This is a genomic window from Pseudomonas sp. B7, from assembly GCF_016735645.1.
GTDB classification, from domain to species: Bacteria; Pseudomonadota; Gammaproteobacteria; order Pseudomonadales; family Pseudomonadaceae; genus Aquipseudomonas; species Aquipseudomonas glycinae.
The window spans coordinates 1-115343 of the sequence record NZ_JAERRE010000014.1; the positions used below are offsets into that span (position 1 = coordinate 1).

Below are 115343 nucleotides of genomic sequence, written 5' to 3' on the forward strand. Positions count from 1 at the left end.
CTCGCGCCGTGATCGCTGCGCAGCGCGATGCTGATCTCGCTGGTGGTGTCGTCGATGCGCAGTTCGTTGGCGCGGCTGCCCTTGTATTCCTTGCTCTTGACCGTGGCCAGGGTCTTGAAGTCCGGCAGTTTGTACGGCGGCAGGTTGGCGCCGTGGTACAGGCACCCGGTGATCAGCGGCTGGTCGGGATCGCCTTCGAGGAAGGTGATCAGCACTTCCATGCCGACCCGCGGAATGTTGATCGAACCAAAGGTCTCGGCGGCCCAACTGGAGGCCACGCGCATCCAGCAGGTGGTCTTGTCGTCGTGCTGGCCTTCGCGGTCCCAGAAGAACTGCACCTTCACCCGACCGTATTGGTCGCAGAAGATTTCTTCGCCTTCGGGGCCGGTGACCACGGCGCTTTGCGAACCGAGGACTTTGGGTTTCGGGTGGTCCAGCGGCGGACGGTACGGCACGTCCCACGGGATCGCGTTGAAGCGGTTGCGATAGCCCTGGTGGAAATCGTCCTTGTGATCGGTGGTGTCGCTGGTCACCGACTCTTCCAGCACTTGCGGCTGCTTGCCTTCGTGGAAGATTTCGGTGAGCAGCCACAGATCGTTCCACGTCGGATTGGCGTGGTCGGTCAGGGCCAAAAAATGCCCGGTAACCAGAACCGGCTGGTCGCTGTTGCCCTCGGCCAGGCGATAGTCACTGCGGTGGCGTTCGAGATTGCGATTGGCCAGGTGCTTGCCGCGCTCGCGGTCCACGAAACGGCCCGGGTAGTCGTAATCTTCCAGATCCGGCTGGGCGCTGCTCTTGGCGTCGCTTTCCAGCTCGATCTTCGGTTTGACGAAGTCGTAATCGCGCCGCGTGGTGCGGCTGGTGCGGGTGGCCAGGCGCAGGCCGAAACGCTTGACCACCGGTTTGTCCGCCACCAGCCCGGAGTCCTGCTGATAGGCCACCGGCGCCAGTTTCGGGAACACCGTCTGGTCATCGCCGAAGGTCAGTTTGTGGCCGCTGGACGTGTGCTGAAAGTGGTAGTGAATCCCCTCCTCTTCGCACAGGCGCTGGACGAAATGCAGGTCACTTTCATCGTACTGCGTGCAATAGATGCGCTCGGGGTAAACCGCGCTCAGCTGGAAGTGGTAATCGCTGGCGAGAATGCCGTGTTCTTCCAGCACCTGGCTGATGATTTGCTGCACGGTCATCTGCTGGAAGATGCGCTGGTTGAAGCGGTGCGCGAGGTATGAAAGCTGCGGGCGCAGGGAAATCCTGTAGCGGGTCAGGCGCTTGCCCGCCTCGCCCTGGGCGATGCTGTAGATCAGCCCGTGAATACCGGTACCGCTCGGCGAGAGCTGAAGAAACGCCAGTTTGTGCAGCAGGCTTTCGAGGTTGATCGAGGCCTTTTCACTGACCAGTTCCAGCTCGAATTCGAAGGGCGTGTTGAGGGCTTCCCGACCGGTGAACGACAGCACCTGAAAATCGCTGTCCGCGCCATCGATGGTCAGGTTGAAATGAGCCTGGTTGGCCGGTGAGAACATTCCCTTGTCCCTCGTGCTGTGCTGCAGCGCACGCCAGATCAATAAGGATCTGACGCTGAAAATTCTTTGAGTAGTGAAGGTGCCTCGACCGGCGAAACCGGCCGAGGCGATACAACCATCAGTCGCGATTAAACGACCGGAGCACGCCAGTCATCGGAACCCGAAGTACCGGAGACTTCGTGGGTCCAGGTGATTTTGCGGTAGGTGAACTGCACTTCTTCCAGATGAGTGAAGTGGGCGTTCGCCGGGTCCTGGCAGTTGTGCATTTTGTTGTTGATGGCGACGATGATCGCGTCTTCCAGTTTGGTGGTGTAGTAGTGCTCCTGGGTGCCTTGCGCCGAGGTGCGGTACCACTGGATGACGATTTCGCTCATGCGCTCGCCGGAAGTCAGAGCCGCTTGCAGCAGCGGCGAAGCCTTGTCGTAGACCTTGGTGATCACAACTGGCTTGTGCACGCGCTGACCGGTTGGCTGACCGGATTGCGGGTCACGCGGGATGATCACGTCGTGGGTGAACGCCTGAACCATGACTTGGTCTTCATGACCTTCCTGGTAGGTGTTGCCAACGGAGTCGGCGGTGAACGCGCCGGCAGTGATCAGGCCTTGTTTTTCGCCGGTAACCGACATGTACGCTGGTGTTGCCATGGGGTGTGCTCCTTGCTCAAAAGACAGGACCGGACGGCGTGATTGCCTGCCCAGGTGGCCAAGGAGATATCAAAAGTCGTGCCAGCCACATCAGGGCTTTTACCCATCAAAGACTTACGATGCTTGCGTGGGATAAGTTCGTTTTTGGCTGTAGGAAACAGCGAAAAAGTGCGCCAGAAGTTGCGCAGTGCTGTGCAACTTCTTGCGCACTTGGCTGTAAGCCCCGATATAGAGAGCTTGCCGTGGCTTTCACCGTGATTTTATTACGGGCAACTGCGCAACTTTTTGCGCAGTTCAGCCAATCCCATCAGAACTCCGAAATCAGGCTTCCTGCAACGCCCGTGGCCGCTGACTGCGCTGTTGCGCCGCCGCATCCGGCGCCTGCTGCAACTGGAAGTCGAACTTCAACTCGGCTCGGCGTCCCGCTGCATCCTCCAGAAACTCGACCTCCCCGACCAACCCTTCACGGGTCGCATACGCGAAGTCATCCCACAGATATTTGTCCCCGGACAGATTGATCTGCGTCGTCAGATGCCGGTGTCCCGGTGCGGAAATGAAGAAGTGAATATGAGCCGGGCGCTGGCCGTGGCGGCCGAGCAGGTTCAGGCATTCCTGGGTCGGGCCTTGCGGGTCGCAGCCGTAACCGGACGGCACGATGCTGCGGGCGCGATAGCGGCCTTCGGCGTCGGTGATGATCCGCCGGCGCAGGTTGTATTCGGACTGGCTCTGGTCGAAGAACGAGTAAGTACCTTTGGTGTTGGCGTGCCACAGGTCGACCGTGGCGCCGGCGAGCGGCTGGCCTTGCGGATCGAACACCTGACCTTCGAGCAACATCAGCGTGGCGATGCCCTCCTCGCTGCCGTCGTCCATCCGGCATTCCCCTTCGTACAGCGGCGCGCCGGCCACGTACAACGGGCCTTCGATGGTGCGCGGCGTGCCGCCGGTCAAGCCGATCTGCGCGTCCTTGGCGTCCTGCAGCAGGTCGAGGAAATGCTCGAGGCCGAGGCCGGCCACCAGCAGCCCGGCTTCCGAGCGGCCGCCCAGACGGTTGAGGTAATCGACGGCTTTCCAGAATTCGTCTTCGCTGATCTCAAGGTCTTCGATGATCCGGGCGGTGTCCTGCAACACTCGCAGGACGATGGTTTTCAAGCGCGAGCTGCCGCCATCGTTGGCAAAACCGGCGGCTTCTTCGAAGAATTTTTGCAGTTCGGCAGTGTGGGCAATCTTCACGGTCATGGTGTTCACCTCATCTTGTTGTTGTGTTTACTCGGCTCTCTCGGATCAACCACATTCCCTGTGGGAGCTGGCTTGCCAGCTCCCACAGGTTTCAGCGGTGGATTCATTTTTGGGCTCAGCGGTCGTCGGTGTGGATCGACGAGGGATGGCGGCAGAGGCCGTCGATCTCGATTTCCATGTAGGGAAACAGCGGCAGCAGCATGAGGGTGTCGTGCAGCGCTTCGACGCTGGGCACGTCGAACACGCTGTAATTGGCGTAGTGCCCGGCGATGCGCCATAGGTGGCGCCACTGGCCTTCGCGTTGCAGGCGCTGGGCGAGTTCCTTTTCGTCGGCCTTGAGTTTTGTGGCAACGGCCTGATCCATGTCGGCGGGCAATTTCACGGTCATTTTTACGTGGAACAGCATGGCGTTCTCCTTAGGGGTCAGTGCCGGCGAAAACGCGCCAGACGCTCTTCATCCAGTGTCAGGCCCAGGCCCGGGGTGCGTGGAATGTGCAGGTGAAAGTCGCGGTATTGCGGGCGCTCGGTGACAATGTCTTCGGTGAGCAACAGCGGACCAAACAGCTCGGTGTCCCAGGTCAATTGCCTGAGCGTAAGGAACGCATGGGCCGAGGCCGACGTGCCGACGGAGCCTTCGAGCATGGTGCCGCCGTACAGGGCGATGCCGGCGGCTTCAGCGATTTGCGCGGTGCGCAACACGGCGCGCGGGCCGCCGTTCTTGGCGATCTTCAGGGCGAAGACGCTGGCGGCGCCGTCGGCGGCGAGGCTGAACGCGTCCTCGACGCTTTCGATGGATTCATCGGCCATGATCGGTGCCAGGCTGCGCTGGTTCAGACGAATCTGACCGGAACGATTGACTCGCGAGATCGGCTGCTCGATCAGGTCGATACCGTTGTCGCCGAGCACCCGGCAGCCGCGAATTGCCTGGGACTCGTCCCAATACTGGTTGACGTCGACCCGCACACTGGCACGCTCGCCCAGGGCTTTCTTGATCGCCACCACGTGTTTCAGATCCTGCTCCAGCGGGTTGGCGCCGATCTTCAGTTTGAAGATCCGGTGCCGCCGCGCTTCCAGCATTTGTTCGGCCTCGGCGATGTCGCGGGCGGTGTCGCCGCTGGCCAGGGTCCAGGCCACTTCGAGGCTTTCGCGGACCCGACCGCCGAGCAGTTCGCTCACCGGCAGGCCGAGGCGTTTGCCTTGGGCGTCGAGCAAGGCGCTCTCGATGGCGGACTTGGCGAAGGTGTTGCCCTTGGCAATCTTGTCGAGCTTCTGCATGGCGACGTTGATGTTGTCCGCGTCCATGCCGATCAGCGCCGGCGCCAGGTGCGCATCGATGTTGGCCTTGATGCTTTCCGGGCTTTCATAGCCGTAGGCCAGGCCGCCGATGGTGGTGGCTTCGCCGATGCCTTCGACACCGTCGCTGCAACGCAGGCGCAGGATCACCAGCGTCTGGTTCTGCATCGTGTGCATCGCCAGTTTGTGCGGGCGGATAGTCGGAAGGTCGACGATGATCGCCGACAGGTTTTCAATCAGGATCCGGTTCATTTCAGTGTCCATTCAAGCGTGATCAACCGAGGTCTCCGCCACCGACCGGCAGGGTTACACCGGTGATGTAGGAGGCGTCGTCCGAGGCGAGAAACAGGATCGCGCCGACCTGTTCGTCAATGGTTCCGTAGCGTTTCATCAGGCTGCTATCGAGGGTTTGCGCGACGATTTCCTGATACCAGGCCTGCTCCTGCGCGGATTGTTCGGCGGCGTTGCGCGGGATGCGCCGAGGCGGCGCTTCGGTGCCGCCGGGCGCGGTGGCGTTAACCCGGATCCCGCGCTCGGCATTCTCGAAGGCCAGACAGGCGGTCAGTGCATTGATCCCGCCCTTGGCCGCGCCGTAGGGAACACGGTTCAGGCTGCGGGTCGCAATCGACGACACATTGACGATCGCCCCGCGATCCTGCTTGAGCATGTACGGCAATGCGGCGTGGCAGCACCAAAGCGTCGGGAACAGCGAACGGCGCACTTCGGCCTCGATCTGCTCGACTTCGTAGTGCTCGAACGGCTTGGCCCAAATGGTGCCGCCGACGTTGTTGACCAGCACATCCAGACGCCCGAACGTATCGACGGCGGCGCTCATCACCCGGGCGCAATCGGCGTATTGCTCAAGGTCGGCGGTCAGCGACAGCACGCCCTCGCCTTGCAGTTCGTGAACCAGTCCGGAGCGGTCGACGGCAATGACCTGCGCGCCCTCCTCCAGGAAGCGCTCGCACACCCGGCGACCGATGCCCTGCGCCGCGCCGGTGACCAGCGCGACCTTGTTGGCGAATCTGTTGTTCATGACACCCTCGCAATTCAGAAAGAAGATTCAGGCCGCCGCGAATTTCTCGTAGTAGAAGTTCGCCGGCGTGATGCCCTGCTCGCGGATGTACTGGCTGACGGCCTCGACCATCGGCGGCGGGCCGCACAGGTACACGTCGACATCGCCTTCGTTGAGGTGGCGCGGTTCAATGTGCTGAGTGACGTAGCCCTTGAGCGGGTGCTGGCTCTGCGGATTGGCCACGCAGGCGCCGAAGCTGAAATTCGGGATGCGCGCGGCGAAGGCTTCGAGGCGGTCGAGTTCCACCAGATCGAAATCGTTGGTCACGCCGTAGATCAGGTGCACCGGATGTTCGCTGCCCTGCTCGGCGATCTTCTCCAGCATCGCCGTGAATGGCGCCAGCCCGGTGCCGCCGGCCAACAACAGCAGCGGCCGCTTGATCTCGCGCAGGTAAAAACTCCCCAGCGGCCCGGCGAGATTCAGGCTGTCGCCGGCCTTGGCCAGCCCGGTGAGGAAGCTGCTCATCAGGCCGCCGGGGACATTGCGGATCAGGAAACTGACCTCGCCGTTCTTCTGCAACGAGCTGAAGGAATAGGCGCGCGATTGCTCGCTGCCCGGTACTTGCAGGTTGACGTATTGCCCTGGCAGGAACGCCAGTTTGCTCAGGGATTCACCCTTGAGCGACAGCGCGATGGTGCTTTCGGAGAGCTGCCGGACATCGCTGATCGCCGCTTGATAACTCGCCTGTTCGGTCTTGCACACCTGCGAGCCGACCGGCACCCGCACCACGCAGTCGCTTTCAGCGCGCATCTGGCAGGTCAGCACATAACCCTGGGCCAGTTCGTCGTCACTCAGGGCGTCTTCGATGAAATTGTCGCCCATGGCGTAACGCCCGGCTTCGGCGAAACACTTGCAGGTGCCGCAGGCGCCGTCGCGGCAGTCCAGCGGGATGTTGATACCTTGGCGATACGCCGCGTCGGCAACGGTTTCGTGGCCCGAGGCCTCGATGAAACGGGTGACCCCGTCTTCGAAATTCAGTGCGATCTGGAAACTCATGGTGCACCTCGCTCACAGCGTCGAGCCCGGCTCGGCGCCGTCTCGATCAGATGTGATAGATGTCGATGACCTGACGGACGTAATCGTTCTTCAGCACGACTTTCTTGGCCTTGATCAGCGGCTGTTCGCCGCGCAGGTCGAGGGTGTAGAAGCTGGTGCCGAAATAACTGTCGGTGACCTGATAGCGAAAGCTCAGGGTGTGCCAGTTGAAGCGCACCTGACATTGCCCTTCGCCCTGCTCGACGATCTCGATGTTGCTGAGGTTGTGCGAGGTGCGGGTGTCGGGGATGGTCGCACTGGAGCGCTCGGTCTTGATCCGGAACACCCGGTCTTCGAGACCGCCACGGTTGCCGTACCAGATCAGCGAGATTTCGCTTTGCGGGTCTTCGGTCAGGGTGTCGTGGTCGTCCCAGGCCGGCATCCAGAAACTGGCGTCGGCAGCGTAGAGCTCCAGCCACTGATCCCACTGTCCGTCGTCCAGATAACGTGCTTCGCGGTAGAGAAAATCGCGCACGGTGTCGTAGAGGTTGCTCATTGCACGGCCTCCACGGGGATCAGGTTTTTATCGCTGGCGGTGGCCTTGAGCATGGTTTCCTGCCAGTACTTGTGTTGCAGCACGAACAGGCCTTCGTCCTCGGTGCGCATGCCGGACAGCAAGGGCTTGAGGTCGATTTCCTCGGCCGCCGCGTCCGCGCCTTCGACCCAATGGGTCGCACCACGGGACATGTCGTTCCAGCCGCGCCCGGCGCCGTAACCGGTCTGGCATGAGCGGAACTCTTCGAGGTCATCCGGGGTGGCCATACCGCTGACGTTGAAGAAGTCTTCGTATTGGCGAATGCGCTTGGCCCGGGCCTCGGCGCTCTCGCCTTTGGGGGCAATGCAATAGATGGTGATCTCGGTCTTGTCGACGGAGATCGGCCGGGCGATGCGGATCTGCGAGCTGAACTGATCCATCAGATACACGTTGGGGTACAGGCACAGGTTGCGCGAGTTCTCGATCATCCAGTCAGCGCGAGCCTGGCCAAAGTCCCGGACCAGTTCATCGCGACGCTCGTAGGCCGGACGGTCCTCGGGGTTGGCCCAGCGGGTCCAGAGCAGCAAGTGGCCGTGGTCGAACGAGTAGAAACCGCCGCCCTTCTTCGCCCAACTGCCGGCGCTCATGGTCTTGATTTCTTCGCCAGCGTCGCGCTGCTGACGCTGGTTCTGAGTGGCGGCGTAGTTCCAGTGCACGGAGCTGACGTGATAGCCATCGGCGCCATTTTCGGCGGTGAGTTTCCAGTTGCCTTCATAGATGTAGGAGCTGGAACCGCGCAGCACTTCCAGGCCTTCAGGGGACTGATCGACGATCATGTCGATGATCTTGGCCGACTCGCCCAGGTGCTCGGCGAGGGATTTCACATCGGCGTTCAGGCTGCCGAACAGAAAGCCGCGATAGGACTCGAAACGCGCGACTTTGGTCAGGTCATGGGAGCCTTCGCAGTTGAAGCCTTCGGGGTAGCCGGCCTCGCTCGGGTCCTTGACCTTGAGCAGTTTGCCGCTGTTGTTGAACGTCCAGCCGTGGAACGGGCAGGTATAGCTGGAGCGGTTGCCGGACTTGTGCCGGCAAAGCATGGCGCCGCGATGGCTGCACGCATTGAGAAAGGCATTGAGTTCACCGGCCTTGTTGCGGGCAATGAACACGGGGTGGCGGCCCATGGTGGTGGTCAGAAAGTCATTGACGTTGGGGATCTGGCTTTCATGGGCGAGGTAGATCCAGTTGCCTTCGAAGATGTGCGCCATCTCCAGTTCGAACAGCCGCGGATCGGTGAACATCTCCCGCTTGCAGCGGTAGGCCCCCTTCTCGGGGTCCTCTTCAAGCATGGCATTGAGGTAGTCGATTCCCAGGGACATGGCCGGGGCCTCCATTGTTATTGTTCAGGCCAGGTCAGATTAGGGAGGCAACGCGGGCGGCAATATCCGAATCCTGCAGAGCGCTATCCGTTTTGTGCAGGACGGCGCAGCAGGTGCTTCAGATTGTTTCGAGGCGGGAATTCAGTGGCGGCGCTTGAAGGTCACGGACGGCAATTCGCCGAACTGCTGGCGATAGCTTTCGGAGAAACGCCCGAGGTGCAGGAAGCCGTAGTCGAGCGCCAGTTCGGTGAGGTTGCGCACCGGGCAGCTCGGGTCGCTGAGACAGGCATGAATGCGCTCCAGCTTGCGCTGGCGGATGTATTGCATCGGGGTCACGCCGAGCTGGCGTTCGAACAGCGCGTACAGTGAACGCGGGCTCATGTTCGCCTGGGCCGCCAGGTGTTCGGCAGGCAGATCCAGCTTCAGGTTGCGCTCTATATAGTCGAGGATCCGCTCGAAACTGACGCTCGGCGAACTCAGGCATTCACGGCTGACGTTGGTGTTCATCAGCGAGATCAGTTTGCTGCCGACGATCTGCGCATAATGCTCCTGCACCCGCAGCAACGGGTCACTGGCTTCGGCTTCCTGGCAGATCATGCCCAGCAGGCTGGTAAAACCTTCCAGTTCGTCGAGCCGGTAATGATTGCGCAGGAACCGGATGCCCCCGGCAGGATGCAGCCAGCGCTGTTCGTCGCACACCGATTCCAGCACGCTGACCGGCACCTTGAGGATGAATTTCTCGCAATCGTCGGAATAGGTCAGGTCGACCGGATCATCCGGGTTGATCAACAGCAATTCGCCCGGCACCAGGTGATGCTCGCGCTTGTGCCCGCGCCACAGGCAGTTGCCTTGCAGCAGGACTTGCAGGTGATACACGGTTTCCAGCGCCAGCGACGTCACGCGAACGCTGCCGCCATAGCTGATGCGGCACAGATCGAGATCGGCGAGTTTGCGGTGGTTGAGGCTGGCTTGCGGGTGGGTGGCTTTGGACAGGCCGATGAAATGCTGGCCGACGTGCTGGTTCACATAGTCGGAGACGGCATACGGGTCAGCGTGGCGAAACACGCTGCTGCGGTCGCTCAGCAGGCGGCTGTCCATGGGCAAGGCACTCGATCTTGTCGTTATGGTGATGGTCACGGTTTGCGCCATCACCGGTCACAGTACGCCGGCGAACAAGATCGGGCAATTGGACGAAGGTTCGGGTGTCCGGTGACCGAACGGTTTCATCGAGCAGATATGTTCAGGCCAATGTATGCCAGTAGAAATGAATGAATTCGTCTTCATATTCGGCGAAAAGCGAGACGATGAAATCTGTTTTCATCGAGTACATCAATAACGCACCGATGAAACCGGAAGGCTCGTGCAGTGGTTGCTTGAGCGGCACGATCAGTTCGACCGCCCGTTCTGCCACCAACTGGTTGAAAACCTCTTCGGAAATCGGTTCAAACTGCGCGCCGCCAACGTATTCCGGGAAGCTGTGATCCCCACCTGGTTGACGTTCGTGCCACTCGGCATTCAGCCACACATTCAAGCCGTTCGTATGATGCGATTTGCTCACGCGGGTGATTCGAATGTACTCCTGACCGCAGGGGACGAGGAAGGCGCTCGATGGATACGTCAGGTAGTAAAGACCGGGACAATCGTTGTGGCAGGGCCAAAAAAGCAGCTGTTGTCGCGTGAGTTGGTCAAAGTCGTTTCTGTCGAACATGGGAACCTTTGGCTGATAAGGGGATGAGCATACATTTGCAGCGCCAAAATGTTTTTCAGGTGGCAGGACAATGCGGCTCTGCAAGGTGAACCCAGCCCCTCAAAGCAGACTCCACGACACCCCGACATACATCGCCATGCCCTCACCCGGTGTGGAGCGTGCGGCGTCCAGTCCTTTATCGTCATAGCCCGGCGTAACTGTAGCGGCGTAGTGTTTGTCGGTCAGGTTGCGCATGTCCAGCCAGGTCTGCCAGTCGCCTTTCGGTGCGTTGTAACCGAGGGTCGCGCCGAAGGTGGCGTAAGGATCGGCGTAATAGCTGTTGGCGTAATCCACTGCGGTTTTCGAGACCAGTTGCGTGTTGACCGCCGCGAAGAACCCCTGCGGGAAGTCGTAGCGCAGTTCGCCCTGGTAGTAATGCATCGGCAGGCCCGGCAAGCGGTTGTCGCCGAAGCGGTCGTCGTCGCGGTAGTGGAAGTCGCTGAAGGTATAGGCCTGGCGCAGGCTCAACTTGCCGCCATCGTTTGCTGACCACAGGTTGCTGAGCAGGCTGGCTTCAATACCTTGGTGCACGGTCGGGCTGGCATTGAGTTCGTATGGCGTTGTGGTGTTGGCGTCCGGCAATACCGAAAGCAATTCGTGGCGCACTTGAGCGTAGTACCAGGCCAGGCTCCACTCGCCCAACGCGCTGTCGCCGCGGCCGCCGAGTTCCAGGGTGGTCGCGGTCTGGTTCTGCAGTTTGACCGGGTCGCGCTGGGTGCCGGTCGCTGCGCCGCTACCGGCCGGGAAGCGTACGTTGGAGCTGTAGATCAGCGACCACGGATGCGGCGCTTCGACCGAACGGCTGAGGTTGCCGAACAGTTGCAGATCCGGCGTCACCTGATAGCGCAGGCCCAGACGGGGCGCGTAGTCCCAGTCGCCGAGGCTGGTCTTGCCACCGCCTTCCGGGTAGGTCACCGCGCTTTCACGGCGAGTGTAGATCGCGGCGAGGCCGGTGGTCAGCCACAGGTCGTCAGCGATTTCCAGGTCGTTGCCCACGTGCAGGACAGAATCCGAACCCTGATAAGTGAAGTTGCGCATGTGGGTGCCCGGCGCATAGCCAGCGGTGTTGCCGGTGGGAATCCGCACCCGTTCGCTGGCACCGTCGTTAGGCAGGTGCTTGGTGACTCGCAGGCCCACGGTGCTGTTGCTCTCCATCCCCCAGAGCGTGTCGCGACGCTTGTAGTCGAACGTGCCGCTGACATCGGTGTACGCCACCTTCAGGCGGTTGGGGCCTTCGCGCAGGTCCATCGGGTAGTCGTGATAAACCAGACCGGTCTGAATGCTCGAATCGTCATCGATGTAGTACGTGGTCTTGTTGCCGATGAAGGTGCTGCCGGGCTGATCGCGGCTGTCGTTGCGCGTCACGTAGGCCGGGTTGGCCGCGCGCGGATCATGCTCGATGGAGTGTTTGGTCACCCGACCGGCGAGGTCATTGTCGGTCTCGCGGTGACGAATGTAGAAGCGGGTTTCCAGATTCGGATTGAAGCGATAACCGAAGTTGGCGATCACGCCCTGGCTCTTGCTCGCGGTGTGATCCTGATAACCGTCGGAATGCGCATCGGTCATCGACAGGTAGTAATCGAAATCGCCCAGCACCTGACCGGAGCTGACTTGTCGCTGGGCATAACCGTGGCTGCCCATGACATAGCGCACATTCAGCAGTGGCGCGTTGTAGCCGGTGTGGCTGACGTAATCGACCGCCCCGCCGAGAGCCAGCGAACCGCGTTCAAATCCGTTGGCACCGCGCAGCACTTCTACATGGTCGAGCCACAGCGGCTCCAGTAATTCGTAAGGCGTACCGCCGGGGCCGGTCAGCGGCAGGCCGTCGAGCATCGTGTACAGCCCCGAAGCGTGGGCGCCGGGGGCACGGTTGATGCCCGAGCCACGGATCGAGATTTTCGTCCCTTCGTTGCCCGCTGACTGGGCATAAACACCGGGCTGATACGCCAATACGTCCTGATTGCTCGCGACCCGGCCCTGCAACGGACGGCGCATATCGACCACGTTGGTGCCGCCGGGCACCTGCGCAAGCCGCGCCTCGGCCTCTTCAACCGACGCATCCTCCCCGCTCCGGTCCTCGGCGCCGATCAGCACCTGCCCCAACTCCAGGCGCTGGCTTTCAGCCAGGGCCGGACAGGCCAGGGCCAGCCCCAGCAAGGCAGTGGGCAGGGTTTTGAACGCGGGCATCGAGAGCACTCCAGACATACGGAAACGGGCAGTGAGAACTGCGACGTATGAAGGGACGAACGGAGCACATGGGGATTTGGGTTTTGCCCGCGAGGACTCAGTAATACCGCCGTGGATCCGAGTCGATGAGGCTCGCCAGTTTGGTCAGGGCGAAGCGCAGTTCTTCCTGGCTGGTCGGCGACATCAGCACCAGCCGCACGCACCGGGTGATCCCTGAGCGCTCCGCCTGGAACTGCGTGCCGCTGAGCACCAGCACACCGTTGGCCCGGGCGAGCATGGTGAATTCGTCGGCGGTCCAGGGTTCGGGCAGCGTCAGCCAGACGTGGTACGAGTACGGTTGGGTCTTGAGTTCGAAGCCGGCGAAGATTTCCTGGGCGATCGCCTGACGGCCGGCGGCCTCGTTGCGCTGGATGCGGATCAGTTTCTTGTCCAGGCCTTCGGTGATCACATTGCTGGCCAGTTGCGCGGTCAGCGGCGACGGCATCCACACGCTGCTGCGCACCATCGAGGTCAGGCGCGACAGCAGTTTCGGCGGACTGTAGAGATAGCCGACGCGCAACGCCGGCATGACCGATTTGGACAAGCTGGTGAGGTACACCGAACGGTCCGGCGCAAACGCCGACAGCGGTTTGATCGACGGATCGGTGGCCAGAAAACCGTAGATGTCATCGTCGAGAATGATGAAGTCGAACTCTTCGGCCAGCGCCGCAATCTGCGCCCGGCGCTTTTGCGACATGATCGACGCCGTCGGGTTCTGACAGGTTGCCACGCACACCAGCATCGCCGGTTTCTCCCGCAGACACAGCTCGCGCAACGCTTCGGGAATGATCCCTTCGTCGTCCATGGCCACGCCACGCAGACGGCGCTCGAGGCCATGGGCCAGGGAAATGATGCCGGGGTAACAAAGCTCTTCGCAGAGCACCAGGTCGCCGGCATTGGTCAGGGCGCTCATCGCGACCATCAGGCCATGCTGGGCGCCGGCGGTGATTACCACTTGCTGCCATTGCGCGTCGGGCAAGGAATGACGCAGCCACTGCGCACCCGCCTCGCGATGGGCCGGGTGACCGCCGTCCGGGGCGTAATCAAGGGCCCGGGCGAAATCCGTGCTTTTGGCCATGCCCACCAGCGCGCCGCGCAGCCAGTACTCCAGCGTCTCGCTGTAGGGCTTGATGATCGACAGATCAAGCAGCTCCGACTGCCCCAGATTCAGCGGCGCGGCGCTGTTGCTCGCCGGCAGCTCCAGTTGGCTCTGGCTCAGCACATACGTCCCGCGCCCCACCTCGCCCTGCACCAGACGCCGCCGATGGGCTTCGCTGTAGGCCCGGCTGATCGTGCCCGGCGTGACATTCAGAGTGGTGGCCAGCTCCCGCAGGGTCGGCAGGCGATCGCCTTCGTTCAACACGCCATTGCTGATATCGCGCGCCAACGCATCGGCAATCGACAAATACATCGGCTGGTTGAACTCGCTTAGCTGGGGAACCCACATGAATGATCACTGCCCATCGTAGAAATGATGAATATCCGAGCATATCACACGGAGGTTAGGCAACTAATAAATCAACCCAATCGATCAATTGAGTCGATTGATGCCACGATTGAATCGATACGCGTCGTGGCCTTGAAATATTTGCGAAATAATTTATCGGCTTATTAATCAAATACTTAATCTGGCAATAGCGGAAAAACAGGAACTGATAGCAAAAAAACATCTCGTAACAACCCGGCGGACTATTGAATCAACTCAATCCATTCAAATACACTCATCTCGAATCGAATCAATCGACTCAATTCTCCTGACCACTGCGCGACTCCGCCGCGCCAAGCCGAGACATCATGGACACAATCAGAAAGGACCTATCCCTCTCAGCCGTCATTGCGGGCTTCATTGCCGTGATCATTTCCTATGCCGGCCCGCTCATCATCGTGTTCCAGGCCGCCAAGGAAGCACACCTTCCGAATGACGTGGTGTCATCGTGGATCTGGGCCATTTCCATTGGCAGCGGAATTACCGGTCTGTTGTTGAGCTGGCGCCTGCGGATCCCGGTGATCACGGCGTGGTCGACCCCAGGTGCGGCGTTGCTGGTGTCGATGCTGCCGACCGTCACCCTGCCCCAGGCCATCGGCGCTTATATAGTGGCCTCGCTGATCATCGCCATCGTGGGCCTGTCCGGCGCCTTCGACAAATTGATGAGCCGGCTGCCCAAAGCCATCGCCGCCGCCATGCTCGCGGGCATTCTGTTTCGCTTCGGCGCCGAGCTGTTCACCTCGATCAAGCTGCAGCCAGAGCTGGTGCTGTCGATGATTGCGGCGTACCTGATCTTCAAACGCGTCTCGCCGCGCTACGCCATTCTGTCGGTGCTGATTGTCGGCTGCGCCGTCGCCGCCTCGTTCGGCACTCTCAACAGCGGCTCGATCACCATCGCCGTGGCCCAACCGGTATTCATCGCCCCTGAATGGAGCTGGCACGCGATCATCAACATCGGCCTGCCGCTGGCGCTGGTGACCCTGACCGGCCAATACGTGCCGGGCATGGCGGTGTTGCGCACCTCGGGCTACAACACCCCGGCCCGCTCGATCATTTCGGTCACTGCAATCGGTTCGGTCCTGATGGCGCCGTTCGCCTCCCACGGCTTCAACCTGGCGGCCATCACCGCCGCGATCTGCACCGGCCGCGAAGCCCACGAAGACCGCGACAAGCGCTACATTGCCGGGATTGCCTGCGGGGTGTTCTACATCCTGATGGGCACCTTCGGCGCGACCCTGGCGTCGGTGTTTTCCGCCCTGCCCAAAGAACTGATCGCCTCCCTCGCCGGCCTCGCCCTGTTCGGCGCAATCAGCGCCGGCCTGACCGGTGCCATGGCTGACGAGAAACAGCGCGAAGCCGCCCTGATCACCTTCCTGGTAACGGCTTCCGGCATGAGCTTCCTTGGCCTGGCCGCCGCGTTCTGGGGCTTGATCTTCGGCCTTGTCGCCCACTTCGTGCTGACCTGGACCCGGGAAAGCAAAGCCGCCGCCATTGCCGAGGGCAGCCGTCCATGACCGCCCGTTACGATTTCATTGTGGTGGGCGGCGGCATCGCCGGTGTCTCGGCCGCTTATGAGCTGGCCGCTCACGGCAGCGTCTGCCTGCTCGAACAGGAACAGCAACTGGCCTATCACACCACTGGCCGTTCGGCGGCGATCTCGATGGAAAGCTACGGCAACCAGCAGATCCGCTCGCTGACCTGCGCGTCCCGACGCTTCTTCGAGAACCCGCCGGAAGGTCTGGCCGAGCATCCGCTGTGGGCACCTCGGGGTGCCTTGATCGTGGCGCAGGCCGCGCGGGTGGACAAACTGGCGGCGCGGTTCAATGCGGTATTGGCGCAAGTGCCAAGCGCAAAGTTCCTCGATGCCAAGCAGGTGCTGGAACTGGTGCCCTACCTTGCCGAAGGCGCCTGGAGCGCCGGGATCTATGAGCCCAGCGCTTTCGATCTGGATGTGCATGGAATCCACGGCGCCTACCTCGGCGGCCTGCGTGCCCGGGGCGGCGTGGTCAAACGCGAGAGCGAAGTGCTGCGCGGCGAACGGCGCGCCGGGCACTGGACCTTGCATACTGCTGACGGCCAGCAACTGCAAGCCGCCATCGTGGTCAACGCGGCCGGCGCCTGGGCCGATGAACTGGCCGAGCGCTGCGGCGTGCCCAAGGTCGGCGTGCGACCGTTGCGGCGCACCGTGCTGGCAGTCGATCCGCAGTGCGACGTGCACCACACGCCGTATCTGGGCACGGTCGACGAAGACATTTTCATCAAGCCCGAGGCCGGTCGGCTGATCGTTTCTCCCTGCGACGAAAGCCCTTCGCTGCCCTGCGATGCGTTGCCGGAAGAACTTGATCTGGCGATCACCATGGATCGCCTGCAGAACACCACACGCCTGCGCCCACGCTCGATCATCAATAAATGGGCCGGCCTGCGCACGTTTGTCGCCGACCGCTCGCCGGTGCTCGGCCAGGATCCCGAAGAGGAAAGCTTCATCTGGCTGGCCGCTCTCGGTGGCTACGGCATTCAGGCCGCGCCGGCCATCGCCCGGCTGTGCGCCCACGCCGCGCTGGGTGTTGCCATGCCGAAGGATCTGGCGGCGCTGCAACTCAATTACCAGCACTTTTCCCCGGCTCGCTGCCGCGACGAGGCATTTGCCCGTCTGGCCGTGAAACAGGTTGCCGATTTGCACTAACCCACCACCCACCCAACAAGGATCGTCACCATGCAAACCAACGCTCAAATCCAGTCCGCCGCCAAGCCATTCCTGGGCGAAGAAAACGTGATTTTCACCGACAAGGCGCCTCTGCCGCTGGGCACCTATTCCCAGGGGATCAAGGTCAGTCACGGGCAGACCATCTACCTGTCGGCCCAGACACCCGTGTCGGCGCTGAACAACGAAGTGTTGGCCAAGGATTTCGAAGGCCAGTTGCGCCAGACCCTCGACAATCTGGCGCAAATGGCCGAGGCCGCCGGTGGCAGCCTGGCGAACGTGGTCAAGGTGACGGCGTTCATCACTGACCTGAGCGAGTTCCCGACCCTGAACCGGGTCATGGAGGAGTACTTCACCCCGCCGTATCCGGCCCGCACCACTGCCGGCGCCAGCGCCCTGGCGCGCAATACCCTGGTCGCCATCGACGCCATCATGGTGGTCTGAAACACCGTCTGTCAGCAGTGCCCGCCGGTCCGTTTTTTCGGACCGGCGTTGGCAGGGAATGCACCCGCACAGCGTACTTCCAGGGGATGGCCATGAAGAATTCGTACAGAGAGTATGTGTTGCAGTGTCTGGTGTGCGACCGCAGCTACCAGCCGCACGAGGTCAGTTATTTCTGCCCTCATTGCAAAGTCGATGGTGCCCTTGACGCGCTTTACGATTACCCGACGCTCAGACGTGAATGGCCCAAAGAAAGCCTGGCCCACCACCAGGCCCGTGGCATGTGGCGCTATGACCGACTGATGCCGTTGAGCTCGACGCAGTTCATTCCGCCGCTACTGGTGGGCAATACGCCGCTGTACGCACCGACCGATCTGCTCGGCAAAGGCTCGCGGATCAAGGTCTTGATCAAGGATGAATCGCGCCAGCCCACCGGGTCGCTGAAGGATCGCGCCAGCGCGTTGGCCGTGGCTCACGCCATGCAGTCCGGTGCGCGCACCGTGGCGGTGGCCAGCACCGGCAACGCGGCTTCGGCACTGGCCGGAATGAGTGCCAGTCTGGGCCTGCACAACGTGATCTACCTGCCCCGAAGCGCACCCCGTGAAAAGCGCGCGCAGATGCAGGGCTACGGCGCCGAGATCGTGCTGGTCGACGGTCAGTACGACGAAGCCTTCGAGCAATGCCTCAACGCCTGTGAACGATACGGCTGGTACAACCGCACCACCGGCATCAATTCGTACATGAGCGAAGGCAAGAAAACCGTCGCCTTCGAGATCTGCGAACAACTGCACTGGCAGGTGCCGGATCTGGTGTTCGTGCCCGTCGGCAATGGCTGCATTCTGGGCTCGGTCTACAAGGGTTTCTTCGACCTGCTGCAACTGGGCTGGATCGAGCGCATCCCGCGCCTGATCGGCGTGCAGGCCGAGCACAGCAACTTCATGTACCGGGCCTGGCGCAGTGACCGACCGATGCAGCAGACTGAACGCATCGCCCCCACCAGCCTGGCCAGCAGCATCAACGTGGCGCTGCCCCGCGACCGGCTCAAAGCCATGCGCGCGGTGACCGCCAGCGAGGGCGAATTCATGTGTGTCAGCGACGCGAGCATCGTCGCCGCCGCATCGAAGCTTGCCGCCAGCACCGGCGTGTTTCCCGAAGCCGGCGCCGCCAGTGCCTTCGCCGGCCTGCTGAAGTACGCCGAACAACACCCCGACACCGCGCAAACCGCCGTGATCCTGATCACCGGCAGCGGCTTGAAAGACACCTCCATTTTTCTCTCCGACACGGCCGCGAGCCCGTCACGTGTGTTCCCTCATCACGTGCCGACCACGCTGACCGAAACGCTTGCACAAGGAATCACCGCATGAGCCTGCAAAATTTCGACCCCGCCATTGCCCGCCTGATCGACCGCGAACGCAATCGCCAGGAAACTCACCTGGAACTGATCGCCTCGGAAAACTACGTCAGTGAAGAAGTGCTCCAGGCCCAGGGCTCGCTGCTCACCAACAAGTACGCCGAAGGCTATCCGGGCCGGCGCTATTACGGCGGCTGCAAGGTCGTCGACGAGATCGAGAACCTGGCCATCGAACGCGCCCGCAAACTGTTCGGTTGCGAGTACGTCAACGTCCAGCCGCACTCTGGTTCACAGGCCAATCAGGCGGTGTTCCTGGCGGTGCTTGAGCCCGGCGACAGGATACTGGGCATGTCCCTGGCCCACGGCGGGCACCTGACCCACGGTGCCTCGGTGAATTTCTCCGGGAAGTTTTTCCAGGCCTTCACCTATGGGCTGGAGAAGGACAGCGAAACCCTCGACTACGATCAGATGGAAGACCTGGCCCGCGAACACCGGCCGAAGATGATCATCGCCGGCGCTTCAGCCTATTCGCGCGTCATCGACTTCCCGCGCTTTCGCAAAATCTGCGATGAAATCGGCGCTTACCTGATGGTCGACATGGCCCACTACGCCGGCCTCATCGCGGCGGGCGTGTACCCGTCGCCGGTGGGCATCGCCGACTTCATCACCTCGACCACGCACAAGACCCTGCGCGGCCCGCGCGGCGGCCTGATTCTGGCCAAGGCCGAATACGCTGCCGTGCTCGACAAGACGATCTTCCCGGTTTATCAGGGCGGCCCGCTGATGCACGTGATCGCCGCCAAGGCTGTGGCGTTCAACGAAGCTCTGGGCGACGAGTTCAAGCATTACCAGCAACGGGTGATCAACAACGCCCGGACCATGGCCGACGTGCTGACCCGACGCGGATTGCGCGTGGTGTCCGGCGGCACCGACTGCCACATGTTCCTGCTCGACCTGCGCGCGATGAACATCACCGGCAAGGACGCCGAAGCCCTGCTGGAAAGCGCTCACATCACGCTGAACAAGAACGCGATCCCCGATGACCCGCAGAAACCGGCGATCACCAGCGGCATCCGCATCGGCACGCCAGCACTGACCACTCGCGGTTTCGGTGAGGCCGAATGCGCCGAAGTGGCCAACCTGATCGCCGACCTGCTGGAGCAACCGGACAACACCGCGCGGGTGGAAAACATCCGCCGTCGAGTGATGCACCTGTGCGAATGCTTTCCGGTGTACCTGCTGACGTGACGAGTAGGCCGGCCGCTCAGTTCTTGCACTTGGCCAGCACCACCTGGCAAGTGTCGGGTGTGCCACCGGAGCGGCCGGCATAACGAATGCAGTTGTTCAGGGATTTCTGTCGGGCGATGTTCAAGGATGAACCCCAGGCCAGCCCGCCTTCGCCTACCGTTGGCAGCGCCTTGGCATAACAACTGTCGCCGACCCCGGACGCGGGATACCGGTTCTTGGCCGCCCGACTGGAGCAGCTGGCAGTCAGCACCAGACTGACGGCAATCAGGCTCGGCAGGATCCATGACGAGCATTGGCACAGCCGCTTTGCGCTCATCGCGTTTCCTCTGCCGCAAGGCCTGTCATGTGATGGGGGGAATGCCCCTATGAGTCTAGTCGTGACGGACCGATACCGACTCAACGTTCCGTCGCCTGCCGGTACTGGCGCGGGGTGAACCCGGTCGATGCCTTGAACTGCCGAGTGAATGCGCTGTGATCGGTGTAGCCGCATTGCAGCGCCACCTCGGTGATCGGCAGCTCGGTGAGCAACAAGCGGTGGGCATGATCCAGCCGCACCTTCTGGATCATCTGCCTCGGCGTCAGGTGGAACACCCGTTTGCAATAGCGTTCCAGTTGCGCCACCGAGATACCGGCGATTCGGGTCAATTCGCTCAATGTCACCCGCCGATTGAAATGCGCGCGGATGTGTTCATCGACCGCCGCCAGTCTCTGGAATGCTGGATGTGTTTCGGCGGCTGATTGCAGATCCACCGAAATCCCCGCGAGGCCGATGATCTCGCCGTCACGGTTGTACAGCGGACGCTTGTGCGTCAGGCACCAACCCGGTTCGCGACTGCCGTACAGGTGCAGTTCCAGCTGATCCTCCAGCACCAATCCCTCTTCCAGCACCCGCCGATCCTGCTCGGTATAACCCGGTCCCAGTTGCGCCGGAAATACCTGCGCACTGGTTTTCCCGAGCAGCGGTTTCAAGTCTTTCAGGCCGCAGCGTTGCACCAGCGTGCGATTGGCCAGGACGTACCGCGCCTGCACATCCTTGATGAAGATCGCCGCGTTCGGAATCACGTCCAGCATCGGCAACAGCGGTGCCACGCCGGCCAGCAGTGCGTCGAGGGTATGCGGCCGATGGCGCTCATCGCCCTGGCACAGGATCGCAAACGCGTTCTGCATGTGAAGGTCTTCCCCGGTGAGTGGATCGGCCTGAAAACGTGCCCGCCCTGAGGCGTTCGCGTGCAGATTGCAGCAACGTTTGCGGCGTGTCGAGCGCCGCCGTCTTTCTTCGCAACTGTGCCGATTTCGTCATCCGCAGTTGCGCAAAACATCAATCGCCCGACGCCCGATGAGTTCACTGTTTAGCCGTTCCAGTGACTCACACCTGCCTATCCAATAACTCACAAGAAGGCGATGCCATGTCAGGCCAAGGCAAGTTCAAAAAACAACTTTCATTGATCGACCTCACCTTTATCGGACTGGGGGCGATCTTCGGTTCCGGCTGGTTGTTCGCGGCCAGTCACGTGTCGGCGATAGCCGGGCCGGCGGGGATTTTTTCCTGGTTGCTGGGCGGGTTCGCCGTGTTGCTGCTGGGCATCGTCTACTGCGAGCTGGGCGCGGCATTGCCAAGGGCCGGCGGCGTGGTGCGTTACCCGGTTTACAGCCACGGGCCGCTGCTCGGTTACTTGATGGGTTTCATCACGCTGATCGCGTTTTCCAGTCTGGTGGCGATTGAGGTGGTTGCCTCTCGCCAATACGCGGCGGCCTGGTTTCCGAGCCTGACCAAGGCCGGCAGCGGTGATCCGACCCTGCTCGGCTGGCTGGTGCAGTTCGGCCTGCTGTGCGTGTTCTTCCTGCTCAACTACCGCAGCGTGAAGACCTTCGCCAAGGCCAACAATCTGGTCAGCGTTTTCAAATTCATCGTGCCGCTGCTGGTGATCGGCGTGCTGTTCACCTTCTTCAAACCGGAAAACTTTCAGATCCAAGGCTTCGCCCCTTTCGGACTCTCGGGCATCGAGATGGCCGTCTCTGCCGGCGGCGTGATCTTCGCCTACCTCGGCCTGACCCCGATCATCTCGGTGGCCAGCGAAGTGAAGAACCCGCAACGCACCATCCCGATTGCGCTGATCCTGTCGGTGCTGCTTTCCACTGCGATCTACGTGTTGCTGCAAACCGCCTTCCTCGGCGGCATCCCGACCGAACTGCTCGCCAATGGCTGGGCCGGGGTTTCCAAGGAATTCGCCCTGCCGTACCGCGACATCGCCCTGACGCTGGGCGTGGGCTGGCTGGCGTATCTGGTGGTCGCCGACGCGGTAATCTCCCCCAGCGGCTGCGGCAACATCTACATGAACGCTACGCCTCGAGTGATCTACGGCTGGGCGCAGACCGGCACCTTCTTCAAGGTCTTCACCCACATCGACGCGAAGTCCGGCATCCCGCGTCCGGCACTGTGGCTGACCTTCGCCCTGTCGGTGTTCTGGACCCTGCCGTTCCCATCGTGGGAAGCGTTGATCAACGTGGTGTCCGCCGCGCTGGTACTGAGCTACGCCGTCGCTCCAGTGACCGTCGCCGCGCTGCGTCGCAATGCCCCCGACATGCCGCGCCCGTTCCGGGTCAAGTGCATGGGCGTGCTGGGGCCGGTGTCGTTCATCATCGCTGCGCTGATCGTTTACTGGTCGGGCTGGAACACCGTGTCCTGGCTGCTCGGCCTGCAAATCCTGATGTTCGTCGTCTACCTGCTTTGCGGCCGCTTCGTGCCGACCTCTCACCTCAGCCTGTCCCGGCAAGTGCGCTCGTCAGCGTGGCTGATCGCCTTCTACGCGGTGACCATCGTCCTGTCGAAACTCGGCACCTTCGGCGGCCTGGGCATCCTCATCCATCCATTCGACACCCTGGTCGTCGCAGCCTGTGCAATGGGCATTTATTACTGGGGCGCCGCTACCGGCGTACCGGCACACCTGCTGCGCCTGGAATCCGAAGAGGATGAAAGCGAAGTCGCTTCGCCGTCCCCCGCCTCCACCGCCAATCCTCGCGCCGCCGGCGCTTACTGAAATCACTTAACGGGACCTGTCCATGAAACGAGTACACGTCATTGATTCCCACACCGGCGGCGAGCCCACGCGTCTGGTGATGAAAGGTTTTCCCGATCTGCCCGGCCACACCATGGCCGAGAAGCGCGATGCCCTGCGCAACCAGCATGACCAATGGCGCCGCGCCTGCCTGCTGGAACCGCGTGGCAACGATGTGCTGGTGGGCGCGCTGTATTGCGAGCCGGTGTCGCCGGACGCCACCTGCGGGGTGATCTTCTTCAACAACGCCGGTTACCTCGGCATGTGCGGCCACGGCACCATCGGTCTGGTCGCATCGCTGCAGCACCTGGGGCTGATCGCGCCGGGGGTGCACAAGATCGACACCCCGGTCGGCCCGGTCAGCGCAACGTTGCATGAAGACGGTGCCGTGACTCTGGGCAACGTGCCGGCTTATCGATTTCGTAAGCAGGTGGCGGTGGAAGTGCCGGGATACGGTCGTTTCCTCGGCGACGTGGCCTACGGCGGCAACTGGTTTTTCCTGGTCTCCGAACACGGCCAGACCCTGACGATGGACAACGTCGAAACCCTGACCGACCTCACCTGGAAAATGCTCAAGGCCCTCGAAGAGCAAGGCATCCATGGCGAGGACGGCGCGCTCATCGACCATATCGAACTGTTCGCCGATGACGCCGAAGCCGACAGCCGCAACTTCGTCATGTGCCCCGGCAAAGCCTACGACCGCTCCCCTTGCGGCACCGGCACCAGCGCCAAACTGGCGTGCCTGGCCGCCGACGAAAAACTCGCGCCCGGCGAGCGCTGGGTGCAGGCGAGCATCACCGGCAGCCAGTTTGAAGGCCGCTTTGAATGGGAAGGCGAACGCATCCGCCCGTACATCACCGGCCGCGCCCACATGACCGCCGACAGCACGCTGCTGATCGACGAAACCGATCCGTTCGCGTGGGGCATCTGAGCCGCTGCGCTGTTTTTTCAACCCCCTCTGAAAGACCGTTCCAAGGAGAACAATAATGAGCGACAACATCTTCACCGGCTGCATGCCCGCCCTGATGACCCCGTGCACCGCCGCGCGCAAACCGGACTTCGATGCGCTGGTGGCCAAGGGTCGCGAGCTGATCGACATCGGCATGAGCGCGGTCGTGTACTGCGGCTCCATGGGCGACTGGCCGCTGCTCACCGAAGCGGAGCGTCAGGAAGGTGTGGCGCGGCTGGTGGCCGCCGGCATTCCGACTATCGTCGGCACCGGCGCGGTCAACACCCGTGAAGCGGTGTCCCACGCGGCCCATGCGGCGAAGGTCGGCGCGCAGGGGTTGATGGTGATTCCTCGGGTGCTGTCCCGTGGTGCTTCGGCGGCGGCGCAAAAGGCCCACTTCGCGGCGATTCTGCAAGCCGCGCCGAACCTGCCGGCTGTGATCTACAACAGCCCCTACTACGGCTTCGCCACCCGCGCCGACCTGTTCTTCGAACTGCGCCGTGAATACCCGAACCTGATCGGCTTCAAGGAATTCGGCGGTGGCGCCGACCTGCGCTACGCCGCTGAAAACATCACCTCCAAGGATGATGACGTGACCTTGATGGTCGGTGTCGACACCCAAGTGGTGCACGGCTTCGTCAACTGCAACGCCACCGGCGCCATCACCGGAATCGGCAACGCCCTGCCCCGCGAAGTGCTGCAACTGGTGGCCCTGAGCAAGCAGGCCGCCAAGGGTGACGCCAAGGCCCGGCGCCAGGCCCGCGAACTGGAATCGGCGCTGGCGGTGCTGTCGTCCTTCGACGAAGGCACGGATCTGGTGCTGTATTACAAACACCTGATGGTGCTCAACGGCGACAAGGAATACACCCTGCATTTCAACGAAACCGATGCCTTGAGCGACTCGCAACGCCGTTACGCGGAAGCCCAGTACACGCTGTTCCGTCACTGGTACGAAAACTGGTCGGCGGAACAGAACTTCGCCTGACCTGCCGCTGCGCTCCAGCCCGCCGCCACCCACGGCGGCGGGCCTTATTCGTGACCTGTTTTATTGATAAGGAATGCGCCATGACCCTGACGGGCCAACTGCTGATCGGTCAGCAAACCCTCACCGGCGACCGCGACGTCATCCAAGGGATCAATCCCGCCACCAACCTGCGTTTGGAGCCGGCCTACGCCGGTGGTTCTGCCGAGCATGTCGAGCAGGCCTGCGCACTGGCCTGGACGGCGCTCGACCGTTATCGCGAGACATCGCTCGAGGCACGAGCCGAATTCATTGAAACCATCGCGGGCGAAATCGAAGCCCTCGGCGACGAACTGATCGACCGCGCCTTGGCCGAAACCGGCCTGCCGCGCCCGCGCCTGCTGGGAGAACGGGGCCGCACCTGTCAGCAACTGCGCTTGTTTGCCCACACCGTGCGGGCCGGTGAATGGCTGGATGTGCGAGTCGACACCGCGCAGCCGCAACGCCAGCCAATGCCGCGTTCGGATCTGCGTCAGCGCCAGATTCCACTGGGCCCGGTGGCGGTGTTTGGCGCGAGCAACTTTCCACTGGCGTTCTCGGTGGCCGGTGGCGATACCGCGTCGGCGCTGGCCGCCGGCTGCCCGGTGATCGTCAAGGCCCACGGCGCCCATCCCGGCACCAGCGAACTGGTCGGCCGCGCTATTGCGCGAGCGGTCAAGGCCTGTGGTTTGCCGGAAGGTGTGTTCTCGTTGCTCTATGGCTTGGGCCGTGAAGTCGGGATTGCGCTGGCCAGCGATCCCCGGATCAAGGCTGTCGGCTTCACCGGTTCGCGCAGTGGTGGTCTCGCGCTGATCAAAGCGGCTCAAGCCCGGCCCGAGCCGATTCCGGTGTATGCGGAAATGAGTTCGATCAATCCGGTGTTGCTGTTTCCGGCAGCTCTGCAAAATCGCGCCGAGGCATTGGCCCAGGGTTTTGTGGCTTCGCTGACATTGGGCGCCGGTCAGTTCTGCACCAATCCCGGTCTGGTCATCGCTCGCAAGGGGCCGGCGCTGGACGCTTTCATTGGCGCAGCCAGCGAACTGATCCAGCGCAGTCCCGCGCAGACCATGCTCACGCCGGGAATTTTCAACGCCTACGAATCCAGCGTGAATGCCCTCGCGGAAAATACCCGGGCGCGTATTGCCGCCGTCGGCCAGCGCGCGTCGGATCCGAATCAGGGCCAGGCTCATGTGTTCGTCACCGACGCCGCCGACTTCCTCGCCGATCATTCGTTGCAGGCCGAAGCCTTCGGCGCCGCCTCCTTGATCGTGCAATGCGCCAGCGACGCTGAAATCCGTCAGGTGCTCGAACAGCTGGAAGGCCAACTGACCGCCACGCTGCACCTGGATGACGAGGACCTGGAACAGGCCCGCGCCTTGCTGCCGACCCTGGAGCGCAAGGCAGGACGCCTGCTGGTCAACGGCTGGCCGACCGGCGTTGAAGTCTGCGATGCGATGGTGCATGGCGGGCCGTTCCCGGCGACCTCCGATTCGCGCACCACCTCGGTGGGCACCGCGGCGATCCTGCGTTTCCTGCGCCCGGTCTGCTATCAGGATTTCCCCGACCGCCTGCTGCCGTCCGCGCTCAAACACGCCAATCCACTGTCGCTGCGTCGCTTGCTCGATGGCCAAAGGGAAACCGCGAAAAATGCCGAATAACCCGTACGACATCGCCGTGGTCGGCGCCGGCATCATCGGTGTCGCGAGTGCCCTGCGCCTGGCCCGTCAGGGTTTGCGGGTGGTGGTGATCGACCCGCAGGAACCGGGCCACGGCGCCTCGTTCGGCAACGCCGGACACCTGGCGACCGAGCAGGTGTTTCCGATTGCCGACAGCTCGATCCTCAAACGCCTGCCGGCCATGCTCATGGACCCGATGGGCCCGCTGCGTCTGGACTGGAAATACCTGCCCCGCGCCCTGCCCTGGTTCGCACGGCTGTTGCTGAACCTGCGCTCGGCACCGTTCCAGCGCACCGTTGCCGGGTTGCGCGCGCTGAATGAAAGCTCGCTGGATGCCTGGCACCGCTTGCTGAATGACATTCAGCGCCCCGAGCTGTTGAAGATGGAAGGTTCGCTGCTGGTGTTCGAACGACCCGACTCACGCCCGGCCCTTGAAGCATTGCAGCGACGCATGCAACAGCAACAAGTGCCGGTAGATTGGTGGCAAGCCGGGGAGGTACGCGAGACCGCGCCGCAACTCAGCGAACAGATTCAGGGCGGACTGTTTTTCCCGAACACCGGGCATTTCATCGATCCCTACCGCGTCGTTTGTGAGTTGGTCGAGGCGGCGAAAGCCAGCGGCGTGCAGTTTGTGAAACAGGCCGTTCAGGGCGGGCAACTGCACGAGCATGGCGTCAATCTGATGACCGGAACCGGCGCCCTGTCCGCTCGCCAGGTACTGATCGCCTGTGGCGCCCACTCGGCAAAACTCACCGCTGCACTGACTGGCAAAAAAGTCCCGCTGGACACCGAGCGCGGCTATCACCTGATGCTGCCTCACGAACACAACCGACTGCCCTTCCCCGTCACCTCGCTGGAACGCAAATTCATCATGACCCCAATGTCCGAAGGGCTGCGCCTGGCCGGCACCGTGGAATTCGCCGGCCTAGAAGCCCCACCGACCATGGCCCGCGCCTGGCAGTTGCATCGGTTGAGCCAGGGGTTGTTTCGTGATGAGTTGAGTGTCGAAGCAGCCACACCGTGGATGGGGTTTCGGCCATCGCTGCCGGATTCGTTGCCGGTGATCGATCGGGTGTGTGACGGCAAAGTATTGCTTGCGTTCGGGCATCAACATCTGGGGCTGACGCAGGCGGCGGTGACGGCGGAGATGGTTGGGGGGATGGTATTGCCGTCGGCGCAGGACACGGCGCGTATTCTCCCGTCGAGCGAGCCCTATCGACTGGATCGCTTTTGAATGGCCGTCTATCTGGCGCCCTGCTGATATTCCCGGGGCGTACACCCGAACTCTCGACGGAACACCGTGTGCAGGTACTGCGCGGATTTGAAACCGCACGTGCGGGCAACGTCCGCAATCGGCGTGTCGGTTTTTTCCAGCCCGCGAGTGGCCGCCGCCAGTTTGAAACGCAGAATCTCGTCATGCACGCTGCAACCACGCACCGTGCGAAAGTGCGACTCCAGCGAGGAACGCGACACACCGACATAAGCCGCCACTTGCGCGGTCTTGATGCCCTGGCAGGCATATTGGCGGATGAACAGCAGCGCCTGCATCACATAGGGGTTGCCCAACGGTTGATGCAAGCTCGACACCTGGACGTTGATCGCTTCGGGCGGGATCAGGACATGCGCGCCCGTTGACGGTTTGCCGTGCAGCATCTGGTGCAGCAGTTGCGCGGCGGTGCGGCCCATGGTTTCGGTGCCCTGGATCACCGAACTTAGCGGGACCCGAGTCAGGCTGCGAGTCAGCGGGTCGTTGTCGATGCCGATCAACGCCACCTGTTCCGGAACGGCGATTCCGGCGGTCAGGCAGGCTTGCAGCAACTGCCGGGCGCGGGCGTCACTGACCGCGATGATGCCAATGGGTTTGGGCAGGCTTTGCAGCCAGGCGATCAACTGTTCGACGGCGCTGTCCCACAGCGGCGCGCTGGTGCCCATGCCGCGATAGACCTCGGCGTGCAAGCCGTCCCGTTGCATCAATCGCAGAAAAGCCTTTTCGCGTTCCTGGGCCCAGCGGTTGGCCTGCGCCTCAGGCAGGCTGAAACAGGCAAACCGTTGCAGCCCGGCCTCGATCAAGTGCTCGTAAGCCATGGTGATCAGCAAGTTATTGTCGGTCGCGACGTACGGGATCCCCTTGGGATAGGCCCGTTCATCCTGATAAGAACCACCCACCGCTACCACGGGCAACTTGATATCGGCCAGCGCCTCGCCAATCAGCGGATCGTCGAAGTCGGCGATGATCCCGTCACCTTGCCAACGCTCGATACCTTTCAAGCGGCAGAGAAAATCCTCTTCCAGAAACAGGTCCCAGGACGCGCGCGTGCTGCTCAGGTAGTTGCCGATGCCGCTGATGATGCCGCGGTCATAGATCTTGCTCCCGTTGAATAACAGGGCGATGCGGTGAACAGGCGGTACGGTTTTCATTGTTTTCAGGCTTGTTCCGGGCCTCTTGCCGTAGAGGCGGTGTGCACAGACTAGGCGCGCAGAGGGCGAATCTCAATACGCAAAATCGCACTGCGTGTTGGTGATTTTCGTAATCGGCAGGCACGGGGCCGTTGCTAGTATCGGGACACGCCCAAGAACAACAACCAAGAACAACAAGGACATTGCCAATGCCGTACTTCCCCGATGTCGACCGGATCCGCTACGAAGGTCCTGCCAGCGATGCGCCCCTCGCCTTCCGTCATTACGACGCCGACAAAATCATCCTCGGCAAGCCCATGCGCGAACATCTGCGCATGGCCGCCTGTTATTGGCACACCTTTGTCTGGCCTGGCTCCGACGTGTTCGGCTCCGGGACGTTCAAGCGCCCGTGGCAACACGCCGGTGACCCGATGGAGCTGGCCATCGGCAAGGCGCAGGCCGCGTTCGAGTTTTTCTCCAAGCTGGGTATCGATTACTACTGCTTTCATGACACGGATGTCGCCCCCGAAGGCAATTCGCTGAAGGAGTACCGCAACCACTTCGCACAGATGATCGATCACCTGGAACGCCATCAGGAAGAAAGCGGGATCAAGCTGCTGTGGGGCACCGCCAACTGCTTCAGCAATCCGCGCTTTGCCGCCGGTGCCGCCAGCAACCCGGATCCTGAAGTGTTCGCCTGCGCTGCCGCCCAGGTCTTCAGCGCCATGAACGCCACTCAACGCCTCAAGGGCGCCAACTATGTGTTGTGGGGCGGTCGCGAGGGCTACGAAACCCTGCTCAACACCGACTTGAAACGCGAGCGCGAACAACTGGGCCGCTTCATGCGCATGGTGGTCGAGCACAAATACAAGATCGGCTTCAAAGGTGACCTGCTGATCGAGCCCAAACCGCAGGAACCGACCAAGCACCAGTACGATTACGACAGCGCCACCGTGTTCGGTTTTCTCCAGCAGTTCGGTCTGGAAAAGGAAATCAAGGTCAACATCGAGGCCAACCACGCCACTCTGGCCGGTCACAGTTTTCATCACGAGGTGGCGACGGCCGTCTCGCTGGGGATTTTCGGCAGCATCGATGCCAACCGGGGCGACCCGCAAAACGGTTGGGACACCGATCAATTCCCCAACAGCGTCGAGGAGATGACCCTGGTCACCTATGAAATCCTCAAGGCCGGCGGTTTCGGCAATGGCGGGTTCAACTTCGATTCCAAGGTGCGCCGCCAGAGCCTCGATGAGACCGATCTGTTCCACGGTCACGTCGGTGCCATGGACGTCCTCGCCCTGTCGCTCGAGCGGGCCGCCGCCATGGTCCAGAACGATCAGCTGCAACGGCTCAAGGACCAACGCTATGCCGGCTGGCAGCAGCCCTTCGGCCAGTCGGTGCTGGCAGGCGACTTCAATCTCCAGTCCCTGGCCGAGCACGCCTTTGCCAACGAATTGAACCCACAGGCCGTCAGCGGTCGGCAGGAAATGCTCGAAAACGTCGTCAACCGGTTTATCTATCGCTGATCGCCAATGGGGACCGCGGGCGCTGTGACATTTGCGCGACAAATCTGTAGTCCGTTTCGCCTACTGATTCTCTACAGTTCCACCAGCCCGATATTCATCGTCAGGCCGTGTCTTTCAAACAAAAATAAAAGGACGCACCACCATGAAGAATGTAAAACGCACGCTGCTGGCCAGCGCCCTGGCGCTATTGTCGTTACCGGTTATGGCCGATGCTGCCCACCCGAAAATCGGCTTCTCCATCGATGACCTGCGACTGGAACGCTGGTCCCGAGACCGGGATTACTTCGTTGCCGCAGCGGAAAAAATGGACGCCAAGGTCTTCGTACAGTCGGCCGATGCCAACGAGCAAAAGCAGATTTCGCAAATCGAAAACCTCATTTCCCGAGGCGTCGATGTCATCGTCATCGTGCCGTTCAACGCCACCGTGCTGACCAATGCCGTGGCCGAGGCGAAGAAAGCCGGCATCAAGGTCGTGTCCTATGACCGTCTGATCCTCAACGCCGATATCGACGCCTACATTTCCTTCGATAACGAAAAGGTCGGCGAGATGCAGGCCAGCGGCGTGCTGCATGCAGCGCCCAAGGGCAATTACTTCCTGCTGGGTGGCGCGCCCACCGACAACAACGCGAAAGTGTTGCGCGAAGGTCAGATGAAGGTGCTGCAGCCGGCCATCGACAAGGGCGATATCAAGATCGTCGGCCAGCAGTGGGTGAAGGAATGGAACCCGACAGAAGCGCTGAGCATTGTGGAAAACGCCTTGACCCGCAACGACAACAAAATCGACGGCATCGTCGCCTCCAACGACGCCACGGCCGGTGGCGCCATTCAGGCCCTGGCCGCTCAGCAACTGGCCGGCAAAGTACCGATCTCCGGACAGGACGCGGACCTGGCAGCGGTCAAGCGGGTCATCGCCGGCACTCAAACCATGACGGTGTACAAACCGCTGAAACTGATTGCCTCCGAAGCCGCCAAACTCTCGGTGCAACTGGCGCGCAACGAGAAACCCGCCTACAGCTCGCAATACGACAACGGCAGCAAAAAAGTCGACACCATCCTGCTCACCCCGACTCCGTTGACCAAGGACAACATCGACCTGCTGGAACAGGACGGCTTCTATACCAAGGCGCAGATCGCCGGACAGTAAACACTCGTTGAGTGATGCCCCCGCAGGCGTTCTGCTCCTGCGGGTTCAGTCCCGTATCTGCCGCTTGTGAGTCTTTGCCATGTCCGACTATCTGCTGCAAATGAACGGCATCGTCAAAACCTTCGGCGGTGTCAAAGCGCTCAACGGCATCGACCTCAAGGTCCGGCCGGGTGAGTGCGTCGGGCTGTGCGGCGAGAATGGCGCCGGCAAGTCCACGCTGATGAAAATCCTGTCTGCGGTCTATCCCCATGGCACCTGGGACGGTGAAATCCTCTGGGACGGTCAGCCGCTCAAAGCGCAATCGATCAGCGAAACGGAAGCCGCTGGTATCGTCATCATTCACCAGGAACTGACGCTGGTTCCCGACCTCTCGGTGGCCGAAAACATTTTCATGGGCCATGAGCTGACGCTGCCGGGTGGGCGGATGAATTACCCGGCGATGATCCACCGCGCCGAAGCCCTGATGCGTGAACTGAAAGTGCCGGACATGAACGTGTCACTGCCGGTTTCGCAGTACGGCGGCGGTTATCAGCAACTGGTGGAAATCGCCAAGGCCCTGAACAAACAGGCACGTCTGCTGATCCTCGACGAGCCTTCATCGGCCCTGACCCGTTCGGAAATCGAGGTGTTGCTGGACATCATCCGCGATCTCAAGGCCAAGGGCGTCGCTTGCGTCTACATCTCCCACAAGCTCGATGAAGTGGCCGCCGTGTGTGACACCATTTCGGTGATCCGCGACGGTCAACACATCGCCACGACCGCCATGGAAAACATGGATATTCCACAGATCATCACCCAGATGGTCGGCCGGGAAATGAGCAGCCTCTACCCCACCGAACCCCACGACATCGGCGAGGTGATTTTCGAGGCGCGCCACATCACCTGCTACGACGTCGACAACCCCAAACGCAAACGGGTCGACGACGTTTCGTTCAGCCTCAGACGCGGGGAAATCCTCGGCATCGCCGGGCTGGTCGGTGCAGGCCGCACCGAACTGGTGACCGCGCTGTTCGGCGCCTACCCCGGTCGCCACGAAGGCGAAGTCTGGCTGGACGGCCACCCCATCGACACCCGCACGCCGCTCAAATCAATCCGCGCCGGCGTGTGCCTGGTGCCCGAGGACCGCAAGCGTCAGGGGATCATTCCCGACCTGGGTGTCGGCCAGAACATCACCCTGGCCGTGCTGGACAGTTTCTCGAAACTGACCCGCATCGACGCCGAAGCCGAACTGGGCAGCATCGATCGGGAAATTTCGCGCCTGCACCTCAAGACCGCGAGCCCGTTCCTGCCGATCACCAGCCTGTCCGGAGGCAATCAGCAAAAAGCCGTGTTGGCGAAGATGCTGCTGACCAGACCCAGAGTACTGATCCTTGACGAGCCGACCCGAGGGGTGGATGTCGGCGCCAAGTACGAGATTTACAAGTTGATGGGGATGCTGGCCGCTGAGGGTGTGTCGATCATCATGGTGTCTTCGGAGCTGGCCGAAGTGCTCGGCGTTTCTGACCGCGTACTGGTGATCGGCGAAGGCCGGTTGCAGGGCGATTTCGTCAACCATGAACTCACTCAGGAACAGGTACTCGCCGCCGCACTCAGCCAGCCTGACAGCCATAACAATAAAGATCGGAAATCCGCGTAAATGAATCAGGTCAAACAACTCTTCACCCGCTACAAGATGCTCGCACTGGTGTTTGCCGTGGCGTTGATCTGGCTGTTCTTCAGCTGGCAGACCGAGGGCGGATTCCTGACACCACGCAACCTCTCCAACCTGCTGCGCCAGATGTCGATTACCGGGATTCTCGCCTGCGGCATGGTGCTGGTGATCATCAGCGGCGAGATCGATCTGTCCGTCGGCTCATTGCTGGGCCTGCTCGGTGGCGTGGCAGCCATTCTCGACGTTGTCTATCACATACCACTGCTGGCGAACCTGAGCCTTGTGGTGGTGTGCGGACTGCTGATCGGCCTCGCCAACGGCTACATGGCGGCCTACCTGCGCATTCCGTCATTTATCGTGGGGCTGGGGGGCATGCTGGCTTTCCGGGGGATTTTGCTGGGGATCACCGGCGGCACCACCATCGCTCCGGTGTCGCCGGAACTCGTCTACATTGGCCAGGGTTATCTGCCACATGCGATCGGTGCCGGTATGGGTGTCCTGCTGTTCGCACTGACGTTGTTCCTGACCTGGAAACAGCGACGCAATCGCGCCCTTCATGGCCTCGCGGCACATTCACTGGCGCGTGACGTGGCACGGGTGTTGTTGATCGGCGCGGTACTGGCCGGTTTTGTCCAGACCCTCAACAGCTATGACGGCATTCCCGTGCCGGTCCTGCTCCTGCTGATCCTGCTGGGCGGATTCAGCTATGTGACCAGCCAGACCGTGTTCGGCCGACGCGTCTATTCCGTGGGCAGCAACATGGAAGCGACGCGCCTGTCCGGTATCAATGTGCAGGCCGTGAAGCTCTGGATCTTCGGGATCATGGGCGTGATGTGCGCCCTCGCCGGCGTGGTCAACACCGCGCGCCTGGCCGCCGGCTCCCCCTCGGCCGGCAGCATGGGCGAACTCGACGCCATCGCCGCCTGCTTCATCGGTGGCACCTCGATGCGTGGCGGTTCCGGCACAGTCTATGGCGCCCTCCTCGGCGCCCTGGTCATCACCAGCCTGGACAACGGCATGTCCATGCTCGACGTCGACAGTTACTGGCAGATGATCGTCAAGGGCAGCATTCTGGTGTTGGCGGTTTGGGTTGATGTGAGTACGCGGACTGGGCGGCGTTGACAGGCTGCTGTCATCCCAGGCCTTTATCCGAAGCAGTCCAAAGCCTAAATTGGCGTCCATGGCACTGGATCACGCCAGTGTAATTTCATCGATAACCGAGGAAGTAAAGATGGCACGCATTGTCAGGATTCATGAATACGGTGACGCGAGTGTCCTGAAACTGGAAAACGTCGACGTCCCGGCGCCCGCTGCGGACGAAGTGCAGATTGAGGTCAAAGCCTTTGGCCTGAATCGCGCCGAAGTGATGTTCCGTAATCACGCCTATCTGCAGGAAGCGGAGTTTCCCAGTCGTCTCGGCTACGAAGCTGCTGGCGTGGTGGTCGCAGTCGGCGCCAACACCAGCGAGTTCAAGATCGGTGATGCCGTCAGCCTGATTCCGCCGCTGGACATCGCGCGCTGGGGCACTTACGGCGAGCTGGCCAACGTGCCCGCCCACCTCACCGTCAAACACCCGCAGAACCTGTCGTTTGAACAAGCGGCGGCGTCGTGGATGCAATACGTCACCGCGTGGGGTGCGCTGGTCGAACAGGCCAAATTGCAAAAGGACGACTTCGTGATCGTCACCGCCGCCTCCAGCAGCGTCGGCCTGGCAGCCTTCCAGATCGCCAAAATGGTCGGCGCCACCTCGATTGCCGTCACCCGCACCCGTGCCAAGAAAAAAGCCTTGCTCGACGCCGGCGCGGCGCACGTGATCGTCAGCGACGAAGAAGACATGGTTGCAGCGGTCATGGCGCTGACCGACGGCAAAGGCGCGCGGGTGGTGTTCGATCCGGTGGGCGGCCCGTCGTTCGAACCGCTGACCCAAAGCATGGCGCGCGGCGGCATCCTGCTGGAGTACGGTGCCCTGAGCCCGGAACCGACGCCGTTCCCGCTGTTCACCGTGCTGGGCAAATGCCTGACCCTCAAGGGTTACCTCTATACGGAGATCGTCTCCGACCCGGCCATCCTGGCGCGCGCCAAGGCTTTCATCGGAGACGGACTGGCTTCGGGTGCGCTGAAACCGATCATTGCCAGGACATTTGCCCTGGATGACATTCAGGAAGCGCACCGTTTTCTTGAGGCCAATCAACAGGTCGGGAAGATTGTCGTCATGGTTTGAGGTGATGAGTCCCCTGCTCTGCTGTTTGCGGTAGAAACGACGAAAGCCTGCTTTTTTCAAAGCAGGCTTTCGCCCATCCGGCATCCGGTTATTTCTGATGCGCCGTCAGTGCGGCATAGCCGTTCATCAAGTTGCGGTAGTTCGGAATGCGCTGGGACAGCAGGTTGCCCAGGCCTTCGATGTCGTTGCGCCAGTCGCGGTGCAGTTCGCAGGCCACCGAGAACCAGTTCATCATCTGTGCGCCGGCCTGGGTCATGCGATTCCACGCGGCTTGCTGCACGGTGGTGTTGAAGGTGCCGGAAGCGTCGGTCACCACGAACACGTCAAACCCTTCCGCCAGCGCCGACAGGGTCGGGAACGCTACACACACATCGGTCACGACCCCGGCAATGATGATCTGCTTGCGGCCGGTGGCCTTGATCGCCTTGACGAAGTCTTCGTTGTCCCAGGCGTTGATCTGGCCTGGGCGGGCGATGTACGGCGCGTCCGGGAACATTTCCTTGAGTTCCGGCACCAGCGGGCCGTTCGGGCCTTGTTCGAAGCTAGTGGTGAGGATGGTCGGCAATTCGAAGAATTTGGCCAGATCGGCCAGCGCCAGCACGTTATTCTTGAACTCGTTTGGCGAGAAGTCCTGAACCAGAGAAATCAGACCGGTCTGGTGGTCGACCAGCAGAACCACGGCGTCGTCTTTGTTCAGGCGGTTGTAGGTTGGAGTGCTCATGTATGAATCCCTTTTTAGTTGTGGAAGTGCGTTTGCGTTCAAGATGGGCACAGATTACTGACTCGCCTGAAAGCGATAAATCGTCTGAAAAGCGTTTCACCGTCAACCCAAAACGGACAATCAACTCAAACTGCCAGCCAGTTCACACAGCCGGCCCGACCTTCGCGCCTATCCTTGTCATAATGCTCACCCGCTCAGACCGACCTCCAGGGAAATGTTGATGCCCGGACGCAACACGCAAGCGCCCACGCCAGATCAAGCACCGCGCGCGACCCGCAAGGGCGTGAAGGCCGGCTCGACCTTTCGCCTGACCGTCAGTTTCATGCTGATGGTGGTCGTGGCTTTTCTGGCGGTCGAGAGCTGGCGGACGTGGCGCGACTATCGTTCGGTCTTTGCCTCCGCGCGTGATTCGGTGACCAACCTTGCTCGCGCCACGGCGCAGCATGCCGAGGACACCATTCGCCAGGTCGATGTGCTGACCGCCGGGCTGGCCGAGCGTGTCGAAGGCGATGGGCTGCAGAACCTGGATGTGGCACGCATTCACAAGCTGCTCGTTCAGCAGTCGAAAATCATGCCGCAGCTGCACGGCCTGTTCATCTACGGCCCGGACGGCCATTGGATCGTGACCGACAAGGAGGTCACGCCCGAAACCGCCAACAACGCTGACCGCGATTATTTCCAGTACCACCGCACCCATGAAGACCGGCGCGTGCGCATCGGTCAGGTGGTGGAGAGCCGTTCCACCCATGACCTGATCATTCCGATCTCGCGCCGTTTGAATAACCCCGACGGCTCGTTCGCCGGCGTTCTGCTGGGGACGGTCAAGGTCAGTTATTTCGTCGATTACTACGGTGATTTCCGTATCGACGACAAAGGCGCGCTGGTGCTGGCGATGCGCGACGGCACGATCCTCGTGCGCCGGCCGTTCATTGCCTCGGTGGTCGGAAAAAGCCTGGCGAACAGCGAGATTTTCAAGACCTACCTGCCCAGCTCCAACCAGGGCATCGCCCAGATCAGGGCGGTGGTCGACGACACTGAGCGCCTTTACGGGTATCGCGCACTGACCACTTACCCGCTGGTGGTCGAGGCCGGTTTGTCCCATGACTCCATCATCGCGCCGTGGCGCCAGGACCTGCTGAAAAACGGCTTCGTGCTGGTGTTCATGATTCTGGTGCTGGCCTGTTTCGGGCTCATCGTGCTGAGCCAGTTGCGCCAGCGAATCGCGATGGAACGGGAGATCCGTTCCGCGCACAAGACCATGCGCGACATGGCGCTGACCGACAGCCTCACAGGCCTCGGCAATCGCCGTCGACTGGACGCGGCGCTGGCGGACGAGATTCGCCTGGCCCGGCGTCAAGGTTCTCCGCTGTCATTGATCATGCTCGATGTCGACTACTTCAAGCGCTACAACGACCAGTACGGCCATGCCGCTGGCGACGACTGCCTGATCGCGGTCGGCGACGGCATCCGCAAAGCGGTCAAGCGGCCTTCGGACCTGGCCGTGCGCTACGGCGGCGAGGAATTCACCGTGCTCCTGCCCAACACCGACAGCGCCGGAGCGATTCAGGTGGCCGAAGACATTCTGCAGACCATTCGCTCGCTGGAGCTTGAACATGCCGGGCATCCGCTGGGGTATGTCACTGCGAGTGCGGGGATCACCACGCGTTATCCGGTGGACGACGCGGTGACCCCGGCGACTTTGCTCAAGGCGGCCGATACCTGTCTGTATCAGGCCAAGCAGCAAGGGCGGAATCGCTGGTGCTCGGCGCAGGCATCCCGGCAAATCCAGCCGATTGCGGCGATGCCGCGCACGGATCGCTGAGCGAGCCCGCGCTTCACGATTTATTTACCGGCTCAACCTTGGAATCAGCCCACACTCCCTCATATCAAGGAACATCTGCGACCCATTCGAGAGGAAGGACATGCCATGACCACTCAAACCGAAACTGCGATTCTCGCCGGCGGCTGCTTCTGGGGCATGCAGGATCTGTTGCGCCGCTACCCCGGCGTGCTGCAGACGCGGGTCGGTTACACCGGTGGCGATGTGCCGAACGCCACTTACCGTAACCATGGCAATCACGCCGAGGCCATCGAAATCGTCTTCGACCCTGCTGTGATCAGCTATCGGCAGATCCTTGAGTTTTTCTTTCAGATCCACGACCCGAGCACACCCAACCGTCAGGGCAACGACCTCGGTCCGAGCTATCGTTCGGCGATCTATTACCTGAACGAGCAGCAACGCGATATCGCTGAAGACACTGCGGCTGATGTCGATGCATCGGGCCTGTGGCCAGGCCGGGTGGTTACCGAAATCGAACCGGCAGGGCCGTTCTGGGAAGCGGAGCCGGAGCATCAGGATTACCTCGAGCGCATTCCGAATGGCTACACCTGCCACTTCATTCGCCCGAACTGGAAGCTGCCGAAACGCGGTTGAAGGTCCAGCGGGGCTCGGTGCTGTAAGCCGTTCATCTATTGCTGCAGCGACACCTGACTGCTTGTATCCTTGCGCACGATGAGGACGAACGGCTGCCGTTATTGCCTTGATCCAATAGCCTCTGGAACGGAAAAACGGACTTTCCATAAGGTAGTGACGTGAAGCGAGATACACACCTGGTTGTGCTTTTGCTGTTGGTTATCGGTTGTTCCCTGGCCTCACTGACTGTCTGGAAGGTGCTGGCCTCTCGAGAGCGAGCGCTGGAGGAAGTGGACGTTCACGGGTTGAACCTGACCCAGGCGCTTGTCACCTATTCCGAAGGCATTGTCCGCCAAAGTTCGGCGCTTTTGCTCGGGCTCGTCGAACGCCTGGAAACCGAAGGGAGTGGCCCCGTTCAGATCCAGCGGATCAGTTCGCTGATCGACCGGCAGGAGCCGCTGATGCCACAGCTCAGCGGCATCACCATCTACGACAGTCAGGGACGCTGGCTGATGTCCTCCAACCGGCCGATTCCGGCCGGGGCAAATAGCAGTGATCGGGCCTATTTCATTCATCACCGCGATGATCCCTCCCCCGAGACCTTTATCGGTCCGCCCATTCAGAGCCGCACCAATCAGGAATGGGTCATCACCGTCAGTCGACGCTTCAATGATGCTCGCGGTGAGTTTGCCGGTGTGGTCGCGGTGACCTTGGGCATCGAAAACTTTCTACGGCTGTTTGGAAAGATCGATGTCGGCCAGGAGGGTGCCATCGGGTTGTCCTATACCGATGGTACGTTGCTGGTTCGCTACCCCTTCCGCGAGCAGGACATGGGGCGCAACTTTTCAAAGTCACCGATCTACGCCAAGTACCTGGTGGATCACTCTGTCGGCACCGCCTCGTTCACCTCCAGCCTGGACGGTGTGGAAAGGCTCTACGCCTTTCGCAAAAGTGACCGGCTGCCGCTGATCACGACCGTCGCACTCGGGAAACGCGAAGCCCTCGCCGCGTGGCGAACGGAAGCGCTGCTATCGGCCGTGGTGGTGACGGGCCTGCTGGCGCTTACCGGTCTCATCGGCTGGTTTTTGATACTGGATATCCGACGCAGAACCCAAGTAGAAGCGGAGTTGATGGGCACTCAGCAGCAGTTGCTTTCGTCAAACAGGCAACTCGAGTTGTTGGCGATGAAGGACGCCTTGACCGGTCTGGCCAATCGACGCTGTTTCGATGTGACGCTGGACCTGGAGGCGCGACGAGCGCAGCGCGACGGCACGTCCTTGGCACTGCTGATGATTGATATCGACTACTTCAAACTGTTCAACGATTCCTACGGGCATGTTGCCGGCGACGATTGCCTGCAACGCGTTGGCAACGTCGTGGAGACGTGCGTGCGCCGTCCCTCGGATCTTGTGGCGCGGTATGGCGGTGAAGAGATGGGCGTGATCATGCCCAATACCGACAGCGAAGGTGCGCAGATCGTGGCGCAACTGATCCTCGACCGGTTGCAGCAAGCGAACATTTCCCACGAATCCAGCCCGTTGGGACGAGTGAGTGTCAGCATCGGGATTGCCACTGCCGCCGGTTCCCGACTAACCCCTGTGCAAGGTTTGATCGAAGCCGCCGATCAGGCGCTGTACAGTGCCAAGGCCTTGGGGCGAAACAGGTCGGTGAAACTGCCGGGCTTGATCTAGCCTTAAGTGAAACCACGCGGGAGAAAACCACCATGCCCCTCCCCCGAGCCTCTCGCGCTGACAACCCGTAGATGGAATGACTATGTATGGGGCAACGCAAAATGAAAGGGTCGTACACCGAGAGGCCTTTGGCGCGCCCTCCTTTTTGTCCTTGGTCCTTTGCTTGACGCTTGCAGCACCAGCCCAGGCTGACCCATGCCCTGCCGGCGAAAAACAAGTATGCCTCGACAGCTGCATTTGCCTGCCGGATCCGGTGCGCCTGTCTGAAGACCTTTTCCGGATGGCAGCACCGGTCCTGGCGCAGGGCTTGACTCAGGCCCGCGCCGAAGCCGCCAGCACCGACATCAAACCGATTCCCCCGCACATCCGGGAGCAACTGCTGCGCTGGTATGAACCCAGTTTCCTCGATGCTGTGCACTACAAAATCACCAACGACGGCCAATACAACGCCGCCACGGCCATCCTGCAAAACCCGGATGTCGGTGCAGTGACGCTGATCGACATCATTCTGTTCCGCGACGCTGAGACCGCGGAACACAACGTCGCGCTCTGGGCGCACGAACTGAAGCACGTGCAGCAGTTTCAGGAATGGGGCGTCGACGGGTTTGCGCAGCGGTATACGCAGGATTTCAATGCGGTCGAGGCTCCGGCCTACGCGATACAGGGCGAAGTCAGACGTTGGCTGCGAGCCGAAGCCCGGTGATCGGACCTCCCCTGCGTCCATGCCGGGGATAGCCCCACCGTTCAAGCACCAGAAAAACCCTAGGCCTTGCCCGCCGAAACCACCGCCCTCATCTGCCCATGCTGCCGCGTGGTCACCAGTCCGATAAAGGAAATCGTCAGCGCAAGGCCGATGGTCGACGTCACTTCCAGACGATGCTCGGGCGTCACCATCATCACCGCGAGCGCGGCGCAGATGAACGCGATCACCAGCCAGGTCAGCCATGGAAACAGCCACATGCGAAACGTCAGCTCGACGTTCTGCCGACGCAGCATCCGGCGCATGCGCAATTGCGAGACCGCGATCACCAGATACACCAGCAACGCAATCGCACCGGAGCTGGCGAGTAGAAACTGAAACAGCCCGGCCGGCATGAAATAGCTGAACAGCGTCACCCCGGCACCGATCACGGTGCTGGCAATCACCGCCGCTCTCGGCACGCCCGCCGCGGAGGTCACTTTCAGCGGTTGCGGAGCATCGCCGCGTCGGCCCAGCGAGAACAGCATCCGCGAGGAAATGTAGATCGAGGAATTCATGCAACTGGCCACCGCGATCAGCACGACCACATCGACCAGAAATTTGGCGTTGGGAATGTTCATCAGCTCCAGAGCCCGCTGATATGAGCCGACGGACGCCAGCAGTGGATCGTTCCAGGGCACTACGGAAATCACCACGAAAATCGACAGCAGATAAAACACGCCGATGCGCCAGATCACCGAGCGCGTGGCCTTGGCGATGTTCTGCGCCGGGTTGCTCGATTCGGCGGCCGCGATGGTCACCGCTTCGGTCCCGATAAAACTGAACATGATGGTGATAAAGGCCCCGACCACCGCCGACAAACCATTCGGGGCGAACCCGCCGTGCTCTTCCATCAAGCGGCTCAATCCGCTGGCCTCACGCTCCGGAATCCAGCCCATCAACACCGCAAAACCCAGCCCGATGAACCCGATGATCGCCACCACCTTGGCCATCGCAAACCAGAACTCGAACTCGCCGTATTTGGACACGCTGAACAGGTTGGTCACCACCAGCAAAATGATCGACAGCAACGCGAACAACCACGCATCGACCTGAGGAAACCACTGATTCAACACATGCCCGGCGGCCAGGGCTTCAATCGGAATCACCAGCACCCAGAACCACCAATACAACCAACCGATGGTGAACCCCGCCCAGCGACCGATGGCCTGATCGGCATAGGTGGAAAACGATCCCGTGTCCGGGTGGGCCACGGCCATTTCACCGAGCATGCGCATGACCAGCACGACCAGCAGACCGGAGAAGAGATAAGCAAGCAAGACTGCCGGGCCGGCGGCGGCAATGGCGTGGCCGGAGCCGACAAACAGCCCCGCACCGATGATGCCGGCAATGGAAAGCATGGTGACATGACGCGGCTTGAAGCCCTGCGCCAACTGACCGTTCGAGTCCTTCGAGTTCAGACTATTCATTGTTTTTGTTGTTCTCTGGTGATCGACGTTTGGGCGTACTGACGACGTGTCAGGCGATCATCATTTCTTCCTGTTGCCCTGCTCCAGAGCGGCGCACCTCAAGCGCTGCAGCGTTAAAAATCGGTCGGACGACGACGCAGGGCGATGAAATGATGCGTCACCTTACGTGCCTGGAGTTGATCGCAAATAGCCTGGGAGCGGCACAACGGTGTCTGATTTCGACATGGTGAATGGCATTCGGGCCCGTTCGAGAGCGCCATCACAGAATAAAAAAGGGGCGCTGATTTATTCAGGAAAAATAAATCAGTCCCCACTTTTTCTGGCCGGTGTCAGCCCTTGGTCAGATCAACCAACGGTGTCTGCCGCACCTCGGTCTCCCGCCCGCCCTGAATGTCGCTCACCTGCTTCAAGGCCTTATCCACCGCCGCCTTATCCGCCAGCAAGCTGTAGCTGATGCGGAACTGTTTGTGTTCCTTCGGCCCGATGGTGGGTACCAGGTTCAGTGGCCGCTGATAACGGCGGTTGTAGGAAAAACTCGTCCCCGGCTCCAGCCCGGTAACATAGCCCTGGCCTTGGGTATCGGTGTTCTTCCACAGGGAAAACACCGGCAATGTCTGCGTATTGAAGCCGACCGAAACGCCCAGGCTGCCGGCCTTGTTATGTAACACGGTCAACGTATCACCCTTGGCATCGGCATACGGCACGACGTTGTAAACCGTTTCGTCGTAGTCCTTGGTCGGTGCGCGATAGGTTTGCCATTCAGCCAAATCGCCCTTGGCCTTGTCGTTGAACGGCGAAACCTGTTTCACCGGCGCGGCGAAGCGAGCGCCCTGCTCCAGGAACGGGGTGCTGAAGTTACTGTGGTACAGCGCCTGGTATTCCTTCGGATAGTCACCGTTGTTGGTCAGGGTGTCGTTGAGGGCGAACACTACGCTGCCGGGTTCGGTGACCAGTTCGGTGGCGACCGAGAAGTCGACTTTCTTGAACGCCTGCTCTTTCAGTTCACCGCGCAGGGTGATGGCGTACGGTGGCGTTTCATCGATGTGCAGGGTGACCTTGTTCGCCGGAATGTTGGCGGCCCGGCCGTGCAGGGTCAGCAGTTCGCCGTTGTCGACGCCGGGGTGGCCGACCCATTCGTATCCGCAGCGGGTCACCAGCTCATTGAAACCTTCGAGCCAGCCCAGACCACCGCGGCCATTGAGTTCGATGAAGGACGGATTGACCACCTCCTTGACCGGCGAATCCCAGCCCATGCGCACATCGCCGACCGAGGCCTGCAAGACGTTCATTCCCCGCGTTGGCACCACCGAGAGTTTCATCGTGCCGTTATCGATGTCGACGATGCTGACGCCCTCCTGCCGACCACCATGCAAGGTGCGCAGGCTGACGCTGAAGGGTTTGTCGGTTTTCACGCCGAGTTGCTGGCTGGTGATCTGCCAGTTCTGAGCGGCTTTGTCGGTGTCGAGCAGAACGTAATCCCAGGCCATGGCGTGAGAGGCAGCGGACAGTGCGCTGAGGGCAACAACGAGTTTGAGCGGGGTCATGGGAGCAGCCTTTTCTTGGAGTTGTGCCGTTTTTATAAACCTGCTGAAACGTTTCATCAAGCTTAAAAAGTGATGTGCGCTGGTAGGTGCCGAGAAAGAATGGGTACGGACAGGAAAATTGAAATCGATGGGATCGCGTGATCCCGCAGGCTGGAGTCCGCTTTTATTCAGGAGCGGCATGGACGACTGATTTCGACATGGCGAGGGCGACGTGTTTAAGCGTTTTTCGAATGGTGTTTAGAAACGCCCGGCATTACTTCCCCACGGCTACAGCGTCTTGCGTCATTGCCTACGACTACGCCAGAATTCGCCGGCTTGTGCGTCTGGGGTGCGGGTTTTATCGTTTCCCGGTCACTGAAAAACAGTGATCGGGTTTGGTAGCCCGGATTACCTGTCGCATCGCAACACCAGATTGCAGGGACTCTTTCGTCCTCGTTTTATGGTGGCCATGCGTAGGGCGTCTTCGGACGCGCCGGGTATCCAGGTGACCGGTCTACCAACCTCCGTATGGCCACCACCCTCGTTTGGTAGCGAGGCTGATGGCTCCACTTTCTCACCCTGGAGTTACATCTATGTTCAAGCCAACACCGAACCCACCGGAAACCGATCCGGTTTCCCCCTACAAATTTCCGGATTCACGGACCCTGAACGAAGCGGCCGAACGCGCACTCGACCACTACCTCACTCCGCAACAACGGATCATGGGCAGCCATCACAAACACGACCCCATGTACCTGGCCAACCCGGCCTACAACACCGAATCCCTCCTGGCCAACGCCAGCGAATCACTGGGGTCGGCCAGCGAAATGCTCAACAACTTTGCGGCGACTCTTGAGCCTGCCCATCGCAAGACGGCGATCGGGATTGCGCAGTTGGTGATGTTAAGTGAGTTGGCGGTGAATCAGGCGCTGGATCATGTTGAGGTGAAGACCTGAAAGCCGACCCCTCTGTCATGACTGATTAGTAGAGGGTCGGAGAAAACGATGTCAGCCGAAGCTGCCAAAATTAATGGCAGCTATCGGCCATTAGCCGACCCGACGTGATTGTAACGTTGGAGCTGACGCTAGGACCTGAAGGAGATTGTAGCAGTAGGCCAAAAACGCCCCCATGAATCGACTAAGCTGAGCGGGGCTTAGCTAGCTCATCGGATGAGATGAGGGAGCTCAGCCTCCAATTCGTCTTGAGTGCGATAATTGCGTAGAACCGATGAATTGCTGTAAAAAAGAGAAGGTATCAAAGGGATGCCAGACTGGGAATCTTATGATCGTAGGTTTTAGCGTTAACGGCTTCAAATCACTAGCCAACTTTAGTCTTGACGAAAAGACGGGACTGGGTAACTTTACTTGCCTCGTTGGATTAAACGGGGCTGGAAAAAGCAGCGTACTTCAACTTCTAGACTTTGCCTCCCACCTAATGCGCGGCGACGTTACCAATTGGCTATCAAAACGCGGCTGGAGCGTTTCGGACTTGCATTCAAAACTGTCCAATAGTTCCAACATCATCATCGGAATAACGGTAAGGGTCAAAAGCGGAAAACTTTTTTCGTGGGTCGGAAGCTTCAACAGGAGCAGCCTTTCCTGCACACTAGAGAGAATATTTGAAGCCGAGGGCGAATATATATTCAATCTTACGAGAGGCCGATATTCCATACTTAACACACAACCATCTAAGATCGAGTTTAACTATGTCGGCTCCATCCTTTCTGCGCTAAAGGATGACGTATTAAGCCCGGAAATAATTGAAGTAAGAAATGCAATATTAAACATTAGATCACTAGAACTCCTATCCCCTCACCTAATGAGAAACTCATCGCGAGAAGCCGCGATAGACATTGGCACCGGTGGAGAAAAGCTTTCTCCGTATCTCTACAATATAAAAGGCAAAGAACGAGAAAAACTCACAGCGCTATTGCGAGAGTTCTACCCTGCCGTACTAGACTTTAAAGTTAAGCAGGAAAGAGCCGGCTGGAAAAAACTATCAATCATTGAAGAATTCAATGGAGAGATTATTGAAACTGAAGCCAAGCACGTTAACGATGGGCTACTCAGGATATTGGCGATTCTTGCTCAAGCGGGATCGGGCAATGCAACACTTCTGTTTGATGAAGTTGAAAATGGAGTTAACCCTGAAATCGTAGAGCGCCTTGTTCATTTACTACAGAATACAGGTCAGCAAGTTATCGTCACCACACATAGTCCCATGATCTTAAATTACTTATCCGATGAAGTAGCTGAGAAATCTGTACATTTTGTGTATCGTACATTTGATGGTGGCACCCGGAGTCGGCCGCTGTTCAGCATTCCGAGAATGCAAAAAAAACTAGCAATAATGGGCCCTGGCGAGGCTTTTGTAGACACAAGCCTAACTAATCTCACTAGTGAATGTGCAAAGCTCGATGCGGATGAAAGCTCTAATTTGGAAAAGGGTGCTATGTGATCGTAGTATGTAGTGGTGAAGGGGTAAGCGATCTCGGGGCATGCATTAATCACGCAGGGTTTTGCCAGGATGAGATGTATAAACTAGGCCCCTTGACATATATCATTGACTACATTATCGAAGAGGTGATGCAGTATAGCCCATTACAGACGCACCTCGGCACCTACAGGTATTACAGCGAAGCATACTTAACACAGCGGCTTGCAGCGAAGAAAAATGAGCGGCGCGGCTTCGTCTTTGCAGGACGTAAACACGGAGTGGAGACTGGGCTTTTCTTTTTCAACGCCTTAATGCTTGGCGAGATATCGAAAGAGTTAGAAGCGGCAGAAGGCGACGTCGCAGTAGCAATACTATTCAGAGATTCCGATGGTACTAACAGCGATCCGAGCGATATCTGGGAGCAAAAAAAAACCTCAATTGAAGAGGGCTTTAGGCGTGCCGAATTCACTAGAGGAGTTCCGATGGTACCGAGGCCAAAATCAGAATCATGGTTCATATGCGCCGCGAAGGAGAATCCATATCAGCATTGCGCTGACTTAGAGGAGCTTTCCGGTAATGATAAATCCCCGAATTCTGCCAAGAAGATGCTTAGCACCATACTTGAAGGGGAAGCTACTAACGAGCGTCTGTTAACTTGGTTAGAAGCCAATGGAATGGACTGCAGAAAACTTGCAGAGGAAATGCCTAGTTTTGCGAAATTTTATGAACGACTAATCAGCGTTTTACACGCGATATAACAAGGATTGGCGGATGCTTGTTTATTTGGCCGACCGTCTTCCTGATCGTCCATATCATCCGCGACCGCTCCTACCGAAAAAATGGGGACGCATATATTTTCGCCCAAGCTGCTATTAAACAAAACGCTCATTCCAGCGCAGTCACCAAGCAGGTTTCGACACCCTCCAACCTCTTGGGCCATTCGTTAATCAGAACGACTGCACCGTCACCTTGATTCAGGTAGATCAGGCAGTCGCCTGTCTCGAAGGCAACTTGAAAGCCGACAAGCCAAACCTCTCCGCCTGCCACTTTATCGACAACACCTTGAACCGCTGTAATGATTTTGCCTTCGAGGAAGAGAGCAGACCTGTTGCGAAGCAGATTTTCCCTACGCCACGAGCAGAAGCTCGCGGCATCAAGTGTGAAGGGAGTGGGAGGTTCCAGATCGGACTCATCAGCTCCAACACATTCCCCATCGCTCAGCAGGTACATCGCAACTTTCTGATGTTCGCCACACCGCCAGAGCAACGGCCCTACGTCAGACAGGCACTTTTCCTCGTTAAAGTAATATTGGTCATGCAATAACTCAGCAAGTCGCTGCCCCTGCAGCAGCTGCGCATTTCTCAAGTCATTCGCCATCCTGTCTCGGGAGGCGGCATAGCGGTTAGACACTGAGCAGTTCCCTATTTATTCGCAATCCAGGCTCTCGGAATCGCCTGACGTCGCCGACAAAATCGCCTGATATCCACCCTCTTCCGGAACATATGAAACGAACTGATTACCCGCGCCCTTCTGCACCCAAAGACGCCCACAGTTCGTGCATTCATAAACATCTAACGTCCGGTGGATGTGGAGGCTCGATAATCGGCTTATCAATTCGTCGGTCGCGTTGACCCAAGGTGCAAACTCACCGAACGCCCCATCGATCACAGCCTTGTCTCCCGACTCGGCAGCAGTCATCAGGGGCTTGAGTTCTTGGTTTACCTCTTCCCAGAATGCATCCTCTACTTCGTCGCGAAGTAAACTCGCCTTGTAGGGCAAGCTGTCAGTCTGATCGACAATCACGTGCCCACATCTGCAACCCAATTTGCTCATTTGCGGCTCAAACCTTTGAGGTTGCCCTCGTCATTAAAAGGCGGACAAGTCTTTGGCGAAAATCTCGATTTGGGCAGGCGTGACCAGCAAGGGAACCTGAGAACACTGCAGCGTCAAACAACACTCTCACGCTGCAAACTGCTCACATGCCCGACACCCGCAGCCTTCAATCGGACCACCAGGTCATCGCGTGCTGCCCGCCCGCCAGCACGAATGTACTCAAGCTCCGACGCGGTGATCAGTACCACCGGAACCATTCTCACAGGGGATAACGGCATGTCATCCAGCCGGGTAGGGAAATCCGGTTCCGGGGCGCCCAGCAAGACACCGGTCGAGTCGTCTTCGGTCACAAAGTGTTTGGGGAATTGATCGCACATGTGATTCGAGAGGCTGAACCCGGGAATTTCAATGGACATCGCACCGTACTTGTCGAGTCCGCGAGTGTAGCCTCCAGCGTCCGCAACCGTTTTGGCAACGTGTTCCACCAGTTCGAATGCCCAGCTGCGCTGGAAAGGATCGACGTCACCCACCGGGCCACGGGCGTGTTCGGGTATATCGGCAGTTTCTACGAACAACTCCATCTCGAAACCATTGCCCATTTCTTCCGCGTCATCGAATGGGTCTGACAGACCTTCCGTGGCGATGATGATTGTGTCGTTACGGCGAACTACCCGGTAGGCCTGACGAGTCGAGGGCCAGTAAGGGCCACCGGAAAAGCTCGGACTGATCATGTAGGCAAGGACATCGCGCTCGATTATGCCGACTGATGCCCAATGACGATCCCGGCACGCTGCGCTGGCCTCTCGGGCAGCCAGATTTGCCGCTTCAGCCTCGGTCATGCTGTCGTAGATATCCTGCTCCTGGACTTCAAGGGGTTGTGATGTGAGCTGGACGTCTTCGGTTTTAGGACGTTTCAATGAAACGAGAAGCTTCTTGAAGAAATTCATGTGCGTTCCTTGCGGGGTTTCGGTTCGCTCCCCATGAAGGGGCGAATCTATTTTCATTAAATGGATCTGTTTTCGAATAGTGGGCACTATGCCTCAAACCGCCCCACCGAAAACAACGAAAGATCCAGCTCACTCTCCCCTCGCAAACACCACTGCGCAAACGCCTCCCCCAACGCCGCCGAGTGTTTGAACCCATGCCCGGAGCACGCCGACACCACCAACGTGTGCTGCAACCGTGGATGCTCATCAATGATGAAATGCCGATCCGGCGTGACGGTGTAGGCGCAAACCGCTGACTTCACTACCCGATCCGTCAGCCCGGCAATGCGCCCCTTCACCTGCTGTTCGTACATCTCGCGTTCTTCCTCGGCCGAGACTGTGCGATCCAGAGTTTCAGGCGTGGACGTGCTGTGATACTGCGCCGTCGCCACTTTCAAACTGCCCTCCCCCGGCAACGCGGGAAACCCATAGAAATCGTCGTCCGGGCCATGAGTGAAGATGAACGTGGGTGAGTGGCCGACCAGTCCTGCGTCGGGCTCGGTTTCGAACCAGAACAGTTTTTGCCGATAGACGCTGAGCAGTCTGTCGAACGGTGCGCCGAGCAAGCCGCCCGCCCAGTTGCCGGCGGTGACCACCAGTTTGGCCGCGCGCACAGTGCGCTGGTCGGTGGTGACGGTGACGCCCTGTTCGTCCGAGCTTATGTGGGTCACGGTCTCGCCCTTGTAGAGCGTGGCGCCGTGTTGTTCGGCCAGTCTGAGTTGCACGTCGATGCAGCGTTCGGGCCTGACGAAACCACCTTCGGGCTCGAAGTAGCCAATGGCGTCGTCGCGCACCTGGGCAAACTGCGGAAAGCGCTGGCGGATCTGGGCAGCGTCGAAGACTTCGTGTTCGATGCCGTAGGTCTGTGCCAGGGCGATGGTGCGCAGGGTGAAGTCGGTTTCGTCGGCGGGGTCGAGGTCGGGACTGGAGGTCAGCACCAGCAGGCCGGACTGTTCGAACAGGGACTCGCCCGACAGCGCTTCCAGTTCGCGCCAGATGCGGTGGGAGTTGCGCACGATGGGCACGTATTGCGCGCCCTCGCCCACGGACAACCGGGTGATGCGGGTGTCCCCATGGCTGGAGCCGAATGTGTGCGGTGGATGGTGGCGGTCGATGCCGACCACGTTGACCCCGGCCTTCGCCATTTGATACACCGTGGCCGCGCCCATGGCGCCGAGGCCGATGACCAGTGCTTCGCATCGTTCCATGATTGATTTCCGCTCAGGCAAAAGAGCCACAGTGAAGCGGATCAGGCGATGGAAAACAATCCGCTGAAAGCCGCACGCTGGCAAAAATGCGGGAAGCGAGCTGATGGGCGTCCCATTTACTGTCAATTAGCCGTCTGTCGGTGCTAGCTGTAGTCAAACGAAATTTGATAGTCGTTGGTACTCAGAGCGATCTGATGTTGAAAGTACGGCTGAATGGTCGCGACCCACTACTCGACGACGTTGAAGCTGCCATTATTGATGTTGCCCTCTACTGGAATGCCTAAGGCATTCAATACTGACTCATTATCCCCCAGATTTCTTGACGACTCCTCGCCCTGGAATTGCAGGGTTGCTGTGTCGTACCACTCCAGTCTCAGTTCCAGTCCCATCTCTTTCTCACAAATATCTTTTTTGACGAAAAAAGGACGGTGGCCCCGTCCCCTTTGCTCTCCGCAGTATCAGTACTTCGCACAGGTGCCCATGAAATACTCCAGACCGCTCGGGAAGCTGACATTCAGCAGGGCTCCCAGTGCCGCTACCTGATCCTCGCGCAGTAACAACTCACCTGGTTCCAGTTCACTCAGGGGCTTGGATTCAATGAGTTGCGCAACTTTTTCATTCATTTCGCTACCGTCGATATCCAACTCGAATTGCAGCGTGTTGTCTTGGACGTCATCGGGATAAAAGCCGGTTATTGAAAGGAAGAGCATCGCTTGTTCCTTCATGAAAAAAAGGCCAAATATATTCTCGTGAATAGATCCGCCCCCTTTACTTTTTCTGTCTATACATTGCATGTCAGTTGGAAATAGAAATTTCGATCCGCAATCGACCTACCGGCAAGCTCTTCGATTGCTTGCATTTGTGGCTGGCTCAAATCATAGCCCTCCCACCCCTGCGGTTCTTCTTTCCAACCCATGATGGCTTTGATTTGCTCATCACATCCCTGTGGCAATTCGATAACGAAAGCCTGGAAGTCTGTCTCGATGTCAAAAGCTTCTACTAAAAATCTCAAGGTTCAATGCTCCTTTTCTTGCCTTTTTTAGATTTTTTATTCTTTTTTGTAGATGTCGGCTCGCCTGTGTTCGGATCGAACTCTCCGAGGTGTTTACCTCTCGCATCATATTTTTCGACCGTACCGTGCATAGAGTCCCACTCAAGAATCAAGCCCTTAGCAGTTTTCCATCTTTTGCGCTTCGCCCCACCACCTTGTACAGACGTTTTACGGCCTACGATTCTTGCATCAGGAAAGGCTGGGAGCACGTCAGGAGCCGGATGGTACTCGTGGTCCCCCGCGTGGATGCTGACAACAATGTATACCGGCTTAACCCCCGACTCTGCCGGAAACACCAAAATGAAATCCCGATACTCCGGCGGATAAACCGGATTAACCAGAATCCCGTCCGCCGCTTTCGTCGGCGGATACACCCAGATATGCGGCGCCTGCGGAGCAGCCTCCAGCGCAGGAATCCCGAGGATGTCGGAACCATCCACGGCAGGCGTCCAGATCAGCTCAACACCGTCACCGAGGTCTGCAACAAACCGGCTATCGCGTGCCGTGAACTGCACGACATCAACCATCTCCCAATCGCGATTCTTGCCGGTATAGAAGCCGTACCCCTTGAGGCTGCCATCGGCCTGCTGTTCAACGCGCAAGCGCACGCGGGTTCGGGCCTGTTTGAGGGCGAGCAACTGGTCTTCGGTGTAAAGCGCGCTATCGCCCAGGTTCGAGGGCATGAACATCGCCACCAGCCCGAGCAACGGGCTGATGACGGCAGCAGAGGCCATCGCGGGCAATGCCTTGAACCCCTCACCGGCAAGGGCGAAAGTGCCCAGCCCCGCAGGAATGGCCGTGCCGCTGATTTTCTTGAGCTCAACCCCACCGCTGTCATCGGCCTCACGGCCACCGAGCAAAATCAGCTCGCCGTAGTCCTTCAGGCTGTCTGTCGGCACCATCCCCGACGGATTTGAGTAATCGATGATCGCGTCCGGCAACCTGCAGGACTTGGCAAACACGCAGCCGGCACGCACCGCATCAGGCTTGTTCGCCGCCACCTCACGGCTACGCTCGAAGGCGTCCTGCCTCGCCAGCATGGCGTCGTACTTGTCTTGTCGGTCTTGCTGATCGGCCAGTTCGGTGGCCGTCATGTAGCGGTAGGTGACGTGATGCCCGTCGCCCGCCGGTGGGTTGGGAACCCGGGGAATGTCCTTTTGAACAGCCACTGATTTGTCCTTTCGTTCATGCATCGGCAACCCCTCGCAAGAGGCCGCACGACGTTAACGAAGCAGGAAAATCGTGGCTGTAGGACGTATCTCTAAAGACGTGGGGATTGTTCGACGTGAACGGATTGCATCTCGGCAACCACCGCCTCGATCACACACAAAGCCGTCGGCGACAAGCTCCTGCCCAGCAAACTCACCACCCCGATTTCAGAGTGAAATCCCGGTCTGTCGACAACATGAAGCTCGATCAAACGCCCCACCCGAATGTCTTCAGCCACGGCGCCATGGATGACGCCGAGGATGGTGTCGGTTGAACCTGCGACGGTCTTGAGCAACGCCACATCATCACACTCCAGCACAATGGGCAGCACCTGGCGGGTCGAGATGCCGAGGGTTCGGCCGGTCTCGAGTTTCACGACTTCGGGCAAGCGCGTCGTGGCGATGCCATAGCCTTCCAGCTCGCCCATCGCCACTTTACGCCCGGCCAGCGGATGCTCCGGACGCACGAAGAAGCCTGCCGAAACCTGGCCCAGCGAGCGGATCAAAAGATCGGATTCGGCCGTGAAGTTACGGATATCGGCAACAAAGAATTCGATCCCTTCAGCGCGCAGCCGCGCTTCGAGAATCTGCCAGTTGTTCACTTCCACACGTAGGGTAACCGCCGGGTGATCCAGGCGCAGTCGCGGCACGACTTGATGCATCAACATGGCCGCCGGGAACGGCCCGACGCCAAAGGCGAGGCTGCCCAGTTGGCGATCGCTGTAGAGCGTCATGTCGCGCTCCAGCGAACGGGCATCGAACAGCAACCGTCGCGCCCGCTCGATCAGAAAGACCCCCGCCGGTGTCGGGCGGACGTCGCCGGTGTCGCGGTCGAACAGGCGCTGCCCGGTTTCGCTTTCCAGCGCCTGAATGCTGCGGCTCAGGGCCGGCTGGCTGAGGTGCACGCGCTCGGCGGCGCGACCGAAATGGCGTTCATCGGCCAGGGCGAGAAGGTGTGACAGTCGTTTGAGGTCCATTCGCCCGATGCTAGCGACGCATTATCCGGATGTAAACAATGCATTGGATACATCGCCGCCCTGCCCCTAGGCTGGAGCGCATTCGACCCTCGGAGAACAACAAGAATGAAACCGACCCTCTACACGATCCTTGCCCTGACGCTGGTGTCCCTCGCCGGCTGCGACAACAAGCCCAGCGTCGCAGCCGGCGACGCCACGCCCGCCACGGCCGCGCTGATCCAGGCGTCGATCAAGGGCCTGGACCTCAGCGACAACCGTGACATGGAAGATGCCCAGCGCGGTTTCATCGCCCGGCCCACCGGCAAGATCCTTGGCGCTGACGGCAATGTCCTGATCGATTTCGATGCGTACCGCTTCGTCGAAGGCCAGGCGCCGACCACCGTCAACCCGAGCCTGTGGCGACACGCGATGCTCAACGCACAGATCGGCCTGTTCAAGGTCCGCGAGGGCATTTACCAGTTGCGTGGTTTCGACATCGCCAACATGACGCTGATCGACGGGCAAACCGGCTGGATCGTGGTCGACCCGCTGACCTCCCGGGAATCCGCCGCCGCAGCGCTGGCCTTCGCTCGCGAGCATCTGGGCAACAAGCCTGTCACCGCGATCATTTTCACCCACGACCATGCCGACCATTTCGGCGGTGTGCTGGGCATCACCTCAAGCAGCGAAGTGGCCCAGCGCAACATTCCCATCGTCGCGCCCGCCGGGTTCATGGAGGAAGCCACCAGCGAAAACATTCTGGCGGGGCCGGCGATGGCGCGGCGTTCGATGTATCAGTTCGGCAAGAACCTGACGCCGGGCGCCACCGGCATTGTCGACACCGGGCTGGGCAAGAACGTTGCGTACGGCAGCATGGGCATCCTGCCGCCAACGCAGATCATCGACCAGCCGATCCAGCCGCTGGTGCTCGACGGCGTCAGCTTCGTGTTCCACAACATGCCCGGCGCGGAGGCCCCGGCCGAGCTGACCTTTTCGATCCCCGCGCTCAAGGCATACGGCGGTGCGGAGCTGCTGACGCAGACCATGCACAACCTGCTGCCGATCCGTGGCGCCAAGGTCCGCGATGCGCTGCGCTGGTCCGACTACATGCAAATCGCCCTCGACGAGCTGGGCGACACCGAGGTCTATTTCGGTCAGCACAACTGGCCGATCTGGGGCAACGAGCGGATCCGCGAATTCATCACCAAACACCGCGACGTCTACAAATACCTGCACGACCAGACCGTGCGCCTGATGAACGCCGGCTACACCCCCAACGAGATCGCCGACAAGATCCAGCTGCCGGATTCGCTGGCCTCGTACTTCGGCACTCGCGGCTATTACGGCGACCTGCGCCACAACGTCAAGGCGATCTACCAGCTGTACCTGGGCGCCTACGACGGCAACCCCGCGCACTTGAATCCGCTGGTGCCCAAGGAGTCGGCAAAGCGCTACGTCGAATTGATGGGAGGTAACGCCAAGGTGGTCGAAGCCGCGCGCGTGGCCTATGACAAGGGCGAATATCGCTGGGTCGCCGAGCTCCTGGATCAGGCCGTGCTGGCCAAACCCGACGACACCGCCGCCAAGGAACTGCTGGCCCGCGCGTACGAACAGATGGGCTATCAGGCGGAATCGGCAACCTGGCGCAACAGTTACCTGACCGCTGCCATGGAGCTGCGCAACGGCCCCCCGGCCAAGGGCGTCAAACGCTCCGACCTGATCGAACTGATGAAGCAGACGCCCACCGAACGCTTCCTCGAAGCCATGGCCGCGAGCCTCGACGGGCCGGCGGCGGATGGCAAGAACTGGACCTTCAATCTGGTGCTGACCGATACGAATGAATCGTTCGTGCTGTGGATCGAGAACGCCGTGCTGCACTACCGAAAAGGCCCGACGGCGGCGAACGCCAACGCAACGCTGAGTGTCACCAAGGACCTGTTCGTCCAACTGCTGGGCGGCACCGCCGGGCTGAAGGAGGCATTCACCTCCGATGATCTGAAGGTGGATGGCAGCAAGGTCGATCTCGTGAGATTTCTGGGGCTGTTGGAAAAGGCGCCGGGGAATTTTGCGATAGTCGCCCGGGCAGGAAACTGATTCGCCGAGGCCATCGATGACCGGAACAGCGGTCGATGGCCTCTGGACGTTTACCCAAGAAAAATCCAATGAAAACCGGAGGCTCGGGCAAAGTTTTCCATTGGGTTTTTCCGCATCCTGCGCAACCTGATCGCCGCGAAGCCATCCAGCGTATGGACGTAGAACCTGCACCCGAGCGAAACCCCGAATCCATCGTTTTCATCATTGATGATGACGCTCCTCTGCGTGAGGCGCTTGGCAGCCTGTTACGCTCCATCGGCCTGCGGGTCGAGCTGTTCGGATCGGTCGCCGACTTCATGCAATACCAGCGACCTGACCTGCCCAGTTGCCTGGTGCTGGATGTGCGATTGCAAGGCACCAGCGGGCTGGTCTTTCAGCAGGCGCTCGCCGACGCCAACATCCATCTGCCGATCATTTTCATGACCGGGTACGGCGACATCGCCATGACCGTTCGCGCCATGAAAGCCGGTGCCGTCGATTTCCTGGAAAAACCGTTTCGCGAGCAGGCCATGATCGACGCCGTGGTCGCCGCGCATACGCGGGACAGGTCGCGCCGCGAGTACGAACTCCGCCATCATGAATTGCGCACACGCCATGGGACACTCACGGTCAGAGAGCAAGCGGTGATGGCGCTGGCCGTCTCGGGTCTGATAAACAAGCAGATCGCCAGTGCCATCGGCCTGAGCGAGATCACCGTGAAAATTCACCGCAGCCAGGCCATGCGCAAGATGCGCGCGCAGTCGTTTGCCGATCTGGTTCGAATGGCAGAAAGTCTGGGTATCAACCATTAGATTTAACGCCCAAATGCGGCGCACATTACTAGTCGTTTATATACGTTGGTATGACTTCTCCATACGCTGGCAGGATAAAACCAAACTTATGCAACATGGTTGATCCCTACCGCCAACAGTAAAATCCCTCCATCAAATGCGATGGCCGGCAAAGTTATTGACTTCGCGATTTCCTCGCGCGCCGACACTTATCGATCCACTCATTGACTCAGGGATGACTGATCAACATGTATGACTTTTTTGAAGACTCGTACCGCGTGCTGAAGTTGTCCCACGTGTTGCTGGTCGGTGGCCTGGGCATGTTGATGGTGGGGATTTTCCTGGCTTATCTGTTTGATGATCACTTGAACCTGCCCACGCTGGTCGGCGCGCACGGGATGACGATCCTCGGGCCGACCGCGATCAAGCTGGGCTACGTCATGCGCTTGATTGCGTACAACCGTATTCGCCTGGCAGCACAGGAACATGGAGTTTCCCATTAGAAGTATTCGATTGAATTCAAACCTGTCTGGTTGCAACCGGAAGTTCATTAACGAAGTCCCACTACGACTCAGGATGATCACGATGAAAACTATTGGATTGGTATTACCCGTCGCCATTGTTTCAGCCACCTGGATAGTTGCCACTCATGCATTCGGGGCAAGCTGCCTGCCTGATATGCCGGTTGCTAACAGACAGGAAACCAGTGCTCCGGATTCAGAAACTTCATCAGTGCAACAGCACCGGGCCAGAAAGGCGCCGACCCAGATTGCCGAAGGGGGGGCGGATCGGCTGATGGAGCGTCGTGTTGCCGAGGGCGGATCCGACCGACTGATCGAACGCCGCGTCGCCGAAGGTGGCTCCGATCGCCTGATCGAACGCCGCGTCGCCGAAGGTGGCTCCGATCGCCTGATCGAACGTCGCGTCGCCGAAGGTGGCTCCGATCGCCTGATCGAACGCCGTGTTGCCGAAGGAGGCTCAGATCGCCTGATCGAACGCCGGGTAGCCAGCAATCAGTACGATGCCGCGATGAACATGCGAATGCATTTTTCGATGGATTGATTGGCTGACTGAGCCCTTACTCCGGCAACCCCGCCAACCGCAAACCTTCGGCAAACCGGGCAACGTCTTCAGGCCGTTGAATGGGCAGCCACGCGCCCAGGCTGGACACCCGCAACGTCGGGTCCAGCTGACGCAGCCGTTCCATGGCCTGCTTGGCTTTGTCGGTTCGCCCATTGAGCGCGTGGCTGGCGGCGATCAGGGCCGCCGCTACCAGCAGACTGGGCAGGTTTCCCTGCGCTTTCTCGGCCCAGGAAACCGAACATTCGAAGCGACCGGCGAAGAAGTGCGCCAACGCCATCCCGACCTGCATGCGGAACATTTCCGGGTCCACAGGGCTCAGGCGCACGGCATGCTCGAGGTTGGCAATGGCGGCTTCGGTTTCGCCATCCAAGGCGCGCAGGATACCGCCGAGATACCAGGCCGGCGCCAGATTGGGGTTGAGCACTCGAGCCCGATCCAGCAAAGCAATGCCACAATCGACATCCCCGGTCAGATGGGCCAGGGCATGACCGCAGCGGGTCAGCGCCACGGCGTCATCGCGCCCCAGTTCCACGCCCATGCGCGCCAGCCGCGCACCTTCGGCGACGTCCCGGGGCCGGTCGGTCATCCAGCCGTTGAGCTTGCGCCAGAAGTGGCACCACGCGGCCATGCCGTATGCCGAGGCGAATTCCGGATCCAGCTCGATTGCCCGGTAGAACAGCGCCAGCGCCTGTTCGATCGCCTCACGGGTGCCGATGTGCAGCTTGGCCGTCCCTCGCAGGTAGTAATCGTAGGCATCGAGGCTGTCGGTGGGCTTGCGCTTGGCCCGCTCGATTTCCGCGCGTTCAAGCTGCGGCGCAATGGCGCCCACTACGCTCTCGGCCACTTGATCCTGGAGTTCGAAAATATCGTCGAGCAGGCCTTCGAAGCGCTCGGCCCACAGGTGCGTGCCGCTGCACGCATCAATCAACTGGCCGGTGATGCGGATCTTGTTGCCGCTCTTGCGCACGCTGCCTTCCAGCACGTAACGCACACCCAGTTCCTGACCGACGCCCCGCGCGTCGACCGCTCTGCCCTTGTAGGTGAAGCTGGAGTTGCGGGCGATGACGAACAGCCAACGCAGGCGCGACAACGCGGTGATGATGTCTTCGACGATGCCGTCGGCGAAGTAGTCCTGCTCGGGGTCTCCACTGAGGTTCTGGAACGGCAGGACGGTGATCGAAGGTTTTTCCGGCAGGACAAGTGTCGCGGCCACCTCGGGTTTCGCAGGCGCTTCCGGTGCATTGACGGGGCTGTCGCACGGGCTGATTTCGCCGACGAAGCGATAGCCCTTGCGCGGCACCGTACGCACCAGGCGCTGCTGCTCGCCGGTGTCGCCGATGGCCTTGCGCACAGCGTTGATGTGGCTGGTGATGGTCGATTCGGAAACGATCCGGCCACTCCATACGGCGCTCAACAGTTCGTCCTTGCTCACCACCCGCTCGCGGTTGCTGACCAATAGCAGCAGCAAGTCGAAGACCTGCGGCCCGACCGTCACGACTTGCCCGCGCCAGGTCAGTTCCCGGCGCTGCGGGTCGAGCACGTAGTCTTCAAACACGAATTGCACGGTGGCTGTTCTCTGGTCTGGCGCCCCCCGACGCCGTGTCCGGGCAGGCGATTGTTTTGCGCTCGATCATACGGCAGACCTCGGGCGGTCGCACCCGTCTGCACACTGGTCTACGCATCTGCCGACGGATTGGCCTGTCTGGACAAAAAACCAAGACAAATCCAAGGTCATCACAAGGATTTGCCAGAGCGTCACAGGCAAGCTCAACCCACATCGACAGCAACGGTTGCCGTCGGCCAGTGGAGAGATGCCATGAAGATCGTCGTTATCGGAGGCACCGGCCTCATCGGATCGAAACTTGTGAACAATCTGCGCGAACGCGGCCACGATGCACTCGCCGCCTCGCCTAACACCGGCGTCAACAGCATCACCCGCGAAGGTCTGGCCGAAGCGATGGACGGTGCCCAGGTGGTGGTCGATGTGTCCAACGCGCCGTCGTGGGAAGACCAGGCCGTGCTCGATTTCTTCGAAACCTCCACCCGTAATCTGCTCGCCGCCGAAGCCGCCGCCGGGGTTCGCCATCACGTGGCGCTGTCGATCGTCGGCAGTGAGCGCCTGCCGGCCAACGGTTATTTCCGCGCCAAGGTCGCGCAGGAGAACATGATCAAGGCATCGGGCATTCCGTACAGCCTGCTGCGGGCGACGCAGTTCTTCGAATTCGTCGGCGGCATTGCCCAATCCGCTACCGTCGGCGACGAAGTGCGCCTGTCGCCGGCATTGATCCAGCCCATGGCCTCTGACGATGTGGCCGCTGCACTCACCGACGTGGCACTGGCCGCGCCGATCAACGGCACGCAGGAAATTGCCGGCCCCGAAGCCATGCCCCTCGACGAGTTAGTCCGGCGTTTTTTCCGCGCTACCGACGACACCCGCAAAGTGATCCCGGACGTCCACGCCCGTTACTTCGGCGATGTGCTCGACGACCAGTCGCTCACCCCCGGCAGCAGCAACCCGCGCCTGGGTCCAACGCGCTTTGAAGACTGGCTGGCGAAATCGACCCAGCGCTGAAACACCCCACCTGTTTGAAGGAGTATCGCCATGTTCAGCCGAATCCTGCTGGCCGCCACGTTTGCGGCCGTTTCGATTTCATCCGCCTCGGCCGCCGAGCCGCAGGCAGGCAAGGTTACCGTGGTGTTCGACCGCGCCCTGCCGAACGTTCCGGGTAAATCCATGAAGGGCGTGCTGGTGGAATACGCACCCGGTGGTTCTTCGCCGGCACACTTTCATCCGAAGTCCGCGTTCATCTACGCCACGGTGCTTGAGGGCGCCGTGCGCAGCAAGGTCGGCGACGGGCCGGAGAAGGTCTACAAGGCCGGGGAAAACTTCGTCGAACAACCGGGTGATTTCCACGCGGTGAGCGCCAATGCCAGCACTACTGAACCGTCCCGTCTGCTGGCGGTGTTCGTGCTCGACAGCAACGAGACCGTCCTGGTCAAACCGGTCAAGCCGTAACCGATCCATACGCCAATCCGCCTCCGGCAGCGTGGCTGCCGGAGAGTACCGCTACGGGGCGCGTTCAAGGTCGGCGTTGCAAAACATGCCCGATCAAAGCATTGATCTTTCGCCCCACACCCAGTAAAAAACCGTCTTCCCTTCCCACCCTTGCAAGGAGCAGCGGATGCTCGAGCTCACCACGCAACGCCTGGATCTGCGCACGATGGTCGAATCCGACTGGCCGCTGTTTCTCCGGCTGCATTCCGAGCCGCAAACCATGCAGTACGTGTTCGGTGAAATCGCCGAGGAACAGGTGCGCAAAGGCTTCGAACACAGGCTTCCGGCCTGGGGGCCGCAGTCGGATCACTGGTTGTGTCTGGTGGTGACCGACAGGGCCAGCGGGCAGGAACTGGGCGTGACCGGATTCCGCATCCTGTCGCCGGGGCATGCCGAGGTGGGTTGCCTGCTGTTGCCCGAGCATCAGGGCAAAGGCTTTGGCACCGAGTCGCGGCAGGCGATCATCGACTATGCCGCCGCCATCGGCCTGGACTCGTTGGAGTCGACCGTGACCGACGGTAATATCGCCTCCTGCAAGGTCTTGGAGAAATGCGGTTTTGTATTCGAGCGCCGCGTGCCGCAGGCCTATCAGATTGGAGATCGGTGGTTTGACGACCTGATCTACCGCTATCAAATCAGCTGACCCCGTTTTATCAGCGACCGCCAAGGAGGCCCTCGTCGTGAATCCTTATCAATGCCTGCCACCCCGCGCTTTCTGGCGCACCGCCGTGGCCGACAAGCCCGCGCTGAACATCGATCAACTGTGGACGCCGCAGTTCGAGATCGGCAACGAGGACGCCATCGTCACCGCCGGCTCGTGTTTCGCCCAGCACATCGGCCGCGCGCTGGTGGAGCGCGGCATGAACTGGCTGGATGCGGAACCGGCCCCGGCCGAATTGCCCGAAGCCGACTGGAAGGCCCATAACTACGGGGTGTTCTCGTTCCGCACCGGCAACCTGTACACCCCGGCGATGTTGTGCCAATGGCTGGAATGGGCGTTGGGTGTGAGCCTGCCACCCGACGAAACCTGGGCCCATGACGGCCGTTTCTTCGACCCGTTCCGCCCCGCCGTGGAGCCCGACGGCTTTGCCAGCGAGGACGCGCTGTTCGCCTCGCGCGAAGCCACCCTCGACGCGATTCGCACCGTCCTGCGCCGAGCCAAAGTGTTCGTGTTTACCCTCGGCCTGACCGAAGCCTGGCAGAACCGCCAGACCGGTCTGGTGTATCCCGTGTGCCCCGGCACCGTGCGGGGGACCTTCGATCCGCAGCTGCACCGCTTCTGCAATTTCGGTTTCATGGACACCTATGGCGACATGGTAAGGGCGCTGGAGTTGATGCGTTCGATCAACCCGCAACTGCGTGTTCTGCTCACCGTGTCACCGGTACCCCTGACGGCGACGGCCACGGGCGAACATGTGCTGAGCGCCACCACCTATTCCAAATCGGTCCTGCGCGCCGTCGCCGGGCAGCTGTGTGAAGACCTGCACGACGTCGACTATTTCCCTTCTTACGAGATCATCACCGGTACACCGTTCAAGGGTGCGTTCTACCAGCCCAACCAGCGCGAGGTCACGCCCGAAGGCGTGGCGTTCGTCATGCAGCAGTTTTTCGCCGGGCTCGATGCGGTTCAACCGCTGCACACGCCGGCCAGCGTTCCCTCTACCTGCGTATCCAGCAAGGAGCTTGTCTGTGAAGACGCCGTGCTCGATTACTACGCCTAGGTTTCTGCTGCTGGGCGACTCCCATGCCGGCGTCATCGGCAAGGCGGCGCAAGCCCGCGAGTTGCCGTTCAGCGGCGGCCCGCTGGGCACCGGCCGGGATTTCGCGGTGGATTTTTTCAGCCTGACCCGCCATGACGTGCTGTTTCGCGAGGCCGAGATGGAGCGCCTGTATCGCCAGGCCCTTGAGCCGTTCGAAGTGCCGCAACTGGCGAAGGTCGGGGTGCCGCTGGTCAGCACCATTGGCCTGAGCCTGCACTACCTCGCGACCGCGCCGAACTGGACGTGTTACCAGACACCCGACGGCGAATTCGACGAAGGTTTTCTCGCAGGTCCCCTGTTCGAATCCATTGTCGACACCTTGTCCCGACCTGCGCTGGCGTTCTATGAACAGGCCCGGGCAATGAACCTCAAGGTGTTCGCCGTATTGCCGCCGCAGCGGGTGCCGGAGTTGTCCGATTCGCGGGTGTTCATGGCAGCGCAGGCGCTGCTGATCGAGCGCCTGCAAGGGCTCGGCATCGAGCTGATCGACGTGCGCGCAGCGGCGAACGATGAGCAGGGTTTTCAGCTTCCGGCGTACTGCGAAGTGGATGACCCGCTGCACGGGAATCTGGCGTTTGGCGAGTTGATCGTCGATCAACTGCTCAATCGAGGAATTTAGACCGGGACCTGTGGGAGCGAGCTTGCTCACTCCCACAGGGGGTCATCACGCCTTGGGCTGCGTCCCCAGAATCGTCACCCGCTCGCCATACCGCGAGTGCGGGAAATAATCCCAGACCGCATGGTGTTGGGTGCAGCGGTTATCCCAGAACACCAGGCTGTTCGGCGTCCAACGCACGCGACAACTCAAAACCGGCTCTCGGGCCACCAGATCGAACAGCATGTTCAACAGCACCTGGCTTTCACCGCCGGACAACTGGACGATGTGCGACGTGAACCCGGAATTGACGAACAGCGATTTGCGCCCGGTTTCCGGGTGGCGAACCACCACCGGGTGTTCGGTTTTCGGCAGGTTGGCCGGCGCCTCATAACCCTTCCATGGGATCGCGCCGTCGTGGATCGCCGTCAGTTCGCCGAGAAACTGCTGCATCGTCGGCGAGAGCATTTCCAGCGCCAGGTGCATGTTGGCGAACAACGTATCGCCGCCCGTGCCGATGGCCGGGGTTTCCTTGACGTACAGCATCGACCCCATGGACGGCGCCAGGTCGGCGGTGCCGTCGGTGTGCCAGGTTTCGCCGGCCACGTAGCGCGATTGCGCATTGGCGCGGATCACCACCAGCTCCGGGTCATCGCCGTCGATGTCCTCCACCGGCAGCGCCCTCAACTCACCGAACAGCCGGCCAAACGCCTTGTGCTCGTGCACCGTCAGGTGCTGATCGCGGAACACCACCACGTGGTTCTCCAGAAAGGCCCGGCGGATTTCTGCGAGCTGTTCGTCGCTCAACGGTTGCGAAAGATCGACGCCGCCGATCTCGGCGCCGATGATCGGCGTGATTCGCTCAACCGTGATGTGCTGATACGGCGCACGCCGTTCGGCGGCGATAAGCTCGATTGCCTTGAGTGCCAACTGATCCATGTTCCCTCACCTTTTTTTATTGGAACGACACCGATGAGTGCTCACGCAGCGAACGCGGGCGCATGTCGATCCAGTGCTCGTTGATGTAATCCAGGCAGACCTGGCGCTCACCGCGCATCCCCGCCTCGCTCCAACCGCTGGCCATCGGCTTGCCCGCCGGCCACAGGGAATACTGACCCTGAGCGTTGATCACCACATCGAATTGCAGTTGTGCGTCATTCATGTCGTTCTCCTGTTGAACGGGATTGCAGCGTGGCCAGGCTTCGCTCGAGCCCGGCGGCGAGTTGATTGCTTAGGGCATGTCGCTGTTCCTCGGCCTGCGCGCAGGCCCCGACGTACACCCGCACGGTCGCCCCACAGACCTGAGCGCAGGTCTCTGCGTCGCCGTCCGCGAAGGCCCGGGCCGACACCTCGGCGTTGGCGCTGGCATGAGCCTGGGCAAACGCCGTGGCGGCGGCCTCGGTATTGAGTTGCGCGTAGTACTCGGCGAACGCCTCGGCGTCGCCAAAGTGCTCGGCAATCATTGCGGTGTTGGCCGGTGCGAGGCCGTAGGTCAGCGCACTGGCGTGGGCCTTGGCGTACGCCGCGTCGTAGGGGTAGGCCTTGCGATACAGCGCCAGCAATACCGGTCTGAGCGTGGCCCGCCATTCGCCCTGACGCCCGATCACACCGAGCGCCGCCCGCTGATGCAGGCTTTGCAACGCGAGCAGCGACTGCCGATGTTCCGGCAAGGCTTCGCCGAGCATCGGCAGGACCACGTCGGCCTGCCAGAGATGAAACAGCCGCAGCGGCACGGGACCCTCGCCATTGTCTATCCGCTTGCGCAGGTCGTCGGCCTGTCCGGTTTCGCACAGCACTTGCACTAAATTCAGCAGCCATCGCGGCATCGAGATCGGCTCACTCATGGCGATGGCTCATCCGTACCGATGACTTCGGCCAGCAACCGCGCCCAGCGGCCCGCCACGATGCCGTAGTGATCGGTGTCCAGGGTTTGCCAACTGCGCAACTGCGGCAGCAAGGCCTGCCAGTTGCGTTGCAGGTCGTCCGGGTTCCATGCGTTGCCCAGCCCGTAAGGATTGGCGTGCCCGGCGCTGAACAGCCGCACCACTATGGTCGCCAATGCTGGCGGCTGGAAGTCGATCATGCTGGTCATGTTGTTGCGGCAGCACACCGTCAGCCGCTGCAGATACGCTTGGCGTTCTTCGCCCATGCCCTTCCCTTCGACCGCCGGCCAGCGCTGGGCAAACTCGCGCTGGAACACCTGCTCGATGGTCTGCTCATCAATGCCGGCCAGTTCCGCACCGGCATCCGGCGCGGGCGGGTCGATCAGGTACAACAACGGTTGCCTGAAGCCCTCAGCCTGGGCCTGATGACACAGTGCTTGCGCCACCCATGCTCCGAAGGACCACCCTGCAAGGCGCCAAGTGCTGCCGTGCGGAAGATGCTCCTTGATCGCCGCCAGATACCAGCGTGCACGTTCCTCCACGCTGATGTTCGGCAACTGCGGCAGGCGCAGCGCCGGGTCGGCGATCACGCACACGCCCAGTTCCGCCGGCAGCGCCGAGACCAATTCCCGATAGGCCTGAACATCGCCGCCCACCGGGTGGATCAGGTACAGCCAGTCGCGGCCGGCACCGGCATGCCATTGATCGATCCGCACCGCGTCGTGCCAGCCGAGCGGCGCAGCGCTGGGCGTGTCTTCAACAGTGGCGATCGATACCAGCCCCAGCACCTCGTTCAGGCTGACCTTGTGGCTGAATTGCGACAGCTGGAACACCTCACCGGTGGCCGCTTGCAGCTCGTCGATCAGGTCGAGCAGCGTCAGCGAATCCGCGCCCAGGTCGTACAGCGAGTCGTCATCTTCCAGCTCGGCCACACCGAGCCACTTGCACAGGCACTCACGCAAGCGCGCCGACAAATCCACGCCCTTCGGCGCCTCTACCGTTGCGGCCACGGCACCATGGCGAACCGGATAAAACTGCCGCGCCGTTTCGATGCCGGTGGTGGAAATCAACAGCTGCGGCAACTGCGTCGCCATCGCCAGATCGAACACTCGGCAACCCTCTTCGGCTGACAGTCCGACCGTCAGATGCTCCAGATGCGCGGCGTCTCCGCCGTTGCTGGTAGTGGCCATGCCGATGTCGCGCCAGATGTCCCAGTTGATCCCCAGGCGCAGGCATGTGTCGGCGGGGTTCGGGCGATAGTGGGTGAAGCCATCGAGTACCCCGCTGGCCGCCGCGTAATCCAGATGCCCGGCGCCGCCGAACAGTGCCGACATCGACGAGCAATAGAGGACAAAACCCGGCGTCAGGTGCTCGATCAAGGCTTCGACTGCCAGCATGCCGCGAGTCTTGGCGGCCATCGCCTCGGCCATTTGCCGGGCATCGCGGTGGCGAATCAAGCTGCCCGCTCCGACGCCCGCCGCATGAATCACGCCGCTAAGGCGACCGTAACGCACGGCCAGTTGATCGAGGATCTGCGGCCAGCACGGCAGGTCGGCGATGTCCGCTTTGATGCAGTCGATCCGCGACGCGTACGCCGCCAGCGACGCGGGCAATTGCCCCTGACGCGAGATCAGCACCACCCGGCGTGCAGGTGCCTGCAACAGGTGTTGGCACAAGGTCCGGCCGATGCCGCCGCTGCCGCCCAGCACCAGGAACGTACCGTCTTCCGGCAGAAGTCCTGATGGCGTTGCTGGGCCGGTCAATGGCTGAGGCAGCAAGCGTGGCTGCCACAGGTATCCGTCGCGCACCGCCATTCGCCGAGGCAGTGAGGCCGGATTGGCAAGCAACGCTGCCAACTCGCCGGCGCGCATTTCGAGGCGCGACGATGGCCAGTCCAGCCAGTGACAACGCACCGGGTATTCCTGCGGCACCACTTCGGTGATGCCGGCCAGCGCTGCCAGTTCGGGGCGCTGAACTTCGCCGTCTACCGGGCACGCCTGCCACGACATCAACCACAACCGCAGCCGTGTCATGCGCGGGGTCTGCCCCCAGGCCTGCATCAATGCACTGACCGTATCCAGACAGGCCCACTGCGCCAGATCCAGCGATTGCTCATTGACCTCGCCCGACACCGCCAGCGGCAAGGCATGCAGCCAGTCGAGTTCGCCAAGGTCGGGTTCTGCAACTTCGGCGAGCAAACGGTTCAGGGCTTCAGTGTCCAGCGGATCAAGTTCGAAACGGTCCGGGCTCAAGCGCTTGAAGCCATTACCGGCGCGCACCTGAATCACGCGTCGGTACACGGCGTTCAAGCTCGTCAGCAACGTCGATTCCGGCGTTTCATGGCTGCACAGAATCAGCACCTCACGGGATTGCGCCGTCGCTGTCGCGCTCAGGCGCCGGGTGCGCACCCATTGTCGTTGGTGAAACCAGTCCGCCAGCGGTTGTCGCGCAAGGGCTGGCGCTTCAGGTTCAGCAGCCACAGGGGTCTGGAAACGATAGGTCTGAAGTTCGAACGATGACGGCGGCAAATCCCACGGCGGCGGTGCCGAGCGTTGCGGCCACTGGATATTCACGCCTTCGTACCAGGCGTCCAGCAAATCCTGCGGCGATTGATCACGGGCGATCAACTGCGCGCTTGAGACCCCGACTTCCTTGATCGCTGTCGGCTGCAACGGAATGTCGTCACCCGACCGGCAGATCATCGCGAAGCGCCAGCGCAACTGCCGGCGACCTGACTGCAAGTACCGCAGCAATGCGGTGTGCTGTTCCGGATTGGTTTGCAGATATTCGCGAATTACCGCGATATCGCGCAGCAACTCCGCTCGGCTGTGAGCCGAAATCATCAGCAGTGGCAGCGTTTCCTCGTCCCCCTCCTGCGCCGTGGGCGCAGCACCAACGATGACATGCGCATTGGTTCCGCCAATCCCGAAACTGCTGACACCGGCCAGTCGCCGCCGCCCTTGCGGCCATGGCCGGGACGTGGTCGGCACGTAGAACGGCGAATGCTGCAGATCGATCTGCGGGTTGATCCGGCCAAAACCGAGGTTCGGCGGCAGCACGCCATGGAACACCGCGAGACTGGCACGAATCAGCCCGACCACCCCCGCCGCCGCGCCCAGATGACCGATCTGGCTTTTTACCGAAGCCAGTGCGCAATGGCCGGCAGGTGCGTCACCGAAAGCCTTGGTCAACGCCGCGACTTCGATCGGATCGCCGAGCAAGGTGCCGGTGCCGTGGGCCTCGATGTAGCCGATGTCGGCACCGGTCAACCCGGCCCGGCTCAAAGCATCACGGATGACTGCGCTCTGCCCGGCCACCGACGGCGCGGTGTAACTCATCTTGGCCCGGCCATCGTTGTTCAACGCCGAACCTTCGACCAACGCATAGATCCGGTCACCATCGGCCCGCGCCTTGGCCAGCGGTTTGAGCACCACCACCCCGTAGCCACTGGCACCGAGGGTGCCGCTGGCGTCGTCGCTGAATGGACGACACAGACCATCGGCAGAGAAGATGTGCTGCGAGCGGTGCCGATAGCCCTCGGTCAGAGTCGGATCGATCAGCACCCCGGCCGCGAGCATCACGTCGCTGTCGCCCTGACGCAGCATCGAACTGGCCAGGTGCACGGCGATCAGCGAGCTGCCGCAAGCGGCCTGCACGCTCAGGGCCGGGCCGTTGAGGTCCAGGTGATACGCGGCTTTGGTCGCCAGAAAATCCTTGTCGTGATGCAGCGCCAGTTGGAAGCCGTCCGGCAAATCGTCGTCGGCGGTTTCGCGCAGCATTTGCTGGAAGTACGTGGTTTCGCCGCAACTGGCGATCAGACCGATGCGCGGGCCCTCCGCCGACGGAACGATGGCCGCGTGTTGCAGAGCCTGCACGCAGGCCATCAGCAGATGCCGCTGTTGCGGGTCCATCAGCCGCGCTTCCTGGCGGCTGATGCCGAAGTACTCGGGATCGAAATCGAGCATGCCCGCCAGTTGACTGCGGGCGCCGACCAAGCCCTCTTCGGCGGCAAAGTGCTCGATGCCCAACCCATTGCCTTGCACCATCGCCCAGAACTCGGACAGGTTCTGCGCTCCGGCCACATTCACCGACATGCCGATGATCGCCATCGGCTGGTGACCTGCATCGGTTTGCCGGACACGCTCCACGGCTGCGACCGGCGCCGTCGACAGATGCGCCGCCAGACGCCGTACCGTGACGTGTTCGAACAGGTCGGCCATTGTCAACTTGTGCGGCAGCTCTTCGGCGTAACGGCCATGCAAACGCATGAGGCCGAGGCTGGTGGCGCCGGCCTCGAAGAAGGTCTGTTCCGGCTCGATGTCACGGCCGATCACGGCCTGGAACAACTCGCTGAGTTGCCGTTCCAGTGCGCTCAATTGAACAGCCGTTGCTGGCGTGCTGCGCCGCTCCAAAGCCTCGCCCAGATTCGGCAAAGCCTTGCGGTCGATCTTGCCGCTGGGGGTGCGTGGCCAGCGGTTGATCCGTCGGTATTCATCGATTCGCACATGGGCCGGCAGCCGCCGCGCGACCTGACGATCCAGCGCTTGCGACGTTGGAGGTTCGCCTTCGAGTTGCAGCCAGGCGATCAACCGGGGTGGATCGGCCTGCACCGCCACCACCGCGTTGACCACTTCCGGCACCTGCATCAGCGCCGCCTCGATCTGCCCCAGCTCCAGCCGATGGCCGCTGAGTTTGATCTGCTGATCGTCACGCCCCAGATAATGCAGGCAGCCCTGGGCATCGGCCCACGCCAGATCGCCGGTGCGGTAGTACAAACAGCCGTCCGCCAGCTCGACAAACCGCGCGGCGTTCAGCGCAGGATCAGCCAGATAGCAACGGGCAACCATCGGCCCGGCCACCAGCAGATAGCCACGACTGCCGATCGGTACCGGGCGGTCGTGCTCATCGACCAGCAGCAACCGCGCATTGCCCACGGCATGGCCGATCGGCGCGCGCAACGGCCAGTCCCGCGCCACCGGCGGCAGGCGCAAGGCGCTGACCACGTGGGTTTCGGTCGGGCCATAGTGGTTGAACAACGAGGCGTACGGCATGCCGCCGAACCAGTTGCGCAGTGCCTCGGTGCAAAGCAGTTGCTCGCCGGCCGTGATCACCTCGCGCAACGCCGACGGGTAAATTCCCCTGGTCACGGCGGTTTGCGCCAGATGCTGCAAGGCCACGTACGGCAGGAACAGGCGCTCGATTCGCGCCTCGACCATGTAATCCAGCAACGCCTCGGCATCCTGACGCCAGCGCGGCGTGATCAGGTGATAACAACCGCCGCCACACAGGGTGCTGAAAATCTCCTGGAACGACACATCGAACGACAGCATCGAGAACTGCAGGGTCACCGCTTTCGCCGGCAACTGCCCCTCGGTGCGCTGCCATTGCAGCAGGTTGCACAGGGTGCGTTCCGACACTTGCACACCTTTGGGCGTGCCGGTCGATCCGGAAGTGAACAGCGTGTACAACGGCCGTTCGCCGGCGTGGCGTGGACGTTCGAATGTTCCGGCATCGGCGCGCAGATCAACCCGATGGGTGGCGAATCGTCCGGCGTTCAGGTCATCCAGTACAGCCTTGGTGGCGTCGCTGAACAGCACACACAGCGGCTGCGCCTGCTCCAGCACCTGACGCTGGATCGCCACCGGGTAAGCAGGGTCCAGCGGCACGGCCGTCAGGTTGAGTTTGGCCAGCGCCAGCAAGGCGACGATGTGCTCCACCGAGGCATCGAGAAACAGCACGACATGCAACGGCGCGTTCCCGGTCGGCAACGGATGGCGCTCGATCAGGGAGGCCGCCAGAGCATCGGCCAGCGCATTCAGCTCGCTGTAGGTGAGACAGTGCTGGCCTTGAACCAGCGCGACCGCCTCCGGCGTGCAAAGCACTTGATGCTCGAACCCGTCCGCCAGTGTGTTGAACGGCAGCACAACCTGCGGACCTTCGCTGGCCGGTGGCAGGCTGCGTCGATACGGACCGAGCAAATCGTTGAGATTGGCCGTCGGGTTTTCCAGCAACAGATCCAGACCCCGGCGGAACAGCGCGTTCAACGCCCGCATCTGTTCGGCATCGAAATAGCTGCACTGATATTCCCACCAGCATTCCAGCTGCGAACCGCTGCCCACCATCAACAACGTCAGCGGGCACTTGGCGTGCAACTGCTCGTTGAACTCCAGCGTGGCGCGCAGACTGGAATCGGTCAGCGCCGCGTAATCGGTGTTTTCCAGCACGAACATGAAATCGAACAGCAACGGGCTCGACGACAGCCGCAGGTCTTCCACCAGATCCGCCAGCGCCACGTCCTGCAACGCCAGCACTTCACGCACGGTGGCAGTCTGTTTGCGCAATTGCTCGCTCAGGGGCAATGCGTTTTCAACGACGGTGGGGATCAGCACGGTGTTGGCAAACATGCCAACGGTGTCTTCGAACTCCGCCAGCGGCCGGTTGGACACCGGGCTGGCGATCCGTGGCCGGTCGCTCCCGGTCAGGGCGTACAGGCTCCAGGCGAAGACACTGAACAGCACTTCGAAGCGGGTCAGCCGTTGTTGCGTGCAAAAGCGTTCGAGGGCGGCGCTGCGCACTGTGCCCAAGGACTCGCGGTGCAACCGGGCGTCCGGGCTGATTTCGCGCATTGGCATCAATGCAGGCGACGGTTCTTCTTGACGGCGATGCAACTCGGCGAGTGCGCGGCGCTGGTCGCGGTAATGCGGATCGACGCTCCACTGGCGCTGCCACTGGCCAAACTCCAGCGTCGTCAATCGGGTGGCGCGCTGCGGACTGTCGTCGCCTTGCAGGACATCGGTGTAAAGCTGCGCCAGATCGTCGAACAACAGGTTCACCGACCAGCCATCGACGATGATGTGATGCAGGTTCAGCAACAGCCGGCAGCTGCCGTCGGCAAACGGCAACAGCCAGGCCTGAAACAGGTTCGGCGTCGTCAGGTCGAACGGCGCGGCGAACACCAGCTCGGCGAAGGCCTGCCAGTTGTCCTCGGTGAAATGCCCGACCGCGAAGGTGCGGCAGGCCGGACCCTGGTCGGCGATTACCTGATCAAGGACATCGCTACCGGGTGCAAAAGCCGTGCGCAACCCCGGATGGCGCTGCACGAGACGACCTACCGCCTCAGTCAGCGCCGCGACATCGACGCCCGCCGCCAGATGCAGAATCAGCGGCACGCTGTAGGCGGTCGAGGTCGGCGAACGTTGTTGCAACAGCCACAGCCGTCGCTGTTCGGCGGTGGCCGGCAGGCGCTGGGCGCTGCTGATCGGAGGCGCAGGTGGGTAGATCGACTCGCGGTTCGTTTCACCGGTCAGTTGTGAGGCCAACGACAAGAACGACTCGTTGAGCAACGTGTTGATCGCGATCTCGCGCTGCCAGCGGACACGGATCGCCGAACGCAGGCGCATGGCCTTGAGCGAATCGCCGCCACTGCCCAGCCAGTCATCCTGCGCACTCAGGGCCGGTTGGCCGAGCAGGGAACGGGCCTGACTCAACAACCATTCCAGCGCCGGCGAAACGCTTTCGTTATCCGTAACCGCCAGGACTGGATGCCACGGACTCAACCCCTGCGCCAGCAACCCGTCGCGGTCGATCTTGCCATTGGCCGTCAGCGGCAAGCGCTCCAGCAGAAACAACTGATGCGGCCGCATATACGGCGCCAGTTGTGCCCGCAGATGGTTTTCGAAGGCGAGATAGTCCAGATCCCCGCGAGGCACGATGAACGCCAGCAGCTGATGATCTTCAGCCGCCTGGCGCCGGGTACAGACGAACACCTGCGCCACGCCCGGATACTCCAGCATCCGTTGCTCCACCTCCCCCGGCTCGATCCGGAAACCACGAATTTTCACCTGCCGGTCGACGCGCCCCAGGTACTCGATCAAGCCTTCGGCATTGCGCCGCACCAGATCGCCGGTGCGGTAATGCACCTGCGCGCCACCGTCGAGGTCGGGCAAACGGACGAACTGGCGGGCGGTTTCTTCGGGCCGGTTGCGATAGCCACGGGCGACACCGCTGCCACTCAAATACAGCTCGCCGACCTCGCCTGCCGGTACCGGCCGTTGCTGCTCATCCAGCACCAACACGCCAGTGTCCGGCAACGGTCGGCCAATGGGCGCCGAGTCAGCGGCAAAGTCGCGGCTGATCGGCCAGCACAGGGCAAACGTGGTGCACTCGGTGGGGCCGTAAACATTGAAAATCCGGCAGCGGCTCTCAGGATTGGCCCGATACCATCCGCGCACGGCGGCAGCGCTGATCTGCTCACCGCCGATCAGCACCTGACGCACGCTGGAAAAGCACGAGGGCCACTCGGCAATCAAAGTGTTGAACAGCGATACCGTCATGAACAGATTGTCGACCTGGGTCCGCTCCAGCACCTCGGCCAGACGCCGCGCATCCAGCACGTCCTCATCGGCGATCATCACGCAGCAACCGCCGTTGAGCAGCGGCGCCCACAGTTCGAAACTGCACGCATCGAACGCCGGGTTGGACAGGCAGGCAAACCGGTCCGTCGGGCGAATCTCGATATAGCCGTTGGTGTGCGCCAGCCGCAGCAAGCCGCGCTCGCCCACCTCGACCGCTTTCGGCGTGCCGGTGGTGCCCGAGGTGTAGAACAGGAACATCACCTCGGCAAAATCTTCGGCCAGCGTTTGCGCTGGAGCGTCCGGCTGATCGAGCAAGGCCTCGACACTGGTTTGCCACAGTGACGGCGACCACAGCGGTTCTTCGTCCAGGGTAATCAGGCCGACACACGCCGCATCCGCCAGCATCAGTTCCCGGCGTTTGCGTGGGCTGGCGCGATCCAGCGGCACCACCACCGCGCCGACTTTCAACGCGCCAAGAATTGCCGCCAACCATTGCCATGAACGCGGCATGCACAACGCCAGCGACTGACCGGGCTCGACGCCACGCGCCAGCAGTCCTCGGGCGATGCGTTCGCTGGCGCTGGCCAGTTGCGCGTAAGTCAACGTGAGCGATTGATCGATCACCGCCGGGGCTTGCGGATTACGCGCCACTTGCTCGGCAAAACGTGCGAGCAACGGCATGTCTTTGGACGCACTCATCATTTCGCCTCCTGCGCGTCGAAGCGTTGCAGCTCCTGACGGACGATTTGCGAGACCCGGTGGATTTCCGCGCTTTCGAGCATGTCCCAGTGCCCGCCGCTGACCAGTTTCGCCAGATAGCCGCTACCCGCGCGGCGCCGCCAGAAGCCACGCAGTTCATGCAACTGATGGCGGCTGAAATCTTCCCGGGCCTGAATCAGCACCACGCGACCGGCGCGCGGCGCGCACTCATAGGCGGCCATGGCCAGCCGGTTGTGGTTGTAGATGTTGAAGTAGCGTTCGACCTGGGCGTCTTCGATGCCGGGGTACATGCCATTGAAGCGCACCAGCTTGTCGCGGAACTCGGCCATGTCCACGGTGCCGATCTGCTCGCGGAAACCCGGATCGTCGCTGCCCTGAGTGTCGAGCAGCACCACGGTCACCTGACGATGCCCGGCCGCCGTCAACCGCTGCGCCATTTCATAGGCCACCAGACCACCGAACGACAGCCCGGTGAGGATCAAAGGTTGCCGCGTCAGCGGTTCGATCTGGCGCAAGTAGGCCTCGGCCATCGCTTCGACCGTCGGCTCGGTGCTCTCCCCCGGATTCAACCCCGGCGATTGCACCCCGTAGACGCCAGTTGCATCCGGCAGCACCTTGGCCAGCGACAGGTAACAGAACGCCGTACCGCCCGCCGGGTGAATGCACACCACGTTGTGCTGGCCGCTGCCGCGCCGGAATTCGATCAGGCTGCTCTGTGCCAACGCCGGGTTGGCCCCGACCCGCAGCCAGCCGCCCAGCGCCTCGATGGTCGGGTAGCTGAGCACCACGCGCACCGGCACTTCGACCGCGAACTGCTGGCTGATCTCGTGGGCCATTTTGATAGCAGCGATGGAGGTGCCGCCGACATTGAAGAAGTTGTCGCGAATGCCGATCTGCGGCGCCAGCAACAGGCTTTTCCAGATCTGATACAGCGCCAGTTCGATGTGATCGCGCGGGCTGCTCAGGTTGACCTGACGATTGACCAATTCTTCGTCCGCCAATGCCGTCAGCGCAGTGCGATCAACCTTGCCATTGGCAGTCAGCGGCAGCGCGTCGAGCCACAGATAGCTGCCGGGGATTACGGCTCTGGGCAGGGTTGTCGCCAGATGGGCGTGCACCGCTGCTTCGTCAACGGGTTCGGCCACCACACAGCAGGCCACCAGCCGCTGATCCTGTGCCGCTTCGCCGACCATCAACACCACGGCGCTGCGGATGCCGGGAAACGCTTCGAGCCGGGCTTCGATTTCGCCCAGTTCCAGGCGCACGCCACGCAACTTGACCTGAAAGTCGTTGCGACCGAGAAATTCCAGCTGACCGTCCGGGCGGTAGCGCGCCAGATCGCCACTGCGATAGAGCCGATCACCTGCCACGAACGGATTGTCGATAAAGCGCTCGGCACTCAGTTGCGCCAGCCCCAGATAACCCCGGGCCACACCCACACCACCAATGTGCAGATGCCCGGTCACGCCCACCGGCACCGGCTGGTCGCGGTCATCAAGAACATAAAAGCGGTTGTTGGCAATCGGCCGGCCGATCGGCAATTGCCGGGCCGGCACCTCGGCGCCGGGCTCCAGGGTCCAGATGCTGTTGATCACCGTGGTTTCGGTCGGGCCGTAGACATTGTGCAGCCGCGCACGGGGCAGACGCTCCTGGAAGCGCCGGGCCAGAGCCGGCGGCAGTTCACCGCCGCCGCTGAACACATCGGTCAGCGACACACATTGGCTGACCTCGTCGACCTCCAGAAACAGCTGCAACATCGCTGGCACGAACACCAGCGCCGTGACCTGTTGCTCGCGCACCTCGCGGGCCAGGTACGCCGGTTCGTAATGGCCGCCGGGCCGTGCGATCACCAGCCGCCCGCCGGTTGCCAGCGGCCAGAAGGTCTCCCATGCCGAAGCATCGAAACCGAACGGGATCTTGTGCAACATCGCCCCCGCCTCGCCGCAGACCTGCAAACACCACAACAGCAGATTGCTCAAGCCACGGTGGGCGACCATCGCGCCCTTGGGCAAGCCGGTGGTGCCGGAGGTGTAGATGACATAGGCGAGATGGTCAGGGGTAACGCCGACATTGCGCGGATCGAGATTGTCCGCCGGCAACGACGCCCAGTTCCCCGCATCTTTTTCGAGGTCGAGGATCGGCGCTTCCCAGGTCGAGCCTTGCACGGCCTGACGCAAGATTCCGTGCGCCGAGCCAAGGGTCAGCAGCACCGCCGGCGTGCTGTCGCCGAGCATATGACTCAGGCGTCCCAGCGGATAGTCCGGGTCCAGCGGCACGTAGGCGCCGCCGGCCTTGAGCACCGCCAGCAGCGCCACTGGCAATTCCAGCGAACGCTCGATGCACACCGCCACGCGCACGTCCGGACCGACGCCCAAGGTGCGCAAATGCCGCGCCAGTCGGTTGGCCCGTGCATTGAGCTCGGCATAGCTCAGCGACTGGCCTTCAAATATCACCGCGCAGGCCTGAGGATTGCTCGCGACCTGCGCTTCGACCAGTTGATGCACGCAGGGCGCCGCTTGCGTCAGCGGCGCGGCGCGGTTGAAGTCGACCAGCACCTGCTGTCGCTCGGCCTCATTCATCAGCGGCAAGGCATTGATCGGTTGCTTGGCGTCGGCGGCGATCTGTTCGAGCAGGTGGCGGTAGTGCCCGCTCAGGCGTTCAATGGTCGCAACGTCGTAGAGGTCCGTGTTGTATTCCACCAGCAAGTCCAGCCGCCCTGCCCGCTCGACCCACTCGAACGCCAGATCGAACTTGGCCGTGGCACTGCTGGTGCCGTACGGCGCCAGTTCCAGGCCGGGCATCTGCACCGCGTTGCCCGGTGTGTTCTGCAACACCAGCATCACCTGGAACAACGGCGAATGGCCGGGATCGCGCTGCGGGTTGACGGCCTCGACCACGCGGTCGAATGGCACGTCCTGATGGGCGTGGACGTCGAGCATCTGACCCCGCACCTCGCGCAGCAGCTCGGCGAAGGTTTGCTGCGGATTCAGGCGCTGGCGCAGCACCAACGTATTGACGAAATGGCCGATCAGCGGCTCGACTTCCGGACGATTGCGGTTGGCGAACGGCGTGCCGACGCACAAGTCCTGCTGACCGCTGTGGCGCCACAGCAGCACCGCTAAAGCACCGAGCAGCACGTTGAACAGCGTGCCCTGGGTCTGCCGGGCCAGCGCCGTGAGTTCACGCAAAGTGTCGCCATCGACGGAGGAACTGAACGTGGCGCCGACATAACGCTGCACCAGCGGTCGCGGCCGGTCGGCAGGCAGGGTCGACAACAGCGGCGCGTCGTCCAGGGTGCGACGCCAGTAATCGAGCTGAGCGTCCAGCGCCGCACCGCCGATGCGCTGCTGCCAGCAGGCGTAGTCGGCGTATTGCACCGGCAACGGCGCAAGCGTCGGGGTTTCACCACGCAGATAATCGCCGTACAACGTGGCGACTTCGTGCAGGATCACGCCCATCGACCAGCCGTCGGCGATGATGTGATGCACGCTGTACAGCCACAGGTATTCATCGTCAGCCACGCGCAGTAACGACGCCCGCAACAATGGGCCGGTGGCCAGATCGAATGGCGCCCGTGCGTCCTGTTCGACGGCAAATCGCACTTGCTGCTCACGCTCGTCGCCAGGCAACTGGCGCAGATCCGTCACCGACAACGACAGCGGCATCGACGGATGCACCACCTGACGCGGTTCTCCGTCCACGCTGCCAAACGTCGTGCGCAGGACTTCGTGGCGGGCCACCAGTTGGTTCAGCGCTCGTTCCAGCTGCGCGACGTTCAACTGCCCTTTGAGCGTTACCGCCGTGGGCACGTTGTAGAACGGGTTGCCGGGTTCCAATTGATCGAGAAACCACAGTTGCCGCTGCGAGAACGACAACGGCCAGGACCCGTGCGCGCCAGCACGGCGCGGAATTACCGCGTCATCGTGCCCGCCGAGCAAGGCGATCAGTTCCTGTTTGTGACGCTTGAGCGCCTGGGTCAGTTCTTCGGTGAGAAACCCGCGCGGCGCCTTGCAGCGCAGCCTGTCACCGTCCACTTCGAGCACCACGCCATGGCGAGCGAACAACGCCAGCAATTGATCGGCATTCATACTTCGAACTCCTCCATGTCTTCGTCGTCCAGGCTGGCGGGCACAGGCTCGATGGCAAACGCCTCGACCGACGCGCGGTGTTGTTCATCGGCTGTGCGCAGCCCGCCGATCATCGAATAAATCAATTCATGGCTTGGCCCCAGGTCGAACAGCGTCGTCAGTTGCTGTTCCTCGACCGAGCCGATGCCGCACAGGCCCAGACCGTGCTCGACGGCGGTCATGCTCAGCAACTGGGCCATCGCCCCGCTTTCGATGTGGCAGAAGTCGCGGCTGCGCTCGCCATACAGCGGGCGAATCGCGGCCATGTCGGCGATGAAGAACAGCGAAAACGCGGCGTTCTCGTACACCGGTCGGTTGACGAAATAGTCGTAGGTGTCCGGGTCGAGCGCTCCGCTCTGGAGCGCCAGCAAACGATGCTGGCGGGGATCGTAGTAATACGCGCCACCGGGCACGCCGAGCACGCGATCCGGCTTGACGTAGAGGTAGGCCTGAATCGGGTACAGCCCGCCCGCCGACGGGAACTGGTATTTCACCTCGCCGTCGAGTTGCCCCTGGGCCAGCGCCGCCAGTACGTGCGCGAAGCCCTGGGTGGCGATCGGTTGCAGGTCGTATTGACGCACCGAGCGGTAATCGCTCAAACGCCGGGCGAAGGCCGGGTCTTGCGGCAGATCCAGTGCCACTGCCGGCAAGGCTTGAGCGAAGTCACGGCGCCCGCGCTGTTCGGCTTTGAACTGCGCTCGCTGCTGTGGATCCTCAATGATGTCCTGCACGGGCTCCGGAGCCTGCTGCACGTTGCCGAGCAATTCCTGACGCGCCCGGTTCTGGCGGTACATGCCAAGCAGATGCAGCAGCGTCGGTTGGGCCAGCAGTTGTGCCACGTGCGGGCGGAACTGCAACGCGCCGGACAACGCGTTGCTGATCCGGACGATATCGATCGACGTTGCGCCGAGGTTCAGCAGGTTGGCGTTGGCGGCGATGGATTCGCGCTTGAGCACGTCCTGCACGATTTCCACCAGCCGCTGTTCCTGCGGGCCGTCGACTTCCAGCGCCGGCCCTTGCTCCTCGACTTGCTCAGGCTCCGGCAGGCGTTTCTTGTCGACCTTGCCGTTGGACGACAACGGCCAGGCTTCAACAAAGGTGAACGACGGCGGAATCATGTAGGCCGGCAGCTTGTCGCTCAGGTAGGCGCTGAAATCGCTGGCATGCAACGCCGGATCGGCCTTGAGCACGTAACCCGCCAGACGCTTCTCGCCCAGCGTGCTGCCAAGAATCCGCACCACCGCGCTCTGCACGCCGGGATGGCGATTGAGGGCGGCTTCGATCTCACCCAGCTCGATGCGATAGCCCTGGACCTTGACCTGATTGTCTTCGCGACCGAGGAATTCGATGTTGCCGTCGGGCAGCAAACGGCCCAGGTCGCCGGTGCGATACAGCCGTTCGCCGGTCAGTGGATGGTCAAAAAAGCTGCCCGCGCTGAGTGTTTCATCGCGCCAGTAACCTTTCGCCAGACCGATACCGCCGATGTACAGCTGACCCGCGACCCAGGTCGGGCGCACTTGCAGCGCTTCATCCAGCACGTAGAAGCGCTGATGATCGAGGGCCTTGCCGTAGGGAATGCTGCGCCAGGCCGGATCGACCTGTTGCACCGGATAGCAGATCGACCAGATCGATGCTTCGGTGGCGCCGCCCAGGCTGATCAACTGCAAGTCCGGCTGCAAGGCCCAGGCACGCTCGGGCAAGGTCAGGGGAATCCAGTCGCCGGACAGCATCGCCACCCGCAGGCTGGCAGGTAACGCGCCGCCCTCGCCCTCCACGTACTCGACCAGCATGCCGAGCAGCGCCGGCACCGAGTTCCACAGGCTGACCTGGTGACGCTTGATCAATTCGAGCCAGTGCGCCGGATCGAGTGACAGTTGCGGTTCGAGGATGACCACCGTCGCGCCCACCGCCAACGTGCCGAAGAAGTCATAGACCGACAGGTCGAAGCTCAGCGACGAGATCGCCAATACGCGGTCGTTCGGGCCGACAGCAAAGCGCCGGTTGATGTCGAGCAAGGTGTTGACCGCACCGCGATGGTCGATCACCACGCCTTTCGGCTGACCGGTGGAGCCGGAGGTGTAGATCACGTAAGCGAGGTCACTTTCGTTCACCTGCACCGGTTGCAGTGGCAGTTCATCGTTCGAGACTTCATCGGTGACCGCGATGGCCGTGACCTGCGCCGGCCATTCGATCCTGTCGAGCAGCGCCGGTTGGGTCAGGACCAGGCTCGCCTCGGCCCGCTCCAGAATATGCCGCAGCCGTTCCGCCGGTTGCGTCGGCTCGATGGGCAGGTAAGCGCCGCCGGCGTACAGAATCGCCAGGGTCGCCACCACTTGCTCCCAGCCGCGCTCCATCACCACCGCCACCAAGAGGTTCGGCAGCACACCCTGCGCTTGCAATCGGGCACCGAGTTGCCGGGCCTCAAAGCGAAGCTGGGCGTACGTCAGCTGTCGCGTGCCGATCACCGCCAGTGCGTCCGGTGTGGCGAGGGCCCGACGGTCGAACAGTTCGTGCATCAACGGCAGCGTTTGCTGATGGTCGACCGGTGCCGGCAATCGCGCCTGCGGCAGCAGTTGTGGCGTGTTTGCGCCCCAGGCCGCCGGCTCGCAGAGGCTGTCGAGCAGGGTGTTATAGGCGACGAACATCTGCTCGATCATGCCTTGCGGGAACAGTTCGTCGATGCTGTCCCAGTTGAACAACAGGCGTCCTTCCAGCTCCAGCAACGTGTGGTCGAGCCACACTTGCGGGGTCTGGGTGATGCTGTGCATGTGTTTGGCGTGCAACGCATCGGCCAAGTTGAACTCGGCCAGTTCCGGCGCCGCTTCCGACAGCGTGCTGTTGAACACGATCGGCATCGCGGTCTGCTGCACGCCCCGGGCCTGGGACAATTCGCGCAGCACCCGCACACCGCTGACCACCGAATGGTCGATGTCGCGCCACAGTTGCGCCTGCACTGCGCGGGCCTTGTCGGTGAAGGTTTGTGTCCCGTCGATGCCGACTTCCAGCAGCACCAGCGAGGTGAAGTCGCCGATGATTTCGTCAACATCGGGATGAAGCGGCATGCGGTTGAACAGCGGCAGACTCAGGGTGAAACGCGGGGTGCGGCTCCACAGCGCCAGCACTTCGCTGAACGCGGTCAGCAGCATCACCGACGGCGTCACCGCAAACTGCTTGGCCACGGCTTTGAGCTGCGCCCACTGCGCCGCCGACATGTCGCGGTCGCGGCGGGTGAAGTGCGGGTTGGCAATGCTTTCGGGTTGGCGTACCAGCGGCAGATCTGGCGCCGGGGCCAGCGTGGTCACCCGCTCACGCCAGTAGCCCAGCGCCTGCTCGTAGCGGCGGCCATTGCGCAACTGCTGTTCGGCCAGCACATAGTCGCGAAAAGTCAGGCCTGGCTCTGTCAGCTCCAGGTTCGGATTGACGTAGAACGCCATCAGTTCGCGGGCGAGAATCTGCGTGCTCGCGGCGTCGACGATCAGCGCGTCGAGGCTGATGTGCAAATGGGTAATGCCGTCATCGAGCAGCGACAGGCTGAACTCGAACAGCGGCCAGCGACTGGCGTCCAGCACCTGATGGGACTGGCGTTCGCGGGTCGCTTCCAGCGTGCGTTGCGCCACTTCGACGGGCAAGCCGCGCAGGTCGCTGCGGGGCATGCGATAGGTCGGTACCTGCGCCAGCACCTGTTGCGTGCCGTCGCTGAGGAACACCACGCGCAGCATGTCGTGGCGCTGGATCATGCGATTCAAGGCCTGTTCGAAACGCTCGGCGTCGAATTCGGGAATGCGCAGTTCTTCGTAGCCGTGAGCGCTGACGCCGCCGAGGCTGACCGTGGCCTCGCGACCGAACCAGTAGGCTTGCTGGATATCGGTCAGAGGGAACGGTTCATGTCGATTGCCGCGATCCGGCTCGATCTGGAGGAATGCCGGTTCAACGCTCTGTTCTTCACGCGAGACCTGCGCCGCCAGATCCCGCAACACCGGGGTCTGGAACAGGCTGCTCAGGGACAGTTGCGCGCCCATGCGCTGGTTGATCGCGTAGATCATCCGCGTCGCCAGCAGCGAGTGGCCGCCGAGGTCGAAGAAGTTGTCGTGGATGCCGACCCGTTCGCACTTGAGCACTTCAGCCCAGATCTCGGCCATTTGCCGTTCAATGTCGTTGCGCGGCGCTTCGTAAGTCGCGCCAGCGCTGCGTTCCGGTGCCGGCAGCGCCTGGCGGTCGAGCTTGCCGTTACGGGTCAGCGGCAGTTGCGAGAGCCGGACCCAGGCACTCGGGATCATGTGTTCGGGCAACTGGCGTTGCAGTTCGGCGCGCAGGGATTCGCTGGTCGCGGTGCCGACCACATAGGCCACGAGGCGCTTGTCCCCGGCCACGTCTTCACGCAGCAACACGGCGGCTTCCTGAACCCCGGGTTGCTGATGCAACAGGCTGTCGATCTCACCGAGTTCGATGCGAAAGCCGCGCAGTTTCACCTGTTGGTCGATGCGTCCCAGGTACTGCACGTTGCCGTCGGCCAGGAATTTCGCGAGGTCGCCGCTGCGGTACATCCGCGCGCCCGGCTCGGCGCTGAACGGGTCCGGCAGGAAGCGCTCGGCGGTCAGGTCCGGACGATTCAGATAGCCACGGGCCAGGCAGGCGCCGGCGATGTACAACTCACCCGCCACGCCGACCGGCACCGGATTCAGATGCTCGTCCAGCACGTACAGCCGCGCATTGGCGATGGGACGGCCAATGGGCGGCGCGTCCGGCCAGGACTCGGCGTCGTTGCAGTCGAGGCTGAACTGGCTGACCACATGGGTTTCGGTCGGCCCGTACTGGTTATGCAACTGCGCACCGCCGAGCCCACGGACAAAACCGCGCAGTTCGTCATTGATTTGCAGGGCTTCACCGGCGGTGATGATCTCGCAACCGCCGGCCGGCATCGGCGCATCGGCCTCGGTCAGGCCGGCGAGTTGCTGCAATACGGCGAACGGCAGGAACGCCCGCTGCACGCCTTCGGCCAGCAGGGTCGGGCGCAGTGCGGCGAGGTCCTTGCGGCTGTCTTCGGTCATCAGCAACAGGCTGCCGCCCTGGCAGAGGGTGCTGCAGATTTCCTGGAACGAGACGTCGAAGTTCAGCGAGGCGAATTGCAGCACACGCTGCGGTGCTGCGGCTTGATCGAGTTGCCAGGCAATCAGGTTGTCCAGCGCGCGACAGCTGTGGGCCACGCCTTTCGGGCGTCCGGTGGAGCCGGAGGTGTAGAGCACGTAGCCGAGGTTTTCCGGGCTCACCGTGACGTGCGGATCATCCGCCGGGTGCTGTGCCCATTGCGCTGCGCCGGTGTCCAGGCAGCAGATTTTCGCCTCGTTGGCCGGCAGCCCGGCCATCAGGCTCGATTGCGTCAGCAGCAAGGTCGGCGCCGCATCGCTGAACATGAACGCCAGACGCTCGCTCGGGTAAGCCGGGTCGAACGGCACGTACGCCGCGCCGGCCTTGAGGATCGCCAGCAGGCCGATGACCATGTGCGGCGAGCGCTCCATGCACAGACCGACGCGATGCTCGGGGCCGACGCCTTGTTCGATCAGGTGATGCGCGAGGCGGTTGGCAGCACGATTCAGTTCGCCATAACTCAGTTGCTCACGGTCGGCGAGCAGCGCCACGGCATCGGGCGTTTGCCGGGCAAGGGTTTCGAAGCGCGCCACGCAACCGGGCAACGACGCGGTATCCCGCGCGGTGCGGTTCCAGTCATGAACGATCTGCTGATGTTGCTCGGCGCTCAGCAGCTTGATCCTCGCCAGCGACTGCTGGCTGTCCTCGACCATCTGCGTCAGCACCCGACGCAGGTACTCGCCGAACTGCTCGACAGTGCCGCGCTCGAACAGGCCCGAGGCATATTCCAGACCACCGACGATCTGCCCGTCGCGCTCACTGAGCGCCAGTTGCAGATCGAACTTGGCCACGTGATGGCTGCTCTCGACCGGCGTAACGTCGAGCCCGGTCAGCAGCAGATCGGAATCCTGATCCTGCTCCCAGGCAAACAGCACCTGGAACAGCGGACTGTGGGCCAGGCTGCGCGGCGGGTTGAGCAATTCCACCACTTGCTCGAACGGCAGGTCCTGGTGTTCCTGAGCCTCCAGCGCCACTCGCCGCGCCTGTTGCAGCCATTGCGCCACCGACGGCGTACCTGATCGAGTCATCCGCAGAGCCAACGTATTGACGAAGAAACCGATCAGCCCTTCCAGTTCCTGTTGCGGACGGTTGGCCGATGGCACGCCGATCACCACGTCGCTTTGCCCGGACAGACGCGACAACAGCAATGAAAACCCGGCCAGCAGAGTCATGAACAGCGTGGTGCCTTGCTGCATGCCCAGGGCTTTCAATCGCGCGGTCAACGCTTCGTCGAAGACCAATGGAACAAAGCCACCGAGGTAATCCTGCACGGGCGGACGCTTGTGATCGGTCGGCAACTCCAGCAATACCGGCGCGCCCGTGAGGGTTTCACGCCAGTAACGGCTTTGCTGCTCCAGCACGTCGCCGGACAGCCATTGCTTTTGCCACACGGCGTAATCCACGTACTGCACGGGCAGCGGCGGCAGCGGATCGTCGCGATCCTGCAACGCCGCTGCGTACAGCTGCCCCAGCTCGCGGGTGAGCACGCCCATCGACCAGCCGTCGGAGATGATGTGATGCTGGGTCAGCAGCAACACATGGTCATCCGCCGCCAGCCGCAGCAAGCTGACCCGCATCAGCGGGCCCCGGCTCAGGTAGAACGGTCTCGCGCCTTCCTCGTCGATCAAGCGGGCCAGACGTTCTTGCGCATCGTGCCCCTGCACGTCAGTCACCGTCAGCCGGATGCTGTGCGCAGGCGGCGAAACCAGTTGGCGCCCTTCCCCTTCAACGGCGATGAAGGTGGTGCGCAGCGCAGCATGGCGCGCCACCAGTTGATTGAAGCTGCGTTCGAGTGCCGCCACGTCCAGCGAACCGCGCAAACGCAGGTTCAACGGCATGTGATACGCCGCGTTGCCACCTTCCATTTGCGCCAGAAACCACAGGCGCTGCTGGGCAGACGACAACGTTTGCGCGCCCGAGCGTTCAAGGGCCGTGATGGCCGGGCGAGCCGCAGCCTGACTGGCTTGCAGCCGTTCGGCGAACGCCGCCAGAACCGGCGCGGCAAACAGGGTCGAAGGCGCCACTTCCAGCCCCAGCGTGTGGCGAACCTGCGCCAGCACCCGCATCACCAGCAGCGAGTGACCGCCAAGGGCGAAGAACTGATCCTGACGCCCGACCCGCTCGATGCCGAGCACGTCCGACCAGATCGCGGCGAGCGCGGTTTCCAGCGAGCCTTGGGGAGCCTGGTATTCCTGCTGATCGAATGCCTCGACGTCCGGCGCTGGTAAACCGGGCCGATCAACCTTGCCGTTGGCGGTCAGCGGCAAGGCGTCGAGACGCACGAAGGCGGTCGGCACCATGTAGTCCGGCAAGCTGATTTGCAGCTGTTCGCGCAGTAAGCGCGGGCTCAGCGTTGAGTCTGGTTTTTCGCAGTAGTAGGCGACCAATCGCGGTTCACCGGGACTGTCCTGGCGCAGCAACACCACGCTTTCCCGCACGCCCGGGATGTCCGCCAGCCGGGTTTCGATTTCCCCCAGTTCCAGACGCAGGCCGCGCAATTTGGCCTGGGCATCGTTGCGACCGAGGAATTCCAGTTGGCCGTCGGCCCGGTAACGCGCCAGATCCCCGGTGCGGTAAAGGCGTTCGCCCGCCAAGAACGGGCTGTCAATGAAACGCTCGGCGGTCAGTTGCGGCAGGTTCAGATAACCGCGCGCCACGCCGACGCCGCCGATGTACAACTCGCCCGCGACACCCTCGGCAACCGGTTTACCGTCAGCATCGAGCAGGTAAATCCGGGTGTTGGACAGTGCCCGGCCGATGGGCAGCACCGCGTCGATCTGGTTGTTTTCGGTGAACTCGAAACAGGTGCTGTCGATGCTCGCTTCGGTCACGCCGTAGGCCTGGACGATCTGCACCTGCTCACCACACAGCCTGCGTAATTGTCGTGCGCTGTGGGCGGTCCAGATGTCGGAGCCGCAGACCACGGTGCGCAGGAACGACAAGTCATGGCCGGTCTCTTCGACCCACGCCAGCAGCGGATTGAGCAGCGCCGGTACGAAATCGGCAAAGCCAATCTGCGCCTCGCGGATCAGCCGATACAGGGCCGGCGGGTCCATCAGGGTGTCCCGTGGGCACAGCACCAGCGTACCGCCAAAACCCAGCGCACGGATCAGGTCCGCGCTGAACACATCGAAGGAAAAACCGGCCATTTGCAGGTGCTTGATCGGCTCGCCCAATCCATAGAGCCGGGCCCAGTCGCCGCTCACGGCGACCAGTCCGCGATGCTCGACCATCACGCCTTTCGGGGTTCCGGTGGAGCCGGAGGTGTAGATCACGTAAGCCAGGTGACGGGGTGTCAGGCCGATCGAGTGAGGATCGAGGTTGTCTGCCGGGAGCGAAGCCCAATCACGGGCGTCGGCCAGGTCCAGCACCGTCGGTGCAGTCGCTGACGGTTCGAGCGCCGCCCGCAAAATATCGCGTGCCTGGCCGTGGGTCAGCACCACCGGCGGTGCGCTGTCGGCCAGCATGTGCGCCAGCCGCGCCTGCGGATAGGCCGGGTCCAGCGGCACATAGGCACCGCCAGCCTTGAGCACCGCGAGCACGCCGACCAACATTTCCAGCGAACGCTCCAGACACAGCCCGACCCGCACGTCCGGCCCGACCCCGAGCTTGCGCAGGTGATGGGCCAGCCGGTTGGCGCGGGTGTTCAGTTCACGGTAACTGATTGCCTCCTGCTGCCAGCGCGCAGCGATGGCCTCGGGGGTGCGCAGCACCTGCGCTTCAAACAGACCGTGCACGCACAGGTCTGCATCGAACGGTTTCAAAGAGCAAACGTCGGGCTGCGCGGGATTCGTCCCACGCAAGGAAGTGTTGTCGAACATCGGAGGCTACCGTCCATGACTACATTATTTTTGTGATCAGGCAGGTGTCAGCACGCTTCCTGCCAGTCAGGCCCCGGCATCAGGTGCCGGCACGGTCTTTCGAATTCAGGAGGATGGCGCGGCGCGCGCGTGCAGACTCACGTTGAACGCGGGCACACGCAGAAATTCGGGGGGAGACAGGCTGGAGAAGAACACCGCAGCGCGGTCGGCGCAGGCAGATGGAAAGTGGGCCGGATCATTGGCGACAGGGGTCGCCCCGTTCATTGCATCGTCGATTGCAAACCGCGTGACCAATTGAAACCTCGACTTCCATTTGAGGGTCAACGACGAGGAACAACCTGCGCGGGGATGACAGCGCCAGGGTGGTCCCGATCGGCTGCGACTGCCGGGCCTGTAGACACGCGGCAATCTTCTGGCGCCGGGTTTGTGACCCGAAGCGCCGGCGGATAATAACCACGTTTTTTGTTAGGGAGGCAAACAAAATGTAGGAAATTTGCGAAATAAATATCGGACGTTTCCTACCTGATCGAGACGATGGCAAAGGGACAGAGATGTCATTAATGCCGGGAATCCAGCCTCTGTTCCTGGCAGGCGCCGATCATCGAAAACCCGCGCAAAATGCCGACTGGCCAGCGCAATAGTCACCGCAGTTTCCGGGCGCTAACAAGCGCTAACAACGCATAACTGGCAGTCATTCGGCTGTGAAGGCAGGCTTGAATCTCACCGCTGAACGCCGGGCCACCTGCAAATCTTTTCGGCAGCCGCGCTCAGTCGAACGATGGTTTTGCGAGGAATTCGACCATGGCTGAAGGTTATCGCCACACTTGCCTGTGCGAGTCAGACCGGCTCGGCAACGACGAACTGTATGCCTTGGTCGCGGGCGCCGTCCGCCATGGCCGAAGTGAAGCACAACAGCTGTTCGCGACGGTGACGCCGTTGCTCATCGCCTTTTACGAAGGTCAGGTGCAAGCCGGGCGGATTCGTCGTGAAGACACCGGCGGCCTCGTTCAGCAGGCCTTCAGGACGCTTTATCAGGAACAGGCCGCCCATGACCCGAGCTTTCCGTTTCGCGCCTGGCTGATCGAGATCGCCCGCGCGACCCTGCTCAACAACCTGGACCATCGCGGTACTGACGCCGTGGCCGACGCGCTGGCGGGTGCATCTGCACGCGAATGTCATGAACCCACTCGGGCCACATGAACCGCCCTCCACGCTGTGAAATACCCTTCAGGGAATGCCCATGATCGATATCGAAAAAACCCTCTACTCCGCGCACACCTGCACCACTGGCGGCCGCGAGGGCACAGGACGCAGTCACGATGGCCGACTGGATCTCAAGCTGTCGCCACCGGGTGCGCCCGGCACCGGAACCAACCCCGAGCAATTGTTCGCCGTGTGCTGGTCGGCCTGTTTCCTCGGCTCACTGCGTCACGCCTGCAATGCACGTAAGATCGTTTTCCCGGCCATGGCCGGGGTGGATGCTCAAATCGACCTGATCCACGGCGAGCACGGGTTCTTCCTGCAAGCGAAACTGGCGGTGTCACTGCCGGAGATTGAACCGCAAGTGGCGCAACAACTGATCGACGCGGCACACCAGAACTGCCCCTACTCCAAGGCCACGCGCAACAACATCAAGGTCAGCATAACCCTCACCTGATCCGTCTTTTGCCGACAGCAAAATGCCCAATCTTCCAACCACACCTTCGTACGATCCGGCGACACCATGGTGCAATAGATCGCGCCCGGGGCTTTTGATGTGATGACGGGAAACCGACAAAAGCCAGGAGTTGCGCATGAACAAGCTGACGACTGCCGCGGGCGCGCCCGTGGTTGATAACAACAACGTACAGACCGCCGGCCCCAGAGGCCCGATGCTGTTGCAGGACGTATGGTTGCTGGAAAAACTGGCGCACTTCGATCGGGAAGTCATCCCCGAGCGGCGCATGCACGCCAAGGGTTCCGGCGCGTTCGGCACCTTCACCGTGACCCACGACATCACCCGTTTCACCAAGGCCAGGCTGTTTTCCAGCGTGGGCAAGACCACCGATGTGTTCGTCCGGTTTTCGACCGTGGCCGGGGAGCGTGGCGCGGCGGATGCCGAGCGTGACATCCGTGGATTCGCCATCAAGTTCTATACCGAGCAAGGCAACTGGGACTTGGTGGGCAACAACACGCCGGTGTTCTTTCTGCGCGATCCGTTGAAATTCCCCGACCTCAACCATGCGGTCAAACGCGACCCACGCACCAACATGCGCAGCGCCCGCAACAATTGGGATTTCTGGACGTTGCTGCCGGAAGCGCTGCACCAGGTCACGATTGTCATGAGCGATCGTGGCCTGCCGCGCACCTACCGCCACATGCACGGTTTCGGCAGCCACACCTTCAGTTTCATCAGCCCGGCGAACGAACGTTTCTGGGTGAAGTTCACCTGGAAGACTCAACAAGGCATCGAAAACCTGACCGACCAACAGGCCGCGACCCTGATCGGCGATGACCGCGAAAGCGCCCAGCGCGACCTGTACAACGCCATCGAGGAAGGTCACTTCCCGCAATGGAAGCTCTACGTGCAAGTGATGCCGGAGCTGGATGCCGAGACTTACCCGATCAACCCGTTCGACCTGACCAAGGTCTGGCCCCACGCGGATTACCCGCTGATCGAAGTTGGTGTGCTCGAACTCAACCGTAATCCGGACAACTACTTCGCCGACGTCGAACAGGCGGCCTTCAACCCGGCCAACGTGGTGCCCGGCATCAGTTTCTCACCGGACAAAATGCTCCAGGCGCGCCTGTTCTCCTATGGCGATGCCCAGCGCTATCGCGTCGGCGTCAACCATCATCAGATCCCCGTGAATGCCCCACGCTGCCCGGTCAACAGTTATCACCGGGACGGCCAGATGCGCACCGATGCGAACGCGGGCAGCACAATCGGGTACGAGCCCAACAGCTATGGCCAGTGGGCCGAGCAACCGGATTTCAGCGAGCCACCGCTGGCCCTGAAAGGCAGCGCCGGGCACTGGAATCACCGTGAGGACGACGATTACTTCTCGCAACCGGGCGCGCTGTTCCGGGCCATGTCCACCGCCCAGCAACAGGTCTTGTTCGAGAACACCGCGCGCTCGATCCATGGCGCCAGTGCCCAGACCCGGCAACGCCACATCGATAACTGCACTCGTGCCGATCCGGCGTACGGTGCGGGTGTTGCACAGGCCATCGAAGCACTGGGCTGATCCGCAATGACTTGAGCAGGGCAAGCAGGATTGATCCTGTTTGCCCTGCTGCCGTTGTCAGTCCTCTACGATGCTTTTCGCTTCAAGAAACGCCTCCAGCCCGGACACGCCAAATTCCCTGCCGATCCCCGACTGTTTGACCCCGCCAAACGGCGCGAGCAGCTCCGGTGCGATCCGGTTGATCAACACCGAACCGGCCTCCAGGCGCGCAGCGATGCGTCGGCCACGTTCGACCTCGCGGGTAAACACATAGGCCTGCAAACCGTAGACGCTGGCATTGGCCAGGCGGATGGCGTCTTCCTCGTCGTCGTAGGCGATGATCGACAGCACCGGGCCGAAAATCTCTTCCCGGGCGATGTCCATGTCGTTGCTGACGTCGGCAAACACCGTGGGCTTCACGAAATAGCCTTTGCTCAGTCCGTGAGGCCTGCCCTCCCCGCCGACGATCAATCGCGCGCCCTGCTCCAGACCGCGCCGGATAAAACCCTGCACGCGATCAAACTGGGCCTGGTTGACCAACGGGCCGATGGCGGTAGCCGGGTCCCGGGGATCGCCGACCACTGTCGCGTCGACCAGGGTTTTCACCCGTTCGATCACCTGCGGCAAGCACCCGCGCGGTACCAACAGCCGCGTGCCGGCGACGCAGGCCTGACCGTTGTTCATGAACGCGGCATTCAGGGCCATGGGAATGGCCGTTTCGAGATCCGCGTCGTCGAGCACGATGGATGCCGACTTGCCGGTGAGCGAAAGACTCACCCGCTTCATGGTCTCGATGCCGGCGCGGGCGATGAGTTTTCCGGTGGCAGTGGAGCCGGTGAACGAGATCTTCGCGATGTGCGGGCTGGTGCTGATCTCGTCGCCCACATCGCTCCCACGGCCCAGGACAATATTGATCACCCCGTTGGGCAGTTCCGCTCGGTGCAAGGCGAGCGCAAGCACCTGAGTCTGCAACGGACTGAGTTCACTCGGTTTGATGACCGAGGCACAACCGCCGGCAATCGCCGCCGCCAGTTTGCTGCACACCGTACCGGCGGTGCTGTTCCAGGGCGCGAACAACGCCGACACTCCGACCGGTTCCATGACCACCGTTGCACGGCCCACAGGCCGGACCAACTGGTGGTTCTCCAACACCTGCGCTGTATTGGCAAAGGACTGCGAAGCGTACTGGCTGACCCATTGCGCACGGGCCAACGGTGCGCCGTATTCGTCGATGGCGGTGTCGCGTATTTCTTCGGTGCTCTCCAGCACCGCCGCCTGCAGGCGCCTGAGCATGTCGATGCGCTCGGCTTTCGAGGTGCGGCCCATCGTGACTTGCGCACGCTGGGCGGCGGCGATGGCTTGCCTGGCATCCTCGCGATTGGCCAGGGTGACCGTTCCGATGACGGATTCCGTCGCCGGGTTGATGCATTCGATCGTTTCACGGCCCTGAACGGGCACGAACGCGCCATCGATGTAGCTGTGACGGATAGTCCACATGGCGATATTCCCAAGGTGTTGAAACAGCAACGCCCGGAAAATCCGGGCGTTGATCAGGGCGACGGTTCAGTCGGGCAATGATTCGCGGCTGAAAGCTTGGACCTCCTGGACCAGACCACGAGCGGCCATTTCCACCAGTTGCCGACCCTTTTCCGGCGAAGCCTGGGCCGGGTCCGAGCCCATGCGGCCGTCTGGGTGACGGGCGCGGAAATCCGCCGCTTCACGGATCGGCCCCCAGTTGGCGATCTGCGGCGAGTAGTCCGCCGACTTGATGGAATCGGGGTACGCCCACTGGGTCACGGCGATTTCCGAAGGGGTCGCGTGAATGCCGTGGCCGGTCGGGAACTGCTCACGCGCCAGCTCGTTGACCCCTTCCAGATCCCACCAGTTGCACAGCTTCAGGGCGAACCCGGCCTTGCGTCGGGCAAAACTCGCTTCGGCGTACAGCTCCGAAAACGCCGCTTCGATTGACGCGATGTTGCCGCCGTGGCCATTGAGAAAAAAGATCTTTTCAAAGCCGTGGGCGGCCAGCGAACGGGTCCAGTCGGCGATGGCGGCGATGAACGTCGAGGGCCTGAGCGAGATGGTGCCGGGGAAACCGAGGTGATGCTGCGCCATGCCGATGTTGAAGGTCGGGGCGATCAGGATGTCGGCGCTTTTCTGCGCTTCATGGGCGATGATTTCCGGGCACATCCAGTCGGTGCCCAGCAGGCCGGTCGGCCCGTGCTGTTCGTTGGAACCGATCGGGATGACGATGGTGCGGCTGCGTTCGAGAAATTGCGCTATTTCGGACCAGGTCGATAGGTATAAAAGCATCAGGATTCTCACTCTTCGAAGGTTCCTCGCGGAACGCGGGTGGGTGTTCAGTGCACCTGCAACAGCAGCGTCATTGATACCACCCGCCTCCCTTCGACGACAGAATACAAAGGTATCGGAATCGCCTGAACGCCCTAGTCGCGGACGAGAAATTCACGAGGCGATTCGCCCATCACCCGTCTGAACATGGCACTGAAGGCACTCTGGCTGGCGTAACCCAGATCCCGGGCAATCACCCCGACGGATTGCCCCTGGTCGAGCCGGTCGATGGCGGTCGCCAGCCGCACCTGTTGCAGCCAGTGGCGGAAATTCAGGCCGGTTTCATTGACGAACAGGCGAATCAGCGTTCGCGAACTGGCGCCGACCCGGTCTGCCCAATAGCCGATTGAATGGTCTTGTCCGGGGTCCTGCAGAATCGCCTCGCACACCGTGACCAGTCGCCGGTCGACCGGCCACGGCACTTCGATCGGCAACGTCCGGGCCGCCTGCAACTCACTGAGTATCAGCGCCACGATGTGTGCGTTGCGGCCTTCCTGCGGGTATTCGATCGGCTGCTCGGCCAAGGCCAGAATCAACTCGCGCAGCAGTCCGGGGATCTCCAGTACTTTGCAGTGATCGCCCAGCCCTGCGCAGACCTGCGGCTCGATGTAGATCGAGCGCATCTTGACCGCGCTCAGCATCAACTGGTCGTGGATCACCCCGGGTGGAATCCACAGGGCCCGTTTCGGCGGCAGGATCCACAATCCGCGCTCGGTAGCCACCCGCATCACGCCGTTCGAGGCATACAGCAATTGCCCGTGCCGATGCACGTGCGGTTCGTTGTACTCGCCGGTCGCCTGATCGCGCACCAGCACGGTCATTACGCGCGGCACGTCCTGATAGTCGGGATAACGTTCGCTGCGCGGTGCGGACTCACGCTGGGCGATGACCTTGCGCACCTCTCGTTTCATCGGCTGGAGTCTCCTGAAAACAGACCTTGATCGTGTTAAAGCGGCAATTGTCACTTTGGCGACAAACCCTGGCATTTGCCATGGCCGGCCCATTGTTAGCCTTGCGCTCATGGTTCATCAATGAGGCTTTTCCCATGGCAATCACCCGCAATCTCTCCGGCCACCAACAGAGCGTCACGGCGGTGATCGGCCTGCTGATCCTGTCCATCGCCCTGCGCCCGCCGATCATTTCGGTGGGGCCGATTTTGCTGTTGATCCAGCAGCACTTCCAGTTGAGCTATACCCAGGCCGCGCTGCTGACCTCGATTCCCGACGTGTGCATGGGTGTGTTCGCGCTGGTGGTTCCGAGCCTGGCCAGGCGCTTCGGGATCGATCGCAGTGTGGTGGTCGCCCTGACGTTGCTGGGGGCCTCGACCTTGTTGCGGGCGATCTCGCCGAATGCATTCTTCCTGCTCGGCAGTACGTTCTTCGCCAGCATCGGCATTGCGGTTGCCGGCGCGATGACCGGCGCCTGGATCAAGACCCACTTTGCTCAGCGACCAGCGCTGTTCATGGGCATCTACGCCGGCGGCTTGAGTCTGGGCGCGACTCTGGCGGCAGTGCTCAGCGCGCCGATTGCCGAGCTGGCGCAGGACTGGCGGGTCAGCGCCGGGTTCTGGAGCGTGCTGTGCCTCACCGCCATCGCCAGTTGGGTGTGGATGGCACGCCGTTTTGCGACACCGGCGCCTGTAGTGAAATCGTCGTCGAGTCCGAGCAAACGCCTGCCCTGGAGCAATCCGCAGGCATGGCTGATCGCGTTGAATTTCGGGGCCGGGCAATTCGTGGTCTATGCCCTCTTCGCCTGGATGGCGCCCGCCTCGGTGGAAGCGGCCACGTCGAGTGTTTCCCCGGGCGTCCTGCTGGGCATTTTTACCGCGGTGTTCGCCGTGGCCAGCGTGGGTGCGGGGCTGATTCCGGGCAAGGCCCACGACCGGCGCGGTCTGCTCGGGTTGTCGGCGTTGCTGGCCCTGCTCGGGGTGGGCGGCATGGCGTTTCTGCCGGCTTACTGGCCGATGCTCTACGTGGTACTTGCGGCCATCGGTCTGGGCATGGGCTTCACCGTGGCCATGACCTTGCCGCTGGATCACGCCAGCACCAGCGAACAGGCCGGGTTGTGGACGGTGTTCATGTTGTTCATCGGTTACCTGATCGCCGCGCTCGGGCCGCTGCTGTTCGGCGCCTTGCGCGAATACGCCGGACACTATGGCCCGGCGTACACCTTGCTGTTCGCGGTACTGCTGTTGATGCTCGGCATCACCCCTCTGCTCAGACTGGCACCGGCAACATCTCCGCAGGTGTCCGTTGCCTGAGCGGGGGATGACAACCCTGCGACGCGCCGTAGCACGTCGCAGGGTTTCAGTTGGCCGCAGCGGCTTTTTCAATCAGCCGCGCCACGGGTGCCGGGTTCGACACCATCACCACGTGAGAGCCGCCCTTGACCACCTCGACCGCCTTGGCATCTGCACGCTTGGCCATGAACGCCATCGCCTGTGGCGGGATGTTCTTGTCCTTGTCACCGTAGATGTACCACGACGGAATGTGCTTCCAGGCCGGCGTTCCGGCCTGCTCGTTCAGCGCCGCTTCGGTGACCGGACGTTGAGTAGCCGCCATCAGCGCCGCTTGTGCAGCCGGGACGTCGGCGGCGAATTGATCGTGGAACTTGCTCTGCTGGATGTACAGGTCCTTGCCGCCGTCGGCCAGCGCAACCGGTGGCGCCAGCGTTGGTCCGAGGGTGCTGCCGGGAAACTTGCCGGCCAGCCCGGCAACGGTTTCACCGGCCTCGGGGGCAAAGGCGCTGACGTAGACCAGCGCTTTGACATTGGCATGGTCGTTGGCCGCCTCGCTGATGACGTTGCCGCCATAGGAGTGACCGACCAGCACCACCGGCGACTGGATGCTGCTCAGCAACGCCGATACCGCTGCGCCATCGCTCTTGACGCCGCGCAACGGGTTGGCGGCGGCGATCACCGTGTAGCCATCCTTCTCGAGAATCTTCGCCACGCCGTTCCAGCTCGACGCGTCGGCAAACGCGCCGTGCACCAGCACCACCGTGGGTTTGGCGGTTTGGGCGAAGGCATTGGCGCCCAGGCACAGGCCCGCAGCGATGCTCAGTGCAATCAGTGTTTTTTTCATCTGGATGTTCCTCGTATGACGGATTCAGGGAGCGTATCGAGTGAAGACAAAATCGTGGTTCTGCACCCGCGCCTGATGGCAGGCAAAGCAGGTCTGGTGCTGGGCTTCATCGGCAGGTTTGCCGTTGATGAACCGGCCGAATCCCCAGCCACCGGTCGAGGCGTATTTGCGCGAGTCCTTGACCATCACCTGAACGGTGGTGGCCGCCCCCGGAATCGAGGCCGGCTCGAATTCCGGCGACTGCACGTGTTTCCACGCCAGCTTCACCAGCACCGTGCCGTCGGGAAACGGCAGCGTCTTGCTCTGGTAAGCCTTGATCGCCCGGTCATTGCCCAGCACCGCGCGCAGTTCATCCAGCGGCGCGGCTTCCTGGGCCGGGGCAATCAGCGCCCACTGGCGATAGTTTTTCGGCAGTTTCACGCCGTAGATCGGCGAGGCATCGCCGTCATCGGCCTCGCCCAACGCGACACCGGTGGCCGCCAGTGCCGCGAGCGCGATGGCCGCTGGCAACACGGCCCAATGGTTGAATTTCATGGTCGGATCCCCTTCGGCCGGCAATCAGAGATGATCGGCATCGATCACCGCCTGAGCGAACGCCTGCGGCGCTTCCTGCGGCAGGTTGTGGCCGATGCCGCCGCTGATCAGCCGGTACTCGTACTTGCCGGTAAAGCGTTTGGCGTAGGCCTCGGCCGGTGGGTGCGGCGCACCGTTGGCGTCGCCCTCCAGAGTGATGGTCGGTACGCCGATGGAAGGGAACGTCGCCAGTTTTTTCTCCAGCGGATCGTATTGCGCTTCCCCTTTGATCAGTCCCAGGCGCCAGCGGTAGTTGAAGATCGACACGGCGACGTGATCCGGGTTCTGCAACGCGGCGGCGCTGCGCTCGTAGGTCGCGTCGTCGAAGTTCCACTTCGGCGAGGCCAGTTGCCAGATCAGTTTGGCGAAGTCGTGGGTGTTCTTTTCGTAGCCCAGACGGCCACGCTCGGTCGCAAAGTAGAACTGATACCACCACTGCAACTCCGCCGCCGGCGGCAGCGGCGCCTTGCCCGCTTCCTGGCTGCCGATCAGGTAACCGCTCACCGCCACCAGCGCTTTCACCCGTTCGGGCCAGAGCGCCGCGACGATGTCGGCGGTGCGCGCGCCCCAGTCGTAGCCACCGAGTACTGCCTGCTTGATTTTCAGGGCGTCCATGAAGTCGATCAGATCCTTCGCCAGCGCCGCCGGCTGACCGTTGCGCACGGTTTTGGCAGACAGGAAACGCGTGTCGCCATAGCCGCGCGCGTAAGGAATCAGCACTCGATAGCCCTTCTGCGCCAGCGCCGGCGCCACATCGGTGTAGCTGTGAATATCGTAGGGCCAGCCGTGCAGCAGGATGACCACCGGGCCGTCGGCCGGACCCACTTCGGCGTAGGACACGTCCAGCAGTCCGGCCTTGACGTGTTTCAGCGCGCCGAACGAAACATGGGTGCCGGCGGTAATGGCGTCGATCTTGCCAGCGGGCACGTCGGCGGCGCTGGCGTAAGCCGAGGCGATGCCCAGCGCAAGCGCCAGGATCGAACCGGCGAGCACGCGCCGGGATGGGGTTACAGCGTTAGAGTCAGTCATGCCGAGTCTCCCTCGTGAACCGCCGGGCGGCGGTTCCGGGCTTGGGGTTAAAGGGCTGTGGGTTAAAGGGCTTGCGGATTGCAGGTCTAGCGGGCTGCCTGCGCAGCGGTTTTCTGCGCCGCCGCACGCAATGGCCGGAAGGCTTCGCGCAGTTCTTCGCTGAACAGTTGCGGTTGCTCCCATGCCGCGAAGTGCCCGCCCTTGCTGACTTCGCTGAAGTAAGCCAGCGACGGATAGGCGCGCTGCGACCAGACTTTCGGCGCGCGGTAGATTTCGTGGGGGAACACGGTGATCGCCACCGGCACCTTGATGTCGGCAGTCTTCTGCGCGGCGGCGCTGAAGTTATTGTTGTTGTTCTCCCAGTAGAAACGGGAGGACGACGCCCCGCTGTCGGTCAGCCAGTACAGGCTGATGTCATCGAGCATTTCATCGCGGCTCAGGACCTTCTCGGGCTGACCGTCGCTGTCGGTCCACGCGGCAAATTTTTCGTACATCCAGGCTGCCGTGCCGGCGGGCGAGTCAGCCAGCAGATAACCGATGGTTTGCGGACGGGTCACCATCATTGCGCCATAGGCGGCGTTACGACCGAAGAACTGGCTGAGCGATTTGAAGGCCGTCACCTCCGGTGCAGTCAGCCCTGCCGGTGCCGGGTCGCCGCTGTTGATCGGCTTGACCAGTTCCGGCGGCACGGTGGCCGGCATGTTCAGGTGGATACCCAGCAAACCGGGCGGCGCCAGGCGACCCAGTGCATCGGATATCACCGATCCATGATCGCCGCCCTGGGACACGTAATGGCTGTAACCCAGGCGTGTCATCAACACATCCCAGGCCTTCGCGACCCGGTCAGGGCCCCAGCCGAGCTCGGTCGGTTTGCCGGAAAAACCATGGCCGGGAATCGACGGGATCACCACGTCGAACGAGTCCTCGACCTTGCCGCCGTACGCCACGGGATCGGTCAGCGGGCCGATGGTCTTGAGGAATTCGAACTGCGAACCCGGCCAGCCATGAGTAAGGATCAGCGGCATGGCGTTGGGATTGCGCGAACGCACGTGGATGAACTGGATGTCGACGCCGTCGATAGTGGTCACGAACTCCGGCAACGCGTTGAGCTTCGCTTCGGCCTTGCGCCAGTCGTAGCCGTCGCCCCAATACTTCACCAACGCCTGGACCTGCGCCAGTTGCACTCCCTGGGACACGTCGCCGACCGTTTCCTTGTCCGGCCAGCGGGTGTCGGCGATGCGTTTGCGCAGGTCGCTCAGCTTCGCTTCGTCCACATGGATGGTGTACGGGCGAATGGCTTGCGACGGATCCGCGGCCCAGACCCCGCTGCTGCCAGCGAGTACGGCAAGGCCGAGCACGCCGACCCTGATGGATGACGCCAGGCAATGGCGCCAGGTAAGACCGGACGAAAGCGCAACCATGATGGATCTCCTTGTAGTCATTATTCGAAAGGCATCGCCAATCGGATCAGACCACTGCGCTGGCACCGGGGGGATTACACGATGGTGTCGGTCGATACCTTGGTATGACGCGCTGGCCCGGCGCGCAAAATCGCGCTCGAACTCAGCAGCGGTTAACGGGCAGAATGCGGCGGGGAAAAGACCCATTTGAATCACAGAGCGGAACAAGGATTGCGAATGCGTGGGGAAACAGCGCTCGAACGCCTGAGCGGCACGCCATCGACCACTTCGCCGTGGTGGGTGATCGGGCTGTGCATGCTGTTCAACGTGATCGACGGGCTTGATGTGATGGCCATGGCCTTCACCGCCAGCCGGGTTGCGGCGGAGTGGGCGTTGAGCGGCGCGCAACTGGGCCTGTTGCTGAGCGCAAGTCTGGTCGGGATGGCGCTTGGTTCGCTGCTGGCCGCGCCCAGGGCCGACCGCTTCGGGCGCAGGCCTTTGCTGCTTGGCGGTCTGCTGCTCAGCGGCCTGAGCATGTTGCTGTCGTTCTGGAGCCCGGATCACCACGTATTGATGCTTCTGCGATTGCTGACCGGCATCGGCACCGGGGCGGTGCTGGTGGGGGCGAATGTGCTGACGTTCGAACACGCCAGCCCGCTACGGCGCAATCTGGCCATCGCATTGCAATCCCTCGCCTTTGCCATGGGCGCCAGTCTGGGCGGTGTGCTGGCGCATGTACTGAATGAATCCGTTGGCTGGCGGTATGTCTTTCTTGCCGGAGGTTGCATCACGCTGGCGGCCGCGCTTGCCGGCGTCTTTTGGCTGCGAGAGTCGCCGTCATTTCTGGCACTCGAACGCCGCACGCCAATCGCTACAGCGTCGCCTGACAACCCCAGCCGACCGCTTTTGCCCGGTCAGTGGCAACAGACCACATCGCTGGCACTGGCACTCTTTCTGTTGATGTTCTGCTTTTACTTCGTCATGAGCTGGACCCCGAGCCTGCTGGTCCACAACGGCTTTACTGATCGGCAAGGCGCACGTATCGGGGTGCTGTTGGCTTCTGGAGGTATGCTCGGCGCGCTGCTGCTGGGGCTGGCAGCCAATCGTTTCGGCTGCCGGCGATTGTTGTCGGGTTTTCTGCTGCTCAACGCCGCCCTGCTGCCCCTGATGGTGCCGGCCTCTCACGTACCCGGTGTGGCTGCGCTCGTGGCGGTTACGCTCGGCCTGATGCTCAACGGTGCAGTCGCCGCCCTGTATGTCCTGGCTCCTCAAGCGTTCTGCACCTCGGTTCGTACGACCGGTGTCGGCGTGGTGCTGGGGATGGGGCGTCTGGGGGCGATCATTTCGCCGCTGGTCGCCGGTTTTCTGCTGGATGCCGGATGGACCGCACAACACCTGTTCACGTTTTTCGCCGGTAGCCAGGTGTTGGCGGCCCTGCTGATCTGGCGTGGCACTAAGGGACGATGATCAGCTTGCCCGTCGTGTTGCGCGACTCGATATCAATATGGGCCTGTTGTGCTTCGTCCAGCGAATAACGCTTGCCGATGAAGGTTTTCAGTTTGCCGGTGCTGACCCACGCGAACAGTTGCCGGGATTTTTCCAGCAGCACCTCGCGATCGCGCACGTAGTGCATGACCGAGGGATACGTCAGCTTGATGCTGCGCGGCATGCTGAAGATATCGATCGGCGGTGTCGGATTCATGAACGGTCCGTACAAGGCCAGGGTGCCGAAGTAGTCCAACATCTCCAGCGAGTCGGCGAAACCTTCCGCGCCCGTGCCGTCGTACACCACATTCACCCGCTGCCCCTCGGTCAGGCGCATGACCTGTCCGGCAATGTTTTGCGCTCGCCCGATCACGACATAGTCAGCCCCGGCCGCGAGCACCGCCTCCACTTTGTCGGCATGGGACACCCGGCCAATGACTTTGCCGCCCCGCAGTTTGATCATCTGAGTCAGCATCAGCCCCACGCCCCCCGCCGCGGCGTGCACGAAGGCCACGTCACCCGGCTGGATCGCATGCACCTTGTCCACCAGATTGCTGGCAGTCAGGCCCTGCATCATCAGGCTGGCAGCGGTGCTGAAGTCGATATCGTCCGGCAACGGCACCAACTGGCTGACCGGGGCGATCACCTGTTCGGCGTAGCTGCCCGGTACGTAATGCCAGGCCACGCGGGCACCGACCGCGAATTCCGTCACCTGCGGGCCGCTGGCCAGAACCACGCCGGCGCCTTCTGCACCCAGTGTCAAAGGCAGCTCCCACGCGGCACCGAGCCCGCGTCGGGCACCGGTGTCCATGAAATTGATACCTGCCGCCATGACCTTGACCACGACCTGTCCGGGCCCCGGTTCTGCCAGTTGAATGTCGTGTACCGTCAACACTTCAGGCCCGCCAAAGGCCTGGATGACTACTGCTTTCATGATGTTTTGCCCTGTCATCGGGACGACCGGTCCTGCTGCCTTTCAGGTCGCAGGAGCGCGGACGTCACGTTGCTTTCACTCAACGTCGAAGGACGTTGAAACCGGGGCCTAGGCTGCGCGGTGGATGTATCCACGCGGTTTCGCCAACCGGGCGCTTTGCATGCTTGTATGGCTGGAGAAGCCGTAGATACAGTGGCTTACAAATGCGCCACTGCGATGTCCGTCGCAGTGCGCGATGGCAGCAGATATTCGCTACGGGCGACACCAAAGTATGATGGGCGAGTGCCATCCGAAGGCGCATCTTTGTTCAACGGTGACTGCACACAATGAGAATCGATATGACGAACGAGCAGGAGCGCGTCATCGAGGACGGCCCAGACCGCGGCAGTGACGCGACCATGCCAGCGCCGGGGGTCGACTCGATCATCGACAGCATCCCGGCCATGGTCGCCTTCATGACGCCGTCCGGTGAACTGGAACAGGTCAACCGGCAAATCATGGATTACATCGGCGCCCCGCTCCATGAACTGAAAAAATGGCAGGCCGGCGAAACCGTGCACCCGGACGACCTGCCCTCGGTCATCGCCGCGTGGATGCATTCAGTCAGCACCGGCACTCCCTACGAAATCGAACATCGCATCCGTCGCGCCGACGGTGTCTATCGCTGGTTCCATGTGCGCGGCCTGCCGATCAGAAACAGCGAAGGCACCATCACACGCTGGTGCGTGCTGCAGGTCGATATCGATGAGCGCCGGCGGGACAAGGCCTTGATCGCCAGTGCCCTGGCCGAAGTCAGCGCGTCGGAAGAACGTCTGCGCGGGATCATCGACGCCGTTCCCGGTTTTGTCTGGAGCGCCTCGCCGGAAGGCAACGTCGGCTTCGTCAATCAGCGCTGGTGCGACTACACCGGCATGTCCGTCGAACAAGCTTGCGGTGACGGCTGGACGGCGTCCATCCACCCGGACGACGCCCCCGGACTGGGCGGCTATTGGCAAGCGCTTCTGCAATCGGGCAGCGCCGGTGAGTACGAGGCTCGACTGAAACGTTTCGATGGCATCTACCGCTGGTTTCTGATCCGTGCCGTACCCCAGCGCGATGACACGGGGCGCGTCGTGCGCTGGTATGGCGAGAACACGGATATCGAGGACCGCAAACGGGCGGAAGTCTTTCTGGCCAAGGCCCAACGCCTGAGCGCCACCGGTACGTTTTCCTGGCGGGTGAGCACCGACGAGATCACCTGGTCGGACGAGGTCTACCGCATCCTTGAACTGGACCCGGACACCCCGCCCGGCTTCGAGGCGATCTATCGCCGCGTGCACCCGGACGACATCTCCAGCCATCGGGAGATGATCAAGCGCCAGCGCCGCAAGGGGCGTGATTTCGAACACGAACACCGGCTGCTGATGCCCGACGGCACGGTGAAATACGTGCGGCTGGTGGCGCACTCGATCGCCCATGCGCCGGACGGTTTCGAATACATCGCCGCCCTGCAGGACATTACCCAGCGCCGGCTCGCCGAAGAGGTCTTGAGCAAGGCGCGCTCGGAACTGACGCACCTGGCCAGGGTCGCCAGCCTCGGCGCGGTCACGGCGTCGATTGCCCACGAGGTCAATCAACCGCTGGCCGGCATCATCACCAACGCCAGCACCTGCCTGCGCATGCTTGGTGCGGACCCGCCGAATGTCGAAGGCGCCAGGGAAACCGCACGCCGGACCATTCGCGACGGCAATCGCGCGGCAGACGTGATCAATCGACTGCGGGCGCTGTTCTCGAAGAAAAGCATCACGATCGAGGACGTCAATCTGAATGACGCGGCACGGGAAGTCATCGCCATGCTGCTGGGCGAACTGCAACGCAACGGCGTGGTGCTGCATCCGCAATTTGCCGAAGCCCTGCCGCTGGTCAGAGGCGACCGGGTCCAGCTGCAGCAGGTGATCCTCAACCTGATCATGAATGCCGCCGAGGCCATGAGCGCGATCCACGGCCGGCCCCGGCAATTGATCGTCAGCACCGGTCTGGGCTCGGACGAGAACGTTTACCTGGCGGTGAAGGACAGCGGCAACGGCGTCGATCCGCAGGACATCGAGCGCATTTTCAATGCCTTCTACACCACCAAAAGCTCGGGCATGGGCGTCGGTCTGTCCATCAGTCGCTCAATCATCGAGCGCCACGACGGGAAGCTGTGGGCCAGCGCCAACGACGGCCCGGGAGCGACGTTTACCTTTGCCATCCCGCATTCGACAGACTTGCCGCAAACCGATAACCGCGACCTCGCCGATCGCACCGTGGAGAATGATTGATGGGTACGCCTTTGCTCGTATCGGTGGTCGATGACGACGAATCGGTTCGTGAATCACTGCCTGACCTGATCAAGGAATTCGGCTTTGCCGTCCAGGCATTTGCCTCGGCGCAGGCGTTTCTGGCATCGCCCTATCTGGACCTGACCCATTGCCTGATTCTCGACGTGGCCATGCCCGGCATGTCCGGCCCGGATCTGCAACGCGAGCTGCTGCGCCGTGGCTATCGCATTCCGGTGATTTTCATCACTGCTCACAGCGACGCCAGCGAACAGGCGAAGCTGCTGAACAGTGGCGCCGTAGAGTGCCTGTTCAAACCGTTCAGCGAAGCCCAATTGCTCAAGGCCCTGAGCGCCGCCCTGCCCCTCGATTGAGCGTGAAGCCGAACAGAACAAGGAATCGACATGTTGAACGCGAACAACGCAATCGCCCCTTCCCGTGGAGCATTACCGATGAGTGAGGTCACGCCCGTCGTCTTCGTTGTCGATGACGATATTTCCGTGCGCGAGTCGCTGGAACTGATGATCCGCTTCGCCGGATGGCAGCCACGACTGTTCGAGTCCGCGCAGGATTTTCTCGACGCGCCCAGAGCGCTGGTGCCCAGTTGCCTGGTACTGGACATCAACCTGCCCGACCTGAGCGGACTGGATCTGCAGACCGCCCTGGCCGACGAACGCTACAACATGCCAATCATCTTCATCACCGGCTACGGCGATATTCCGCGCACGGTGCGGGCCCTGAAGGCCGGTGCGGTGGAGTTTCTGACCAAGCCGTTCAACGACGACGTGATTCTCAGCGCCATGGCCGATGCGCTACAAAGCAGTCGTGTGGCGCTGGAAGGAGAAAAGAATCTGCGTGCACTGCTTGAGGCTTACAAGACCCTGACGCCGCGCGAGCAGGAAATCATGGCTTCGGTGGTCAGCGGGCGACTCAACAAACTGATTGCCGCCGACCTCAACATCAGCGAAATCACCGTCAAGGCCCATCGCGGCAAGGTCATGCGCAAGATGAAGGCCCGTTCGCTGGCGGACCTGGTGAAAATGGCCGCCCTGATTACGCCGGAGTAGCGTGCAGGCTCTGCCAGAAACTTTCCAGCCGACGCAGATCAAGGCTGTCGAAGCCTTCCGAAGCCCGCTCGCGACAGGCGCCGAGCAACGTCCGGGCATGATCCGGCTGACCCTGTTCAAGCCAGAAACGGGCAAGATCCATCGTTGACCGCAACTCCCACGCCCAGGCGCCCTGCTCGCGGCTCAACGTGATGGAATCCTCAAGAACGGCCAGCATGACTTGTTCAGCTTCGGCCTGGATGACCTTGAGAATACCGGCCTTGATCCGCAGTAACTCCGGCAGCGCAAAGGCATCACCGCTTCGGCGGCAGTGATCGATGGTGCTGTCGACCAGGGTCAGTGCCTTTGGGTGTTGGCCCACCAGGATCAGGCCTTCGGCCAGTGCGATTTCAAATGAGGTCGTGAGCAGTTCGTAACGCATGCTGCGCAACCGCGCCAGACTTTCTTCCAGCATGGCAACTGCATCCCCCGGCTCCTCGGCGCGGATGGCGATCGCCGCACGCAACCCGTGGCAGGCGGCAATGTAGGGGCCGAGTGCGTTGGTTTCGGCGATGGCGCTGAACCGCTCAAGGCTCGCGGTGGCCTTCGCCAGATCACCGGTCCAGATATAGATGCACAAGATCCAGACCATGGCGATGCAGTAGGTGACCGGATGCTGCAACGCCGACGCTTCGGCCTCAATCTGCTCGGCCCAGCGCCGCGCCTGGTCGGGATAGCCCAGCAGCCACAGCGAGCGCGCCAGCGCCAGCCCCGTGCGATTGCGGTGATCGAAGCCGTAGTAAATCGTGTTGCTGGGATGGGACGGCAAGCTGTTGCGCAACGAGCTTTCCAGTTCCTGACGGGCCAGACGCTGGTTGCCGAGCAGATGATGGGAGATGCCGGTCAGCGATGAGGCAATCGCGATGGCGGCAGGCTCGTTGAGGATATTGCCGACCACGGCCGCCTGCTCCGCCCAGGCCAGCGACGAAGGGAAATCACCGATGCGCTCGTAAAAGATCTGCAGGCGCCCCAACAACCTCAGCTGGGAGCCGTAGTCGTTCAACGCGACGGCGATGTCCTGCGCCCGGAGCAAGGCCTTTTCCGCGGCTTCGCTGTTGCCTCGGGTGAACATCAGGACCAGGCCGAGTGCGGCTTGCAATTCCATTTCGGTCGGCGTGCCGTAGTAACCCAGCTCCAGCAGTTCCACCGCCCGGGAACACCAGGTGCGGCACTCGACCAGCAAGGAAAAATGCAGGAACAACGGCGCGCTCGCAGCCGCCAGCGGCAACGCCAGGCCGGGATCGCCGTGGGGCCCGAAGCTCCATTCCAGCGCACCGCGAACATTGCCCAACTGGCTGGCCAGACGCGCCGAGTGACGGAAAATTTCGTCGGGGGAAGTTCCCAGATGCCCAAGCAAATCCATGTAAAACGCCGCGTGGCGGAACGCCAGCGCATTGACCTCGGCCTCTCCCCGCGCTGTCAATTTCTCCCGGGCGTAGGCGCGCGTCATCTCCAGCAAGCGATACGAATCCGTCGAGTCGCTGTGATCGACCGTGACCAGTCCCTTGCACACCAGATCATCGAGGATCGCGGCCGTTGTGGCGCTTTCGTGTTGCGATTCGGCAACTACCTGCGCGGCGGCTTCCTGGGAAAACGGCCCGACGAAGACCGAAAACCGCTCCAGCGCCAGGCGCTCTTGCGGCGACAGCAGGTCATAACTCCAGTCGAGCATGGCACGCAGGGTCTGATGGCGCGGCACCGCCGTCCTGCGTCCCGACCAGCCCAGCGAAAAACGCTCGCCGAGCAGCGCGTGGGTGGCCTTCAATCCGTGGCTGGCGACCCGCATCGCCGCCAGCTCGATCGGCAGCGCCATGCCCTCCAGCCGCTGGCAAATGTCCGCAATCATTTGCCCGCCGCCCGCTTCCAGCAGCGTGGCATTGCTCAACGACGCGCGTTCGACAAACAGCTTGATGGCCGGGAATGCCAGCAACTCCTCAACGCCGAGGTGTTGCGGCTCACGGGGAAATTCCAGTGGATTGAGCCAGTGCACGTATTCGCCACGCACCCGCAGCGGCTCGCGACTGGTGGCCAGAACCCCGACCTCCGGCGCGGTGTCGCTGATCTGTTCCAGAAGGATCGACACCGCGTCGATCAGGTGTTCGCAATTGTCGATCACCAGCATCAACCGCTGCTCGCGCAAATGCGCGAGCAGGACGAACATCGGGTCTTCGGCCTGCACCGGGATGTCCAGCGATCGGGCCAGTGCCGATGGCACCAGCGCGCTGTCTTCCACTTGTGCCAGATCGACGAAGCTGACGCGCTCATAGCCTTGGGCGGCGATGCGGTGCGCCACTTCGATGGCCAGGCTGGTCTTGCCGACGCCGCCGGGGCCGACGATGGTGAACAACCTCGGTTGCTGCATATGGTCGATGACCAGTTGCAGATCGATCTCGCGGCCGATCAGTCTGGCCCGTGGCGGCAGACTGCAGACGCCCTCTGTGGCTCGGGTCGCGATGGGCGCCGGGTGCACAGCGGTCTGTTTTCTTTCCAGCGGCGCGACGAAGGCATACCCCACGCCCACCTGGGTCGCGATGTAACGTGCCTGCTCCTCGCCATCGCCGAGAATCCGCCGCAGGCCGGTCATATGGAAACGCAGACTGCCTTCGGCCACCACACTGTCGGGCCACACCTTGTCGATCAGGTCGTACTTGGACAGCACCCGCCCCGGCTGCTCAAGCAAGGCGATCAGCAGATCCAGCGCCCGTCCGCCGATCTCGACCGCCACCCCGTTGCGGGTCAGCAGACGTTTGCCTGGAACGACACAGAACGGTCCAAAAATGAATTCGGTCGTGAGGGATTCGCGCAATGCGTCCGGAAAAGACTCCACGAGGATCGATCTCTCTAAAAAACGTAAAGGGCTGCGCCGGTTACAGACAGCCGGCGCGGGCCCTTTGCATCATAGGAGTTTTGCACCGCCGTTCAAGCACGGCACCGGCAGAGTGAGAACCTCACCCCTTTATTTCACCCTTGCGAATGGCAATTTTGATGGCCTGAGCAGTGGTGGCCACGCCCAGATGCCGACGCGCCGAACGCAGGTGATTTTCCACCGTGCGCCCGGACAAGCCGAGTGTGGCGGCGATGTCGGCCTGCCGGCGACCGGCGGCGACCCACGCCAGCACTTCGCGCTCGCGGGTCGAGAGTTTTCCGGCCGTCTCGTCCAGCGGCGCTTCGAGCAAGCGTCGGGCGGAGAAAAACGCCACCGAGGCGAGCATGCCCAGCGCCAGACGAACCCGCGCCGAGGCATCGATCTGTTCGCCACCCAGACTCATGGCGCCTTCAAGCCCTTGTGGACCGAAGACCGGAATCTGCAATCCATGCACGCCCGGGCCGCTTGGCACGCGAACCAGCCGATACAGTTCGCCGCTCTGCTCCTGCACCTTGCTCCAGAAGAACGATTCGCGGGCGTCCAACAGGTGGCGAGTCACTGGGCAGCGCTGAACGTAGGTCTGGGCGTCGACAGCGATGCCGTCGCCGAACCAGTCGCCTTCCACCCAATAAATGCGCTCGACCACGTCCTCCGACGCCGAGGTGGCGGAGAACAGGACGAACCGATCGTAACCATAGGCCCCGGCGAAACCGCGAACGGCCTTCTGGATCGCCACCAGCGTGGGCGCCGCCTCGATGTCGAGGGCGGCGCGCAAGAGTGCTTCGGCAGGTCCGGAGCTCACCCCGACGTGACCTCTTTGAGGAGCGCGGCGGCCGCCAGTTTGCCCAGTGCGTTGCCCGCCAGCGGACTGTCACCGGTCAGCAGTTTGCGATCCTGAAGCGTGGCCCCGGAAATGTCCTGGTTAGTGATTTCCACACCGAGCGCCTGCAACTGCTCGCCGAATTTCCAGGTCAGGTGGCCGGGCATGTAACCGATGTCGGGGGTTGTAGAGTCCAGGGCATCGGGAAAGGCGCAAATCCGGTAACCGTTGAAGATGCATGAGTCTTTTGTTTCACCGAGGCCGGCCGCCAGCAGCGCCGCCGGGCCGTGGCACAGGGTAATGACGAATTTGTCCTTGGCGATTGCCCATTGCAGGATCTTTTTCACGTCCTCGCTTTCCGGCAGGCCGATCAGCGCGCCGTGGCCGCCGGGAATGAACACGCCGATGTAATCAGAGTCCTCGCCCAGCGCTTCTTCGATCACCTGGGACAGCTTGAGTGGACGCTTGAACTGATCGCGGTATTGCTCGTAGAAGCCCTTCACTTCGGCGTCTTCGGAGGGCATGGCCCAGAATTCGAACTTGACCGGATTGCCCGACAGCGTCGCGACATCAAAGCCAAAACCGGCCTTGTCGAGGTGATACATCGGCAGCAGCGTTTCAACCGGGTGATTGCCCGTGGAGAACATGGTGCCGTTGTCGGTCAACAGATAGCGCTCGTCCGCGCCGATCATCAGGACCTTCCAGCGCCCGCCCTTGTAACGGTTCGGGTACTCGGCATCACTGAGATCGGATTTGGGCGAAGTGAACTGGCTGAGGGAATATGGCGAGGGGAAAAACGCGTTGTCCTCGGCCGGATCGGGGGTTGGGCGCTTGTCGTCAGTCTGCGTGGTAGCCATGGTGCTCTCCATCGAGTGGGTCAACGTCGGAGTTCATGCTAGTAAGGCGTCAGCGTTACAACAATGAGGGTTTTCCCTCAAAAGATCATGCACTGAACCTGCGGCCCCTCAATGTGATCGATAAGTGGCAGAATCCCCGCAACTGATGATTTCGGAGACCCCCAATGCTTCGCCTGTTTGAACAACGGCTCGACCCCTTCCCGCCCGACGAAGCGCCGCCACCGCCGGTCGGTCTGGCGCGATTCCTGTGGGCCTGCACCCGTGGCGCTCGCGGCTATATCCTCGCGTTGGCGCTGCTCAGTGCCGGTGTGTCGATCTACGAAGCCTGGTTGTTTTCCTTTTTGGGTCAGGTCGTGGATCTGCTCTCGACCTGGCAGGCCGGCGGCGATGTGAACGGCCAGGAGAGCCGCGTGCTGTGGGGCATCGGCATCGTGTTGCTGACCAGCGTCGGGCTGGTGGCGCTGCGCACCATGGTTCAGCATCAGGTGTTGGCGATCAATCTGCCGCTGCGTCTGCGCTGGGATTTCCATCGACTGATGCTGCGGCAGAGCCTTTCGTTCTTCTCCGACGAGTTTTCCGGTCGGGTCACGACCAAGGTGATGCAGACGGCGCTGGCCGTGCGCGAGGTGCTGTTCACCGTCATCGAAATCGCACCGGGTATCGGCGTCTATTTCATTGCGATCATCGCCCTGGCCGGCGGCTTCGCCCTGAAACTCATGCTGCCGTTCATTGCCTGGGTCGCGCTGTTCGGGCTGGCGATGCTGTATTTCGTACCGCGCCTGGGCCAGGTCGGCCAGGAACAGGCCCATGCGCGCTCGTCGATGACGGGCCGGGTGTCGGACGCCTACACCAACATCACCACCGTCAAACTGTTCTCCCACTCCAAACGTGAAGCGCATTTTGCGCGGGCGGCGATGGAGGATTTCAAGCAGACCGGTTTCCGCCAGATGCGTCTGGTCAGCCAGTTCGAGATCGTCAATCAGGCGCTGGTGGTCGGGCTGATCATGGGCGCCGGCGGCTACGCCTTGTGGCTGTGGCATCAGGGCGAAGTCGGCACCGGGGCGGTGGCGGCGATTACGGCCATGGCGTTGCGCATCAACGGCATGTCGCACTGGATCATGTGGCAGATGACGTCGCTGTTCGAAAACATCGGCACGGTGCAGGACGGCATGGACACCCTGACCCGTGGCCCCAAGGTCCAGGATGCGCCGGACGCCGGCGTGCTGGTGCCTTCCGGCGGCGCCGTGGAATTCGACAACGTGAGCTTCAACTACAACGGCGAACGCCAGGTGCTCGACGGCTTGAGCCTGAGCATCCGACCGGGGGAAAAAATCGGTCTGGTGGGCCGCTCCGGCGCCGGTAAATCCACGCTGATCAATCTGCTGCTGCGCTTCTATGACGTGGATCGCGGCGAGATTCGCATCGACGGGCAAAACATCGCGCAGGTGACACAGGACAGCCTGCGCAGCGCGATCGGCATGGTCACTCAGGACACGTCCCTGCTGCACCGCTCGATTCGCGACAACATCGCCTACGGCCGACCGGACGCCACCGACGAACAGATCCAGCGTGCTGCGGCCAACGTCCAGGCCGACGGCTTCATCAACCAGCTCAGCGACCGCCAGGGCCACACCGGCTACGACACCCTGGTGGGCGAGCGCGGCATCAAGCTTTCCGGTGGCCAGCGCCAGCGCATTGCCATTGCCCGGGTGATGCTCAAGAACGCGCCGATCCTTCTACTGGACGAAGCGACAAGCGCCCTGGATTCCGAAGTCGAAGTCGCCATCCAGGAAAGCCTCGATGAAATGATGCAGGGCAAGACCGTGATCGCGATTGCGCATCGACTGTCGACGATTGCGGCGATGGATCGACTGATTGTCATGGATGAGGGGCGCATCATCGAGCAAGGCACCCACACCGAACTGCTGGCCAAGAACGGCACCTATGCGCGGCTTTGGCAGCACCAGAGTGGCGGGTTTCTGGGTGAGGATCAGGGGCTGACTGAGGCGATGGATCAGGCGTAATCCGTGCTGCCCCGGTGTTGCCGGGGCAGACGACGAGGGCTCAGACGCTCGGGTGGGTGTGGTAGATCTTGCTGACGATCGTCCACTTGCCGTCCACCTTCAGCAGGTTGAAAAAGTCGGTGAAACGGAACCCTGACACGTTGTCGGTATCGACCCGGGCACTCGCAGCCGTGCCGACGATGTCGATGCGAACGATGGCGGCTTCGGCTTCGGGGGATGGACGGAACGCGCTGTCGATGACGTCATACAAATTCTGGATCGCGCCGCCGACGAGCTTGCCGTCGTCAACCCCGAACATGGTCGCCTGCGCATTGAACGCGGGCTTCATCAAGGCGCTGTCAGCCTTTGCTCCACCTTCGTTGTACTGGCTGAGCACTTCAACGATTGCGTTGTATTCCTGCACGTAAGTTGGATGGCTCATGATGAACTCCTGATTGCTGTGAATGTGTTTTTCAATCGAGCCGCCCTGCGCCGATCCGGCACGGGGCGCACAAATCAATGGTCAGCCGTTGGCCAGTCGGTGTAGCCCTTGGCGCCGCCTCCGTAGTAGCTCTCGCGTGGTGCGATGGTCAGTTCGGTGCCCCGACGCAGGCGCTCCACGAGGTCGGGGTTGGAAATGAACAGGCGCCCGAACGCCACCGCGTCAATCCGGCCCTGCGCCCGGCGCTCCAGTGCCATCTCGAGGTCGTAGTTGTTATTGCCGATGAAGGGGCCTTCGAACTGCGCGCTCAATGCATCCAGATCAACGCCATCAGGAACCGTGCGCGAGGTCGCGGTGGCGCCTTCGACGAAGTGCAGATAGGCCAGATTGAGCCGGTTGAGCTGCTGAATCAGATATCCGTAGGTCGCCATGACATTGCTGTCGGGAGGTGTGTTTCCGGCATCGGGCGTGACCGGCGAAAGACGAATGCCGACGCGGTCACTGCCCCAGATCGAAATCACCGCTTCAGTGACTTCAAGCGTCAGTCGGGCGCGGTTCTCAATGGTGCCGCCATACCGGTCAGTGCGCTGATTGGTCGAGTCACGCAGAAACTGGTCGAGCAGATAGCTGTTCGCCGAATGAACCTCCACGCCATCGAAACCGGCACGCCTGGCATTTTCAGCGGCGCGCTTGTATTGCTCGATGATGCCGGGAATCTCCGATGTCTCCAGCGCTCGGGGCATCGACACTTCGACAAAGCCGTTCTCGGTGTAGGTGCTGCCTTCTGCCTTGATCGCCGACGGCGCAACGGGAGCGGCGCGGTCGGGCTGCAACTCGACGCTGGAAAAACGCCCCACGTGCCACAGCTGGCTGACAATCCTGCCACCTGCGGCATGGACGGCGTCCGTGACTTTTTTCCACCCCGCCCCCTGCGCGTCCGACCAGATCCCCGGCGTCATGGCGTAGCCACGCCCCTGCGCCGAAATGTTTGTCGCTTCGGCAATGATCAAGCCGGCACTCGCGCGCTGTGCGTAGTAAGTAGCGTGCAACTCGTTCGGAACGCCGTCTTCAGCCATCCGGCTGCGGGTCACGGGCGCCATGACAATCCGGTTGGTCAATTGCAGGGCGCCCATTTGCATGGGAGAAAAAAGATCCGTGTTGCGACTGTTATCAATCATGTTGCATACCTTCAATATCAGACCGGTCGTCTAGTAACTTGATGAAAAAAATCGCCTGTACATTCAGCAGGCGTTTACTCGTGCAGCGCCGTCAGTGCTCCTTGTGATCGTCAGGCCTTTTGTACGTCCGGGCGGGTGCGCGAAGGCTCAAGAGTCACCCTCTCCCATTTGGCGATCACCAGGGGCGCGATCGCATTGCCCAACACATTCAGGGTGGTGGTGCCGCTGTCGATAATCCTGAAGATGCCGGCGATCAGTGCCACGCCCTCCAGCGGAAGACCGGCAGACGCCAATGTGGCCGACAGGATGACGATGGCGAATCCAGGCACCCCGGCAGCACCTTTGGAGGTCAGCACCATGGTCACCACCAGCAGGATTTCCTGAGAAAGCGACAGATCGATTCCATAAAGCTGGGCGATAAAGATTGTCGCCACCCCGAGGAAGATCGACGCGCCATCAAGGTTGAACGCGTACCCCACTGGCACCACAAAACTGACAATGCGCCGTGGTACGCCGTAGTTCTCCAGCTTGCTCATCAACTGCGGCATGACCGCTGCAGAGGCAGCACTGGAGAACGCAAGAATCAACTCGTCGCGGAAATACCTGATCAACTTGAAGATGTTCTCGCCGATCAGGTAACTGATTCCTCCGAGCACTACCAATGCGAAGACGATCAGCGCCAGATAAACCACACCAATCAACTTGAGCAGGGGCAACAACGAGGCAAAACCGAAGGTCGCGACGGTCGCACCGATCATGCCGAACACCCCTATCGGGGCATAGGCCATGACGATCGAGACGATCCTGAACATCGCATCCGAAATGCCTTGGACCAGCGCAACCACAGGTGCACTTTTTTCCTTGGGCAATGCGTTCAGCGCGACACCGAACAACACCGCGAAGAACAGGACCGAAAGCAGCTTCGCCTCGGACATCGCCACCAGAACGTTATCCGGAACGATGTTTTGCATAATCACGAGCGCGCCCTTCGAAGGCTCCATCGTGATGGCGGTAGCACCATGCGCGATGCCCGAAATATCGGTGCCCGTACCGGGTTCGAAGAGGTTCGCGAAACACAGGCCGATCACGATGGCCAGGCCGGTGATCGCAAAGAAATAGCCCAGCGACTTGATGCCCATCCGGCCGAACGACTTGTTATCCCCGCCACCGGCGATACCCAGGATCATGCAACACAACACGATGGGCACGACCACCATCTTCATCATCTTGATGAAGATATCGCCAAGCGGTTTCAGGATCTCCGCACTGACCCACGACTGATACTGCGGATGGGTGTTGAAGTACCAACCAACGAGCACGCCAAGCAACAGCCCGGCAACGATTTGCCACACCAGGGGAATACGTTTCATGTCTAGCCTTTTTGTTGGAATGAAAGGACTGCATCAATTCGGCAGTTGCTAGAGTCATGAGCTTCCAGCTCACTTGAGATCAAATGGCACAACGCCGTTGTGCCATTGCGTTTCTTACTTGGCGAAGAGCTGGCTCATATCCTTGAAGGCCTTGAATTCGAGGGCATTGCCGCAAGGGTCGAACAGGAACATCGTGGCTTGCTCGCCAACCTGTCCTTTGAATCGAATGTAAGGTTCGATCACAAATTCGGTACCGAAAGACTTGAGGCGCTCTGCCAGCGCTTCCCACTCTTCCCATCCCAGGATGATGCCGAAGTGAGGAACAGGAACATCGTGCCCGTCGACCGGGTTGCTGTGAACGCTTTCCTGAGACGCGGTTTTCGGGTGTTCGTGAATCACCAGTTGATGCCCGTAAAAGTTGAAGTCGACCCATTGGTTACTGGAACGACCCTCTTCCAGGCCGAAGACCTCACCGTAAAAAGTGCGGGCTGCAGCCAGGTTGTAAACGGGGATGGCGAGGTGGAATGGCGAAAGGCTCATCAGGACTCCGATACGGTTTTTGTGGTTGGTGAGCACATCGTAGGGCGACACTGACAGCAAAAAAATCAATATATATTTCTCAGAAACACAACTAATATTTGTGAATGATCAAAGAACTCAAGACCCTCATTGCCGTCGCCCGGGAAGGCACTTTCGCAGCTGCCGGCAACCGGATAGGCCTCACCCAGGCGGCGGTGAGCGCCCAGATTCAACGTCTGGAAGCCGAGCTCGGCTTTGAAATATTCGACAGAAAAGGACGCACGGCCCACCTCAACAGGATGGGCCAGCAAGTCCTGCTTCAGGCGCAGGAGCTGCTTCGTCTTTACGACAACCTGGGATCGACCACCGTCGGTCTTTCCACCCGCATTCTGGTCAACGTCGGTGCAATCGCCTCTGTCCAGCGATCGTTTCTCCCGGACGCACTCGCCAGGTTTCACCAACAGTGCCCGGAATGCCGAACGCGTGTCGTGCCCGGTCTTTCCATGGAGCTGGTGAACCTGGTGGATACTGGCGAAATCGACATGGCGGCGATCATTCGGCCGCCCTTCTCGCTTCAAAGCGATCTGCGCTGGACCACGCTGGCGCTTGAACCCTACCGTCTGATCGTGCCCAAGGACGTACCGGGAGAAGACTGGATCGAACTGCTCTCAAGCCTGCCGTTCATTCGGTATGACCGCTCTTCATTCGGCGGCAGGCAGGTCGATCGTTTCCTGCGACAGATGCATT

Annotated in this window: 90 protein-coding genes and 1 pseudogene (1 of these 91 running past the window's edge); 41 read left to right on the plus strand and 50 right to left on the minus strand. The window is 61.6% G+C overall.

The genetic code is table 11. The annotated features are described in order from the left end of the window. From JKA62_RS25980 to JKA62_RS26040, 13 genes are all read right to left on the minus strand, one after another. A partial coding sequence (locus JKA62_RS25980) for a type VI secretion system Vgr family protein (protein ID WP_201820121.1) occupies nt 1–1520 on the minus strand: 1520 nt, incomplete at its 3' end. A 128-nt stretch (nt 1521–1648) separates the two neighbouring features. After that, complete coding sequence (locus JKA62_RS25985) at nt 1649–2164, minus strand: Hcp family type VI secretion system effector (protein ID WP_169430015.1); 516 nt, start codon at nt 2162–2164, stop codon at nt 1649–1651. A gap of 321 nt (nt 2165–2485) precedes the next feature. Further along, the gene (gene catA / locus JKA62_RS25990) at nt 2486–3400 is read right to left on the minus strand and encodes a catechol 1,2-dioxygenase (protein WP_201820123.1); all 915 of its coding nucleotides are present in this window, start codon (nt 3398–3400) and stop codon (nt 2486–2488) included. 115 nt (nt 3401–3515) lie between these two features. After that, a complete protein-coding gene (catC, locus tag JKA62_RS25995; protein ID WP_201820125.1) occupies nt 3516–3806 on the minus strand; it encodes a muconolactone Delta-isomerase in 291 nt (96 codons plus the stop codon). Between the two features lie 17 nt (nt 3807–3823). Further along, nucleotides 3824–4945: a muconate cycloisomerase family protein gene (locus JKA62_RS26000; protein WP_201820127.1), complete on the minus strand. Its 1122-nt coding sequence runs from the start codon at nt 4943–4945 to the stop codon at nt 3824–3826. A gap of 22 nt (nt 4946–4967) precedes the next feature. Next, complete coding sequence (locus JKA62_RS26005) at nt 4968–5729, minus strand: 1,6-dihydroxycyclohexa-2,4-diene-1-carboxylate dehydrogenase (protein WP_011333749.1); 762 nt, start codon at nt 5727–5729, stop codon at nt 4968–4970. Nucleotides 5730–5756: 27 nt separating this feature from the next. Then, nucleotides 5757–6764, minus strand: coding sequence for a benzoate 1,2-dioxygenase electron transfer component BenC (gene benC, locus JKA62_RS26010; RefSeq protein WP_201820129.1), 1008 nt, complete (start codon nt 6762–6764; stop codon nt 5757–5759). Between the two features lie 46 nt (nt 6765–6810). Next, the gene (gene benB, locus JKA62_RS26015) at nt 6811–7299 is read right to left on the minus strand and encodes a benzoate 1,2-dioxygenase small subunit (protein WP_011333747.1); all 489 of its coding nucleotides are present in this window, start codon (nt 7297–7299) and stop codon (nt 6811–6813) included. Beyond that, nucleotides 7296–8654, minus strand: coding sequence for a benzoate 1,2-dioxygenase large subunit (benA, locus tag JKA62_RS26020; RefSeq protein ID WP_201820133.1), 1359 nt, complete (start codon nt 8652–8654; stop codon nt 7296–7298). Before benA ends, benB begins: the two co-directional genes overlap by 4 nt. Before the next feature lie 141 nt (nt 8655–8795). After that, on the minus strand, nt 8796–9752 hold the full coding sequence (locus JKA62_RS26025; RefSeq protein ID WP_201820135.1) for an AraC family transcriptional regulator: 957 nt from the start codon (nt 9750–9752) through the stop codon (nt 8796–8798). A gap of 142 nt (nt 9753–9894) precedes the next feature. Further along, complete coding sequence (locus JKA62_RS26030) at nt 9895–10446, minus strand: hypothetical protein (RefSeq protein ID WP_236676669.1); 552 nt, start codon at nt 10444–10446, stop codon at nt 9895–9897. Between the two features lie 15 nt (nt 10447–10461). Further along, complete coding sequence (locus JKA62_RS26035) at nt 10462–12588, minus strand: TonB-dependent receptor family protein (protein ID WP_011333743.1); 2127 nt, start codon at nt 12586–12588, stop codon at nt 10462–10464. Between the two features lie 97 nt (nt 12589–12685). Further along, a complete protein-coding gene (locus tag JKA62_RS26040) occupies nt 12686–14074 on the minus strand; it encodes an aminotransferase-like domain-containing protein (protein ID WP_201820138.1) in 1389 nt (462 codons plus the stop codon). A 347-nt stretch (nt 14075–14421) separates the two neighbouring features. Here JKA62_RS26040 and JKA62_RS26045 point away from each other — a divergent pair, with 347 nt between their 5' ends. From JKA62_RS26045 to glyA, 5 genes are all read left to right on the plus strand, one after another. Continuing rightward, a complete protein-coding gene (locus JKA62_RS26045; protein ID WP_011333741.1) occupies nt 14422–15627 on the plus strand; it encodes a benzoate/H(+) symporter BenE family transporter in 1206 nt (401 codons plus the stop codon). Continuing rightward, nucleotides 15624–16796, plus strand: coding sequence for an NAD(P)/FAD-dependent oxidoreductase (locus tag JKA62_RS26050; RefSeq protein WP_011333740.1), 1173 nt, complete (start codon nt 15624–15626; stop codon nt 16794–16796). The genes JKA62_RS26045 and JKA62_RS26050 overlap by 4 nt, the downstream gene beginning before the upstream one ends. Nucleotides 16797–16826: 30 nt before the next feature. Further along, a complete protein-coding gene (locus JKA62_RS26055) occupies nt 16827–17258 on the plus strand; it encodes a Rid family detoxifying hydrolase (protein ID WP_007958112.1) in 432 nt (143 codons plus the stop codon). Between the two features lie 92 nt (nt 17259–17350). Then, entirely contained in the window at nt 17351–18619 is a 1269-nt protein-coding gene (locus JKA62_RS26060; RefSeq protein WP_011333739.1) for a threonine synthase, read from the plus strand. Continuing rightward, nucleotides 18616–19854: a serine hydroxymethyltransferase gene (gene glyA, locus JKA62_RS26065; RefSeq protein ID WP_011333738.1), complete on the plus strand. Its 1239-nt coding sequence runs from the start codon at nt 18616–18618 to the stop codon at nt 19852–19854. Before JKA62_RS26060 ends, glyA begins: the two co-directional genes overlap by 4 nt. Nucleotides 19855–19870: 16 nt before the next feature. Here the strand turns inward: glyA and JKA62_RS26070 are convergent, their stop codons facing one another. Further along, complete coding sequence (locus JKA62_RS26070; protein ID WP_041475224.1) at nt 19871–20170, minus strand: hypothetical protein; 300 nt, start codon at nt 20168–20170, stop codon at nt 19871–19873. Nucleotides 20171–20250: 80 nt separating this feature from the next. Beyond that, nucleotides 20251–21021, minus strand: a complete 771-nt coding sequence (locus JKA62_RS26075) for an AraC family transcriptional regulator (protein WP_011333736.1) — start codon at nt 21019–21021, stop codon at nt 20251–20253. A gap of 239 nt (nt 21022–21260) precedes the next feature. On the opposite strand from JKA62_RS26075, the gene JKA62_RS26080 reads away from it, so the two are divergent. The 5 genes from JKA62_RS26080 to JKA62_RS26100 all read left to right on the plus strand — a co-directional run bounded on the left by JKA62_RS26080 (nt 21261) and on the right by JKA62_RS26100 (nt 27769). After that, entirely contained in the window at nt 21261–22892 is a 1632-nt protein-coding gene (locus tag JKA62_RS26080; protein WP_201820141.1) for an APC family permease, read from the plus strand. Nucleotides 22893–22914: 22 nt separating this feature from the next. Next, the gene (locus JKA62_RS26085) at nt 22915–23841 is read left to right on the plus strand and encodes a 4-hydroxyproline epimerase (RefSeq protein ID WP_011333734.1); all 927 of its coding nucleotides are present in this window, start codon (nt 22915–22917) and stop codon (nt 23839–23841) included. A gap of 55 nt (nt 23842–23896) precedes the next feature. Beyond that, nucleotides 23897–24844 (plus strand): dihydrodipicolinate synthase family protein, encoded by a 948-nt coding sequence (locus JKA62_RS26090; RefSeq protein ID WP_064595748.1) that lies wholly within the window; start codon nt 23897–23899, stop codon nt 24842–24844. Between the two features lie 80 nt (nt 24845–24924). Continuing rightward, nucleotides 24925–26517: an aldehyde dehydrogenase (NADP(+)) gene (locus JKA62_RS26095; protein ID WP_201820144.1), complete on the plus strand. Its 1593-nt coding sequence runs from the start codon at nt 24925–24927 to the stop codon at nt 26515–26517. Next, nucleotides 26507–27769, plus strand: coding sequence for an NAD(P)/FAD-dependent oxidoreductase (locus JKA62_RS26100; protein WP_201820147.1), 1263 nt, complete (start codon nt 26507–26509; stop codon nt 27767–27769). The genes JKA62_RS26095 and JKA62_RS26100 overlap by 11 nt, the downstream gene beginning before the upstream one ends. A gap of 8 nt (nt 27770–27777) precedes the next feature. On the opposite strand, the gene JKA62_RS26105 is transcribed toward JKA62_RS26100, so the two are convergent. Continuing rightward, the gene (locus tag JKA62_RS26105; protein WP_201820150.1) at nt 27778–28953 is read right to left on the minus strand and encodes a XylR family transcriptional regulator; all 1176 of its coding nucleotides are present in this window, start codon (nt 28951–28953) and stop codon (nt 27778–27780) included. Nucleotides 28954–29141: 188 nt separating this feature from the next. On the opposite strand from JKA62_RS26105, the gene xylA reads away from it, so the two are divergent. From xylA to JKA62_RS26130, 5 genes are all read left to right on the plus strand, one after another. Continuing rightward, nucleotides 29142–30458, plus strand: a complete 1317-nt coding sequence (gene xylA / locus JKA62_RS26110) for a xylose isomerase (RefSeq protein WP_201820153.1) — start codon at nt 29142–29144, stop codon at nt 30456–30458. Between the two features lie 142 nt (nt 30459–30600). Further along, on the plus strand, nt 30601–31602 hold the full coding sequence (gene xylF / locus JKA62_RS26115; RefSeq protein ID WP_169429994.1) for a D-xylose ABC transporter substrate-binding protein: 1002 nt from the start codon (nt 30601–30603) through the stop codon (nt 31600–31602). 79 nt (nt 31603–31681) lie between these two features. After that, on the plus strand, nt 31682–33238 hold the full coding sequence (gene xylG / locus JKA62_RS26120; RefSeq protein ID WP_011333727.1) for a D-xylose ABC transporter ATP-binding protein: 1557 nt from the start codon (nt 31682–31684) through the stop codon (nt 33236–33238). Beyond that, nucleotides 33239–34375, plus strand: a complete 1137-nt coding sequence (locus JKA62_RS26125; RefSeq protein WP_201820156.1) for a sugar ABC transporter permease — start codon at nt 33239–33241, stop codon at nt 34373–34375. Between the two features lie 109 nt (nt 34376–34484). Continuing rightward, the gene (locus JKA62_RS26130; protein WP_201820160.1) at nt 34485–35474 is read left to right on the plus strand and encodes a zinc-dependent alcohol dehydrogenase family protein; all 990 of its coding nucleotides are present in this window, start codon (nt 34485–34487) and stop codon (nt 35472–35474) included. 88 nt (nt 35475–35562) lie between these two features. On the opposite strand, the gene ycaC is transcribed toward JKA62_RS26130, so the two are convergent. Continuing rightward, the gene (gene ycaC, locus JKA62_RS26135) at nt 35563–36195 is read right to left on the minus strand and encodes an isochorismate family cysteine hydrolase YcaC (protein ID WP_007958138.1); all 633 of its coding nucleotides are present in this window, start codon (nt 36193–36195) and stop codon (nt 35563–35565) included. Between the two features lie 220 nt (nt 36196–36415). Here ycaC and JKA62_RS26140 point away from each other — a divergent pair, with 220 nt between their 5' ends. From JKA62_RS26140 to JKA62_RS26155, 4 genes are all read left to right on the plus strand, one after another. Next, on the plus strand, nt 36416–38017 hold the full coding sequence (locus tag JKA62_RS26140) for a sensor domain-containing diguanylate cyclase (RefSeq protein WP_201820164.1): 1602 nt from the start codon (nt 36416–36418) through the stop codon (nt 38015–38017). 105 nt (nt 38018–38122) lie between these two features. Then, the gene (gene msrA, locus JKA62_RS26145; protein WP_011333723.1) at nt 38123–38629 is read left to right on the plus strand and encodes a peptide-methionine (S)-S-oxide reductase MsrA; all 507 of its coding nucleotides are present in this window, start codon (nt 38123–38125) and stop codon (nt 38627–38629) included. A gap of 158 nt (nt 38630–38787) precedes the next feature. Beyond that, nucleotides 38788–40299 carry a sensor domain-containing diguanylate cyclase gene (locus JKA62_RS26150; RefSeq protein WP_011333722.1) on the plus strand — a complete coding sequence of 504 codons (1512 nt, stop codon included), beginning with the start codon at nt 38788–38790 and terminating at the stop codon, nt 40297–40299. 76 nt (nt 40300–40375) lie between these two features. Beyond that, the gene (locus JKA62_RS26155) at nt 40376–41002 is read left to right on the plus strand and encodes an eCIS core domain-containing protein (RefSeq protein ID WP_011333721.1); all 627 of its coding nucleotides are present in this window, start codon (nt 40376–40378) and stop codon (nt 41000–41002) included. Between the two features lie 59 nt (nt 41003–41061). Here JKA62_RS26155 and gabP read toward each other — a convergent pair whose 3' ends face one another. Both gabP and JKA62_RS26165 read right to left on the minus strand, forming a co-directional pair. Continuing rightward, the gene (gene gabP / locus JKA62_RS26160; RefSeq protein WP_201820168.1) at nt 41062–42468 is read right to left on the minus strand and encodes a GABA permease; all 1407 of its coding nucleotides are present in this window, start codon (nt 42466–42468) and stop codon (nt 41062–41064) included. 329 nt (nt 42469–42797) lie between these two features. Beyond that, nucleotides 42798–44012: an aldose 1-epimerase family protein gene (locus JKA62_RS26165; RefSeq protein ID WP_011333719.1), complete on the minus strand. Its 1215-nt coding sequence runs from the start codon at nt 44010–44012 to the stop codon at nt 42798–42800. 572 nt (nt 44013–44584) lie between these two features. Between JKA62_RS26165 and JKA62_RS26170 the strand changes: the two genes are divergently transcribed. From JKA62_RS26170 to JKA62_RS26180, 3 genes are all read left to right on the plus strand, one after another. Continuing rightward, nucleotides 44585–44947 (plus strand): DUF6124 family protein, encoded by a 363-nt coding sequence (locus JKA62_RS26170; protein WP_011333718.1) that lies wholly within the window; start codon nt 44585–44587, stop codon nt 44945–44947. Between the two features lie 325 nt (nt 44948–45272). Beyond that, complete coding sequence (locus JKA62_RS26175) at nt 45273–46448, plus strand: AAA family ATPase (protein ID WP_041475221.1); 1176 nt, start codon at nt 45273–45275, stop codon at nt 46446–46448. Next, the gene (locus JKA62_RS26180) at nt 46445–47185 is read left to right on the plus strand and encodes a hypothetical protein (protein WP_011333716.1); all 741 of its coding nucleotides are present in this window, start codon (nt 46445–46447) and stop codon (nt 47183–47185) included. The genes JKA62_RS26175 and JKA62_RS26180 overlap by 4 nt, the downstream gene beginning before the upstream one ends. A 127-nt stretch (nt 47186–47312) precedes the next feature. On the opposite strand, the gene JKA62_RS26185 is transcribed toward JKA62_RS26180, so the two are convergent. From JKA62_RS26185 to JKA62_RS26225, 9 genes and pseudogenes are all read right to left on the minus strand, one after another. Next, nucleotides 47313–47837 carry a hypothetical protein gene (locus tag JKA62_RS26185; RefSeq protein ID WP_011333715.1) on the minus strand — a complete coding sequence of 175 codons (525 nt, stop codon included), beginning with the start codon at nt 47835–47837 and terminating at the stop codon, nt 47313–47315. A 15-nt stretch (nt 47838–47852) separates the two neighbouring features. Beyond that, nucleotides 47853–48230: a hypothetical protein gene (locus tag JKA62_RS26190; RefSeq protein ID WP_258399131.1), complete on the minus strand. Its 378-nt coding sequence runs from the start codon at nt 48228–48230 to the stop codon at nt 47853–47855. A 143-nt stretch (nt 48231–48373) separates the two neighbouring features. Beyond that, entirely contained in the window at nt 48374–49207 is an 834-nt protein-coding gene (locus JKA62_RS26195; protein WP_011333713.1) for a suppressor of fused domain protein, read from the minus strand. Between the two features lie 86 nt (nt 49208–49293). Next, nucleotides 49294–50454 (minus strand): N-methyl-L-tryptophan oxidase, encoded by a 1161-nt coding sequence (gene solA / locus JKA62_RS26200; RefSeq protein ID WP_011333712.1) that lies wholly within the window; start codon nt 50452–50454, stop codon nt 49294–49296. Between the two features lie 143 nt (nt 50455–50597). Continuing rightward, a pseudogene (locus tag JKA62_RS26205) lies at nt 50598–50843 on the minus strand (colicin E3-like toxin immunity protein). Nucleotides 50844–50912: 69 nt separating this feature from the next. Further along, nucleotides 50913–51164: a pyocin S6 family toxin immunity protein gene (locus JKA62_RS26210; protein WP_011333710.1), complete on the minus strand. Its 252-nt coding sequence runs from the start codon at nt 51162–51164 to the stop codon at nt 50913–50915. A 71-nt stretch (nt 51165–51235) separates the two neighbouring features. Further along, nucleotides 51236–51466 carry a DUF7683 domain-containing protein gene (locus tag JKA62_RS26215; RefSeq protein WP_041475220.1) on the minus strand — a complete coding sequence of 77 codons (231 nt, stop codon included), beginning with the start codon at nt 51464–51466 and terminating at the stop codon, nt 51236–51238. Then, a complete protein-coding gene (locus tag JKA62_RS26220; protein ID WP_041475219.1) occupies nt 51463–52674 on the minus strand; it encodes a colicin E3/pyocin S6 family cytotoxin in 1212 nt (403 codons plus the stop codon). The genes JKA62_RS26215 and JKA62_RS26220 overlap by 4 nt, the downstream gene beginning before the upstream one ends. Before the next feature lie 92 nt (nt 52675–52766). Beyond that, entirely contained in the window at nt 52767–53690 is a 924-nt protein-coding gene (locus JKA62_RS26225) for a LysR family transcriptional regulator (RefSeq protein WP_011333708.1), read from the minus strand. Between the two features lie 105 nt (nt 53691–53795). Between JKA62_RS26225 and JKA62_RS26230 the strand changes: the two genes are divergently transcribed. The 4 genes from JKA62_RS26230 to JKA62_RS26245 all read left to right on the plus strand — a co-directional run bounded on the left by JKA62_RS26230 (nt 53796) and on the right by JKA62_RS26245 (nt 57595). After that, entirely contained in the window at nt 53796–55763 is a 1968-nt protein-coding gene (locus JKA62_RS26230; protein WP_201820173.1) for an alkyl/aryl-sulfatase, read from the plus strand. A 152-nt stretch (nt 55764–55915) separates the two neighbouring features. Beyond that, the gene (locus JKA62_RS26235) at nt 55916–56554 is read left to right on the plus strand and encodes a response regulator transcription factor (RefSeq protein WP_011333706.1); all 639 of its coding nucleotides are present in this window, start codon (nt 55916–55918) and stop codon (nt 56552–56554) included. A 227-nt stretch (nt 56555–56781) separates the two neighbouring features. Further along, nucleotides 56782–57036: a hypothetical protein gene (locus JKA62_RS26240; RefSeq protein ID WP_011333705.1), complete on the plus strand. Its 255-nt coding sequence runs from the start codon at nt 56782–56784 to the stop codon at nt 57034–57036. 82 nt (nt 57037–57118) lie between these two features. Beyond that, nucleotides 57119–57595 (plus strand): phage infection protein, encoded by a 477-nt coding sequence (locus JKA62_RS26245; RefSeq protein ID WP_236676671.1) that lies wholly within the window; start codon nt 57119–57121, stop codon nt 57593–57595. A 16-nt stretch (nt 57596–57611) separates the two neighbouring features. Here JKA62_RS26245 and JKA62_RS26250 read toward each other — a convergent pair whose 3' ends face one another. Beyond that, the gene (locus JKA62_RS26250; protein ID WP_201820176.1) at nt 57612–59180 is read right to left on the minus strand and encodes a winged helix-turn-helix domain-containing tetratricopeptide repeat protein; all 1569 of its coding nucleotides are present in this window, start codon (nt 59178–59180) and stop codon (nt 57612–57614) included. 252 nt (nt 59181–59432) lie between these two features. Here JKA62_RS26250 and JKA62_RS26255 point away from each other — a divergent pair, with 252 nt between their 5' ends. From JKA62_RS26255 to JKA62_RS26275, 5 genes are all read left to right on the plus strand, one after another. Then, nucleotides 59433–60188, plus strand: a complete 756-nt coding sequence (locus tag JKA62_RS26255; RefSeq protein WP_201820179.1) for an SDR family oxidoreductase — start codon at nt 59433–59435, stop codon at nt 60186–60188. Between the two features lie 30 nt (nt 60189–60218). Then, the gene (locus tag JKA62_RS26260; protein WP_201820181.1) at nt 60219–60632 is read left to right on the plus strand and encodes a cupin domain-containing protein; all 414 of its coding nucleotides are present in this window, start codon (nt 60219–60221) and stop codon (nt 60630–60632) included. Nucleotides 60633–60798: 166 nt separating this feature from the next. After that, entirely contained in the window at nt 60799–61314 is a 516-nt protein-coding gene (locus JKA62_RS26265; protein ID WP_064382008.1) for a GNAT family N-acetyltransferase, read from the plus strand. Nucleotides 61315–61351: 37 nt separating this feature from the next. Further along, entirely contained in the window at nt 61352–62392 is a 1041-nt protein-coding gene (locus JKA62_RS26270; protein ID WP_201820184.1) for a GSCFA domain-containing protein, read from the plus strand. Next, nucleotides 62361–63050 carry a hypothetical protein gene (locus tag JKA62_RS26275; protein ID WP_285358571.1) on the plus strand — a complete coding sequence of 230 codons (690 nt, stop codon included), beginning with the start codon at nt 62361–62363 and terminating at the stop codon, nt 63048–63050. Before JKA62_RS26270 ends, JKA62_RS26275 begins: the two co-directional genes overlap by 32 nt. A gap of 45 nt (nt 63051–63095) precedes the next feature. Here the strand turns inward: JKA62_RS26275 and JKA62_RS26280 are convergent, their stop codons facing one another. From JKA62_RS26280 to JKA62_RS26305, 6 genes are read right to left on the minus strand one after another with little or no spacing between them, the layout of a single operon-like run. Then, nucleotides 63096–63965, minus strand: coding sequence for a TauD/TfdA dioxygenase family protein (locus JKA62_RS26280; protein ID WP_201820187.1), 870 nt, complete (start codon nt 63963–63965; stop codon nt 63096–63098). 16 nt (nt 63966–63981) lie between these two features. Continuing rightward, nucleotides 63982–64188, minus strand: a complete 207-nt coding sequence (locus JKA62_RS26285) for an MbtH family protein (RefSeq protein WP_201820195.1) — start codon at nt 64186–64188, stop codon at nt 63982–63984. Then, a complete protein-coding gene (locus tag JKA62_RS26290) occupies nt 64181–64852 on the minus strand; it encodes a hypothetical protein (protein ID WP_201820222.1) in 672 nt (223 codons plus the stop codon). The genes JKA62_RS26285 and JKA62_RS26290 overlap by 8 nt, the downstream gene beginning before the upstream one ends. Before the next feature lie 14 nt (nt 64853–64866). Then, nucleotides 64867–73962, minus strand: a complete 9096-nt coding sequence (locus JKA62_RS26295) for an amino acid adenylation domain-containing protein (RefSeq protein WP_442962201.1) — start codon at nt 73960–73962, stop codon at nt 64867–64869. Further along, nucleotides 73962–78071, minus strand: a complete 4110-nt coding sequence (locus JKA62_RS26300) for a non-ribosomal peptide synthetase (protein ID WP_201820197.1) — start codon at nt 78069–78071, stop codon at nt 73962–73964. Before JKA62_RS26300 ends, JKA62_RS26295 begins: the two co-directional genes overlap by 1 nt. Next, nucleotides 78068–87076 (minus strand): non-ribosomal peptide synthetase, encoded by a 9009-nt coding sequence (locus JKA62_RS26305; protein WP_201820200.1) that lies wholly within the window; start codon nt 87074–87076, stop codon nt 78068–78070. The genes JKA62_RS26300 and JKA62_RS26305 overlap by 4 nt, the downstream gene beginning before the upstream one ends. Nucleotides 87077–87877: 801 nt before the next feature. On the opposite strand from JKA62_RS26305, the gene JKA62_RS26310 reads away from it, so the two are divergent. The 3 genes from JKA62_RS26310 (at nt 87878) to JKA62_RS26320 (ending at nt 90303) form a co-directional block, all read left to right on the plus strand. Continuing rightward, a complete protein-coding gene (locus tag JKA62_RS26310) occupies nt 87878–88276 on the plus strand; it encodes a hypothetical protein (RefSeq protein WP_011333691.1) in 399 nt (132 codons plus the stop codon). Nucleotides 88277–88316: 40 nt separating this feature from the next. After that, on the plus strand, nt 88317–88733 hold the full coding sequence (locus JKA62_RS26315; RefSeq protein WP_011333690.1) for an organic hydroperoxide resistance protein: 417 nt from the start codon (nt 88317–88319) through the stop codon (nt 88731–88733). 136 nt (nt 88734–88869) lie between these two features. Then, nucleotides 88870–90303: a catalase gene (locus tag JKA62_RS26320; RefSeq protein ID WP_011333689.1), complete on the plus strand. Its 1434-nt coding sequence runs from the start codon at nt 88870–88872 to the stop codon at nt 90301–90303. Between the two features lie 57 nt (nt 90304–90360). On the opposite strand, the gene JKA62_RS26325 is transcribed toward JKA62_RS26320, so the two are convergent. The 3 genes from JKA62_RS26325 to JKA62_RS26335 form a co-directional block, all read right to left on the minus strand. Beyond that, entirely contained in the window at nt 90361–91779 is a 1419-nt protein-coding gene (locus JKA62_RS26325; RefSeq protein ID WP_011333688.1) for an aldehyde dehydrogenase family protein, read from the minus strand. Between the two features lie 66 nt (nt 91780–91845). After that, nucleotides 91846–92595, minus strand: coding sequence for a creatininase family protein (locus tag JKA62_RS26330; protein WP_011333687.1), 750 nt, complete (start codon nt 92593–92595; stop codon nt 91846–91848). Nucleotides 92596–92729: 134 nt separating this feature from the next. Continuing rightward, a complete protein-coding gene (locus tag JKA62_RS26335; RefSeq protein ID WP_011333686.1) occupies nt 92730–93545 on the minus strand; it encodes an AraC family transcriptional regulator in 816 nt (271 codons plus the stop codon). Nucleotides 93546–93679: 134 nt separating this feature from the next. Between JKA62_RS26335 and JKA62_RS26340 the strand changes: the two genes are divergently transcribed. After that, nucleotides 93680–94894 carry an MFS transporter gene (locus JKA62_RS26340; RefSeq protein ID WP_011333685.1) on the plus strand — a complete coding sequence of 405 codons (1215 nt, stop codon included), beginning with the start codon at nt 93680–93682 and terminating at the stop codon, nt 94892–94894. Nucleotides 94895–94940: 46 nt separating this feature from the next. Here the strand turns inward: JKA62_RS26340 and JKA62_RS26345 are convergent, their stop codons facing one another. From JKA62_RS26345 to JKA62_RS26360, 4 genes are all read right to left on the minus strand, one after another. Then, nucleotides 94941–95717, minus strand: a complete 777-nt coding sequence (locus JKA62_RS26345) for an alpha/beta fold hydrolase (RefSeq protein ID WP_011333684.1) — start codon at nt 95715–95717, stop codon at nt 94941–94943. A 24-nt stretch (nt 95718–95741) separates the two neighbouring features. Then, nucleotides 95742–96251, minus strand: coding sequence for a cytochrome P460 family protein (locus JKA62_RS26350; RefSeq protein WP_011333683.1), 510 nt, complete (start codon nt 96249–96251; stop codon nt 95742–95744). 24 nt (nt 96252–96275) lie between these two features. Further along, nucleotides 96276–97319 (minus strand): alpha/beta fold hydrolase, encoded by a 1044-nt coding sequence (locus tag JKA62_RS26355; RefSeq protein ID WP_201820204.1) that lies wholly within the window; start codon nt 97317–97319, stop codon nt 96276–96278. Between the two features lie 86 nt (nt 97320–97405). Next, nucleotides 97406–98740, minus strand: coding sequence for an epoxide hydrolase family protein (locus JKA62_RS26360; RefSeq protein WP_201820207.1), 1335 nt, complete (start codon nt 98738–98740; stop codon nt 97406–97408). Nucleotides 98741–98956: 216 nt separating this feature from the next. Here JKA62_RS26360 and JKA62_RS26365 point away from each other — a divergent pair, with 216 nt between their 5' ends. After that, the gene (locus tag JKA62_RS26365; protein ID WP_011333680.1) at nt 98957–100186 is read left to right on the plus strand and encodes an MFS transporter; all 1230 of its coding nucleotides are present in this window, start codon (nt 98957–98959) and stop codon (nt 100184–100186) included. On the opposite strand, the gene JKA62_RS26370 is transcribed toward JKA62_RS26365, so the two are convergent. Next, nucleotides 100173–101138 carry a quinone oxidoreductase family protein gene (locus JKA62_RS26370; protein ID WP_041475531.1) on the minus strand — a complete coding sequence of 322 codons (966 nt, stop codon included), beginning with the start codon at nt 101136–101138 and terminating at the stop codon, nt 100173–100175. The two genes, JKA62_RS26365 and JKA62_RS26370, sit on opposite strands and share 14 nt — an antisense overlap. Before the next feature lie 338 nt (nt 101139–101476). Between JKA62_RS26370 and JKA62_RS26375 the strand changes: the two genes are divergently transcribed. The 3 genes from JKA62_RS26375 (at nt 101477) to JKA62_RS26385 (ending at nt 104502) form a co-directional block, all read left to right on the plus strand. Then, complete coding sequence (locus JKA62_RS26375) at nt 101477–103438, plus strand: PAS domain-containing sensor histidine kinase (protein ID WP_236676672.1); 1962 nt, start codon at nt 101477–101479, stop codon at nt 103436–103438. Next, nucleotides 103438–103809 carry a response regulator gene (locus JKA62_RS26380; protein ID WP_011333677.1) on the plus strand — a complete coding sequence of 124 codons (372 nt, stop codon included), beginning with the start codon at nt 103438–103440 and terminating at the stop codon, nt 103807–103809. The genes JKA62_RS26375 and JKA62_RS26380 overlap by 1 nt, the downstream gene beginning before the upstream one ends. Before the next feature lie 78 nt (nt 103810–103887). Further along, the gene (locus JKA62_RS26385) at nt 103888–104502 is read left to right on the plus strand and encodes a response regulator transcription factor (RefSeq protein ID WP_011333676.1); all 615 of its coding nucleotides are present in this window, start codon (nt 103888–103890) and stop codon (nt 104500–104502) included. Here the strand turns inward: JKA62_RS26385 and JKA62_RS26390 are convergent. The 3 genes from JKA62_RS26390 to hchA all read right to left on the minus strand — a co-directional run bounded on the left by JKA62_RS26390 (nt 104489) and on the right by hchA (nt 109084). Further along, nucleotides 104489–107368, minus strand: coding sequence for an ATP-binding protein (locus tag JKA62_RS26390; RefSeq protein WP_011333675.1), 2880 nt, complete (start codon nt 107366–107368; stop codon nt 104489–104491). The two genes, JKA62_RS26385 and JKA62_RS26390, sit on opposite strands and share 14 nt — an antisense overlap. A 121-nt stretch (nt 107369–107489) precedes the next feature. After that, complete coding sequence (locus tag JKA62_RS26395; protein WP_011333674.1) at nt 107490–108209, minus strand: PA1136 family autoinducer-binding transcriptional regulator; 720 nt, start codon at nt 108207–108209, stop codon at nt 107490–107492. Continuing rightward, nucleotides 108206–109084, minus strand: coding sequence for a glyoxalase III HchA (hchA, locus tag JKA62_RS26400; RefSeq protein WP_011333673.1), 879 nt, complete (start codon nt 109082–109084; stop codon nt 108206–108208). Before hchA ends, JKA62_RS26395 begins: the two co-directional genes overlap by 4 nt. Nucleotides 109085–109248: 164 nt before the next feature. Here hchA and JKA62_RS26405 point away from each other — a divergent pair, with 164 nt between their 5' ends. Then, on the plus strand, nt 109249–111108 hold the full coding sequence (locus tag JKA62_RS26405) for an ABC transporter ATP-binding protein (protein ID WP_201820212.1): 1860 nt from the start codon (nt 109249–109251) through the stop codon (nt 111106–111108). Between the two features lie 40 nt (nt 111109–111148). Here JKA62_RS26405 and JKA62_RS26410 read toward each other — a convergent pair whose 3' ends face one another. The 4 genes from JKA62_RS26410 to JKA62_RS26425 form a co-directional block, all read right to left on the minus strand. Then, the gene (locus JKA62_RS26410) at nt 111149–111529 is read right to left on the minus strand and encodes a nuclear transport factor 2 family protein (protein WP_011333671.1); all 381 of its coding nucleotides are present in this window, start codon (nt 111527–111529) and stop codon (nt 111149–111151) included. Nucleotides 111530–111603: 74 nt separating this feature from the next. Beyond that, nucleotides 111604–112707, minus strand: a complete 1104-nt coding sequence (locus JKA62_RS26415) for an alkene reductase (RefSeq protein ID WP_041475216.1) — start codon at nt 112705–112707, stop codon at nt 111604–111606. A gap of 110 nt (nt 112708–112817) precedes the next feature. Then, the gene (locus JKA62_RS26420) at nt 112818–114077 is read right to left on the minus strand and encodes a cation:dicarboxylate symporter family transporter (protein ID WP_011333669.1); all 1260 of its coding nucleotides are present in this window, start codon (nt 114075–114077) and stop codon (nt 112818–112820) included. 114 nt (nt 114078–114191) lie between these two features. Continuing rightward, nucleotides 114192–114617 carry a VOC family protein gene (locus JKA62_RS26425; protein ID WP_011333668.1) on the minus strand — a complete coding sequence of 142 codons (426 nt, stop codon included), beginning with the start codon at nt 114615–114617 and terminating at the stop codon, nt 114192–114194. 104 nt (nt 114618–114721) lie between these two features. Here JKA62_RS26425 and JKA62_RS26430 point away from each other — a divergent pair, with 104 nt between their 5' ends. Beyond that, nucleotides 114722–115343 carry the 5' portion of a LysR substrate-binding domain-containing protein gene (locus JKA62_RS26430; protein WP_011333667.1) on the plus strand. The gene runs 257 nt beyond the window's last position, so the window shows 622 of its 879 coding nt (coding positions 1–622); the start codon lies at nt 114722–114724; the stop codon falls past the right edge of the window.

Coding starts and splice junctions, on each gene's coding strand:
- JKA62_RS25985 (WP_169430015.1), bottom strand. CDS start 2,164: ATGGCAACACCAGCGTACATGTCGGTTACCGGCGAAAAACAAGGCCTG.
- catA (WP_201820123.1), bottom strand. CDS start 3,400: ATGACCGTGAAGATTGCCCACACTGCCGAACTGCAAAAATTCTTCGAA.
- catC (WP_201820125.1), bottom strand. CDS start 3,806: ATGCTGTTCCACGTAAAAATGACCGTGAAATTGCCCGCCGACATGGAT.
- JKA62_RS26000 (WP_201820127.1), bottom strand. CDS start 4,945: ATGAACCGGATCCTGATTGAAAACCTGTCGGCGATCATCGTCGACCTT.
- JKA62_RS26005 (WP_011333749.1), bottom strand. CDS start 5,729: ATGAACAACAGATTCGCCAACAAGGTCGCGCTGGTCACCGGCGCGGCG.
- benC (WP_201820129.1), bottom strand. CDS start 6,764: ATGAGTTTCCAGATCGCACTGAATTTCGAAGACGGGGTCACCCGTTTC.
- benB (WP_011333747.1), bottom strand. CDS start 7,299: ATGAGCAACCTCTACGACACCGTGCGCGATTTTCTCTACCGCGAAGCA.
- benA (WP_201820133.1), bottom strand. CDS start 8,654: ATGTCCCTGGGAATCGACTACCTCAATGCCATGCTTGAAGAGGACCCC.
- JKA62_RS26025 (WP_201820135.1), bottom strand. CDS start 9,752: ATGGACAGCCGCCTGCTGAGCGACCGCAGCAGCGTGTTTCGCCACGCT.
- JKA62_RS26035 (WP_011333743.1), bottom strand. CDS start 12,588: ATGCCCGCGTTCAAAACCCTGCCCACTGCCTTGCTGGGGCTGGCCCTG.
- JKA62_RS26040 (WP_201820138.1), bottom strand. CDS start 14,074: ATGTGGGTTCCCCAGCTAAGCGAGTTCAACCAGCCGATGTATTTGTCG.
- JKA62_RS26045 (WP_011333741.1), top strand. CDS start 14,422: ATGGACACAATCAGAAAGGACCTATCCCTCTCAGCCGTCATTGCGGGC.
- JKA62_RS26050 (WP_011333740.1), top strand. CDS start 15,624: ATGACCGCCCGTTACGATTTCATTGTGGTGGGCGGCGGCATCGCCGGT.
- JKA62_RS26055 (WP_007958112.1), top strand. CDS start 16,827: ATGCAAACCAACGCTCAAATCCAGTCCGCCGCCAAGCCATTCCTGGGC.
- JKA62_RS26060 (WP_011333739.1), top strand. CDS start 17,351: ATGAAGAATTCGTACAGAGAGTATGTGTTGCAGTGTCTGGTGTGCGAC.
- glyA (WP_011333738.1), top strand. CDS start 18,616: ATGAGCCTGCAAAATTTCGACCCCGCCATTGCCCGCCTGATCGACCGC.
- JKA62_RS26070 (WP_041475224.1), bottom strand. CDS start 20,170: ATGAGCGCAAAGCGGCTGTGCCAATGCTCGTCATGGATCCTGCCGAGC.
- JKA62_RS26075 (WP_011333736.1), bottom strand. CDS start 21,021: ATGCAGAACGCGTTTGCGATCCTGTGCCAGGGCGATGAGCGCCATCGG.
- JKA62_RS26080 (WP_201820141.1), top strand. CDS start 21,261: ATGTCAGGCCAAGGCAAGTTCAAAAAACAACTTTCATTGATCGACCTC.
- JKA62_RS26085 (WP_011333734.1), top strand. CDS start 22,915: ATGAAACGAGTACACGTCATTGATTCCCACACCGGCGGCGAGCCCACG.
- JKA62_RS26090 (WP_064595748.1), top strand. CDS start 23,897: ATGAGCGACAACATCTTCACCGGCTGCATGCCCGCCCTGATGACCCCG.
- JKA62_RS26095 (WP_201820144.1), top strand. CDS start 24,925: ATGACCCTGACGGGCCAACTGCTGATCGGTCAGCAAACCCTCACCGGC.
- JKA62_RS26100 (WP_201820147.1), top strand. CDS start 26,507: ATGCCGAATAACCCGTACGACATCGCCGTGGTCGGCGCCGGCATCATC.
- JKA62_RS26105 (WP_201820150.1), bottom strand. CDS start 28,953: ATGAAAACCGTACCGCCTGTTCACCGCATCGCCCTGTTATTCAACGGG.
- xylA (WP_201820153.1), top strand. CDS start 29,142: ATGCCGTACTTCCCCGATGTCGACCGGATCCGCTACGAAGGTCCTGCC.
- xylF (WP_169429994.1), top strand. CDS start 30,601: ATGAAGAATGTAAAACGCACGCTGCTGGCCAGCGCCCTGGCGCTATTG.
- xylG (WP_011333727.1), top strand. CDS start 31,682: ATGTCCGACTATCTGCTGCAAATGAACGGCATCGTCAAAACCTTCGGC.
- JKA62_RS26125 (WP_201820156.1), top strand. CDS start 33,239: ATGAATCAGGTCAAACAACTCTTCACCCGCTACAAGATGCTCGCACTG.
- JKA62_RS26130 (WP_201820160.1), top strand. CDS start 34,485: ATGGCACGCATTGTCAGGATTCATGAATACGGTGACGCGAGTGTCCTG.
- ycaC (WP_007958138.1), bottom strand. CDS start 36,195: ATGAGCACTCCAACCTACAACCGCCTGAACAAAGACGACGCCGTGGTT.
- JKA62_RS26140 (WP_201820164.1), top strand. CDS start 36,416: ATGCCCGGACGCAACACGCAAGCGCCCACGCCAGATCAAGCACCGCGC.
- msrA (WP_011333723.1), top strand. CDS start 38,123: ATGACCACTCAAACCGAAACTGCGATTCTCGCCGGCGGCTGCTTCTGG.
- JKA62_RS26155 (WP_011333721.1), top strand. CDS start 40,376: ATGACTATGTATGGGGCAACGCAAAATGAAAGGGTCGTACACCGAGAG.
- gabP (WP_201820168.1), bottom strand. CDS start 42,468: ATGAATAGTCTGAACTCGAAGGACTCGAACGGTCAGTTGGCGCAGGGC.
- JKA62_RS26165 (WP_011333719.1), bottom strand. CDS start 44,012: ATGACCCCGCTCAAACTCGTTGTTGCCCTCAGCGCACTGTCCGCTGCC.
- JKA62_RS26170 (WP_011333718.1), top strand. CDS start 44,585: ATGTTCAAGCCAACACCGAACCCACCGGAAACCGATCCGGTTTCCCCC.
- JKA62_RS26175 (WP_041475221.1), top strand. CDS start 45,273: ATGATCGTAGGTTTTAGCGTTAACGGCTTCAAATCACTAGCCAACTTT.
- JKA62_RS26195 (WP_011333713.1), bottom strand. CDS start 49,207: ATGAATTTCTTCAAGAAGCTTCTCGTTTCATTGAAACGTCCTAAAACC.
- solA (WP_011333712.1), bottom strand. CDS start 50,454: ATGGAACGATGCGAAGCACTGGTCATCGGCCTCGGCGCCATGGGCGCG.
- JKA62_RS26210 (WP_011333710.1), bottom strand. CDS start 51,164: ATGCTCTTCCTTTCAATAACCGGCTTTTATCCCGATGACGTCCAAGAC.
- JKA62_RS26225 (WP_011333708.1), bottom strand. CDS start 53,690: ATGGACCTCAAACGACTGTCACACCTTCTCGCCCTGGCCGATGAACGC.
- JKA62_RS26230 (WP_201820173.1), top strand. CDS start 53,796: ATGAAACCGACCCTCTACACGATCCTTGCCCTGACGCTGGTGTCCCTC.
- JKA62_RS26235 (WP_011333706.1), top strand. CDS start 55,916: ATGGACGTAGAACCTGCACCCGAGCGAAACCCCGAATCCATCGTTTTC.
- JKA62_RS26240 (WP_011333705.1), top strand. CDS start 56,782: ATGTATGACTTTTTTGAAGACTCGTACCGCGTGCTGAAGTTGTCCCAC.
- JKA62_RS26245 (WP_236676671.1), top strand. CDS start 57,119: ATGAAAACTATTGGATTGGTATTACCCGTCGCCATTGTTTCAGCCACC.
- JKA62_RS26255 (WP_201820179.1), top strand. CDS start 59,433: ATGAAGATCGTCGTTATCGGAGGCACCGGCCTCATCGGATCGAAACTT.
- JKA62_RS26260 (WP_201820181.1), top strand. CDS start 60,219: ATGTTCAGCCGAATCCTGCTGGCCGCCACGTTTGCGGCCGTTTCGATT.
- JKA62_RS26265 (WP_064382008.1), top strand. CDS start 60,799: ATGCTCGAGCTCACCACGCAACGCCTGGATCTGCGCACGATGGTCGAA.
- JKA62_RS26280 (WP_201820187.1), bottom strand. CDS start 63,965: ATGGATCAGTTGGCACTCAAGGCAATCGAGCTTATCGCCGCCGAACGG.
- JKA62_RS26285 (WP_201820195.1), bottom strand. CDS start 64,188: ATGAATGACGCACAACTGCAATTCGATGTGGTGATCAACGCTCAGGGT.
- JKA62_RS26290 (WP_201820222.1), bottom strand. CDS start 64,852: ATGCCGCGATGGCTGCTGAATTTAGTGCAAGTGCTGTGCGAAACCGGA.
- JKA62_RS26295 (WP_442962201.1), bottom strand. CDS start 73,962: ATGAGTGCGTCCAAAGACATGCCGTTGCTCGCACGTTTTGCCGAGCAA.
- JKA62_RS26300 (WP_201820197.1), bottom strand. CDS start 78,071: ATGAATGCCGATCAATTGCTGGCGTTGTTCGCTCGCCATGGCGTGGTG.
- JKA62_RS26305 (WP_201820200.1), bottom strand. CDS start 87,076: ATGTTCGACAACACTTCCTTGCGTGGGACGAATCCCGCGCAGCCCGAC.
- JKA62_RS26310 (WP_011333691.1), top strand. CDS start 87,878: ATGGCTGAAGGTTATCGCCACACTTGCCTGTGCGAGTCAGACCGGCTC.
- JKA62_RS26315 (WP_011333690.1), top strand. CDS start 88,317: ATGATCGATATCGAAAAAACCCTCTACTCCGCGCACACCTGCACCACT.
- JKA62_RS26320 (WP_011333689.1), top strand. CDS start 88,870: ATGAACAAGCTGACGACTGCCGCGGGCGCGCCCGTGGTTGATAACAAC.
- JKA62_RS26325 (WP_011333688.1), bottom strand. CDS start 91,779: ATGTGGACTATCCGTCACAGCTACATCGATGGCGCGTTCGTGCCCGTT.
- JKA62_RS26330 (WP_011333687.1), bottom strand. CDS start 92,595: ATGCTTTTATACCTATCGACCTGGTCCGAAATAGCGCAATTTCTCGAA.
- JKA62_RS26335 (WP_011333686.1), bottom strand. CDS start 93,545: ATGAAACGAGAGGTGCGCAAGGTCATCGCCCAGCGTGAGTCCGCACCG.
- JKA62_RS26340 (WP_011333685.1), top strand. CDS start 93,680: ATGGCAATCACCCGCAATCTCTCCGGCCACCAACAGAGCGTCACGGCG.
- JKA62_RS26345 (WP_011333684.1), bottom strand. CDS start 95,717: ATGAAAAAAACACTGATTGCACTGAGCATCGCTGCGGGCCTGTGCCTG.
- JKA62_RS26350 (WP_011333683.1), bottom strand. CDS start 96,251: ATGAAATTCAACCATTGGGCCGTGTTGCCAGCGGCCATCGCGCTCGCG.
- JKA62_RS26355 (WP_201820204.1), bottom strand. CDS start 97,319: ATGACTGACTCTAACGCTGTAACCCCATCCCGGCGCGTGCTCGCCGGT.
- JKA62_RS26360 (WP_201820207.1), bottom strand. CDS start 98,740: ATGGTTGCGCTTTCGTCCGGTCTTACCTGGCGCCATTGCCTGGCGTCA.
- JKA62_RS26365 (WP_011333680.1), top strand. CDS start 98,957: ATGCGTGGGGAAACAGCGCTCGAACGCCTGAGCGGCACGCCATCGACC.
- JKA62_RS26370 (WP_041475531.1), bottom strand. CDS start 101,138: ATGAAAGCAGTAGTCATCCAGGCCTTTGGCGGGCCTGAAGTGTTGACG.
- JKA62_RS26375 (WP_236676672.1), top strand. CDS start 101,477: ATGACGAACGAGCAGGAGCGCGTCATCGAGGACGGCCCAGACCGCGGC.
- JKA62_RS26380 (WP_011333677.1), top strand. CDS start 103,438: ATGGGTACGCCTTTGCTCGTATCGGTGGTCGATGACGACGAATCGGTT.
- JKA62_RS26385 (WP_011333676.1), top strand. CDS start 103,888: ATGAGTGAGGTCACGCCCGTCGTCTTCGTTGTCGATGACGATATTTCC.
- hchA (WP_011333673.1), bottom strand. CDS start 109,084: ATGGCTACCACGCAGACTGACGACAAGCGCCCAACCCCCGATCCGGCC.
- JKA62_RS26405 (WP_201820212.1), top strand. CDS start 109,249: ATGCTTCGCCTGTTTGAACAACGGCTCGACCCCTTCCCGCCCGACGAA.
- JKA62_RS26410 (WP_011333671.1), bottom strand. CDS start 111,529: ATGAGCCATCCAACTTACGTGCAGGAATACAACGCAATCGTTGAAGTG.
- JKA62_RS26415 (WP_041475216.1), bottom strand. CDS start 112,707: ATGATTGATAACAGTCGCAACACGGATCTTTTTTCTCCCATGCAAATG.
- JKA62_RS26420 (WP_011333669.1), bottom strand. CDS start 114,077: ATGAAACGTATTCCCCTGGTGTGGCAAATCGTTGCCGGGCTGTTGCTT.
- JKA62_RS26425 (WP_011333668.1), bottom strand. CDS start 114,617: ATGAGCCTTTCGCCATTCCACCTCGCCATCCCCGTTTACAACCTGGCT.